86 protein-coding genes, 4 tRNA genes, 3 rRNA genes and 2 pseudogenes (1 of these 95 cut by a window edge) are annotated in these 115,343 nt (G+C 46.0%); 24 read left to right on the forward strand and 71 right to left on the reverse strand.

From position 1 onward, the window contains the following. Positions 1-54 precede the first annotated feature (54 nt). On the reverse strand, positions 55-906 hold the full coding sequence (locus BFO_RS02380) for an N-acetylmuramoyl-L-alanine amidase-like domain-containing protein (RefSeq protein WP_014223988.1): 852 nt from the start codon (positions 904-906) through the stop codon (positions 55-57). Next, positions 903-2,936 (reverse strand): excinuclease ABC subunit UvrB, encoded by a 2,034-nt coding sequence (uvrB, locus tag BFO_RS02385; RefSeq protein WP_014223989.1) that lies wholly within the window; start codon positions 2,934-2,936, stop codon positions 903-905. Before uvrB ends, BFO_RS02380 begins: the two co-directional genes overlap by 4 nt. Before the next feature lie 225 nt (positions 2,937-3,161). Here uvrB and BFO_RS02395 point away from each other — a divergent pair, with 225 nt between their 5' ends. Continuing rightward, positions 3,162-4,814, forward strand: a complete 1,653-nt coding sequence (locus BFO_RS02395; protein WP_014223991.1) for a choice-of-anchor Q domain-containing protein — start codon at positions 3,162-3,164, stop codon at positions 4,812-4,814. A gap of 120 nt (positions 4,815-4,934) precedes the next feature. On the opposite strand, the gene BFO_RS02400 is transcribed toward BFO_RS02395, so the two are convergent. Both BFO_RS02400 and BFO_RS02405 read right to left on the reverse strand, forming a co-directional pair. Continuing rightward, positions 4,935-5,666 carry a copper homeostasis protein CutC gene (locus BFO_RS02400; protein WP_014223992.1) on the reverse strand — a complete coding sequence of 244 codons (732 nt, stop codon included), beginning with the start codon at positions 5,664-5,666 and terminating at the stop codon, positions 4,935-4,937. An 18-nt stretch (positions 5,667-5,684) separates the two neighbouring features. Further along, the gene (locus BFO_RS02405) at positions 5,685-6,998 is read right to left on the reverse strand and encodes a UDP-glucose dehydrogenase family protein (RefSeq protein ID WP_014223993.1); all 1,314 of its coding nucleotides are present in this window, start codon (positions 6,996-6,998) and stop codon (positions 5,685-5,687) included. 127 nt (positions 6,999-7,125) lie between these two features. Between BFO_RS02405 and BFO_RS02410 the strand changes: the two genes are divergently transcribed. The 5 genes from BFO_RS02410 to BFO_RS02430 are packed head-to-tail and all read left to right on the forward strand — an operon-like array spanning position 7,126 to position 13,062. Further along, positions 7,126-8,457: an O-antigen ligase family protein gene (locus BFO_RS02410; protein WP_014223995.1), complete on the forward strand. Its 1,332-nt coding sequence runs from the start codon at positions 7,126-7,128 to the stop codon at positions 8,455-8,457. An 11-nt stretch (positions 8,458-8,468) separates the two neighbouring features. After that, positions 8,469-9,734 (forward strand): hypothetical protein, encoded by a 1,266-nt coding sequence (locus BFO_RS02415; protein ID WP_014223996.1) that lies wholly within the window; start codon positions 8,469-8,471, stop codon positions 9,732-9,734. Continuing rightward, a complete protein-coding gene (locus tag BFO_RS02420; RefSeq protein ID WP_014223997.1) occupies positions 9,709-10,896 on the forward strand; it encodes a glycosyltransferase in 1,188 nt (395 codons plus the stop codon). Before BFO_RS02415 ends, BFO_RS02420 begins: the two co-directional genes overlap by 26 nt. Then, the gene (locus tag BFO_RS02425; RefSeq protein WP_014223998.1) at positions 10,886-11,947 is read left to right on the forward strand and encodes a radical SAM protein; all 1,062 of its coding nucleotides are present in this window, start codon (positions 10,886-10,888) and stop codon (positions 11,945-11,947) included. The genes BFO_RS02420 and BFO_RS02425 overlap by 11 nt, the downstream gene beginning before the upstream one ends. Continuing rightward, the gene (locus BFO_RS02430) at positions 11,944-13,062 is read left to right on the forward strand and encodes a glycosyltransferase family 4 protein (protein ID WP_014223999.1); all 1,119 of its coding nucleotides are present in this window, start codon (positions 11,944-11,946) and stop codon (positions 13,060-13,062) included. The genes BFO_RS02425 and BFO_RS02430 overlap by 4 nt, the downstream gene beginning before the upstream one ends. Here the strand turns inward: BFO_RS02430 and BFO_RS02435 are convergent. The 13 genes from BFO_RS02435 to BFO_RS02495 form a co-directional block, all read right to left on the reverse strand. Continuing rightward, positions 13,051-14,247, reverse strand: a complete 1,197-nt coding sequence (locus BFO_RS02435; protein WP_014224000.1) for a glycosyltransferase family protein — start codon at positions 14,245-14,247, stop codon at positions 13,051-13,053. The two genes, BFO_RS02430 and BFO_RS02435, sit on opposite strands and share 12 nt — an antisense overlap. An 8-nt stretch (positions 14,248-14,255) precedes the next feature. After that, complete coding sequence (locus BFO_RS02440; RefSeq protein ID WP_014224001.1) at positions 14,256-15,035, reverse strand: LicD family protein; 780 nt, start codon at positions 15,033-15,035, stop codon at positions 14,256-14,258. A gap of 10 nt (positions 15,036-15,045) precedes the next feature. Beyond that, a complete protein-coding gene (locus BFO_RS02445; protein WP_014224002.1) occupies positions 15,046-16,452 on the reverse strand; it encodes an oligosaccharide flippase family protein in 1,407 nt (468 codons plus the stop codon). Then, a complete protein-coding gene (locus tag BFO_RS02450) occupies positions 16,449-17,276 on the reverse strand; it encodes a glycerophosphodiester phosphodiesterase (protein WP_080561762.1) in 828 nt (275 codons plus the stop codon). Before BFO_RS02450 ends, BFO_RS02445 begins: the two co-directional genes overlap by 4 nt. 11 nt (positions 17,277-17,287) lie before the next feature. Continuing rightward, positions 17,288-18,889 (reverse strand): GumC family protein, encoded by a 1,602-nt coding sequence (locus BFO_RS02455; RefSeq protein WP_014224004.1) that lies wholly within the window; start codon positions 18,887-18,889, stop codon positions 17,288-17,290. Between the two features lie 8 nt (positions 18,890-18,897). Then, positions 18,898-19,707: a polysaccharide biosynthesis/export family protein gene (locus tag BFO_RS02460; RefSeq protein WP_014224005.1), complete on the reverse strand. Its 810-nt coding sequence runs from the start codon at positions 19,705-19,707 to the stop codon at positions 18,898-18,900. A 313-nt stretch (positions 19,708-20,020) separates the two neighbouring features. After that, on the reverse strand, positions 20,021-20,482 hold the full coding sequence (locus tag BFO_RS02465; RefSeq protein ID WP_041590597.1) for an ATP synthase subunit K: 462 nt from the start codon (positions 20,480-20,482) through the stop codon (positions 20,021-20,023). Positions 20,483-20,534: 52 nt separating this feature from the next. After that, positions 20,535-22,406: a V-type ATP synthase subunit I gene (locus BFO_RS02470; RefSeq protein WP_014224007.1), complete on the reverse strand. Its 1,872-nt coding sequence runs from the start codon at positions 22,404-22,406 to the stop codon at positions 20,535-20,537. Continuing rightward, positions 22,403-23,023, reverse strand: coding sequence for a V-type ATP synthase subunit D (locus BFO_RS02475; RefSeq protein ID WP_014224008.1), 621 nt, complete (start codon positions 23,021-23,023; stop codon positions 22,403-22,405). Before BFO_RS02475 ends, BFO_RS02470 begins: the two co-directional genes overlap by 4 nt. A 31-nt stretch (positions 23,024-23,054) precedes the next feature. Then, a complete protein-coding gene (locus BFO_RS02480; protein WP_014224009.1) occupies positions 23,055-24,380 on the reverse strand; it encodes a V-type ATP synthase subunit B in 1,326 nt (441 codons plus the stop codon). 6 nt (positions 24,381-24,386) lie between these two features. Next, positions 24,387-26,144 carry a V-type ATP synthase subunit A gene (locus BFO_RS02485; RefSeq protein ID WP_014224010.1) on the reverse strand — a complete coding sequence of 586 codons (1,758 nt, stop codon included), beginning with the start codon at positions 26,142-26,144 and terminating at the stop codon, positions 24,387-24,389. Between the two features lie 3 nt (positions 26,145-26,147). Next, the gene (locus tag BFO_RS02490) at positions 26,148-27,017 is read right to left on the reverse strand and encodes a DUF2764 family protein (protein WP_014224011.1); all 870 of its coding nucleotides are present in this window, start codon (positions 27,015-27,017) and stop codon (positions 26,148-26,150) included. Continuing rightward, a complete protein-coding gene (locus BFO_RS02495; RefSeq protein WP_014224012.1) occupies positions 27,017-27,607 on the reverse strand; it encodes a hypothetical protein in 591 nt (196 codons plus the stop codon). The genes BFO_RS02490 and BFO_RS02495 overlap by 1 nt, the downstream gene beginning before the upstream one ends. A 264-nt stretch (positions 27,608-27,871) precedes the next feature. Between BFO_RS02495 and BFO_RS02500 the strand changes: the two genes are divergently transcribed. Both BFO_RS02500 and BFO_RS02505 read left to right on the forward strand, forming a co-directional pair. Then, entirely contained in the window at positions 27,872-31,033 is a 3,162-nt protein-coding gene (locus BFO_RS02500) for a ligand-binding sensor domain-containing protein (RefSeq protein ID WP_014224014.1), read from the forward strand. Positions 31,034-31,241: 208 nt separating this feature from the next. Then, positions 31,242-31,883: a response regulator gene (locus tag BFO_RS02505; RefSeq protein WP_014224015.1), complete on the forward strand. Its 642-nt coding sequence runs from the start codon at positions 31,242-31,244 to the stop codon at positions 31,881-31,883. Between the two features lie 1,365 nt (positions 31,884-33,248). On the opposite strand, the gene BFO_RS02515 is transcribed toward BFO_RS02505, so the two are convergent. The 18 genes from BFO_RS02515 to BFO_RS02585 form a co-directional block, all read right to left on the reverse strand. Continuing rightward, on the reverse strand, positions 33,249-35,234 hold the full coding sequence (locus BFO_RS02515; protein WP_157755275.1) for a fibronectin type III domain-containing protein: 1,986 nt from the start codon (positions 35,232-35,234) through the stop codon (positions 33,249-33,251). A 144-nt stretch (positions 35,235-35,378) separates the two neighbouring features. Then, a complete protein-coding gene (locus tag BFO_RS16365; RefSeq protein WP_014224019.1) occupies positions 35,379-35,510 on the reverse strand; it encodes a hypothetical protein in 132 nt (43 codons plus the stop codon). Beyond that, entirely contained in the window at positions 35,507-36,208 is a 702-nt protein-coding gene (locus BFO_RS16010) for a GIY-YIG nuclease family protein (RefSeq protein ID WP_014224020.1), read from the reverse strand. Before BFO_RS16010 ends, BFO_RS16365 begins: the two co-directional genes overlap by 4 nt. Positions 36,209-36,306: 98 nt before the next feature. Beyond that, on the reverse strand, positions 36,307-36,456 hold the full coding sequence (locus tag BFO_RS15805; protein WP_014224021.1) for a hypothetical protein: 150 nt from the start codon (positions 36,454-36,456) through the stop codon (positions 36,307-36,309). Between the two features lie 576 nt (positions 36,457-37,032). Beyond that, positions 37,033-46,209, reverse strand: coding sequence for a TANFOR domain-containing protein (locus tag BFO_RS02525; RefSeq protein ID WP_014224023.1), 9,177 nt, complete (start codon positions 46,207-46,209; stop codon positions 37,033-37,035). A gap of 97 nt (positions 46,210-46,306) precedes the next feature. Beyond that, on the reverse strand, positions 46,307-47,989 hold the full coding sequence (locus BFO_RS02530) for a TonB-dependent receptor (RefSeq protein WP_141729092.1): 1,683 nt from the start codon (positions 47,987-47,989) through the stop codon (positions 46,307-46,309). Between the two features lie 374 nt (positions 47,990-48,363). Next, on the reverse strand, positions 48,364-48,498 hold the full coding sequence (locus BFO_RS16370) for a hypothetical protein (protein ID WP_014224025.1): 135 nt from the start codon (positions 48,496-48,498) through the stop codon (positions 48,364-48,366). A 752-nt stretch (positions 48,499-49,250) separates the two neighbouring features. Beyond that, positions 49,251-51,731 carry an Ig-like domain-containing protein gene (locus BFO_RS14330; protein ID WP_014224026.1) on the reverse strand — a complete coding sequence of 827 codons (2,481 nt, stop codon included), beginning with the start codon at positions 51,729-51,731 and terminating at the stop codon, positions 49,251-49,253. A gap of 717 nt (positions 51,732-52,448) precedes the next feature. Further along, positions 52,449-54,245: a leucine-rich repeat protein gene (locus BFO_RS14335; RefSeq protein WP_167536496.1), complete on the reverse strand. Its 1,797-nt coding sequence runs from the start codon at positions 54,243-54,245 to the stop codon at positions 52,449-52,451. Positions 54,246-54,920: 675 nt separating this feature from the next. After that, positions 54,921-55,499: a hypothetical protein gene (locus tag BFO_RS02550; protein ID WP_014224028.1), complete on the reverse strand. Its 579-nt coding sequence runs from the start codon at positions 55,497-55,499 to the stop codon at positions 54,921-54,923. Positions 55,500-55,964: 465 nt separating this feature from the next. Further along, positions 55,965-56,222, reverse strand: coding sequence for a hypothetical protein (locus tag BFO_RS02555; RefSeq protein ID WP_014224029.1), 258 nt, complete (start codon positions 56,220-56,222; stop codon positions 55,965-55,967). 20 nt (positions 56,223-56,242) lie between these two features. Beyond that, positions 56,243-57,244 carry an SPFH domain-containing protein gene (locus BFO_RS02560; protein WP_014224030.1) on the reverse strand — a complete coding sequence of 334 codons (1,002 nt, stop codon included), beginning with the start codon at positions 57,242-57,244 and terminating at the stop codon, positions 56,243-56,245. Positions 57,245-57,286: 42 nt separating this feature from the next. Further along, the gene (locus tag BFO_RS02565) at positions 57,287-58,615 is read right to left on the reverse strand and encodes a hypothetical protein (protein ID WP_060827317.1); all 1,329 of its coding nucleotides are present in this window, start codon (positions 58,613-58,615) and stop codon (positions 57,287-57,289) included. Positions 58,616-58,761: 146 nt separating this feature from the next. Then, complete coding sequence (locus tag BFO_RS02570) at positions 58,762-59,400, reverse strand: TatD family hydrolase (protein ID WP_014224032.1); 639 nt, start codon at positions 59,398-59,400, stop codon at positions 58,762-58,764. A 19-nt stretch (positions 59,401-59,419) separates the two neighbouring features. Beyond that, positions 59,420-59,644 carry a membrane protein insertion efficiency factor YidD gene (yidD, locus tag BFO_RS14765; protein WP_014224033.1) on the reverse strand — a complete coding sequence of 75 codons (225 nt, stop codon included), beginning with the start codon at positions 59,642-59,644 and terminating at the stop codon, positions 59,420-59,422. Continuing rightward, positions 59,626-60,039: a ribonuclease P protein component gene (locus tag BFO_RS02575; protein ID WP_014224034.1), complete on the reverse strand. Its 414-nt coding sequence runs from the start codon at positions 60,037-60,039 to the stop codon at positions 59,626-59,628. Before BFO_RS02575 ends, yidD begins: the two co-directional genes overlap by 19 nt. Continuing rightward, positions 60,026-60,796 (reverse strand): uroporphyrinogen-III synthase, encoded by a 771-nt coding sequence (locus BFO_RS02580; RefSeq protein ID WP_172793889.1) that lies wholly within the window; start codon positions 60,794-60,796, stop codon positions 60,026-60,028. Before BFO_RS02580 ends, BFO_RS02575 begins: the two co-directional genes overlap by 14 nt. Next, the gene (locus BFO_RS02585) at positions 60,793-61,524 is read right to left on the reverse strand and encodes a DUF4271 domain-containing protein (RefSeq protein WP_014224036.1); all 732 of its coding nucleotides are present in this window, start codon (positions 61,522-61,524) and stop codon (positions 60,793-60,795) included. The genes BFO_RS02580 and BFO_RS02585 overlap by 4 nt, the downstream gene beginning before the upstream one ends. A 119-nt stretch (positions 61,525-61,643) precedes the next feature. Between BFO_RS02585 and nadB the strand changes: the two genes are divergently transcribed. The 6 genes from nadB to BFO_RS02615 all read left to right on the forward strand — a co-directional run bounded on the left by nadB (position 61,644) and on the right by BFO_RS02615 (position 71,826). Further along, complete coding sequence (nadB, locus tag BFO_RS02590; RefSeq protein WP_014224037.1) at positions 61,644-63,212, forward strand: L-aspartate oxidase; 1,569 nt, start codon at positions 61,644-61,646, stop codon at positions 63,210-63,212. 34 nt (positions 63,213-63,246) lie between these two features. After that, positions 63,247-63,834, forward strand: coding sequence for an RNA polymerase sigma-70 factor (locus tag BFO_RS02595; RefSeq protein ID WP_014224038.1), 588 nt, complete (start codon positions 63,247-63,249; stop codon positions 63,832-63,834). A 71-nt stretch (positions 63,835-63,905) separates the two neighbouring features. Further along, positions 63,906-64,904 (forward strand): FecR family protein, encoded by a 999-nt coding sequence (locus BFO_RS02600; RefSeq protein WP_052299222.1) that lies wholly within the window; start codon positions 63,906-63,908, stop codon positions 64,902-64,904. A 195-nt stretch (positions 64,905-65,099) separates the two neighbouring features. Further along, positions 65,100-68,402, forward strand: a complete 3,303-nt coding sequence (locus BFO_RS02605; RefSeq protein ID WP_041591061.1) for a TonB-dependent receptor — start codon at positions 65,100-65,102, stop codon at positions 68,400-68,402. A 14-nt stretch (positions 68,403-68,416) separates the two neighbouring features. After that, a complete protein-coding gene (locus BFO_RS02610) occupies positions 68,417-69,931 on the forward strand; it encodes a RagB/SusD family nutrient uptake outer membrane protein (RefSeq protein WP_014224041.1) in 1,515 nt (504 codons plus the stop codon). Between the two features lie 86 nt (positions 69,932-70,017). Beyond that, positions 70,018-71,826: a DUF4091 domain-containing protein gene (locus tag BFO_RS02615; protein WP_041591062.1), complete on the forward strand. Its 1,809-nt coding sequence runs from the start codon at positions 70,018-70,020 to the stop codon at positions 71,824-71,826. Positions 71,827-71,832: 6 nt separating this feature from the next. Here BFO_RS02615 and BFO_RS14770 read toward each other — a convergent pair. Next, positions 71,833-72,515 (reverse strand): IS1 family transposase gene (locus BFO_RS14770; RefSeq protein WP_394329994.1). Its coding sequence is split into 2 segments (ribosomal slippage): positions 71,833-72,155 and positions 72,155-72,515, totalling 684 coding nucleotides; the frame shifts between segments, so codons are not numbered across the junction. Between the two features lie 223 nt (positions 72,516-72,738). Between BFO_RS14770 and BFO_RS02630 the strand changes: the two genes are divergently transcribed. The 4 genes and pseudogenes from BFO_RS02630 to BFO_RS14775 all read left to right on the forward strand — a co-directional run. Beyond that, positions 72,739-74,451, forward strand: a complete 1,713-nt coding sequence (locus tag BFO_RS02630; RefSeq protein ID WP_014224045.1) for a SulP family inorganic anion transporter — start codon at positions 72,739-72,741, stop codon at positions 74,449-74,451. A gap of 91 nt (positions 74,452-74,542) precedes the next feature. Further along, positions 74,543-75,662, forward strand: a protein-coding gene (prfB, locus tag BFO_RS02635; RefSeq protein WP_143569632.1) for a peptide chain release factor 2 whose coding sequence is annotated in 2 segments (ribosomal slippage) — positions 74,543-74,605 and positions 74,607-75,662 — 1,119 coding nt in all. Because the reading frame shifts where the segments join, the coding sequence is not laid out codon by codon here. A gap of 22 nt (positions 75,663-75,684) precedes the next feature. Then, a complete protein-coding gene (locus tag BFO_RS02640; protein ID WP_041590603.1) occupies positions 75,685-76,785 on the forward strand; it encodes a glycosyltransferase family protein in 1,101 nt (366 codons plus the stop codon). A 161-nt stretch (positions 76,786-76,946) separates the two neighbouring features. Continuing rightward, a pseudogene (locus BFO_RS14775) lies at positions 76,947-77,213 on the forward strand (transposase); the annotation flags it as partial. 35 nt (positions 77,214-77,248) lie between these two features. Here BFO_RS14775 and BFO_RS02645 read toward each other — a convergent pair. The 8 genes from BFO_RS02645 to BFO_RS02680 form a co-directional block, all read right to left on the reverse strand. Continuing rightward, positions 77,249-78,556 carry a type II toxin-antitoxin system HipA family toxin gene (locus BFO_RS02645; RefSeq protein WP_041590604.1) on the reverse strand — a complete coding sequence of 436 codons (1,308 nt, stop codon included), beginning with the start codon at positions 78,554-78,556 and terminating at the stop codon, positions 77,249-77,251. Continuing rightward, a complete protein-coding gene (locus BFO_RS02650; RefSeq protein ID WP_041590605.1) occupies positions 78,553-78,849 on the reverse strand; it encodes a helix-turn-helix domain-containing protein in 297 nt (98 codons plus the stop codon). The genes BFO_RS02645 and BFO_RS02650 overlap by 4 nt, the downstream gene beginning before the upstream one ends. Before the next feature lie 362 nt (positions 78,850-79,211). Then, on the reverse strand, positions 79,212-79,442 hold the full coding sequence (locus BFO_RS13975) for a methyltransferase (RefSeq protein ID WP_315264651.1): 231 nt from the start codon (positions 79,440-79,442) through the stop codon (positions 79,212-79,214). 54 nt (positions 79,443-79,496) lie between these two features. Further along, on the reverse strand, positions 79,497-79,751 hold the full coding sequence (locus BFO_RS14780) for a helix-turn-helix domain-containing protein (protein ID WP_046472619.1): 255 nt from the start codon (positions 79,749-79,751) through the stop codon (positions 79,497-79,499). A 14-nt stretch (positions 79,752-79,765) separates the two neighbouring features. Next, positions 79,766-79,838 (reverse strand) — tRNA-Gly (locus BFO_RS02665). Positions 79,839-79,899: 61 nt separating this feature from the next. Then, positions 79,900-79,982, reverse strand: a tRNA-Tyr gene (locus tag BFO_RS02670). Positions 79,983-80,009: 27 nt separating this feature from the next. Then, positions 80,010-80,513, reverse strand: a complete 504-nt coding sequence (ribH, locus tag BFO_RS02675) for a 6,7-dimethyl-8-ribityllumazine synthase (RefSeq protein WP_014224051.1) — start codon at positions 80,511-80,513, stop codon at positions 80,010-80,012. A gap of 2 nt (positions 80,514-80,515) precedes the next feature. Then, entirely contained in the window at positions 80,516-81,208 is a 693-nt protein-coding gene (locus tag BFO_RS02680) for a tetratricopeptide repeat protein (RefSeq protein WP_014224052.1), read from the reverse strand. A 149-nt stretch (positions 81,209-81,357) separates the two neighbouring features. On the opposite strand from BFO_RS02680, the gene recF reads away from it, so the two are divergent. Both recF and BFO_RS02690 read left to right on the forward strand, forming a co-directional pair. Next, positions 81,358-82,461, forward strand: a complete 1,104-nt coding sequence (gene recF, locus BFO_RS02685) for a DNA replication/repair protein RecF (protein ID WP_014224053.1) — start codon at positions 81,358-81,360, stop codon at positions 82,459-82,461. Continuing rightward, entirely contained in the window at positions 82,458-82,751 is a 294-nt protein-coding gene (locus tag BFO_RS02690; RefSeq protein WP_014224054.1) for a DUF721 domain-containing protein, read from the forward strand. Before recF ends, BFO_RS02690 begins: the two co-directional genes overlap by 4 nt. 8 nt (positions 82,752-82,759) lie before the next feature. Here BFO_RS02690 and BFO_RS02695 read toward each other — a convergent pair whose 3' ends face one another. From BFO_RS02695 to BFO_RS02745, 11 genes and pseudogenes are all read right to left on the reverse strand, one after another. Then, positions 82,760-83,317: a 5-formyltetrahydrofolate cyclo-ligase gene (locus BFO_RS02695; RefSeq protein WP_014224055.1), complete on the reverse strand. Its 558-nt coding sequence runs from the start codon at positions 83,315-83,317 to the stop codon at positions 82,760-82,762. Next, positions 83,314-84,957, reverse strand: coding sequence for a S41 family peptidase (locus tag BFO_RS02700; RefSeq protein ID WP_041590606.1), 1,644 nt, complete (start codon positions 84,955-84,957; stop codon positions 83,314-83,316). The genes BFO_RS02695 and BFO_RS02700 overlap by 4 nt, the downstream gene beginning before the upstream one ends. Then, entirely contained in the window at positions 84,954-85,397 is a 444-nt protein-coding gene (locus BFO_RS02705) for a dCMP deaminase family protein (RefSeq protein ID WP_014224057.1), read from the reverse strand. Before BFO_RS02705 ends, BFO_RS02700 begins: the two co-directional genes overlap by 4 nt. Positions 85,398-85,477: 80 nt before the next feature. Beyond that, positions 85,478-86,083, reverse strand: a complete 606-nt coding sequence (gene nadD / locus BFO_RS02710) for a nicotinate (nicotinamide) nucleotide adenylyltransferase (protein ID WP_014224058.1) — start codon at positions 86,081-86,083, stop codon at positions 85,478-85,480. Positions 86,084-86,122: 39 nt separating this feature from the next. Then, positions 86,123-86,689: a guanylate kinase gene (gene gmk / locus BFO_RS02715; RefSeq protein ID WP_014224059.1), complete on the reverse strand. Its 567-nt coding sequence runs from the start codon at positions 86,687-86,689 to the stop codon at positions 86,123-86,125. Further along, positions 86,689-87,561, reverse strand: coding sequence for a YicC/YloC family endoribonuclease (locus tag BFO_RS02720; RefSeq protein ID WP_014224060.1), 873 nt, complete (start codon positions 87,559-87,561; stop codon positions 86,689-86,691). The genes gmk and BFO_RS02720 overlap by 1 nt, the downstream gene beginning before the upstream one ends. 522 nt (positions 87,562-88,083) lie before the next feature. Then, complete coding sequence (locus BFO_RS02725; protein WP_014224063.1) at positions 88,084-89,163, reverse strand: relaxase/mobilization nuclease domain-containing protein; 1,080 nt, start codon at positions 89,161-89,163, stop codon at positions 88,084-88,086. Then, positions 89,153-89,583, reverse strand: a pseudogene (locus BFO_RS02730) (plasmid mobilization protein). Before BFO_RS02730 ends, BFO_RS02725 begins: the two are co-directional and overlap by 11 nt. Before the next feature lie 338 nt (positions 89,584-89,921). Next, positions 89,922-90,356, reverse strand: a complete 435-nt coding sequence (locus BFO_RS02735; RefSeq protein ID WP_041590607.1) for a DUF3408 domain-containing protein — start codon at positions 90,354-90,356, stop codon at positions 89,922-89,924. Positions 90,357-90,358: 2 nt separating this feature from the next. Further along, complete coding sequence (locus tag BFO_RS02740) at positions 90,359-91,333, reverse strand: toprim domain-containing protein (RefSeq protein WP_014224066.1); 975 nt, start codon at positions 91,331-91,333, stop codon at positions 90,359-90,361. Positions 91,334-91,514: 181 nt separating this feature from the next. Then, positions 91,515-92,951 (reverse strand): VapE domain-containing protein, encoded by a 1,437-nt coding sequence (locus tag BFO_RS02745; protein WP_041590608.1) that lies wholly within the window; start codon positions 92,949-92,951, stop codon positions 91,515-91,517. Positions 92,952-93,207: 256 nt separating this feature from the next. Between BFO_RS02745 and BFO_RS02750 the strand changes: the two genes are divergently transcribed. The 4 genes from BFO_RS02750 (at position 93,208) to BFO_RS02765 (ending at position 94,580) form a co-directional block, all read left to right on the forward strand. Next, complete coding sequence (locus tag BFO_RS02750; protein ID WP_014224068.1) at positions 93,208-93,402, forward strand: hypothetical protein; 195 nt, start codon at positions 93,208-93,210, stop codon at positions 93,400-93,402. A 27-nt stretch (positions 93,403-93,429) separates the two neighbouring features. After that, on the forward strand, positions 93,430-93,720 hold the full coding sequence (locus BFO_RS02755) for a helix-turn-helix domain-containing protein (protein ID WP_014224069.1): 291 nt from the start codon (positions 93,430-93,432) through the stop codon (positions 93,718-93,720). Next, on the forward strand, positions 93,717-94,010 hold the full coding sequence (locus BFO_RS02760) for a helix-turn-helix domain-containing protein (protein ID WP_041590609.1): 294 nt from the start codon (positions 93,717-93,719) through the stop codon (positions 94,008-94,010). Before BFO_RS02755 ends, BFO_RS02760 begins: the two co-directional genes overlap by 4 nt. A gap of 129 nt (positions 94,011-94,139) precedes the next feature. After that, positions 94,140-94,580: a very short patch repair endonuclease gene (locus BFO_RS02765; protein WP_244262939.1), complete on the forward strand. Its 441-nt coding sequence runs from the start codon at positions 94,140-94,142 to the stop codon at positions 94,578-94,580. 306 nt (positions 94,581-94,886) lie between these two features. On the opposite strand, the gene BFO_RS02770 is transcribed toward BFO_RS02765, so the two are convergent. The 16 genes from BFO_RS02770 to BFO_RS02845 form a co-directional block, all read right to left on the reverse strand. After that, positions 94,887-95,159 carry a hypothetical protein gene (locus tag BFO_RS02770; protein WP_025880900.1) on the reverse strand — a complete coding sequence of 91 codons (273 nt, stop codon included), beginning with the start codon at positions 95,157-95,159 and terminating at the stop codon, positions 94,887-94,889. 170 nt (positions 95,160-95,329) lie between these two features. Continuing rightward, on the reverse strand, positions 95,330-97,693 hold the full coding sequence (locus BFO_RS02775) for an AIPR family protein (RefSeq protein ID WP_014224073.1): 2,364 nt from the start codon (positions 97,691-97,693) through the stop codon (positions 95,330-95,332). Continuing rightward, on the reverse strand, positions 97,690-98,697 hold the full coding sequence (locus BFO_RS02780; protein WP_014224074.1) for a PD-(D/E)XK motif protein: 1,008 nt from the start codon (positions 98,695-98,697) through the stop codon (positions 97,690-97,692). The genes BFO_RS02775 and BFO_RS02780 overlap by 4 nt, the downstream gene beginning before the upstream one ends. Next, a complete protein-coding gene (locus tag BFO_RS02785) occupies positions 98,687-101,488 on the reverse strand; it encodes a Z1 domain-containing protein (protein ID WP_014224075.1) in 2,802 nt (933 codons plus the stop codon). Before BFO_RS02785 ends, BFO_RS02780 begins: the two co-directional genes overlap by 11 nt. Continuing rightward, a complete protein-coding gene (locus tag BFO_RS02790; protein ID WP_014224076.1) occupies positions 101,489-102,955 on the reverse strand; it encodes an ATP-binding protein in 1,467 nt (488 codons plus the stop codon). Between the two features lie 6 nt (positions 102,956-102,961). Beyond that, positions 102,962-103,474, reverse strand: coding sequence for a hypothetical protein (locus BFO_RS02795; protein ID WP_041590612.1), 513 nt, complete (start codon positions 103,472-103,474; stop codon positions 102,962-102,964). After that, positions 103,471-104,736: a DNA cytosine methyltransferase gene (locus BFO_RS02800; RefSeq protein WP_014224079.1), complete on the reverse strand. Its 1,266-nt coding sequence runs from the start codon at positions 104,734-104,736 to the stop codon at positions 103,471-103,473. The genes BFO_RS02795 and BFO_RS02800 overlap by 4 nt, the downstream gene beginning before the upstream one ends. A gap of 963 nt (positions 104,737-105,699) precedes the next feature. After that, positions 105,700-106,104 carry a hypothetical protein gene (locus tag BFO_RS02805; RefSeq protein WP_014224081.1) on the reverse strand — a complete coding sequence of 135 codons (405 nt, stop codon included), beginning with the start codon at positions 106,102-106,104 and terminating at the stop codon, positions 105,700-105,702. Further along, the gene (locus BFO_RS02810; protein WP_014224082.1) at positions 106,101-107,345 is read right to left on the reverse strand and encodes a site-specific integrase; all 1,245 of its coding nucleotides are present in this window, start codon (positions 107,343-107,345) and stop codon (positions 106,101-106,103) included. Before BFO_RS02810 ends, BFO_RS02805 begins: the two co-directional genes overlap by 4 nt. A gap of 12 nt (positions 107,346-107,357) precedes the next feature. Then, a complete protein-coding gene (locus BFO_RS02815; protein ID WP_041590613.1) occupies positions 107,358-108,587 on the reverse strand; it encodes a site-specific integrase in 1,230 nt (409 codons plus the stop codon). Between the two features lie 466 nt (positions 108,588-109,053). Further along, positions 109,054-109,164: ribosomal RNA gene (gene rrf / locus BFO_RS02820) — 5S ribosomal RNA — on the reverse strand. A gap of 158 nt (positions 109,165-109,322) precedes the next feature. Then, positions 109,323-112,215: ribosomal RNA gene (locus BFO_RS02825) — 23S ribosomal RNA — on the reverse strand. Between the two features lie 280 nt (positions 112,216-112,495). Next, positions 112,496-112,569, reverse strand: a tRNA-Ala gene (locus tag BFO_RS02830). 82 nt (positions 112,570-112,651) lie between these two features. Further along, positions 112,652-112,725 (reverse strand) — tRNA-Ile (locus tag BFO_RS02835). Positions 112,726-112,945: 220 nt separating this feature from the next. Next, a 16S ribosomal RNA gene (locus BFO_RS02840) occupies positions 112,946-114,470 on the reverse strand. The 16S, 23S and 5S rRNA genes sit together here with 2 tRNA genes alongside, the layout of an rRNA operon. Positions 114,471-115,340: 870 nt before the next feature. Beyond that, a protein-coding gene (locus tag BFO_RS02845) for an AMP-binding protein (RefSeq protein ID WP_041590614.1) crosses the window boundary here: on the reverse strand, positions 115,341-115,343 show its end. It continues 1,677 nt past the right edge of the window; only the last 3 of its 1,680 coding nucleotides appear in the window; its start codon lies off the right edge, out of view; its stop codon occupies positions 115,341-115,343.

Below are 115,343 nucleotides of genomic sequence, written 5' to 3' on the forward strand. Positions count from 1 at the left end.
AGATACTTCTTTTCGTGAAAGAGCAGAAAAGCGGAAAGAAGAAGTTGCGCCGTTTTACGGTTCCTGCGGACGGACAATCATCACGCCCGTTGTCCGTTTACCGTCCGTCACATACGTCTGTAGCGACTCCGGATTAACGATCACCTTCCCGGCCGAAGACGAGGCGTGGATAAACGTCAGCATCTCGCCTTCGCGGTCAATGAATCCGACGTGCGAGATATCCAGCCCTTCGATATTCGTCACGAAACAAACGATATCTCCGTTTCGCATGCCGGAGCCGCAACGTTCGATTTCTTTTTCGGGGATACAGGCATACGTCTCACGCGATGAAATTTCTTGCTCCTTCTCACGCATCACCTTTACCCATTCCGAATGCGCCTTTAACTGCCTGTATTTATCGGGATGCGCAGACATGAACGACATTTTCAGGCGATACGGCTCACCTCCGATCGCGGACGTTACGTCTCGAACAATCCCTTTCCGCCGATTCTCATGAATCCAGTCGGAGAAATAATGCAAGCGATCCGTGTAATCGTGTATCTCGCCTTGACGATAGCGCAGTTGTTTCAGTTGCCCGGCATACGCTTCGAACGAAGGATTACCGGCTTTCACCGTGCGTGCCAATGCGAGGACAGACTCGACGAGCGTCGTACAGTCGAGCTCACGCAAGTTGATCACGAGCCTTTCCGGCTCTTTCTCAAGTGTCGAAGCCACGTAAGGCCGATCCTTGAAGAACTTCGCCGTCTCGACAAGGAGGTCGCCTAACGGCAAATGCTCTTTCCCTTGCATAGCCTGCACATACGTATCAAAAATCGCCCGGTCTTCCGGAGTATAGTCGGCTTTTTCCTGAGCTGAGCAAGCCATACACACGAGCGTACTCCACACAAATACCATCCATTTTTTCATTTTGTTTCTGTTTTTTGATCCAACATATCTTGTAATTTCAACATTTCGTCACGATATTGCGCTGCCTCGAGGAAATCGAGTTTCTTCGCCGCCTCGGTCATCTGTTTCCGCGCCTGCGCAATGGCTTTCTCCAATTGCGGCCGCGTCATATACTGCACTACGGGATCGGCCACCAGCGACGGTTCCGGCTCAACGTAAGCATACGTTTCGGTAGCTGTTTGCAGACGTCCACCACCCAGCACCGACACGGTGTTTTTCACGATCTGCTTCGGTGTGATGCCGTGCCGTTCGTTATAAGCCAGTTGTTTTTCGCGCCGGCGATTCGTTTCGTCGATCGTTTGCTGCATGCTTTCGGTGATTTTGTCGGCATAAAAGATTACTTTTCCGTTGATGTTACGCGCAGCACGTCCGGCTGTCTGAGTGAGCGAACGGTGAGAACGCAAAAATCCTTCCTTGTCGGCATCGAGCACAGCTACAAGCGAAACCTCGGGCAAGTCCAGCCCTTCGCGCAGCAGATTGACGCCAATCAGCACATCGAAGAGCCCCTTGCGCAAATCGTCCATGATCTTCACCCGTTCGAGCGTATCGACATCGCTGTGAATATAGTTACAGCGCACCTCCATCCGCTTCAGGTAATCCGTCAGCTCTTCGGCCATGCGTTTGGTGAGTGTAGTCACCAGCACGCGCTCGTCGGCTGTGGCACGCTGCGCGATTTCTTCCATCAGGTCGTCGATCTGGTTGAGGCTGGGACGCACTTCGATGATCGGGTCGAGAAGTCCCGTAGGCCGGATAAGCTGCTCAACGACTACTCCCTCACTCTTCATCAGCTCATAATCGGCAGGGGTAGCACTCACATAGATCGCGCTCGGCGTCAACGATTCGAACTCCTCGAAGGTCTGCGGACGGTTATCCAACGCAGCCGGAAGACGGAAACCGTATTCAACGAGCGTTTGTTTGCGCGAACGGTCTCCGCCGTACATGGCGCGTATCTGGGGCACCGTTACATGGCTCTCATCAATGACCAGCAAAAAATCTTTCGGAAAATAGTCTAACAGGCAGAACGGACGCTCTCCGGGCTGACGACCGTCAAGATAGCGGGAATAATTCTCGATGCCGGCACAATGCCCCAGCTCCTGTATCATTTCGAGGTCATACGTCACGCGTTCTTCGAGACGTTTGGCTTCGAGCGGCTTGCCGATATCCTGCAAGAACCGAACCTGCTCACCGAGATCGACGTGTATCTGCCCGATGGCTGTACGGATACGCTCCTGCGTTGTAACGAACAGATTCGTCGGATAGATGTTCAGCGTATCCTGCTCGTCGTATTCATGCCCGTCGACCGGGTTAAACGATGCGATACGCTCAATCTCGTCCCCCCAGAACTCGATACGGTAAGCCAGTCCGTCGTAGCTTTCGATGGCCGGGAAAATATCGACCGTATCGCCGTTCACGCGAAAACTGCCGCTCGTAAACTCCACTTTATTATTCACATAAAGCGCATCGACAAACAGGCGAAGCATCTTGTCGCGGGCAATCCTCATCCCTTTCTCCAGATAGACGACCTGCTCTTCAAAAGCACGCGGATCGGCCATGCCGTAAAGACACGAGACGGACGAGACGACGATCACATCGCGACGTCCGGAGAGCAGCGAGGCCGTAGCACGCAGACGTAATTTATCGATTTCTTCGTTGATCGCCATATCTTTCTCAATGTATGTATCGGTCGTGGGCAAATAAGCCTCCGGCTGATAGTAATCGTAGTACGATACAAAATATTCGACAGCGTTATGCGGAAAAAACGATTTGAATTCGCTGTACAACTGTGCGGCCAGCGTTTTGTTATGGCTCAGGATCAGTGCGGGCTTACGTACTCGTTCGATGACATTGGCCACGGTAAAAGTCTTTCCGGACCCCGTCACACCCAGTAAGGTCTGATACGGCACCCCTTCACGGATGCCTTGGGCAAGCGCCTCGATGGCCTCAGGCTGGTCGCCCGTCGGCTTATATGACGAAACAAGTTCAAAATCCATGATTTTTCGTACAATAAAAAAAACAAAGATACAAAAACCCCGCAAAAAAAACGGCCGACACAGAGTTGAAAAAAAAACGGCCGATCTCCCTCTGTTCCGGCCATGCAAAATTTTGTCGTTCAAGGGCGGGGTTTTGTACAATATCCCATAATATTATTGCATCTTTCTGAAATAATACAGTCCTTTGTTCTTTCACATGCACCTTAATTAAGTTACAAGGAACTTATGAAATATAAAAATACACTGATTATATGTGCTTTGCTGTGTGCCATACCTGTCATGTCGCAGACGGTTTATCATGTCCATGCGACAAAAGGAAACGATGCTCATGACGGCAAATCATGGTCGAAAGCGTTGGCTACGCTCCAGACAGCATTGGATAAGGCACAGCCGGGCGATGCCGTGTACGTTGCGGCCGGCACCTATCATCCTACCCGGCGAATCGGAGAAACACTGGCTCACAATCCCAAACAAAAGACAACCGACCGTCATCGTTCGTTTATGGTTCGCGGCCGTATCCGTTTATACGGAGGTTTTCCGGCCGATGCTACGGACCACACGACGATAAAAGATCGCGACTGGAAGATGCACCGTACCATTCTGAGCGGCGACTTTAACGGCGACGACGGGGGCGACTTCTCAAATATGAGCGAGAACGCTTACCATGTGCTCGTTCTGCTTGATGTCGAGTCATCCGCGGAGATAGACGGCTTTACCATCACCGGCGGTCATGCCAACGAAGAAAACGGCGTGTTGATCGGCGAAACGTCGGTATTTTCCGAATTTGGCGGCGGCATTTATGCCTATACGGCATACAAAAACTTATCGCCTCAACTGTCGAACCTCATCATCGAAGGAAATACGGCAGCCAAGAACGGCGGCGGTATATTCATTTACTCGAGAAATAACGAAGCCAGTGTAACTATCCGGCATTCCACGATCCGAAAGAATCAGGCCGGAGGATCAGGAGGCGGCATTTTCAACAGCGGGAAGAGAGTCGCTTCGCCCCGATTGGTCAACGTGAGTATCGTCGGCAACCAAGCCCAACACGAAGGAGGGGGATTCTACTGCCTTTGCGAGGACCTTGTATCGGCGCCTCATCTGACGAATGTGCTGGTTGCCGGAAATGCTGCTCGTAACGGGGGAGGAATGTTCTGTTATTCGTATGCAGGAAACGTCGCTCCTTCTCTGACGAATGTAACCATCTGCGGCAACAGGGCTACGGCCGAAGGAGGAGGTATCGCGTGCTCAGCCGGGAGAGACTGGACGAAAATCGGGATATCTTTACCCGTGTTCTCGAACACGATTATCTGGGATAACCAGGCGCCACACGGCTATCCCAACTTGTACAACAACGGCGCTACGGGAAGCATGCCCACCATACATGAAAGCTATATCGAAGGAGAGCCGTCTCCCTTTATGAATAAGATTAAAACAAACGATTTCACACACATTGCACATGGCTTCGTAAGTCATGTAGCGCCCGGCTTCGCCCCGACTACAGAAGGGGATTACCGTTTGAATCAAAACAGTCCGTTTATCGATCAGGGAAAAAATATTCATCCCTCATTCGAAACGGATTTGGCCGGTAATCCACGTGTATATGGCAAGAGTATTGATCTTGGCGCGTATGAATATCAGGGATATAACCCCAAAGACGCAGGCATAATAGAGGAGGATTATCGGATATGGGCATCGCACGGTCAGGTAACGATTCAGCTCGACCGTCCGGCCACGATCCGAATTTATACGGTTGAAGGCCAACTGATCCGGCAATATAACGACGAGAAGCAGGGTACAAAAATCGTAAATCTCCCCAACGGCATTTACCTCATTTCGCTTAATGGAGAAAGTAAGGCCAAAGTGATTGTCTACTGACAGCGAAATTTTTTAACTCCCAAAAGAGATTCTCGTCAAAGAGTTGTGTCGCATCTTGCAAAAAGCAACATCAGTTTATAGCGTAGTAGCGGCAGAAATATTCCTGCACGATAAACAAAGTCAGATATACAACGCTACCCTACGGCGATCTGTTTGCACCGTTTCAAATTCGGATGTAACAGCGGTGCTGCTCATGGGCACTCTTTCTTTACGATACTTCATGGCACTGTATACCGTGCTGCGCGCCGAAGTATGAAACTCCATTGCTCCCGTTTCGGCCTCGATCCGGGCAATGTTATGTTCACGCACCCCACAGCCGGGCATGATGATGATGCGTCCGGCGGCACGTTGCACCAGCTTGCGGAGCATCGGGATGCCGCTCACCGCGTCAGGCTGTTGGCCGGACGTCAGGATGCGGTCACATCCCAGTGCAATGAGTTGCTCAAGCGCCACAAACGGCTCACGGCATACGTCGAATGCCCGATGACATGTGACGGAGAGCGGCTTAGCAGCCTCAATCAAACGTTGCATCAAGGCGATATCCATGTCACCGTCTTTGGTCAGACAGCCAAAAACAACCCCGTGTATGTTCAGCTGTTTGGCCATCTCAATGTCATAAAGCATGGCCTGCACCTCGGCCGGAGTATAGAGGAAATCGCCCCCTCGCGGCCGAATAATGACGTTGATATCGATCTGCGAAGTCAGCGCCTGCGCTGCCCGTATCTCTCCATAGCTGGGGGTGGTACCGCCTTCAGGAATAGCAGCGCACAACTCCACACGCCGTGCTCCTCCGGCTTCAGCCTCCACACAGCTCTGCGCCGAATTTGCGCATATTTCAATGATTCGTCCCATGGGCTCTTCGGTCAGCCTTTATCGACCGATGCAGTGGTACGTAAACCCTGCTTCTTCGATCTCATGCATATTGTAAATATTACGTCCGTCCAAGATCAACGGCATCTTCATCTGTTGTTTGATTCTAAGCCACGACGGCAAACGAAATTCTTTCCATTCCGTCACAATCATCAACACATCGGCATCGGTCACCGCCTCATAAATATCTTTCGCATAATGAATCCGGTCACCGATACGGCGTTTAGCCTCCGGGACAGCTACGGGATCGTAAGCCGTCACACGGCATCCGGCCTTCAGCAACAGATCAATCAGCACAAGCGAGGGCGCTTCACGCATATCGTCCGTCTCCGGCTTAAAAGCCAGCCCCCACATAGCCACCTTCTTACCTGACAGATTCCCTTGATAGTATTGCTCTAACTTCCGGTATAATACCGTTTTCTGATATTCGTTCACGGCCTCAACCGCCTGCAGGATACGCATCGGATAGCCCTGCTCGTCGGCCGTGCGAATCAAGGCCTTTACATCTTTCGGAAAGCACGACCCGCCATAACCACAGCCGGCATAAAGGAAGCTGCTGCCGATACGCGTATCGGCGCCGATCCCTTTGCGCACCATATTTACATCGGCGCCGATAATCTCGCAGAGGTTAGCCATATCGTTCATAAAACTGATGCGTGTGGCCAACATGGCATTGGCCGCGTATTTCGTCATTTCGGCCGAAGGGACATCCATATAAATGATGCGGAAGTTGTTCAACATAAAAGGATGATACAGCTTTTCCATCAGATTTTTCGCACAGTCTGACTCTACTCCTACAACGATACGGTCCGGGTGCATAAAATCTTTAACAGCAGCCCCTTCTTTTAGAAATTCCGGATTGGAAGCTATATCAAAGTTAATCGATACGCCACGCTTAACCTGTTCGTCGAGAATCGTTTGCTTGATCTTCTGCGCCGTTCCGACGGGCACGGTACTTTTTGTTACCACCAACAGGTATTTCGTCATGGTCTGCCCGATGGTACGCGCCACATCGAGCACATACTTCAGATCGGCGCTCCCGTCTTCATCAGGCGGCGTACCGACGGCGCTGAACACGATTTCGACCTCGTCGAGCACCTCCCTCAATTCCGTTGTAAAATGCAAACGTCCTACTTCGTGATTACGGACGACCAGTTCCTCCAACCCGGGCTCATAGATCGGGATGATCCCGTTTTTCAGGTTCTCAATCTTACGGCGATCGATGTCCACACAATAGACCTCCATGCCCATCTCTGCAAAACAGGTACCAGTCACCAGACCGACATATCCCGTACCAACGATCGCAATCTTCATGCTTTTTTCATTTTTTTCAAACGGGCGTAAAAGTAGTGTTTTTTTTCGGGACTGCCCCTTTTTTGATGCTGCTTTTTTCAGTATTTAGAAAAAAACATCGTATTTTTGCGACCCAATAAGGATCGGCATGGAGGTTAGACGTATTATACGAAATATCGCGCATCATTATTTTTTCTACCTGTTTGCGTTTACGTTATTTTTCGGAGTGTCGCTGTATCATACGGCAGCATTGGGATTCACGGTCGAGTTGTCCGGTATCTTGTTACTGATCTTTTACGGCCTCTTTCTTTACCTTACGAAACAGCGGAATTTCCATCCCGCCGCCATCATCATATTGACCGTTCTGCTGCTTTATCTGGGTTACTCCTTCTATCTCTCACACAACAAACCGCAAGCCATTTTGCTCGATTTTCTGATACAACTCAAGCCCTACATCACCTTCTTCATCGTTTCGCAATTGGCGCCATCCCTTTCAGACATGCAAAAACAACAAATGGCACGGTTATGCCTGCTGCTTTGGTTGCTCTTCCTCCCTATCGGAGCCTATGGATTATTCCTGCCCGATGTGTACCGGTCTGTTATGAATCGGCCTGAAAACTTCGTGGCAGCCGTCGCCTCCCTCTCGCTCGTTTATCTGTATTGCAGCGACTTCTCGACAACAGCACGGCGGACATTCCTGCTCATGCTCTCGGCCTGCCTGCTGGCCTCCCCGCGATTCATCGCTCTTTTCCTCCTGATATGCGGTATTGTTCTCTACTTCAACCGCCGCAGTATTTTGAAGTCTTGGATAAAGACGGGAATTGCAACAGGCGTTATCATCTTGATTGCGACGTATATCTTCTACATACAGCTCACAAGCTGTCTTTTGCCATCAGACGCACAGGGTAACGGTCTCTCGGCCTTAGCTCCACAAGCCATCATATACCAATCATCGCTGAAGGTATGGCGAGACTTTCCCCTATTCGGTAGCGGATTGGCAAGTTTCGCGACCTATGCTTCCGGATTGTATTACTCTCCCCTCTATGCCGAATACGGACTTCATACCGTATCGGGACTTGCCCCGCAAGACTGGCACTCCGTTTGTGATACGTATTACCCGTCGCTTGTGCAGTTCGGCCTTACAGGCATCGTCCTGTACCTGCTTTTCTGGACATATATCGTCTGCGCTTCTTTATGGAAATATAAACGGCAAGGGAATCTTCAGTACTTTGTAATCGTCCTGATTCTGGCTTGCACCCTATTCATCGGAAACATTTCCGACTCGTTACTCACCAGTCATAAAGGATATTTTATGATGATGTTTTTCGGCCTATTGGCAGGTAATCCGAGGCAGAATGAATGCCTCACGAAAAGAATACAGACGATCCCCGACGAACTTCTCTCCAAAGAGCCTCTGTGGGAAGACTGCATAGAAACGGGAACAACATCCTCAGTAAAATATCCCGATAAAGCGACATAGAAAATTACCGTATGCAACAAGACTTTATAAATAAAAACTTTTTCAGGTTAATGATGTTCACGCTCGTCTTGGGGGTGATCTTCTACGATCTTTTCAATATGGCCGGATTCAGCTATATTGATGAAATCTGTGCATTTCTTTTATTTATTTTATTCGGAATAAATGTCCTTCGATCCAAGAATTGGGCATTTGATAAAATATTCCTGCTTATCTTGGGAATATTTCTGTTCTATCTGGTCTACTCCCTGTATATTGGTTCCAATAGTCCTCGAGCCATCCTGATGGATTTCGTTATACAGATCAAGCCTTATTTGGCTTTCTTCTGTGTGTATTCCATGCGGCCTGTCTTGAATGCGAATCAGAAGAAGATTCTACGGCAGTTGGCGATTTTATTCAGCCTGTACCTGTTATTGATCGGAACAGGAGACTTGTTTATAAAAGACTTGATGTTAAACATTCTGTCTCACACTTCCCGCTTCGCTACTGCAACATCCATTTTAGCCCTCTTGTATCTCTATTTCAGTGATTATACGAAAAGAGACAAACTCATTTTTATCTTACTCTTATCCATCGGTTTATTCTCCGGACGTTCCAAACTCTTCGGTTTTTTGGCGCTCTGTACGCTTATAATGCTGTATATCAACAAATCGTTTGAGATGAAATTCAATATAAAGAACACGCTTTTCTTACTCTTTGCAATCATAGTAACCGCTGTCGTAGCCAAAGATAAAATTGAACTGTATTTTATTACAGGAGGCTTCGGCGGTGGACGAGGTGTAGAAGATTTATATGCCCGCATGGCGCTTTATTATTTTTCTGTACGTATCTTCAGAGACTATATACCTTTCGGTTCAGGCTTTGCCTCTTACGGGACATACGCTTCAGGAGAATATTATTCTCCGATATACGCAAAATACAGCATGGAGCGTATGCATGGGCTAAATGAGGCTGACCCCAGTTTTATTGCCGACACCTATTATCCGGCATTAGCTCAGTTCGGGCTTGTCGGACTGTTTCTTTTCTTTCTGTTCTGGTATTATTTAACGCATAAAGCCATTATTTCCTTTCGTAAAGGATGTCAGAAAGAAGCGGTCATTGCCATCATCATTATCGCATTCTTTTTAATCGAGTCCATCTCAGATGCCACGTTAACCCACAATAGAGGTTTCTTTATGATGATGTTGTTGGGATTAATCTTTTCAGATATCAAGTATAAATTGAATACGACGCCCCTTGAAAAAGTAAAAACATATGGCACGGATACTTTTAGTCAATAAATTCTACTATTTCAGGGGTGGAGACTGCACGGCCGTACTCACTACAGAAGAGTTATTAAAGAAACACGGGCACAAAGTGGCCGTATTCAGTATGCGTTATGCCGAAAATCTCCCGACAGCGTGGGAAGAGTATTTCCCTGAAGAAGTCAGTTTTTCCCAAGCCGGCCTTACACAAAAGGTCAAAGCCCTCAAGCGGGTATTTTCAGACACTCAGGTGGTCAAAAAATTCAACCGGCTTCTTTCCGACTTCCAACCCGATATCGTGCACCTGCATAATATTCACTCATATCTATCTCCGGTCATTGCACAGACAGCCCATCAAAGAGGTATTCGCGTGGTCTGGACGATGCACGATTATAAATTAATTTGTCCTACGTATCTATGCTTACGAGAGAACAAGCCTTGCGAACTTTGCTTCAAGAACAAAGCCCACGTCTTTAGAGTTCGATGTATGAAAAACAGTCGTGCAGCCAGCTTGTTGGCATGGATGGAGGCCGTATATTGGAACCGCACCAAGTTGGAACGCATCACGGATCGATTTATCAGTCCCAGCTCTTTTTTAAAGGAGAAAATGGTTGCCGCAGGTTATCAGGACAAGCAAATAGAAGTGCTGCACAATTTCATGTATAAACAAGTAACTTCTTGTTATGATAAAGAAGACTACTATTGTTATGCGGGCCGTCTCTCAACGGAAAAAGGTGTAAGCATCCTGCTCGAAGCAGCAAAAGAGCTGCCCTATCCGTTAAAAGTGATCGGGGGAGGACCATTATTGGAAGATTTCCGTAAAACATATCCCTCGGATCATATTGAGTTTTTAGGATACCTTCCACAGGAGAAGTTGTTCCCGCTCATTCAACAAGCTCGCTTCTCGGTGATCCCATCGCTTTGCTACGAAAATAATCCGTATGGAGCGATTGAATCGCTTTGCTTGGGAACACCTGTATTAGGCGCTACAATAGGCGGCATACCGGAGTTGATTAAGGTCGGAATAAACGGGGATTTATTTCCCCCCGGAGGTATCAAAGAGCTGCGTGCCAAAATTCTTGACTGCTTCGAGCATTTTACGGAAGATTACCCTTTTGAAAAAATAGCGATTGACGCACAAAATAAATTTTCTTCCGAAACGTTTTATGTAAAACTAATGAAAATTTATGGCTATTAAGATATATCCTCCTACAGATATGTGCATTATTACGACGTATCGTTGTCCGATGCGATGTAAGATGTGCGACATCTGGAATAATCCGACCGAAGTAAAAAAAGAGATTCAACCGGAGGAATTGGAAATTCTGCCCCATGTAAAATTTGTAAATATCACCGGAGGAGAGCCATTTGTCAGGCAAGACCTCGAAGCCATTGTCAAGGTTTTATTCACGAAGTCGCCACGGGTTGTTATCTCTACATCCGGCTGGTTTGAAGACCGAATCATCGATCTGGCAAAAAAACATCCCCGCATCGGAATCAGGGTCAGTATTGAAGGACTGTCTCAGAAGAATGACGAATTACGTGGAAAATCAGGAGGATTTGACCGTGGACTGCGTACGTTACTTTTATTAAAAGAAATGGGAGTGAAAGACATCGGGTTCGGTTGTACGGTCAGCAACAACAATTCGACCGATATGCTTTCTCTCTATCGTTTGTCGAAAAGTCTGGGCATGGAATTTGCTACGGCAGCGTTTCACAACTCTTACTATTTTCATAAATACGATAACCGGATCACGAATAAGGACAAAGTAATTGCCGACTTCGAAGAGCTGATTGCCATGCAATTAAAAGAAAATCATCCGAAATCATGGGCACGCGCCTTTTTCAATAATGGGTTGATAAACTATATTGAAGGGAACCGAAGAATGTTGCCTTGTGAGGCCGGTCTGGTTAATTTCTTTGTAGACCCGTATGGCGAAGTTTATCCATGCAACGGCCTGGAAGAACGGTATTGGATGGAGAGCATGGGAAATATCCGGCAAGCCTCTTCCTTCAAAGAGATCTGGGAGAGTGAGCAAGCAGAAAAAGTAAGAGCTCAAGTACGCAGCTGTCCAAAAAACTGCTGGATGGTTGGCACTGCTTCCCCTGTGATGAAAAAGTACATTCGTCATCCGCTTAAATGGATGCTGAAGAATAAAGTACGGAGTCTTCTTCACCAGCCTCTTTGTCTGGAGCGTAAATGGTATGATGTGGGGCAGGACCCAACACAAGGCGATCTGAGATTATGAAGATTGTTGTCACCGGACTGAGAGGGTTTCCCCGCATACAGGGAGGAGTCGAAACCCATTGCGAAGAGTTATGTCCCCGGTTAGTCAAACTGGGATGTGACATGACGGTTGCCAGACGGAAGCCTTTCGTCAGAGAGGCTTCTCCCCTTACCGTTTATGAAGGCGTAAAATTCAAAGATTTGAATACGCCTAAAAGACAAGGGTTGGAGGCTGCCGTTCATACGTTCAGAAGCGTCTGGTATGCCTTTCGGACGAAAGCCGATATCATCCATTTTCAAGCAATTGGACCTTCTATTGCCATTCCTTTTGCCAAATTACTCGGGCTCAAGGTCGTTGCAACCCACCACGGCCCCGATTACGATCGTCGGAAATGGGGACGATTGGCCAAGTTCGTTTTACGGTTTGGAGAGTTTTGTGTCGCCCGATGGGCCGATGAAGTAATTGTCATTTCAACAGTCATTCAAAACCTCCTCAAAACGAAGTATCACAGAGAGAATACTCATCTCATATACAATGGAGTTAATCCACCGTCCACTCCTATCAATGAAACCGATTACATTCGTCAGTTGGGCTTAAAACCGAGAAAATACCTTTTAGCGGTCGGGCGTTTTGTCGAGGAAAAGAATTTCGACAAACTCATTCTTGCATACGCAAAAACGACGTACGCTTCTGATTATCGGTTGGTAATTGCCGGAGATGCCGATCACGAAAACCATTATTCAAAATCTTTGAAGGCCATTGCAAAGAAACACCATGTTATTCTGACAGGCATGATTAAAGGCAATCCTTTACAACAGCTATATGCGCATGCCGCATTATTTGTACTTCCCTCATCACATGAGGGACTGCCTTTTACGCTGTTAGAAGCCATGAGTTATCAGATCCCGGTATTAGTGAGTGACATACCGGCTAATAAGGCTGTCAATCTCCCTTCCGATTGCTATTTTCATTATAGTAAAAACGGCATCCTCGCGCTAAGTGAAGCTATTGAAAAGAAATTAGAGAATCCTGTCTCTCACACGTATGATTTAACCTCCTATAATTGGGAGCATATTGCCTGGCAAACGTATAATGTATATTTAATGCTATCGGAATACCCGCTCTCACACCGGTAGGAGACCGATATCCTGATATAACGATCTTAATTTCTCTTCATTATATGTCCATATCCGGTTTTGAAAAACATAATCTTTCACGATCTTGGAATTGAAATCATAGTCCCTGCAATAAGTTGTCACCGCCTTATCCAATTGATCGATATCCTTATCCGTCAATGACAAACAAGGCAAGATAATTCCCTGTCCGGCGTCACGTATCATATCCGGTACATCGCCCGCATATCGTGAAGCAATCACCATGGCTCCCGCAGCAAAGTATTCAGCACTCTTCGTGGGTGATGCATTCGTATTCACCGGACTGTCTTTACGCAAAACAAAACCTGCATCAATCAGTGAAAGATACGCCGGAACTTCCGATCTAGACAACTTTTTTATCATATAATTTCCTTTCATCGATCTCAATTTATACTCTACCTCCGTGGTATCATCACAAGTATATAAACAGAAGAAATAACGGGAATTTTTTCTGTACAATTGTAAAATGATCGTGATCGTCTCCTCGATACATTGCCAAACATGCAAACCTCCCGAATAACAAAGAACAATTCTATCCTCCAACATATATTTACGTCTCATACGTTGTCGAATATCGGATGGCAACTCTCTAAATGGCTGTGCATCAAAGTTACAGGGCAATACATAATTGACTGCATTAGAATCACAATATACCGATAGATTCCGATACAGATTTTGAGAAACGGTAATCGTTCGTACCGATCGCTTCAAGGCATACATATTATCTTGTTTGGCACAGTTGATATTATAATTTGAAAAACTTCTCATCTCAAGCTCCGGAACAAAATCTGCGTGAAAATCTGTGACAAGCGGTATTTCAGGCACCAATTTTGTAGAAGAAACGGAGTGCGTTAATTCTGCCTGAATAACATCTATTTTATAATATCTACACACCATCCAAACAGCCAGCGAACGCAACCATGCAGCCAGCTTATTCAAATACAACCGATTGGGCAGAGAGTAAATATAGAAAACTTTTCGAGAAGCAGCATGATAGCTTACTTTTTCTTTGAATATACGCCGCAATCCCCTGGTAAAAAACGCAATGAAATAAACATTAAATCCTATATTATTTAAAGATTTAATCATATTCATCGTTCGTATTTTATCCCCTGTATTTTGTCCTAACGGATAAACATGCTGTATAATTAACAAATTCTTTTTCATTTATTTATTCAAAAGCTGATTGATTGAATATGAGGCTCTATCTTATCCAAATCAGGAAGAATATGATATTCCCCGTATTGAGCCCTTAAGACAGTATCCCATTTAAGAGGCACCGGAAATAGTCGATCCTCAAAATGCTTCGTCGAGGAACAAATATACGATTCTTTTTCAAACTGTGTATTAAAAAATGATCCTAACGGATAACTTAACCTGTCTCTTCTCAGTAAAAGAGAAAACATATTGAATACGGGAAATAAAAACCGATAGAGTAACATATAAAATGACCCGGTCAATATCGGTTTTATTCTTCTTGTCGGATTCAATCCGGCAAAACGAATCAATATATTCTGCAAATGATTGGCAATATAATGGAAAAACGGTACGGCCGGTTCCAAAAAGAATATATCTATATATATTCCCCTGTATCGATAATATATATCATTCTCATTCCATTCCCGAATCTGTGTATTCTTCATCCGAAGTTTGGCATATGGAGCAATATAATACGGGTCTGTTTGATGACACTGGAGCACATAGTCAACAGAAGGCTCATTGCGTAGCACATTCAGTAAGCGTCGAAAATCTTTTTTCATCAAGATGATATCCAGATCATCGTCCCACGGAATAAAGCCCTGATGCCTCACGGCTCCCAATAAGGTCCCCCCCGATAGATAATAGGGAATATCATGCTTCCGACACAGTTCATCTACATATTTCAGCATCTCCAACATTTTAAGCTGATGCTTCCTGAGTTGCGTTCCTTCAGCATTTATCTCTGAAATATCCATGCTCTTTCTTTCATTGGGTATGGCCACATATCTTTCGATACAACGTATACAGAAAATCCCGTTGACAGATCACTCCGAGACAGAAAAAGAAAACGATTCCCAAGATATTGAACATCATCTCTCCCTGATAATAGATATATCCCGAAACGACCAATGCAACGGCAAAGATAGCAAGAAATAGATAATTGAGCCGTATATGCACCATACTTCGTATCCAGAAAAATCGCATAACCACATTGAGCAAATAACTAAGGATCAATGACAGAATTGCCCCGTGAATTCCCCATCGAGAGATAAACAAAGGCATACAAATCATATTTACAATGGCTGCCGTAACAGTTGAATACATAATCACATTCGTTTTTTTCAGCGCAGCATAGATTTGTCCCATAAAGCTACTTACTACCGCAATGCCGGCCGAAAGAATCGCCAACGGGATAATCGAAAAAGCCTCGGCATACTGACTATCGATCATATAGGGAAACACGATATAAGAAAAATGAATCAGACACAACATTCCGATACATAAAAAAGAAATCAGCAGGTTGATCGCTCTGCTGTAGAAAAGGCCCAGAGAGGTACGGTCTTCATTTCCTCTTTCGAAAGAAACTTCCTGCCAAGCCATATTAAAACACATGGCAACCAGGTTAATGACAAGTGCAAATTTGACCGCAATTGAATAAACACCATTCTGCTCCAACCCTAACAACCTTGAAATCATTACATTTCCATATCCGGTAAGAAGCCAGAAAGCCAAAGAATTCAGGCATAACGGCAACGAAAATTTATACAAACTGAAGAACAATTTCCGGTCATAAAGAGAAAATGAAAGTTTCCGGAGTACCGGCACATGACACTCTATCACAATAATCTGAGAAAGCAGCCCCAACATCGCAGCAATATACAAAATCTCTATGTTCGCATGAAAATATTTCAACCCTATAAAATTAATGATTGCCGTAATCAGCGTAGCTACAATACCTGATCCGGCAAATAAGAGATTCTTCTTAAAAGCACGCGCCATATACCCATATAAATTATTAAATACCAAACATATACCATATCCGTAGATATATATAAAATATGGAATGTCATTGAAGAACCATATCCCCCAAGAAATTATGGAATATAGAACCAGCGATACCATAAAAATCAGAAGGCCGTTAAATATGGGTCTATAGGCTGTTTCCGTTTCCTTCTGATCGTAGATAAAGCGCATAATACCCACGTAGATATCGAGAAATAAAAATGAAATAACCAAATTGAGATACGTATTTGCTACATCATAATATCCGTATTCGTTAGTATTAAGGTATTCGGTAAAAATCGGTAACATAAGGAAACCGATCAGCTTTGTCAACACATTGCCTAAAAAATAAAGACTTGATGATTTGAAAAAGTCTCTTAACAAACTCATTCCGATGTTTTGTAATATAACATATTTCTCATTCGGATCCCCATCCATAATTCGGGATCATCCGTAATAATGCCATCCACAATAGAATATAAACCGGCCGGAATAGTTTTCTGTGAGTTCAATGTATAGGTGATCACCTTCTTTCTCTTTTGATGTATCTTACGAACTATTTCTGCATCAAACGAATTATAGTCGATCAAGATGGTCGAAATAAATTTATTTTCCAGCAAATCGTCCAACTGCTCTCTCCTGTTCAACAAGTATTGGCAAGTAATAGTCGAGTCAATTTCATGAATAGCCTTAAGACAATTATAGCCGAATGAGATAACCACCACATGTTTATACAAATCCTTTTCTCGGATCAACTCTGCCAATTTGAATGGCAACTTTGTATTTTCATAATCTTTGACTTCCAATATCAACGGAACCCTTTTATTTACATGGTCGACCACTGCTGCTAAAGTCGGAATTCTCTCCGTTGATAAAGAACGGTCTGAGTTTCGTAATGAATGTTGTTGGAGCTCATCCAATGTCAAGTCTTTGATCTTTCCCGAACCATCGGTCAAACGGTCGATTGATTCATCATGAAAAACGACTAATGCTCCATCTTTCGACATTTGAATATCTATTTCTATCGCATCCACCCCGGCCCTCATCGAACCTTCAATGGCTTTCAGACTGTTCGGCGGCCCATACGGACCTCCCGCATGAGAAATCACGGCAATATGCGCCATCGATTGCTCCATATCGACATACGTCGTATGACAACTATTCAGAAGAAAGGCAGCAAATAAAAGCCCTACGAGCCCACCTCTTTGCTTCATTGCTCACACCATCATTGATCCGTCTTGTCTCCACGCCGATATTCTTCCTTTATGGAAGCATATATGTCGCGGCACTCTATCCATGTTACGGGGATGATCAAGGTCAAGACCAGTATCGCAATCGCAGCGTACAACTTACGGGGTCCTACTGACTTCTGCAGCATATACGCCTTATCCACTACACGGGCACGCTCTGTTTGTTGTCCGATAGCCAATTCTATCTCCTCGCGCTTTTGCAAAAGGATCAGATATACCCCCTGAAGGATTTCCTGTTGACGCTTAAAATCCACATATTCACGCTCCAGAGCCGGTACACTGCGCATTTTATCAAGCAATTGCTTCTCTTTTCCCTTCAAGTCCTGCAAGACGATCTGATAGCCTTTTTTCGAGTTGTCAATCATTTGATACACCCCTTCACGCAGTTTATCTACCTGATCGCTCACGCTCCGAAAGGCGGGGTTCTTTTCATTCGAATTCTTCAAGAGACGATTACGCTCCACGATGGCTTCATTATAAACGGAAATCGCTCCTCCTTTTTCACCATCGGCAGACAGCAGTGAAGGAATCACATTATACTTATTATTCGGATTTTTAATATAATCGTCCATCATCTTTATCACTTGCGACTCAGCCTCGACTTCGATGATCTTTACCTGTAATTCCTTCATCTGCTCGGCATAAAACATCACATCAGACTCCAAAAGCGTCATTCTGTTTTTCGTCTTATACCCTTCGATATTGGCTTCGACCTGTTGCAGTTCGGCCATGATATGGTGAATCCGACCATCGATAAACGTCAGAAGTTTCATGTTTTCCGTTCGCCTGAATGATCCGGCATCCTTATTGTATTCACGAATCAGGGTCGTCAACATGTCTTTTCCACGTTCTTTTTCATGATCCCGACAAGTAACCTCAATAATGTTCGAAGTCTTCGAATAATCTTCCACAAGGAATCCGTCGATCATTTCTTCGGCAAGCCAGCTGGGTGGCATACAACGTATTTTCAAACCGAAGGACTCATTTTTTTCTTTCGCATTCTTATTGTAATCGAGCACAAAATGGCTTCTCCCGATCGTTATCTCGGCCGGTAGCGATGTGAACGTAAACTTCCGGCTATCCGCGCTGTTCGCAACTTTCACCTTAATCTTCCCGGGGTTGACCGACACCGAGAAACGGTATTCATCGTCCAAAGCGGCCAACGTTGCAGAGTCTGGAGTAAGGACGAGCGGTGCATCTTGATACATCTTATAGAAAGAGTACGGCTTCGTATATTCCGCATATAGCCCCATGTCGAGAATCATCTTACAGAAAAGCTGATTAGACGAAAGAATCGACATCTCATCATCAATACTGATACTCCCGGCTGATCCTCCGCCGATGCCGAACGACTTCATCAATCCGGCCGCTTCACCCATCGCCAGACTCGCTCCGCCCAACGATTGTTCTTCCTGTATTTGAATGCGTGTTTTAAATTCATAGGTACGAGGATAAAAAACCAAATACAATATCGCCGGAATAAAAGAAAGAATAAAGACAATCAGGAATAATTTCCAATGACGCAGATAACGTACAATAATTCCTTTCAATCCGATTACTTCATCGTTATTTTCCATAAGTTCATTCATTTTCTTCTAAGAGCAACTACAATGGTGGTAATAACCGATACTGCGGTAAGTATGGTAGAAAACATCGTCAACGTATATTGTTGTGCCGAGCTGAAATTGGCATTCCGCTTCTTTGCTTTATTCGGCTCTACGTAAACAACATCGTTTTGTTGCAGATAAAAATAAGGCGAAGCAAAAATATTCGGGTCGGCAATATTCAAACGTATAATCTCTTTTTTACCGTCATTATCCCGAATCAGGAGAATGTTCTCACGTCGGGCATTAATCGTTAAATCGCCGGCCATGGCAATCAGGTCCAGTATCGAAACCCGGTTATTCTTGATCGTATAAACATTCGTTCGATTGACTTCTCCCATGATCGCTACCTTGAAATTTACAATCTGCACATTGACTAACGCTTCCGGCAGTCCTTCCTTAATCATCTCCTGCAACTTCTCGTTTGCTTCGTGAAGTGTCAAACCGGCCAAATGGACACGCCCCAACTCCGGAAAGATGATATACCCCTCCTTATCGACCAGATAGGTATATACGTTTTGTACGGTGGCAGCATTAACCTGCTGTTCTCCCTGCATGTAATAGCTATATGCGGGCGGATTATAAGGAGCTGCGACCGAAGGATCTTTGGATGACACATTAATCGTCAGCAGATCATCCGCACAGATTTTCGGATTATACGTCTGCGTCATCAGCTCCCGCTGCTTCGCCGTCAATTCATCTATTCCCTGAAAGTATGCGACATTCCGAGGTGTACTGCACGCCCCCAGCATCGCTACCAGGATCAACATCAATAAAACTTTATAATTCATAGCTATTCTTCTTAACAAGGGCACAAAGATACAACATAAAGTTTATTCAACAGATGTTTCAGGTTTTATTCATCCGATTTCTTTTCATATTTAGAGCCCCTATAGAATCATAAAAGATTGGTTTATGCCTACGCTTAAGATTAGAAAAAGAAACCATGTAAAATATCAAAAGAAATAAATCAGAATGAGATGTACCATACATCAAAAATCCTATAGCACATCTCATTCACATTGTTTAAAAGAGGGACTACAAGCAGAACAAAAATAAGAGAACATACTCTTTCATCTTTTTTGCTCTACTTTCTACCCAATGTTAAACGATTGCACTCCCCATCAGATATACACCGGCCAAGGCCACAATCGCATATAATTCGGGGAATACCGCTAAGATCAGCGTATTCGTAAACACGTTATGTCCCTGTCCGATTGCGGCAATCCCATTGGCACATACGCCTCCCTGGCGCAACGCCGAGAATAACGCGACAAATCCCAACGATAAACTGGCCCCGAATATGGCAGCAGCCTGGAAAGCCGTGATCTGAGGCGTCAACACCCCAAAGATGGTCTGAAACATGAAATATCCGGCAAACCCGTACAATCCTTGTGTACCGGGAAGAGCCGTCAACACGATAAAGTTTCCGAAGGCCCCGTCATTTTTTTTCAATGCGCCCACAGCCGCATTCCCGGCAATGGTTACCCCATAGGCACTCCCGATTCCCGACAAGATAAGCATTACTGCGATGCCTACATAAGCTAACAATAAATTTGCTTCCATTACATTTAAAGAATTAGTTATTTTAAAGAATTCGTTTTTGTTTATTCGTTCCTCATTTTTTGAATGGCTTATACTCCAGTCCCCCTCCTTCATAACCCGAATTTTTGAAAAACTCCACAAAGGTAAGACGCATGGGATGGACAAGTGCGCCTAACACGTTCATAAAAATATTGATCGCATGTCCGATAACGAATATCAGCACCATTACTACCGGACCGAATACAACATGATCCGGGCTCATCCCGACAGCCAGGCTATTGAATACACCCGCTAAAATACCTCCCGACAATCCCAATGCAAACAAACGTACATAAGAAAGCACATCTCCGAGCAGGCCGGTAGCCATATTGTATGTATCCCACAATCCAAGGCCCGCGTTGAGCAGAAGATTCTTTCCGGGCGAATTAACAAAAAAGATCAGGAGCCCGGACAAGCCCATAACAATCAAGTGATTCGTCCCGAACATCGGCATCACCTGCGGCCATAAAAAGGCAATTCCCATGCTGACCAGCAGGATAATCCATCCAACGGTAGATAAACTGTAGACAAACCCAAACTGTTTGGCTTTGTTCACCGCCTTAAGACACATCCCGAAAATAATCTGGATAACCCCCAATATCAAGGATAAAGAGAACATCTTATTATTATCAAAATAAATCTTCTCTTTTAAGGTATCAAAAAGAGGAATGCCCCAGTCGTACAAATTGGCTCCGAAGAAAGTTCCTGTCAGCAGTCCGCAGAGGAATGTAGCCATCCCCAACAACTGTACTAATGATAAGATTCCCTTCATGGACGGTTTCAATGTTTTCCTTTTCATCATCTTTACAGCAGTTGCTATAACAAGAAGAAACAATCCGTACCCGGAATCGCCCAGACAAAGCCCGAAAAAGATCATAAAAAAAGGAGCGAAGAAAGGGGTCAAATCCAACTCATTATATTTAGGCAGCATATAGAGTCGGCTTATCAATTCAAACAACCGACTGAACCAATTATTTTCCAGATCTATCGGAATATTGTCCTCAGGAGTGATATCCAATTTCCGGAAATAGTAGTTATTTCGATCCAGTTCGGCCTCAAGGCTCTGCTCCTGCGCTGCCGGTATCCACCCTTCGAGAAGCATCAGTCGATCGTCGGCCTCACGGTTTGTCTGCACCTTGGCATTGCCCCATGCATATTCGTTCGACAGCAAACGGTCGTATGCCTCCAATGTCTTGTAGTCCTTGGTGGCGATTTGGAGCATCTCCTCGTTCAGTTCCGCCTTTTCCTGTCGTTGTGCCAGAAGATCAGCCTGCAAGTCTTTCAACCCTTTTTCCGGCATCTTCACTCGCTCAGCGTCGATCTCCAACACCGTTCCAACAGGTGTAATCGTGACAAAATACGCTACCGACTGTACCACGCTGATCGGAACAGCGTTATAGGCCTCTCTCCAAGCTTCATCGTAGCGAGATGCCGGACATGAAAAGAATGTTACCTCATAGCCTGCATCGCGTAATCGATCGAGATTGGCATAGTCAAACTCGCCCCAAACCGCCATGGCAGCCATATCTTTTTCCACCGCTTGTTCAGCAGCCTGTGCCTTTTCGATACGGTTGCGCAAGTCTTCAATACGGTTTAGCAACATACGTCCTTCCTCCACGGTTACGGGCCGCTCGGGCGCGATCTCCAACTCCGGTTTCAGCTTGCTTTTCGTGCTCTTGGCCTCATCCTTGAGTTCTTTGAGCCAATCCTCCTGCACTCGCTTCAGATAACGCAGTTCATTCTGCAAGCGTTTTCGTTCGGCCAGCAACTGTTGCAAACCTTCATCCTCTTTCTCCGAACGTTTTTCCTGAATATGCACCACGCCCATACCACGCAATCGCTCAAGAAATTCGTCGTATTCCTTATGATACACCATAAAGGCGTATTTGCTCATTTTTACGATCATGCTTCTACCTCCTTTTCTTTCTGCGCATTCCGCTTTTCCTGATTGTTACGCATGATTTTCTGCGATGATTTAGAGAGACTTTCCTCGTCTTCCATAAACCGTTTGACCTTCCGGATGGCATCTTTATAGCCGGGGATCTGTACCTTTTCGAACAAGTTGAGTTTCTGCGTCGTCTTACGTCGGGCACGTTCGAGCATATTCAGTTTGAGGTAAGTAAACTCCACCTCGATACCGGTTGTAGCCAGTGTCTTTAATAATTCGATCCCGTCGGCAAACCACGATGGCATGTTAAACAGGCTGTATTGTGCCGTTTCGAACTCAATCCCGTCCAGCACCGGCACCAATACACCGGCGATTTTCTTGGAAGAGAGTCCGACGTTCTTCACCGAAATCAGTTCCGGTCTGAACTCGTTCCAGAGCGCCATCATGAAATCGTATGTACGGATTTCCTTTTCCAGCCGGTCTTCCTGCATCGCAATTTCATCCTTCGTCCGCTTCACCTCCATACGCAAAGCACTCTCCTTACTTTTTATGGTAGGGAGCGCACGTTCACGCACTTTCAACTGTTTATTGAGCGTGTGAAGCGAAGTCTTGTTATATTGAAATTTAATCGCCATATCGTTTTCCGTTCATCTCCTGCACAAGGCCTCAACGGGCATCGCGCCAATACGCATCTACCAACTCCTGCTTAATGTTGACTTCCGTCTGTTTGAAGTGTTTCGCAAACAGCGTCCATGCCACATCCAACATTTCCGTCGTGTCGAGATTCACGTCTATCGCCAGCAATCTCTCCGAATAATCTTTGGCGAAAGCCAGCGCACGTTCGTCGTAATCGGTCAGATCGAACCCGTTCTCCATTTTCGTCTTGGCATCAGCAGCATCGGCATAGAGACGTACAGCGGCATTCATCACCTGCGGATGATCCTCGCGTGTCTTTTTACCGGTAACGAGCTGTTTCAGACGCGACAGTGAACGGAACGGATCGACGATAACCTTACCCACATCACTGTCACGACGCAAGTAAAGCTGTCCTTCGGTGATGTATCCCGTATTGTCCGGCACAGCGTGAGTGATATCGCCTCCGGAAAGGGTTGTTACGGCAATGATCGTAATAGATCCGCCTTCGGGAAACTGCACCGCCTTTTCGTAAATTTTCGCCAGATCGGAGTAGAGCGATCCCGGCATGGAGTCTTTCGACGGAATCTGGTCCATACGGTTCGATACGATAGAAAGCGCATCGGCATAGTTCGTCATGTCGGTGAGCAGCACCAAGACTTTCTCGTTCTTTTCGACTGCGAAATATTCGGCCGCCGTCAGTGCCATATCGGGCACCAGAATACGTTCTACCGAAGGGTCTTCCGTCGTGTTGATAAAGCTGACGATGCGGTCGAGTGCTCCGGCATTGCTAAACGTATTTTTAAAGAACAAATAGTCGTCGTTGGTCATTCCCATACCTCCCAATACGATTTTATCGGACTGAGCACGCAAGGCAACCATCGCCATCACCTGATTAAAGGGCTGGTCAGGATCGGCAAAGAACGGAATCTTCTGTCCGGTTACGAGCGTATTGTTCAGGTCAATACCGGCAATCCCCGTAGCGATCAGTTCCGACGGCTGTTTACGTCGTACAGGGTTCACCGAAGGGCCACCGATTTCAACCTCACGACCTTCGGGAACGGGACCACCGTCTACCGGATCACCGTAGGCATTAAAAAAGCGTCCGGCCAACTGATCACCTACCTTCAGCGAAGGAGCTTTGCCCATAAATACGACCTCCGCATTGGTACGGATACCCTCGGTACCGGAAAACACTTGCAGGGTCACTTCATCGTCGACAATCTTTACGACTTGCGCCAATTTCCCGTCGACCGTAGCCAGTTCGTCATATCCTACGCCTGTGGCTTTCAGAGAGCAGGTGGCCTTGGTTATCTGTGTGATTTTCGTAAATATTTTTTGAAATGCTTTTGTTGCCATAATGGATTATTTTTTATTTTTTTCATCGACCAATGCCTCTATTTGTCTGTCGTATTCAAAAAACTTATCGCTCTTGTACTCCGCATAATTCATCTGCTTAAAGAGGTTAATCATCCGTTTGAAATATTCGGAGACTTGCAGGAAGTCCTCAAAAACAAAGTCGGTGCGACAGATGTCGATCACTTTTTTCAACATGTACTGCTGCCGTTCGAGCGGACAGACGGAGTCTATCACATCGAAAGCATCCTGTTGCAGGATGACGAAGTCGATCAGTTCCGACTTCCAAAATATCACATGATAATCGACCGGCACACCGTCATCGCCGAGAATATCAATCTGCTCCGAGATTTCTTTCCCGCGCAACATACGCGTTTTTACTTCATGAACCATGCCGATCCAGTCGTCAGAAATATGCTTCGAGATATATTCGCCGAACTCGGGATATTCGAGATATTTCGAGTAACTGTCGATCGGGTTGACGGCCGGATAACGTTTACGGTCGGCACGCGCCTGCTCAAGGGCGTAAAAGCAACGGGCTACTTTCTTCGTATTTTCCGTTACCGGCTCTTTCAGGTTTCCTCCGGCAGGCGATACGGTTCCGATAAAGGTTACGGAGCCGGTTTGGTGATTATTCAGCACCACCATCCCGGCACGAGCGTAGAAGTTGGCTACGATGGCTGACAAGTCCATCGGGAAAGCATCGGGTCCGGGAAGTTCTTCCAACCGGTTCGACATCTCACGTAACGCCTGTGCCCATCGCGACGTAGAGTCTGCCATAAGCAACACTTTCAGTCCCATGCAACGGTAATATTCGGCGATCGTCATAGCCGTGTAAACGGATGCTTCACGTGCGGCGACAGGCATGTTCGACGTATTCGCGATAATAATCGTACGCTCCATTAACTTGCGTCCCGTATGCGGGTCGATCAGCTCCGGAAATTCGACGAAGATTTCCACCACCTCGTTGGCACGTTCGCCACAGGCTGCAATAATCACGATATCGGCTTCGGCCTGCTTCGATATGGCGTGCTGCAACACGGTTTTTCCCGTACCGAACGGGCCGGGAATAAAGCCCGTACCCCCTTCTACGATCGGATTCACCGTATCGATGATACGCACGCCTGTCTCAAGCAGCTTATAGGGGCGCGGCTTTTCCTTATAGCACACGATCGGCTTCTTCACCGGCCATTTCTGTATCATCGTAACGTCATGATCTTGCCCCGCCTCATCGGTCACGACAGCGATCGTATGCGTTACCCGATATTGTCCTTCGGGAACTACCGATTTCACTTTATATTTTCCTTCGAAAGTGAAGGGCACCATGATACGGTGCGGCTGCGAGTTTTCATCCACTTCGCCGAGCCACGAGCCGGCCTCTACCGTATCACCCGTATGTGCCAACGGTTTAAAATCCCAAAGCCGCTCGTCATTCAGCGGATACGTATATTCACCTCGTTTGAGGAACACCCCGGTCATCTTGTCGAGGTCGTTCTGCAATCCGTCATAGTTACGCGAGAGCATACCCGGCCCCAGCGTTACCTCGAGCATATGCCCCATAAACTCGGCCTCATCGCCGACCTTCATACCGCGCGTACTTTCAAACACTTGCACATATGCATTTCTTCCGATGACCTTAATAACCTCGGACATCAACTTCACACCTCCGACGGTGATATAACAGATTTCATTCTGGGAAACAACCCCTTCAACCTCCACAGTCACTAAGTTCGAAACGATTCCCCTTACACTACCTTTCGTCGTCATATCTTATTTTGTATTATTTCTTTTAAATTCGTCCAATACCTCGGCACTCTCTTTTTTCATGGTTTCCACCGTTTGTCGGAAGGTCTTCTCGCCGGACGCCTTATCGAGTGCCGTCCAGCGTTCGATCATCTCGATCCGCAACAGGTAAGCGAAGACGCTCTCGAAATCGAACGTCTTAAAAAATGTATGTTCTTCGAGCCAATTCCATTTCAGAAGGTCAATTTTTCTCTCACGCATAAGCAAATCCGTTTCTTCGGCTATGCGAAGCAACTCCGGAAGATAGTCGAGCGTCTCACTCAACCCGAAGTCGCGGGCATTGGAAGTACGTAGTGTCTCGGCTGCTTCATTGTCGCCGACGAGAAACCATTTCCTGTCCAGGTCGTATTTACGACAGTTGATCGCGGCCAAGATATTGCCGATATTCAGGTTCAACTCGAACCATGCTGCCATAAAATCGTTTTTTACCTCCATGGCATACCGGTAATAACGGGCCGACAATCTGTCTTCCCAGGGGATATCGGACGTTTCGCCTTTCTCCATCGCCACTATATATTCCTTTATAAAATCCCGGATGTATGCAGGAACAGCGGCATGCCGAGGTGGCGTTTCATCTTCTCTCAAGGCCTGATAAAGCTGCTCAATGGCCTCGTACGGGATATTTCCCCGTTCGTCCCACGGTATTTCTTTCTTCTGAAGAAACGACAACACATTCCGGTCATCATATCGGAGAAAAAAGTAAGCAAATCGTTTTTGGTCGCCTGCCGACAACATCGGCATGACTTCGCGCTTGAAATCAGCTACCGTATACGTACGCTTACCATCATCGAGCGCGATATCGGGCAGTCCGGCGATTAAGTAGTAGTATTTGCTCATCAGAACAGGATGTCAATGAGTTGAGGGCGCAAAAACTCCTTGAAATAGGTGATAAATTCTTCTTCTCCAAAGCTGATCTTATACGAACCGTCAGCCGGAGCAATGGAGAAGGACGTCTTCCGTCCGTTCACTTCTTCGATGGTGACACCTTGATTCAGCAGGTCAACGGCATTGGCTTGGAAGTACGATGTCAGTGCTTTCGCATCGGATGTCTGAATCGAGATCGCCCCGTTCTTGGCCCATTCCCGTGCTATTTCGAGCATCATCTTTTTCATAAAGTCCGCATCCGTCGATGCAGCTTTCACATTCTCGGAAGCCACTTTACCGGTGATCAGATTCGTGACTTCGCTCTTCAACGCTTCCACAGCCTGCGATGCAAACATTTTCAGCTCCGATACCGTATTTTTCTTCCATTCGGCCGCCTCTTTGCGGGCTTGGGCCACGATCTCTTCCGCCTCTTCGCGAGCACTCTGCAGTATGTTCTGTTCTTCTGCCTTTGCTTGCGCAATAATACGACCGGCCTCTTCATTCCCTTTTTCCACGCCTTCCCGATAAATTTTGTCGGTCAGTTCCTGAATTTTAGCATCCATAAATCTTGTGATTCATTTATTTATTGTATGTTCCGGGTACAAAAATAACATTTTTCTTTTAAATCCTTAATGGTTTACGGAAACGAAAAACGTAAAAAAGAGCATTTATAAATGTGTATATCTCAATAAATCCCTGCAAAACAAAACAGAAAACAAAAAATAGCTTATCTTTGCCACAAATAGAACAAATACGCCGGAGAAACTGTCAGACTCTCCATTTATCGGGTAAGGCGCTGTTTTTCGGGCAAGCTAAGAATTGAGCACATGCGATATCTTCTGCACATCTGCGCGTTTGTTATCGACGGAATCCGTTTCCGTCTCGTTCTTTGCATGTATACCGTTTTATGGTTCTTGTCATTCTTCGTTTCCCCGGCTTCTGCCCAACCTGTTCCCTTACCCCTGAATCCCAAAACCGAGGAATATTTCTTCGAAGAGGTAAAATTGCCGGGCGGTACTCCTATTCGCGACGTGATTGCCCTGCAGGAAGATCGTCAAGGCTTTATCTGGCTGGCCGGTAAACACGGCCTGTTCAGGTACGACGGACACGATTTCAAAATCTTCCGCCATACGCCCGGCGATGACAAATCGATTGTCGACACCGAGCTCTGGTCGCTTTACATGCTGGGCGACACCTTGCTGTGTGTAGGGACTACCCACGGCGTCTCACTGATCGATACCCGGACAGATCGCATCACCAACCTGCCGGACGACACGGAGGGCAATCCGGTCGGCTATGTCAGTTGTTTTTATCGGGACGATGCGGGAACCCTGTGGATGGGAGGGCTGGAAGGATTATACCATATAAGACCGGATTTGTCGGGCATCGTCCATCACCCTCTTCCCCCTGTGACGAAAGAAAAGTCACTCTTTGGCAACCGGGTTTACGATATCGTTTCTCATACGATGGACAGCAACCGGCTGATGCTGGCGACCGTTGCCGGACTGGTCAGCTTCGACAAAAAGAAGAGCGCCTTTCACCAACTCCACCCCAATACACAAGCCACCTCCCGGCACTCGCAACCGGGAGTATACAAATTTGTAAAAGAAGGAAATTACCTCTGGGTATTGAGCTGGATATCCGGAATGCCCCGTTTCGACATGGCCACTGAGCAATGGGAAAATCTGGCATATCCTAAACCGGGCGACCGCCTCGAAACCACCTCGAACGTATGGGCGGTAAGTGATTTTATGGAGAAAAACGCAAACGAGCTCTGGATATGCGACTGGGATCGCGGGCTTTTTATTTTCGACAAAAACGAACAACAACTGAAACCGCTTGAAGGCAGATCGAATTGTGAGGCTCTCAAGAACCCCCGCATGAGCATATTCATGCAACGCGACAGCACCCTGTGGTTAGCCAACTACGATGGCCTGTGGAGACAGAACCGCAAAAAAAATCGCTTTCGCCGTGTGAACATGCCATACAGCTATTCGTGGATCATGCCTGTATGGCATGACAAAACAACCGAGAATTACTATTTCGGGATGGTCCATCAAAGCTACGGAATAGCTGACTGGAGCGCCCGGACTCACTCGTGGCATTTTCTGCAAACGGAAACCGACCGGCGGGAGGAATTAAGTACTTACGATATTTTTAAGGACCATCGCGGAGTCCTCTGGGTTGGGACGTATCGGCGGGGTTTGTGGTATGTAGATCAGGAAAGCCGGCAACTGAAACGTTTTCTGTTGCCCGACGGCAAGCAACCGGAAGCTATCGGCCGGACGATATACAAGATTTTCGAGGATAGCCGGCACAATCTATGGATAGGGACTGGAAGAAGAGGGATCGCATGTATCAATGCACAGCGCAACAACCTACGTAGCTTCCTTCATGTGCCGGGCGATTCGACTTCGCTGATAGACGGCACGCACTTCAGGGCGATTGCCGAAGACTCATACGGGCGCATCTGGATCGGAAACCATCGGGGATTTTGCACGTTCGACCCCCCAACCGGAACATTTTCGCAAGAGATTCCTTGCAAGCTGTATGCGACCGGTATCAAACCCGGTGAGACCTACTCGATTGTAACAGACACCACCGGCACGATGTGGATGACCATCGTAGGACAAGGCTTGGTCCGAATCAGAGAAAATCAACAAGGTACCTTCCGGTTCAGAACGTACCAGACTGACGACGGGCTAAAAGACCTCTCCGTAAGGTACATGACCAAGGACAGGGAAGGCAACTTGTGGATCGTAAACAACGGATTACTCTATTTCAACCCCTATGACGAATCGTTTATGTTGACCGACACCCAAAACGGATTGATCGAAAACCTCGGAGGCGACGACCGGATTAACATCGATGGTTATGGCAACGTCTTTGCCGGCAATCAGGTTGGCACCGGATGGACGAAGGAGGCGCAGAGTCTGGCTCGGTCGAACGTGGTGAATCTGCTTATCGAACATGTCTTAGTCAACGGTGAATCGTTCGACTGGAAAATGGAGGACGAGGTGCCGCTCCGCCTCTCTTCGATGGACGACCAGCACAATCTCACCTTCCGCTATACCGCCGTCTGCTTCAATGAATACGAGCAAGTACGTTACCGCTATCGCCTCGAGGGGCTGGAGTCGGAGTGGAATCCGCCGACGAAGAATCTCGAAGCGCGCTACACCAACCTGCCTCCCGGGAAGTACCGCTTCATCGTCGACGTGGCATACAAAGGCAACTGGCTCGGATACAACCGAACGGTCCGTTTCGAGATACGTCAGGCCTTTTGGGAAACACCGTGGTTTATCGCCATGCTACTCCTCGCCGTAGCAACGATTATCGCAGCCATCTACCTGAACCGGCGCCGCCATCTGGAAAAACAAAGAAGAATCCGGCTTAAAATCGCCTCCGACCTGCACGACGACATAGGCTCCACCCTCAGCAGCATCTCCATCATGAGTTCTCTGCTGCAGGCACAGCACCCCGAAGATGACAGCTGTTCCTATACCAGAGACATGCTCCACGAAATCGGGACGAACGCACAAAATATGCTTGAGTCCATGGACGATATTATCTGGTCCGTCCTCCCCGCAAACGACGAATTTCGAACCCTCATCCTTCGTCTTCGCGAATATGCCATCCCACTCTTCGAATCGAAAGACATCCGTTTCAGCATTACGGCACCCGAAGCCCTGTATTCACAAACGATCGTCATGGATAAACGACGCAATATTTTCCTGATTGCCAAAGAGGCTGTGAACAACCTCATGAAATATTCCGAATGCACCGAAGCCTTGATCGAATTTGCCTTTTCCCGTTCCGTTCTCCGCTTAGTCATCAGCGACAATGGTAAAGGCTTCGACCCCTCAAAAAAATATGACCGGAGCGGTCTGCCCAATATGAAGTTTCGTGCCGAGAAGATCGGAGGGAAATTGAGCATCCGCTCCGAAGCAGGAAAAGGAACGAGCATCAAACTCACGGTAAAAATAACGTGACGCTCTCCCAATAAATTCCGTCCGACTAATCAAATATCATAAAATACACCAAACATGTTTACAAATCAACAAGATAAAGAATCAACAGAAAGGTTTCACACCCTTCAAGAACAAACCGTTAAAAAAGCAAAAATCATATATTTATATGATTGACAAACGGCCCGAAATGATGTAATATTGCAGAAGTATATCATAATCCCCAAAAACGATGGAAAAGCAGATAAAAGTAGCCGTATACGAAGACAACTACGCATTGCGAGAAGGTCTGACATACCTGATAAAAGGTTCTGAAATGATGCAGTTTGCAGGAGCATGGGGCGATTGTCTTGATATCCTCAAAAACTGTGAGAACGAACGTCCTGATATCATCATCATGGATATTGACATGCCTTACCTCTCAGGCATCGAGGCGACACGATTGGTAAAGGACGCCTATCCCGAAATCAATGTTATGATGCTCACCGTGTTTGAAGACCGGGAAAAGATTTTCGATGCGCTGTGTGCAGGAGCGACCGGCTATCTGCTCAAAAAAATGTCGGCCGTACAAATCATCGAATCGATCATCGAATTAGCTAACGGCGGATCGCCCATGTCGAGCGAGATTGCCCGCAAAGTACTCGAATTTTTCGCCCATCCCGATAAGAAGAATAAAAACACCTACGACCTCTCCCTACGTGAGTTCGACGTACTCAAACGGCTTATCGCAGGAGACAGCTATAAGATGATTGCGCAAAACTGTAACATCTCCGTCGGCACGGTCTGTTCACATATTCACAGCATCTATAACAAACTGGCAGTAAACTCCAAATCGGAAGCCGTCATCAAAGCGATTAAAGAAAGACTGGTATAGCCGCTCCCCCCGCAAGATGCGGCTTTCGATAGCTTGAGCGGTCAGCAGTCACAGTATTCAGCCGCCAGCGTTCGATACTGTCCTAAAAAAGGAACGAAAATTACACCCTTTTTAGGACAATACCCGAACGGATCGACATTAGGCTACCGGACGAAATGCCGCGTAGAGGCGAACCTTGTGTTCGCCCGCCGGAACAACATTTGCGAAATTCGCGTTCAGACAACCCGGCATAACAATTAACAATTGACCATTAACCATTAATTTGTCATTCAGAGCGTCAGCGATGAATCTCTTTTTGTCACTTTTGGCTTGACCCAAAAGTAACCAAAAGGTCAAGGCTTCGTGCGCTTCACACGCCTTCGCGACGCTTGCAGGTCGGAAAATCAGATAACTCGCTTCGCTTCGAACAGCCTGATTTTCTTTCGCCCTGCTCGCTGCTCCGTCGGCTCACCGCCCGAGGCCCAAGGGACGAACGCCGAAATGAATGGTCAATGGTTAATGGTTATTTTCTAAATACATGATTCGGCGTGTACCACGCATAACAATTAACAATTAACCATTAATTTGTCATTCAGAGCGTAAGCGAAGAATCTCTTTTCCTTTACCCCGCGAGATTCCTCACTGCGTTCGGAATGACAAGAGGAAGTGTTCGGAATGACAAGAGGAGGTGTTCGGAATGACAAAGACTGTTATTTGCGTTGATTCGCGCCCATTTGCGAAATTTGCGTTCGGATAACCCTGCACCACACAAAAAAAGGGCGAACACAGAGGTTCGCCCCTACACGGCACACCGAACGCTGTTTGCTGACGGCTTACCGCACTGCATTCCCCCCTTTGAAGGGGTAACATCCCCCCTTCGCTTCGCTCTTCCCCCCTTTGAAGGGGGGGGAGGGGGGGATGTCCCTCTGCGCTCGGATACCGTGTACCACGCATAACAATTAACAATTAACCATTAACAATTAATATGTCATTCAGAGCGTGAGCGATGAATCTCTTTTCTTTTACCCCGCGAGATTCCTCACTGCGTTCGGAATGACAAGAGGAAGTGTTCGGAATGACAAAGACTGTTATTTGCGTCCATTCGCGTCATTTGCGAAATTCGCGTTCAGACAACCCGGCATAACAATTAACCATTGACAATCGACCATTAATTTGTCATTCAGAGCGAAGCGATGAATCTTTTCTTTTTTGGGGCGGGATTCCTCACGGCGTTCGGAATGACAAGAGGAGGTGTTCGGAATGACAAAGACTGTTATTTGCGTTGATTCGCGCCCATTTGCGAAATTTGCGTTCGGACAAACCCGACACCACACAAAAAAAGGGCGAACACAGAGGTTCGCCCCTACATTAACGGTCTTTACTTCATCAATTCGCACCCATCCATTGGACGACTTCGCTTTCGACGCCGTTTGTTCCTGTACAGGTGACAGTGTAGAGATAAATCACCTTGTCTTCCTTGACCGTATCGAAGTACGACGTTTCGTTCTTCTTCATCGTGGCCAGCAGTTGAGGCGGCTGGTTTTCCTGCACCCGATAGACCTTATAACTCTCGATGTTTTCCTGCTCCGTCTCTTCCCATGCCAGACGATAGCCTCCCGTTGTTTTCTGCACTTGCAGCGAAGAGATGGAAAGCGGCTTGACGGCCGGAACAAGACAGCTCGATACGACCGACGGATCACTTTCGATACCGTGAGCTCCCTGCGAGAACAGCCGGTACTCGTACGTTACACCTTCTTTCACATCGGCATCTTCGTAGTAGTTCATCAACGCATTCTCGGTGTGGACCGTCTCGAAGCGTTGTGTCGTATCCGCCTCGTTGGCCGGGGCGATGCGTCGTTCCAGCCGGTAGCCCATGACGTTCTGATCGAACTCCTCGACCGTGTCCCACGATACCAGCACCCGTCTGTCCGAGTACCGGGTCGCAAGATTCGGCGGTATGGTCAGGCGGACGTTACGCATCGGGGTCACATAGACCCGCTCGGAGAGCGGACTAAGGTTGCGGCTTGCGTTTTTGGAGCATACGGCATAGGTGAGCATCGTACTGTTGACGTTGTCCACCGAGTCGATATACGTCACGAGCACACTGTCGGAAAGAATCGCGTTGCCGATCTGTCGCAGGGTCGTGTCGCGCCCGACGGCACGCATGATGTAGTAAGCCTTCGTATCTTTGTCCGGGCGAGTCCATTTGAGTTCCACCACGCCCATGCGCACTTCGGCGCGCAAGTCGTGCGGCGCCGTCGCCGGATCGTCGCCGTAGTACCAGCCTATCGCACTCATGCTGAGCGGACTTTCGCCGTAGGCGTTATTGATCACGACTTTGTACGAATAGATCTCGGCTGAAACGACGTCTTTATCCAGATAACACGTATCCTCGGGCGAGACGCTGAGCAGATAACGATAGTCGATGCTGTCGCGGAAGCCGACTGCCTTATAGATGTCGATACTGCGCAGGAACTCCGGTTTGGGGAAGTTCCACGTCAGGCGGATGCCCTCTTTATCCGGTCGCGCTTTCAAGCCCGCATAGTTCGTTTCGTCGAGGTCGGTCAGGTTGGTGATCCGTAGCGTATCCGACGGGCGTCCCAGATTGCCGTAGATGTCATACGGTTGCAGGCAGTAGAGGATGATGCCGCGGCGCATGGCTGTCGTGTCGGTTACGATGGCTTTGCTCACATCGTTTTCGCTCCGGAAACCTACGCGGATGGACAGCGGGACGAGGTCCGATTGCAGGTAATAGCCGCGCATGAGTTTGGCGGCATACATATCCTGCTTGTTGCCGATCGTGAAGCTCAGGTCGATCCGGTCTCCTTTCACTTCGTGTTTGCCCACCTTGATTCCGTAATCGCTTCGCGGGGTCAACGGATAGGAAACGGCGGCCGTTATCTTCTCTTCCGGCTGACGGCCGGCCTGCAGGGTGACTACTTTATACTCGTACTTCTGGCCTTTCTCGGCCGTGCCGTCGTACCAGGTGACGCCCAGGGCCTCGCGATACATCGGCAGGGTGCCGAAGAGCGGGATGGAGTCCGTAAACACCGCCCGCTGCACGAATCTCCAGATAAACCCCTTGGTACTGTCGCTAGGGAGCCGGTACACCGGGTTATGCACGTTGGCCAGCACCACCTTGTTAAAGAAGGCGTCGAAATGATTTTCGCATGCTATCGTGGCCATCTCATCCCACGTTTTGCTGCCTTTGGCGCGACGAAACACCTGATAGGCGAAGTCGCGCGGGATGCGATTGCCGCAATTCACATAGATTCCCTCCGGACCGGCTACGGCGTTAGGGTATTGTTCCTGTCCTGCCATCGAGGTCGCACCGCACAGTACGACGACGAATAGGAGCATTATTTTCTTCATCTTTTTCATGTCTTTCTGTTTTTAAATTATTTCTTTATCTGTTTGTTATCTTTTCTTTTTCTTTCCTTCTCCGAGTGAGATTCCTCACCATGTTCGGAATGACAGGAAGGGTCATTCAGAGCACTTCCTTTGTCATTCAGAGCGTCAGGGATGAATCTCCTTCTTTTCCTTCTCCGAGTGAGATTCCTCACCATGTTCGGAATGACAGGGAGGGTCATTCAGAGCACTTCCTTTGTCATTCAGAGCGTCAGGGATGAATCTGTACGTTTGCCTCATATCTCATCGTTTAAGAAACTCCATTGCTTATTAAATTCAGTTATCATTTTCTCTTTTTTTTCTCTACTTAATCCTTTTATCTGTTTCTCCCTTGATATAGCATGATAAATATCAGAATATCGCTCATAATAAACCAAGTAAACGCATTTATATCTCGCAGTGAAAGCCTTACTAAATGGTTTCGGATTACAATGAAAATATAATCGGTTCTTTAAATCATTAGTTACACCTGTATATAACACTTTCTTGTTCTTATTAGTAAGAATGTAAACGTAATAGTTATGTGTACCTGATGGTCTCATATTTTTATTGTATTTCTTTTTTTCATTCAGATCGTTTCCTTTGTCATTCAGAGCGAAGCGATGAATCTCTTTCTTGTCCTTCTCCGAGTGAGATTCCTCACCATGTTCGGAATGACAGGAAGGGTCATTCAGAGCACTTTCTTTGTCATTCAGAGCGTTTCTTCTGTCATTCAGAGCGAAGCGATGAATCTCTTTCTTGTCCTTCTCCAAGTGAGATTCCTCACTATGTTCGGAATGACAGGAAGGGTCATTCAGAGCACTTCCTTTGTCATTCAGAGCGTTTCTTCTGTCATTCAGAGCGAAGCGATGAATCTCTTTCTTGTCCTTCTCCGAGTGAGATTCCTCACCATGTTCGGAATGACAAGGTGGATCATTGCAGAGCACTTCCTTTGTCATTCAGAGCGTTTCTTCTGTCATTCAGAGCGAAGCGATGAATCTCTTTCTTGTCCTTCTCCGAGTGAGATTCCTCACCATGTTCGGAATGACAAGGTGGATCATTGCAGAGCACTTCCTTTGTCATTCAGAGCGTTTCTTCTGTCATTCAGAGCGAAGCGATGAATCTCTTTCTTGTCCTTCTCCGAGTGAGATTCCTCACCATGTTCGGAATGACAAGGTGGATCATTGCAGAGCACTTCCTTTGTCATTCAGAGCGTTTCTTCTGTCATTCAGAGCGAAGCGATGAATCTCCTTCTTTTCCTTCTCCAAGTGAGATTCCTCACTATGTTCGGAATGACAAGGTGGGGCATCCGCGTTCGGAAACCCGTGTACCCTGTACATAACCATTATTCATTCAGGCTTTCAGCCCTCCGCTGAGGGGGTTGCCTTGTTTCCCAACGCTTTGCATTGGGCTGAATTAACACGCCCTTTCAGGGCTGTTTTCCAATTGTTAGTTGTTAATGGTTATTTGCCGGGTACATGATTCGACGTGTACCACGCATAACAATTGACCATTAACCATTATCACCGCTCGCACGGGGCACAAGGGCTGCAAGCCCGATATATTTCAGCCCCATCCCGCAAGGGTGGGGTATCGATTCCCATACCCCGTTTGGAGGGCTGAAAGCCTGATATAATCGTTGGCAATCAGTAGTTTGCCCGTTATCACACACCGCCCAGGGGGAGATGTCTGTCCGAGAAATGTGCTTTCCGGCCGCCGCTGCGGCTTCGGAGTGCAAGGTAGAGACGCCCTTAAACGGGCGTCTCTACACCTCATGCTACATTCAATCGCACGACGATCCCCTCTTCTCCGATTTTACAGGCGTGCATGAGCCGGGGCTTTGGCACCTTCCCAGCCCGAAGGAGGCGTTCTTGATGCGCAGGCTGTGCAGCGGATCTTTCAAATCGATGGCAGCCGAAAAACCGGCATGTATGACCTCGTTAAAAGAAACTTTATGCGGAATGGGGGAAGGATCGATGCATCCGACAAGGATGGGGAAAACTCCTGCATAAACGGGCAGTTCTTGTTTCACACAAAAGGAGAAATCCAAGTTGCTGCCGACATTCAATTGCGCCGTATAAGGCGCCCGGAACGCCATTGTGGCTTCGCCCTTCACCGTTGCCGTAAGGCGTGCGTTGACGCTGGTACACGTATAAGAGTTCAGGTATGCTTCCGCATCGAGATAGAGCATGGCCGAAACGCCAATCTTCTCATTGCCCGGGAGGAAGCTGCCCCATACGGCGCCTTCCACGCCTGCATTAAATTTCACTCCGCCACTTGCAATTTTCAGATTGAATTCATAATCGAAAGTGGTGAGCGGAACATTCATAGCCCCCATGGCGTAGAATCCACGGAGCTTATCCCCGGTAAAGTCGCACGGCAATTCTTTCTGCTTCGAGCGTGACAGTACCTGTTCCCAAACCTGCGAGGGAACGGGCCGGTCGTAGCTGCCGAAAATCATTCCGCAGGCCACTTTTCCGAACGGCGAGGCCTGAAATTCGCCACCTCCGGCAAAGTAGAATCCGTAACGGCCGACAGCCATGGTAAGATCGCCGGAGAACTTGGTTCCGCCCACATTCTTCTCCTGAATATGCATTTTACCGGTCAGCTCCTGCCGCGGATGGTCATAAATGAATGTAAAATCCATAAAGCCGTCTTGCTGAACGCCTTCTTGCTGCGGATCACGATCGGTACCCGCCATTTTGATCTGCTGCTTTTTGAAGTCGATATCCGTAGTCGTTCGCCATGCATCGCCTTCTTTATCCGGATCATCGGTCTTGATTCGGATAAGACGTTCTTCGCGGTCGATATCCGTCTCTGTTCGCAGCGCACCGCTCAATACGAAGTAGAGAGGATCGGTACCGAATCCGCTCTTATCGCCGTAGCCTTCTGCCGGAACGAGCTTGAGGCTCAAGAAATCCCATTTGTTTTTTTGGGAGTCAACGATCATACCGGCTTTTTCGATGCGGAACTCGGCATCGCCCGACCCGGGGCTGCCTCCGCCGAGACAGATCGACTGTTTCGGCTTGTCCCGGTCTTCCAGATCCATCCAGATCCGGTAGTTGCCGGATGGGGTCCGCTTTTTCCAGACTACGACACGGATCGGGGCGAGCGCGCCCTCTTCTTCGATGGTACCGTGCAGCTTAACCAGTCCCTTTTTGATGATCTGTTCGTCTTTACGTTCCATCAGCGATTTGAATGTACCGACGTTTACGAATTGCAAGTTGCTTGGCAATATATTGAGTTCGAGCTCCTTGCCCCTGGACTGCTTCGTGAACATCAATTTATAATTGACGCTGGTGGGGAATTCCGGGATGCCGAAGTCGATCGTACCGTCGAGGTTGAAACCGTCGTCGTACGAGTTGATGGTCAGCGGATGGAAGTCCACCACATCGTAGAGGCGCAGTGCCTTGCAATCGTGAGCGAAGCTGATAATGCTCTCGCCGTTGCTCAGGAGGCTGATCGTTTGGAATCCGAGCGGACGGTCGAAACACGGCAGGTTTTTGATGCTGCCGGCCGGGTTGCCAATCAGACTCAGTTTCAAGTGAGCACTCATGTCGCTGCCGCATTTCTTATCGGCGACGAGCTGGAATTCCACGCCGGGCGTAATGTCGATCTGCGACACATTCTTGTTCTTGCCGAGCGGAATATGTTTCGGATCGAATCCTTCGAGTTTGAAGACATCCTTGTTGAGTACGAACGTCGTTGCCCAAAGGTCGAGCGTACCGGTCCGGATGACGGCTTTGTTCGAGGAGATTCCTCCTTTCGAGGCATCCACCACACAATTTTGCGCTTCGATGGTCCAGTTTTCGAACTTCACGTCGATCTTATCGAGAATCACATCGTCTTCTATCTTGCCGGGGGTGATGGCCACTTCGGGCAGATCGATCCGGATCGTATCGTTCCGATTGAACGGTTTGAACAGCGGATTGATCAACCACACATCGGGTTTGAGACGGATCACGCCGTCGGTTCCGAGGAGGCTCCGGTTGATGGGCGAGGTGGCGTTGAACGTAACGAATTCGAACCTCAGCGGCTTCCGGTCGGCATTGTGCAGCCTGTATTCCTGTTCGCTTTCCGCTTCCGCTTTCCACGCGTTCATCTTCTCTTCGCTCACGTAGCTCTTGAACGAGGTCACCAGTCCGTTCGGCTGTCCGTCCCCCGCTTCGCTGAGGTAGAACTGATCATTCTTGAAAGTGAAGTTCGTGCCGGAGAAGCTGAACGACTCCGGTTCGATCCGCGCTTTGGAGCGGATCAAGCCGCCCGTCAGGCCGTCTTTGGCGATATTCAGGAAGGCATCGCCGGCATTGACCAGTTGCACGTGGTAGGTATGTTTGTCCCTTTTCAGCTCAACGTTCATCAGTTTCATACCGATGCTGAAGGCTTCGCCCGGCACTTCAAAGTACGGGCGTCCCTTGGCGTCTTTTTCGGAGTTGTTGACCCTTACCTTCAAATCTTTAAACTCCGGATTCTGACTTATCCCGTCTTTCTTTCCGAACTGTCCAGGCGTCTTGTCTAACTGGATGGTGCCGGTGATCCGGTAGTTATCGCCGCCGTCTTCCTGCACGTCGGTCACGGTCACTTTAAAGCCGTGCAGCGTGCTGATATTGGCTTTGTAGAAGATGTCGAGGTCGAAGTCGACGGTGGCCCGGCCGTCGAAGGCGTCGAAGGCGGTCTCCGTGTCTTTGCCGAGCAGGTTGGCATACTCCTCGTTATCGTCCGGCGCTCCGCAATGGATCGTGGCGTAATACTTCCCTCCGGACGGCAGTCTGCTTTCGTTCTGCGTCTTTCGGACGTTCTTCGAGCTGCTTAGCTTCTGTGCCGAACTGTTGTTGTCCGAATCGCCGATCGCCTTGATGCCGCGCAGCGTATAGCGTCCGTCGTCGTCGGCCGTCACTTGCCGCTTATTGTCGCCGTTCATCACCCAGACTTTCGCGCCGGGCACCGGCTCACCGTTTGAAGTGACGCGACCGCTTACCGTAGCGCCTTTGCGCATCCGGAAATAGTACGTAGTCATCTCCTTGCTCTCGTGATTGGTCAGCTCGCCCGAGGAAGCGATGTATTCCGAGTTTTCGGGCGGGATCAGTTCGTAGCTGAAGTTCTTACCCGCGTTTGTAAATTTGAATTCGGCAATGCCCTGGTCGTTCGTTACAACCGGCTCCACATCCGGAGCTTTGATTTTGACGGTAATGCCCGGTATACCGCTCATCCGTTCGACCATATCGCCCATGATGCGGCCGGCAAAACCTGATATCCCTGTTTTTTTACGCAATGCTTCGAGGTCTTTCTCGCTTAACTTGCCTACCTTGATCCGAATCCGGTGTCTCCGCTCTTTGACGACTCTCTTACCCAGATCGTGCGTATTGCTTTGATCCGTTAAACCGGGCAGCGGAACGGTATCGGGAAAATAATTCAGATCTCTCGGGAGAATGAAAAGCGTATCCGCATTTTTAGCCTGGAGGGTCGGCACGCGTACCGTAAATTCTTCTTTGGAGTCTTTCTGTTTCGTCTCGATCAACCGGCTGCGGGTGGAGCGCACGTCCGCCTTTTGGGGCTGCTCCGGGGTCCCATCAAGCCCTTCTTCGGCTACCACATACCCCGTGATCTTGCCGTTGGGCTCCATCAGGATCTGCGGGAAGTGCATCTGCTGCCCCATCTTCAGCGTAAAACCGGTAGCAGGGAACCAACTACTGCGATGATTGAGTTCGACATCCGCCGTATCCTTCAGCCCTTTCTGTTCTCTGGCTCTACGCAACGAGTAACCGGGTGCATCAATATCAAGAAGGTAGTTCACATCTCTATCATCTTCGTATCTTTTAAGCCTATCCTCAAGGATTAAAGTCATAAGTTCTTCAGCTAATGCCCTGTACTCTGGATCGTCTTTTTTCATTTCTTTCATTCTTTCTTCGATTTGTTTCTTTCTTTCCTGACGAGCTTTGAATTCAGGGCTATTTTTATCAGGTGGAACAAGACGTATTACTTTTTCTTGAACCGCTAGATTATCAAATATAAAGTAGCCGTGATTTTTAGCGGATGTACTTTGCTTGCCTATAGGAGCATGTAAGTTTTCAAGCAAGGTTCCATCACTATTCCACTGCATCTTTTCTAAAAACACCGTTCCATCTACTCCTCTGCCGAGATTTTCGGAGTCGAGCAGGCGTCCGGAAACGATGGGGTTTTTGGGAGCCATAGCGATGGGTACTTCACAGACCGTCCTTTTGAAACTGCTGGTAAAATGAAACTCACCTGAATAGCGGTGATAGGTATCTGAGCAACGTACTGCTGCTCTCTGCTCCTTAACTCTTCTTAACTCATATTCTCTTTTGTAATACTCGCCCGGATAGAAGATTTTATCCGTTTTAAATGCATGCTCACCGGTGCTGTCGCTGGTGAAAGTCATAATATGCAAATCATTGGGAAGATCGAAGTATATTAGATCATTTCTATTCGTCGTATGGCGAGGCACACTGAAGTCTACCCCTTCCTTCAGCTCCACACGCTTCCTTTCAACGACATCTCGGCCCGCGGCTTCGGAGTCGTATATCTTATAGCGCGCAATCTCCACCCAGGCGCCCCTTAACGTCAGACCTTGCATGCCGATATCATTTCTAGTGGGATCGCCGATAGGTTTTACCCTCAGGATATACGAATCGACATAGGCCTTCAGCTCGCCCACGTCCATCGTGCTGTTGGGCTGGATCTCGATATCTTTCGACGGGTTAAGCCACCGGTGCTTCATGGCGTTGTTTACTACCACACGCACCGTAGCCCGAAGCGTACCTTCGACATTCATCCCAGTTGTTACATCACTTCCATATGCCTGATCTTTGTAGCCCTCCTGAGTGAATGCGGAATCGATACGGGCAAAGTCCTTGAATTCGAAATTGCCGTCGGCATCGGTACGGGTAACCGCCAATATCTTGTTCCGGTCTTTCAATTTATCCAGCACCTCACCCATCTTCCCTTCATCGGGTCTCCCGTGGTGTGACCATACCGGAGAGTTTTCTCCACTTTTATTGTTTGTACAGCTTTCAGCAATCTCTTCACAATTCATTACGACCTCATTTCCCTTTTTGTCTTTCACCAGATAGGTTACCACCAGGGCGATATCGGTATTGGCCATGGGCTTTCTCTGGCTTTCGTCCACACACGGGTCGGCAAAGACGAGTCGTCCTTTGACGGTGGAGCGTGGCGGCCGGTCGTCGAGCAGCACGGCTTGCCGCTTGACGAAGAAGTTGGAGTGATCGTCTTTCTCCGCTTGCATCTGCTCTGTTCCCGTAGGAACATATTTGAAGTCCAGATATTTTTCGGTACGTGAAAACTCGTTCGTATAGTATATTTTCTTTTTTCCGTTTTCTTCCAGCTTCTGCTCGATAAAAACATGATAATGATCGTTATACTGGAAGTTGCAGATCAACCGGTCGAACGTGACGTAGGTATGCTCCTTGCCGTCGCTACCTTCGCGGATTTCTACTTTTCCTTCCGTAATCAGGTTTTTGCCGTATGGTCCCTTGGGCTGAGAGGGGAGTATATCGCCTTCGTAATAGGGCATATCCTCGTATCCTTCGAGTCCGAACATCACACGTTTGACCTGACCGTTGACGTTAGGCGGATTCAGTTCGCGATACGTCCCTTTCACCTTATTGTCGGATCCTTTATACCCTTTCGATACTTCCACTTCGAGGGTATAACTCCATACATTATAGGTGATTTCGCCCAGATCGACGGTTTTGTCGGAGAGATTGACCTCGGTTTTTGAAAGACGTTCCTCCTTTTTTCCAAGCGTATAGTAGGGCGAGTTAAGTTCGAGGTTGAAAAACTCGTACAGATCACCGCGCGCACCGGGCCCTGCTATTCCTGCTATCTCTTGATCTTTTTCTATAAGTCCTCCATCGGGACGGGCGTAGATCGTCGCTTCGAACGTACCGTCGTCGTTGATTTTGACGGGTACGCTGTGGCGGTCGTCGTTCGGCGTGGGCATCTTGGGGCATATCGGCGAAGGCTTTCCCGTTTTCGCATCGATCAGGCGCGTGTATCGCGTCAGCGTAGCGGTCGTCGTAGTCAGCGGATATTTTTCGGGATGATGCTCGAACTTGTACAGGAGCTTCCCTTTCACCGTATATTCCACCAGATCCGACACATCGTCGAGTTCCATATAGGTAAACTCGCACTGGCACGACGAGGCAAGCACATCGGGCTTCCCCTTCGCGTCGATGACGGCAGAGAACCCGTTGGGGGTCACTACGCCCCGCATGGCGGCGATATACAGCACGTACTTTTGTCCGTCGACAAACGGCAGGCCTTTTTTGGTCTGCTCATACGAATTGCGTTCCCACACGTCTTTCTCCCATACGAGGTGTTCAGAGGCGGCCTCGCGGATTTGCAGCCGGTAGATAATGCCTTCGCCGGGCTTGGGCTGCCGTTTGGCCAGCAGGCTGCTCTTATCTTCCCAGCGCAGGTAGAAGTTGCGGGCATTGTTCACCGCAATGGCATCGGCCGGTATCTCGATCTTCGTTCCCGAGCCGGAGGCAAGGGATGTACCGCCGAGGTCAGTCTTCGCGTCGCTATTTGCCGGTTTCCGGCCTTTCGGGTCGGCGCCGGCATTCGGGCCGCTCAGCAGGTTCGGATTCAGGGTATGACCCTGCAGATAGTACGTCGATCCGCCTTCGGGAACATTGTTTGTCAGTCCTTCGAAGTTCTCGTTGCAGTTACGGCATTCGGGTACGAAGATTTTCAGACCCTCTTCGCTCACGATCGGCGGCGTTTCTTTTTTCGGCGGTTCCACTTTCACCTCTTTACTTTTCTTGAAGGTGAACACAGCCGGTTCACTGTAGCCGTCGTTCTTGAACGTGACGCTCGGGACAATCGCTGCCGGCGTGTTGACGTTGTTTCCGATGGCTCGGACTACCCACGCGTACGTTTTGCCTTCCTTAAACGCGGGATTGGCCGGGGTATAGAGATACGTCGGCACGCTGCGAACCGTCGTCTCGAAGAACGCCGGATAGGAGCTGTTGCGCAACATGTCGCGGTAGTTGGCGTAACGGTCGTTCAATTCGATGATCTTGATCATGTATTGCGTTGTAGCGGGCGCGCCCGGAGGCATCGTCCACGTAAACTGCACGGTTTGCTTCTGCTCGGGCGGCAGTTCGCTGCCGTCGTAGGGTTGGATGAGCTGCGGCGGCTCAAGCGCGCTCTGCATGGGCGGAGCCACCATAAACGGCGGACTGCATGCCTGACTGAGCAGCTGATTCCGCTGCGCGTTGTAGAGTTTGAAGCAGAGACGGTAGCTGCCGTCGGGCAGACCGTCGCGCAGCACCTGCTCGCGCGTGATACCCTGATAATTCATCGGTTCTTTGAAGATGTCGCGCAGCTCGTTGTATGTTAACGTATAGGGGGTAAAGATCGTCTGGTTGCCGGAGGGCGTTCCTTTGATCTGTACCGAAGCCGCGTGTTGTGCGCTGCCGATGACGATTTTTCCGTCTATGCTTTCGAGCGTACCCTGTACGCGCAACAAGGCGTCGTTGTCGGGGTATTGCGCGATGGTGATCACGTTCCGGATCTTGCCCGGCGACTCGAAGTAGTCGGACAGCTTATTCGTGTATGGCGGTATGACCATCACCGCCTGATTGACAATCGCGTTCTTCTTACGGATTTGGAACGGTGCACTGCAATAGGTCCCGATCACGATGGTGGAATGAGATTTGCGCAGCCGGAAGCAGAGGCGATATGTCCCTTCGGGCAGGCCGTCGCGCAACACTTGCTCGCGGGTGATGCCCTGATAAACCATCGGCTCTCTGAACACGTTGCGATAGTCGTTGTGGGTGACCGTGTAGGGCGGGAAGATGACGTTGTTTCCCGACGGCGTACCTGTGATGCGTACGGAAGCCATGTTTTGCCCGCTGCCGATGCGTATGTTGCCGTCCACCTGCTCAAGCGTACCCGTCATATCCAAATCCGCCTGATTGTCGGGGTACTGCGTGACGGTAATCACGCTCTGTATTTTGCCCGGCGACTCAAGGTAGTCGGACAGCTTGTTCGTGTAAGGCGGAAGTACCTGCACTGTCTGATTGACGATGGCTTCTTTCTTCTGAATACGGAAGGGGGCACTACAAAACAACCCGATCTCTTCGTCCGTTCGGGCATTGCTCAGCACGAAGCAAATGCGGTAATTGCCTTCGGGCAGGCCGTCGCGCTGCACCTGATCGCGGGTGATGCCCTGATACACCATCGGTTCCCTGAACATCTCACGGTAATTCGTATGGGTCAGGGTGTAAGGCGGGAAGGAGACATTGTTGCCCGAGGGTGTGCCGTCAATCCGCACGGATGTCTTAAACTGCCCGCTGCCGATACGCACGTTGCCATCCACCTGCTCAAGCATACCCCTCACGTTGAAGAGCGCCTGATTGTCGGGATACTGTGTAACAAAGATCACGCTCTGTATCTTGCCCGGCGACTCGAAGTAGTCGGACAACTTGTTCGTGTAGGGCGGAAGCACCTGCACCGTCTGATCGACGATGGCTGCTTTCTTTTCGATCCGGAAGGGGGCACTGCACGATCGACTGGCCTCTTCAAACTGGTTCATCCATCCGGTTTTGATAAACAGCCTGAAGCAAATACGATACGATCCTGCGGGCAGGCCGTTTTGTTGAACTTGTTCACGTGTAATACCTTGATACTTCAAAGTCTGTTCGCTAAAAATCTGTTGAAGCTCGCTATACGTCAACGTGTAGGGAGCAAAGCCGACTCCGGGCGTTTTTTGCATGTACACAGGATGAGGGGTAATTCCCGGATCCGTGCCGATCCATATGCCGGCATTGTCCGTGTTCTCGATATACCCATGCAAATAATATAGATAGTCATCCGTCATGGATATGCCGGTTGTGGTGATGATGCTGACGATCTTACCGGGCGAAGCGAAATAGTCGGACAGTTTGTCGGTATAGGGCGGCAGTACCTGCACAGTTTGTTTAATCTGATAATTCTGCGCATTTAGATTACTCAGCGCGGCAATTGCAGTGAAGACGGCGAATAGGAGTCTTCGTAAAATCGATTGTTTTTTAGAATGTGAACACATAACTTATATCTCCTCTGATTTCGTGATACGATGGAACGGCCGCCTCGTTGGCAAACCGGTTATTGATAAAATTAAAATTCATGGATACCGCATGCTTGGGATGAAACCGGTAAGCGGCGTTAAGCGCCGAGTTAAGGGTCAGTCCGCTGTCGTCGTTGATCTTGTTACTCATGACGTTGTTGCTCCAGTTCAGCGACAGTTTGTCGTCGAGGAGCGTTTTCGATACATTCAGGTTCCCCCCCAGCATGGCGTTTTCAAAGTTCTTATTCGTCATCCGGGTATAATTGGCGCCGGCCGAGAGGTTGAGTCGAAGTGCCGGAAGCCCGAAGTTATACATCAGCATGGCCATATACGTATCGGTATCGGTCATGTCGGATGTTTTTTTGTTCCGGTCGTCGAGCGTCGTATAGTTCAGGTTGAGCATCACCATGTGCGAGGCCGTGGCCGTGGATTTCGTAAAACGAGGCATCAGCATGAAGGTGCGATTCACCTGGTAGATCTGCAGCGAATCGCTCCCGGCTGTCTTATAAGCGCGCTGGTTCGTGGAATAGTTATTGAATGAAGCGTCGACCGCCCAGTTTTCATTGATCGTATAGTTACCCGAGAGCGAGCCGATGACGCGATGGGCAGTGTTGGCCTTCGACCCGTCGAGGTTGTCGTTCTGAATCCCGAGCGAGCCGCGCAGGCTCAGCTTGTTGTCCATCAACCCCACCGTCTGGTTAAAGGTGATGTGCTGCACATCGTTGTTGAAGAAATAGCTTCCCATCGAGTGGAACCCGGGGTCGACGCGCCGGTATTCGATGCCGGTGACGATCGACGGGGTGAATTGATAATTGAGGCTCGTTTTGAAAGCCTTGAAGTACGATGTCGTTCCGTTGACCGTGATCAGGCCGTTAGCCAGTCGGAGCCAGCCGTCGCTGATGGAGTCGAGCGCGGGGGCTATCCGGTCTTTGGTGTAGAAACTGTAAGACCCGTCGAAGGTGAACATCAGCTGCGGGGTAATGGCAAAGCGCGAAGTCAGCCCGAAAGCGATATTCTGCTCGGGCGTCGGCATGCCGGGCTTGACAATGGTGAGCGAGTCAAAGTCTTTCGTGCTGTCGCCGATACGTACAACCGAAAAGTCGACAAAGCGGTTCTCCGTTCCGTAGCCCACCTTGGCGGCCCAGCCGGTGCGGGTCATCTTGGGCATCGAGTCGGCCATGGCCAGGTCGTACGTCGAGTTCTGATTGAACTTACCGTACACCGCGCCTAACCTGAACTTGCCCGGACGCGCTTCGACAGCGGCTCCGAGGAAGGTGTATCCGTTGAGCGTAAACTCCGAGAAGGAGAGGTTACGGTAGCCCAGATGCAACGTCAGCCATTTGTAGGTCGGGCTGATGCCGAACTGATTGAACGGCTGACTGAAGTTTCCCTTCTTGTCGTTGTCGTACCACGTGAACGAGAATGGCATCGAGATGCCGTAGACCGTCAGCGTGGCATTGGCATTGATCCCGTAAGCAAACGGGGCCTGCCGCTCCGGGATGCCGGAGACGGAGTAGAAAGAGGAGTTTAATCCGATGCTCCCGCTGATGTCGAAAGGCTTGACATGCTTCAGGTCGGACAACTCCTGCGCCTGCAACGCACCGACCATAGGCAGGCACAGGAGCGTAGCAAACATCATTTTCATATAAGTATTTATTTTCATCGTATATTATTTAGTTAAAACATATTTCGTCATTCTAATCAGCGTTCAGCGTCATTTAATGGTTAATGGTCATTCGGCATTCGGATGCCGTGTAGGGGCGAACACACAGGTTCACCCCTACCCCCAACTTAACCAATCAATAATTAAACAAACAAACATCTCACACCCCGAAGGGCTTCACTTTTCACTATTCGTTTCTCACTCTTCACTTTTCGTTTTTCACTTTTCACTTCCCTTGTCATTCAGAGCGTCAACGAAGAGTCTTTTTTTGTCACTTTTGGCTTGACCCAAAAGTAACCCAAAGGTCAAGGCTTCGTGCGCTTCACACGCCCTCGCGACGCTTGCAGGTCGGAAAATCAGGTAACTCGCTTCGCTTCAGACAGCCTGATTTTCTTTCGCCCTGCTCGCTGCTCCGTCGGCTCACCGCCCGAGGCCCATTGACGAACGCCTCTGCGTTCGCCTGTTTCCCAACGCTTCGCTTCGCTGCGCATTGGGCTGAATTAACACGCCCTTTCAGGGCTCTTACAGCCGCCAGCATTCAACCGTCAGCTCCGCATTCCCCCTTTGAAGGGGGGGCTGGGGGGATGTTCATATCAACGTCATGACGGGCGAACACAGAGGTTCGCCCCTACGCGGCGTACCGAAATGGGAATGCGCCCAACCGCCCCCCACAACAACTCAAGACCTCAACAATTCTCTTCACTTTTCACTATTCGTTTCTCACTTTTCACTTCCCTTGTCATTCAGAGCGAAGCGATGAATCTTTTCCTTTTCGGGGCGGGATTCCTCACTGCGTTCGGAATGACAAAGGGACATCCAAATCAATCATTCATTCAGGCTTCCAGCCCTCCGCTGAGGGATTGCCCTATTTCCCCAACGCTGCGCATTGGGCTGAATTAACACGCCCTTTCAGGGCTCTTACAGCAGTCAGCATTCAGCCGTCAGCTCTACATCCTCCTTCACTGCGCTCTTCCCCCCTTTGAAGGGGGGAGGGGGGGATGTTCCTCTGCGTTCGGTCTTTTGTCATTCAGAGCGTAAGCGAAGAATCTTTTTCCTTTTCCTCACGAGATTCCTCACTGCGTTCGGAATGACAAAGAGGAGACGTTCGGAATGACAAAGAGGAAGCATTCGGAATGACAAAGAGGAGGCGTTCGTAATTCGTAATTTGTCATTCTGCTAAACGCTGACTACTTTTCACTTTTCACTCTTCACTTTTCGTTTTTCACTTTTCACTTTTCACTTTTCACTTCACCATCACCTTGGTTACCCGTTCTCCCACGCGCACTACGTACACGCCTGAGGGCAGCGGCTGTACATGGTCGCCGGCGGGGAGGATGAGCGTTTTCACGAGGGAACCTTCTACATTATATATATGTACCGTCTCGGGTGCGGGCAGGGCGAGGCGCAGCGCGCCGTCGGCAGCATAGATACGCAGGCCGTCGATCGTTTCGTTGGCTACGGTGCGGATCACGTCGAAGAGGCACGAGGCCGAGACGCCGCTACCGTCGTTGGCCTTGGCGGTGACCGTCGCTTTGCCTTTCTTGCGAATCGTCACTAATCCGGCTCCGTCGACCGAAGCTACCGACGCGTCGCTGCTCGTCCACGTGAGCGATTGGTCCGTAGCCGTGGCGGGAGCGACCGTAGCGATAAGCTGCACCCGTTCCAGATCGCCGTTGACGGTGATCGAGCTATAGTTAAGCGTGATACCCGTTACTTTGACGGGCGGTGCTGCGGCCTCTTTGACCGTTACGGCGCAGGTGGCCGTTTTGCCGCCGTCGGCTGTTTTGACGGTGATGGTGGCGGTGCCGGGGGCTATGCCCTTGACCGTCCCCGAGGCATCGACCGTAGCGATGGCGGGGGCGCTGCTTGTCCACGTCACCGCTTTGTTCGTAGCCGTGGTGGGGGTGACCGTAGCCGTCAGCGCGCCGGTCTGTCCCACTTCCAGCGTCAGCGCGCCGGGCGCAAGCGTCACGCCGGTTACAGGTATCACAGCCGCCTTGACCGTTACGGCGCAGGTGGCCGTTTTGCCGCCGTCGGCCGTTTTGACGGTGATGGTGGCGGTGCCGGGGGCTATGCCCTTGACCGTTCCCGAGGCATCGACCGTAGCGATGGCGGGGGCGCTGCTTGTCCACGTTACCGCTTTGTTCGTAGCCGTGGCGGGAGCGACCGTAGCCGTCAGCGCGCCGGTCTGTCCCACTTCCAGCGTCAGCGTGGCCGGAGCGACCGTAACACCCGTGACAGCAACCGTGGCCGGAGCAAGTTTTACGTTTTCCGATTTATACCAGGCGCTGCTGCCGTCTTCGTCTTCCACTTCAACGTTGACATCATACCCATCGTTCGTCGGAGAGATAAAGCCTCCGCCGAGGCCTGTTATCGTATACGAGGCTTTGTCCGTAAGCGTAGCCTTCAAATCTGCCGACATAAACTGGGGGACGAGGAACTTTCTCTTTTTGCAATACACCTTGTATATCAGATTTTTCTGTGGTGTTTCAACATCGGTAGCCTTCTCCCAGTTGACGGTAAAGCCATTGCTGGTGATATTGCTGATGGTCAGCTTTCCGCCGTTGCCCGGCACGGGGGGTGGGGAGGAGAGGGTTTTGAACGTCTCCTTGTTATAGTCGGCATAGTTGCCGGCTTCGTCCTTCACACGCACATACACCTCATATTCGGTGTTGGCGTCGGCTTCTACGGTATGGAAGACGGAATTCCACGCCACATTCCTTTGATTCCAGACGTCTTCCGATGTTTTTTTCCAGAAGAGCGTGTACTCGAGTTTTTCTTTAGGTGTTACATTATCGGTAGCCGCCTTCCATGTCGGGTCGAACTCTTTATGGGTAATGTAGACAGACAGTTTTCCGCCGTCGCCCGGCACGGGAGGGGTTACGTCGGGAGCGGGATCAGTGATCTTAAAGTCTTTCCAGACGGCGGCCGCCCGATACGCATCTTCTTTGCCGGCGGGTACCTTTAGCGTCACGTTGGCGGTATTGATTCCATCGAAGGCATTGTCCGGCACAGCAAGCGGCGTATCCCAATGGACAGTGACCGTTTTCAGGGATATGCACTCCCAAAGAATCTTCTTTCCAATTGTTGTTACGCTGCTGGGAATATCGATTTCCGACAGGTCGTAGCAACAATAAAAAACCCCATTTCCGATCTCTTGTATGCTGTTAGGTAGGGTAATGCTTTTCAGGGCGGAGCACCCCTCAAAAGTCCTCTGTTCAATTGTTGTTACACTGCTGGGAATAGAGACACTCGTTATGCCTTTGCAGTAGGCAAAAGCCACTTCTCCAATTGCTGTTACACTGTTTGGGATCGTAACACTCGTTATGCCCTTGCATTTGTAGAAAGCCCACTCTCCGATTGTTGTTACGTTGCCGGGGATCGAAACACTCGTTATACCGTCACATCCGGTGAAAGCGTAGTCTCCGATCTCCGTAACGATGTAAGTGTGAGTAGAAACTCCCATTGTCCGGGTAAAACTTATCGGGATGGTAATGTTTCCCGTAGGTATATTGCCGGGGGAGTATCTGGGGGAGTAGTTTATTGACGTAGATAATTCAGACATGACCTTGACTTCATAAGTAACGTCATTGATTTTCTTGATTCTTTTATAGTACAGCCCGTTGTGCTTGAAATCGTAATCTTCCGCCTGTACGGCACTGGTGGCAATCATCAGCCCCATGAGGGCAATGAGCCAAATGGAAATTTGTTTTGTCCGTATCATAATCGTTTATTAATTGTTATTCTTTTATTAATTGTCATTCTTTACTATTTTATTTCCTTCTTTTGTCATTCAGAGCGAAGTGATGAATCTTTTTCCTTCTCCAAGTGAGATTCCTCACGGTGTTCGGAATGACAAACGCGGTTATTGGTGTTCTTTGCGTTTACCCTTGCGTTCTTTGCGGTAAAGAATAAACCGCAAGGTTCGCAAAGGGGTTCGCAAGGTTTCATTCAGGCTTCCAGCCCTCCGCTGAGGGGTTGCCTTGTTTTCCCAATGCTGCGCATTGGGCTGAATTAACACGCCCTTTCAGGGCTCTTACAGCATTCAGCATTCAGCCGTCAGCTCTACATCCTCCTTCACTGCGCTCTTCCCCCCTTTGAAGGGGGGGCTGGGGGGATGTTCATATCAACGTCATGACGGGCGAACACAGAGGTTCGCCCCTACGCGGCGTACCGAAATGGGAATGCGCCCAACCGCCCCCCACAACAACTCAATACCTCAACAATTCTCTTCACTTTTCACTATTCGTTTCTCACTTTTCACTTCCCTTGTCATTCAGAGCGTAAGCGAAGAATCTTTTTCCTTTTCCTCACGAGATTCCTCACTGCGTTCGGAATGACAAAGAGGAAGCATTCGGAATGACAAAGAGGAGGCGTTCGTAATTCGTAATTTGTCATTCTGCTGAACGCTGACTACTTTTCACTTTTCGTTTTTCACTTTTCACTTCACCATCACCTTGGTTACCCGTTCTCCTACGCGCACCACATACACGCCGGAGGGCAGCGGCTGTACATGGTCGCCGGCGGGGAGGATGAGCGTTTTCACGAGGGAACCTTCTACATTATATATATGTACCGTCTCGGGTGCGGGCAGGGCGAGGCGCAGCGCGCCGTCGGCAGCATAGATGCGCAGGCCGTCGATCGTTTCGTTGGCTACGGTGCGGATCACGTCGAAGAGGCACGAGGCCGAGACGCCGCTGCCGTCGTTGGCCTTGGCGGTGACCGTCGCTTTGCCTTTCTTGCGAATCGTCACTAATCCGGCTCCGTCGACCGAAGCTACCGACGCGTCGCTGCTCGTCCACGTGAGCGATTGGTCCGTAGCCGTGGCGGGAGCGACCGTAGCGATAAGCTGCACCCGTTCCAGATCGCCGTTGACGGTGATCGAGCTATAGTTAAGCGTGATACCCGTTACTTTGACGGCCGGTGCTGCAGCCGCCTTGACCGTTACGGCGCAGGTGGCCGTCTTGCCGCCGTCGGCCGTTTTGACGGTGATGGTGGCGGTGCCGGGGGCTATGCCCTTGACCGTTCCCGAGGCATCGACCGTAGCGATGGCGGGGGCGCTGCTTGTCCATGTTACCGCTTTGTTCGTAGCCGTGGCCGGAGCGACCGTAGCCGTCAGCGCGCCGGTCTGTCCCACTTCCAGCGTCAGCGCGGCCGGAGCGACCGTAACACCCGTGACAGCAACCGTGGCCGAAGCAAGTTTTACGTTTTCCTCATTATACCAGGCGCTGCTGCCGGCTTCGTCTTCCACTTCAACGTTGACATCGTATCCTTTATCCAAAGCTGGATTGATAATGGTTATGCCACCGCCGAGGCCCGTTATCGTATACGAGGCTTTGTCCGTAAGCGTAGCTTTCAAATCTGTCGGTTTAAATAAGAGTAAACCGCCTCCCCCTTTGCAATACACCTTGTATATAAGTTTTTCCTGCGGCGTTTCGGAGTCGGTAGCCTTCTCCCAGCTGACGGTAAAGCCATTGCTGGTGACGTCTGTAACGGTCAGCTTTCCGCCGTTGCCCGGCACGGGGGGGCTGTTGATCTTAAAGCTTTTCCAGACAGGGGCCGCCTGATACTCTGCCTCTTTGCCTTTGGGAACCTTTAGTGGCACGTTGGCGGTATTGACACCCCAGAAGGTCTTGTCCGGCACGGCAAGCGGTGTATCCCATGCTACGGTTACTTGCTGAAGTGCTTTGCAAAAGGCAAAGGCATACTCTCCGATTGTGGTAACGCTGGCCGGAAGGGTGATGCTTTGCAGCACCACGCAATTGGAAAAGGCTCCCTCTCCGATTGTGGTAAGTCCGTCGGAAAAGGAGACGTTTTGCAGCACCCTGCAATTGAGAAAGGCACGCTTTCCAATTGTGGTAACGCTGGCCGGAAAGGAGATGCTTTGCAGCGCCTGGCAAGTACCAAAGGCAGAGACTTCGATTGTCTGCACACGGCTTCCGAGCGTTACGTTTTGCAGTGCATTGCAAGCGGCAAAGGCACGCTCTCCGATTGTGGTAACGTTATCCCCGATAATTACGGTTTTGATTCCGCTTTGGAAAGCTTTCCAAGGCTGATCGTTTGTAGATGCATAGTTCGGCATGGCGCCTGTTCCGGTGATGGAAAGGGTATTGGTACCGGCATTGTATTCCCATCGGAGCGGTCCGGTGTTGCCGCTGTTTTGCGCCGCAGCGCCGAGGGCCGTAATCAGCCCTATGAGAGCAATGAGCCAAATGGAAATCTGTTTAATTCGTGTCATAATCATTTATTAATTGTTATTCTTTTATTAATTGTCATTCTTTACTATTTTATTTCCTTCTTTTGTCATTCAGAGCAAAGCGATGAATCTTTTTCCTTCTCCAAGTGAGATTCCTCACGGTGTTCGGAATGACAAACGCGGTTATTGGTGTTCTTTGCGTTTACCCTTGCGTTCTTTGCGGTAAAGAATAAACCGCAAGGTTCGCAAAGGGGTTCGCAAGGTTTCATTCAGGCTTCCAGCCCTCCGCTGAGGGATTGCCCTGTTTCCCCAACGCTGCGCATTGGGCTGAATTAACACGCCCTTTCAGGGCTCTTACAGCAGTCAGTCTTCAGATCTGCATTCCCCCCTTGAAGGGGGGGCTGGGGGGATGTTCATATCAACGTCATGACGGGCGAACACAGAGGTTCGCCCCTACGCGGCGTACCGAAATGGGAATGCGCCCAACCGCCCCCCACAACAACTCAATACCTCAACAATTCTCTTCACTTTTCACTATTCGTTTCTCACTTTTCACTTCCCCTGTCATTCAGAGCGAAGCGAAGAATCTTTTTCCTTCTCCTCACGAGATTCCTCACTGCGTTCGGAATGACAAAGAGGAGGCATTCATAATTCGTCATTCTAATATGCATTCAGCGAATAATCAAACAACTCAACATGCAAACGCCCTTGGGACTTTTATTTAATCAAACTCACCTTGGCTTTGTAGTCCATGACGAGCTTGAGACGTACAACGACGTTGGGCCGGATACCGGTGAGGATCACGTGCAACTTGTCATCTTTGAGCTTGTCGAGGAGTTCACCGTTGATAATGGTAAATCGTACCTTTCGCGCGGCAGTGTCTACCACGTCGGCCTTAGCGACCAGGGCCGTTCGATTATCGAAATAGAGTTTGGCCGTCCGGAACGTATTCAGATCAAACCCTTGCGGGGTAACGAGTTCGAGAGTTCCCTGCGTGATAATAAACGACTTGAGGTTCTCGAACGAAAGTCCGTTTTTTTCCAGTTCGGCGGCTACGTTCACATTCAGTATGCCGTCGTAGAGCACCTCTTCCGTCGCACCTGAGAGTAACTCCGGAACGTCTTGTCCATCGACATCGGTCTGAGAGAGCGCCGAAGGTTGTACATCGAACACTATTTCGCGGTTCTTGACGGAAATGTCTTTACCGAGCGCATTTTGAAGCGTCTCTTTGCATGATCCGGTCGCCAATATGATCCCTAACAGACAACCGAACGAAATCCATTTTGCTTTCTTCATAATCTGGTTTTTTACCTTGTTAATACATACCATCGCTGGCAAAATTAAAAAAGTAAACAACACGTGTCAATCATATAAATATATGATTTCTATGCTGTAAAAAAAACAAAACATATCACAAAAAAATAACCCGTTTCAAATCTATATAATGCTTTAAATTAATATATTGCAAAATATTTCTAAAAAAACAGGAGAAAAACAAGTGCTTTTGATCTAAACATGAAATATTTTTTTACATATAAAATCATATAAATATATGATTTTTCATTTCAGGTCGATTCCGAGAAAAACAAAGAAAAGGATATTTTCACGGCTTTGCCGGATTGGAGAGTGACGTGTTTTTACGGATGAGGGAAGGCATACAAAAAGAGGGGGTAAAGGGGGATTACCTGCCCTGATTCTGTTTCAGAGCAGAACTCATAACCGATATCATTGGCAATGAGACACGCAGATGAGTACGAAGCACTATTGTTTTCCCTGCCCTATTTTAGGTTTGGCTACATTCCCCTTCGTTCGATCATACCCTCTCCCGTTGTTTTTGAAAAAGAAAGGGATGACGATAAGCAATAAGATCGATGTTATCCCGATAATTATTACCGTTTTCAACCCTTTTTGGAGTTGAGCAAGAGTAACGGGATTTTCAATACCCCAAAGATCTAAGGTAAAAAAGGCTGCGGTACAAAGGATTAATGCTACAGCAATCGTTCCGATAATATATTTCATTCTTTGATAATTTATTTATTTCACCATTGGTTTAACAGTTCCCGCTTTTTTGCATCATAATCTTCCTGTGTGATAATTTTTTCGTCTAACAGGATTTTGAGTTTACGTAGTTTTTCGGTTACGGCGGTGTTGCCGGCCGACAGAAAGCTGTCGGTTTGTTCGTTGATTTTTTTTCCTATTTCCATACCGACACCAAGCTGCAGCCCGGCACCGGCTAATCCCCCTTCGTTGCGGGCGGCATCCCGCAAAGCACGCAATTTTTCAAGTTCGACATAGCTCAATCCTGCCTGTTCGGCAGCTTTCACATCGGCCGAGATGTCTGCCATACGGGCGATTCTCGCCTGCGTCTGTTCGTCAAATTGGGTGCCTTCAATCCGAAAATCGGTAAGTTGCAGTCCGAGAAGACTGTATTCATCGTTGATTTTCCCGGCTACTTCGTTTGCCATATCATCGATATGCCCATCGATTTCGATATATGAATATTTTTTCTCGTGAATGACGTTCGCAATGAGTTGCAGAATGCGTTCCGTAATGATCCTGCTCATTTCCCCGGTTTGAAGTTCGTCGCGACTGCCTGTTATCTCCGTGAAAAAGAATTTCGGATTCGTTATCCGGTACGAAAAATTACCGTTTAAACCCAATTCCACCGGGATTTTATACTCGTTGTCGATAAATTTAATCGGAGAGGACGTTCCCCATGGCTGGTTGAGTATTTGAGCTTTGCGATAAAAATAAATCGCCAGCTTATGTTCGCTTTCGAAATTTTGCCGGAGTTTCGAGAGGGTTGTAATGAAAGGATGGTTGTCCGTTTCGAGATTGAATATCCCTTCGTTCTCGATGATATCGGCCAATTGCCCTTCATACACCAGTAAACAGCCCTGCCCGGGGGCTACGATAAGTTTGCTCGCATTGATGATCTCATCCCGTTTATGCGGATATTTATACCAAAGAATTCCGGGATTCGAATTTTCCCACCGGATGACTTTTGAAAGTTGATTGTTGAAAATCTTTAAAAAGCTCATATCTATTTTTTTTTTACAATCTGCATCATTGATATTATCGGATTAATTATCGAATTCCCACTTGATATATACGCCCTCTTTGTTTTGCGTATTGAATAACCAGGATTCTTTATTCGCTGTAAACAGATACCCTCCTTTCACCTTAACGACATCTTCACTGAGCAGATAGTCCATATCTGCCGGCTTTGTCCATTTAATGGCTGCCGTTTCAGCATCAAGCAGCTGTATAATACTGTTCCCAGAGAGGCTCGGTTTGAACGAAATCAGCACTTGGCTGTCATCATAAGCCCAAACCGTTCCCGAGATATAATCGCGGTCGGGAGTAAAGTCACGGTATGAGATCAATCGTGACATTTCTGCGATATAAGGTAATACGAGTACCTTCCGATAGGGAGAACTTTCGGTAAAAATCCCCGATCCTCCGAAGTCTTTCGTCCATGCAAAATGAGGTATATCGGTAGGATATCCGATTTGTTGCCAATAATCATACCGGATCAATTGTATTTTCTCGTCGGGAAAGAAGTCGGAGTTGCATGTGAACTGAAATGCGACTTTTTTCCGGGCTTCGGGCGTTTTTCTGGGAAGCATCTTATAAAGCATGTCTTCCCCGAAAACTTTATTGATTATGGGGTAATAATACAATTCTTTGCCCAACTCATTCACCACCTTGAAACCATCGCCGTCGTATGCAAATTTAATTTCGTAAACCCCTTTGGCAAGGTCGGGAAAATTCAGTGCTTCAAAAATGATCTCTTCAAGTTCATACGTCGCGCGATTCAATTTAAAAAGTTTCTTTTTGTTGATAATGGCATAAATATCTCCGTTTTCAAACAATTTTACATCCGTATTGGATATTTCGGTTTCTTCCAGGCTTCTTATCGGCTGAACTAAGATTTCTTTCCCGTCGACAGCCTGATAAATACCGTAATACGATTGTTTTTTATCGGATACGGAATATCCCTTTTTGGTTTCTCTGGTGCCGATAACAAGTATTGTACCTTCGTCCGTTGCATTGGCAAATCCCTTGAATTTGTGAATCCTGTCCCAGAAAACAACTTCTTTTTCTTCTATTTTGACCGGAAGACTCGGAGGAGCATAATCAAAGGATGATTTCTGTAAAAAGAGATTGGAGAAGACTCCAAAGAAAATAAAAATAGAGACCACAATAGCTATGCCTGCGAGTATGCGTTTGGTATTTACTTTATTTAAATCACCTAAAGGACTGTCATACTTATGCAGAATATTGATATCATCACTGTCAATAAAGAACTCCGTATAACAGCTCTTACATTGATAATGATCGGTGCGTAACTCTTTTGCCTTCGTACTGCCGCATTGCGGGCATTTTATCACCTTGATTCGCTTGGCCATCTTCGATATAAATATTTCGTGCAAACTTACAAAAAAAATTTTATATGCTTTGGAGGCCAATAAGTACACACTGGCATAACATGGCTGTCTCATCTCTCAAGAAAACCGTTCAAATGCGCAGGAGATGCTGATGAGCCCAGCAAACTCTATGGTACCGGAGAAGTAATCAAGGGAATGAAAATACTTCCTACCGTTTGAGAAAGAAGTGCTTCCGTAATTTGAAGTTCTTCGGCCACTTCTCGGTAGAGGCAGCCGATATGGATGGGATTGTCGTCGGTTTCGAGCAGAAGACGGCCTGCCGTCCATGCGGCTTGGAGTGCCTCGGGATGGTAGCGTGCTCCGAAAGAAAGATAAAAACCTCTTCCCAAGAGTTGTTCGGCTAATTGTTTTTTACCGCGAAACCCATGAATAATCCATGGCATAACAGGATGTGTGATGCGACGGATGCGGAGCAGCTCATCCCATGCCTTGACACAATGAATGATGAGAGGCTTGCCTGCTTCTTCCGAGAGCTCTATCTGCCGGATGAAAAGTTCTTCCTGAATATTGGGAGGCGTGAGTGCCAACCGATCCAATCCGGCTTCGCCAACGAGAACGATCCGGGGATGCGATATCCATTTCTTCAAGACTTCCCACTGCTTGTCATCGGCATACCAGGGGTGGATACCGGCCGCGTAGAGCCGGTCAGGATGGAGTTTGAACGGCGCCCGTAAATCGAGGCTGAAGACAGCGTTCTCGTTCTGCTCTTGAGAAATTTGATGCGTATGGATATCATAATACTTCATCACGAGAAGATCAGGAGGGTTAAGGGACCGGATCGTATCCGCCCCCCCCCCAAGGGTGACAACGGAAGATCCGCTTCAGGGTAAGCCATAAGCCCTTGAAGGGACCGTGTTTCTTAAGCGCCTGCACGGCATACTCGGAACAGGTAGGTGTGTAGCGGCAACTGCCCGGCGTCAGAGGCGAAACGCAATACCGGTAAAAGTAGACCGGAATAAGCAGCAGATTCGTCAGCAAACGTCGGAGCATATCTCTTTTTTCCGGATCCTATCCAAGGCTTTTCTGACTGCCTTTTCCATCTCCGTATACGTACGAATGTCGTTACTTACGTACATAAAAGCAATGTGTATGTATTTCCCGGATTGCCTGCAAGCCTCAAAGAGCGCTCCTTTATTCAGGCGATACGCTTCACGTATAAGGCGCTTGACTCGGTTACGCGACGCAGCCTGCCTGATTCGTTTTTTAGGTGCGCCCACTAAAACAGACAAGCCCGGCACGACCTTATTCTGCGCTGCGCCAGACACGTAGACGACCCTCAGGGGGTATGCCATAAAAGCCTGTCCTTTTTCAAAAAGCTGCTCGATATCGTTTTGCAACGTCAGACGCTCACGCTTGAGGAATCGCTTTTTTTCAGCGATTTGCATTCTTTTTGCCGTTACCCAGCTCTTTCTTCAGATATTGTTCGAGGGCCGCTGTCATGGAAGGCGCTTCGGGGGTGGGCGCTTCAACATCGAGCCGAAGCCCGGCCTCGACAGCGGCCTTGGCCGTCGTCGGCCCAAAACACCCGATACGAATATCCTTCTGTTTGAACTTCGGGAAGTTCTTCATCAGTGACGTAATACCCGAAGGACTGAAAAACAAGAGCATATCGTAATCAAATTTTTCATCTTTATTGAAGTCGTTACTCACGGTCCGATACATCACCGCCGTTTTATAGACGATCTTTTTCGTGTCAAGCACGGTCGTCAAATCCTCTTTATGAATATCGGACACCGGCAACAAATATTTTTCTTTGGAGTGCTTGCCGATGAGGGTAATCAAATCTCCCATCTTGCCGCTTTGTCCGTAAAAAACCTTGCGTTTGCGATAGATAATATATTTTTGCAGATAGACCGCAATCGTTTCGGTCATACAGAAATATTTCATCGTTTCCGGAACCGTGATTCTCATTTCTTTGCACAAGCGAAAAAAATGATCAATGGCCGTACGTGCCGTAAAAATCACTGCGCTGTAATCGAGTATGGCGACTCGTTGCTGTCTGAATTCTTTTGCTGTCAATGGCTCTACTTTGATAAACGGACGAAAATCAATGTCGACTCCATATTTTTCAGCAATGTCGAAGTAAGGCGATTTCTCCGACGTGGGTTTAGGTTGCGAGACCAGAAGCTTCTTAATACTCAATGCCATAAAGTACTTGTATCAATATTGTTATGCAAATAATTCAAACCTTCGTATATGAATAACAAGGGTATAATTTCTTGGGCGCAAAGGTACGAACTTAAAAACAAAAACCCTGTATTTTTATTATAAAAGATACGAATAGTTGTGTAAGCAAAAGCAATACGATAGAGGATGTAAAGCACAAGATAAAGTATCAGAATACAGAGAATATGTTGTCGGTCAAAGAGCAGCCAGAATGTTGGAAAATAGAGTAAAGCACCCCATATGTAGGACAGGGAGTGATAGCCATTCCGCCAGAGGCTATACTTATCGTCTTGGCTAAATGCCTGTCCATAGAGCGCATAGAGACCCTGTTTAATCAGGTAGTAGACATAGATCGCCACGAGCAGAGCTCCCATCAGCAGGAGGGCCGCCCCGAGATGATCGACTCGCACATATCCACCCTCCAAGACGAGCAAATAGAAGAAGCCCGTACACAGAAACAACATCTGGAACTTCATGAAAGCCTTGAAAAAGAGATTTTTCCTCATGGATGTTTCGAACAGGTTCTGGCGCTCTCTGATAGACAACAGACTTCGGATCATCTTCCGGATAAGCGGATAGAATATGCGAAAAATGGCCGAGAAGATCACAATAAGCCCCAGCATCATCATAAACAGGATGTCGTGAATATGTCGGCTATAATCGAATCCGACTCCGACATATCCTTCAAAAAGTTCGTTCTCCATCTGCTCTCACTTCTTTCCTCCGGTTTTTGTGCGGACAAAGGTAGTAATAATGATGGAAAAACAACCGGTAAAAAATAGAAACAGTTTCTTATCTTTGTCGGTCGAAAACCGTATATAAGATGGTAAAGAAATATGATTTTTTAGTGATTGGTGCAGGGATAGCCGGCATGAGCTTTGCGCTGAAAGTAGCTCCGAGAGGCAAGGTGGCCATCGTATGTAAGTCCGGATTAGAAGAGACGAACACGTTTTTTGCGCAAGGCGGGGTGGCATCGGTGACGAACCTGTTGGTCGATAACTTTGAAAAACACATCGAAGATACGATGATTGCAGGCGATTTCATGAGCGACCGTTCGGCCGTCGAAAAGGTGGTGCGTGAAGCACCCGCTCAAATTGAAGAGCTGATCAGCTGGGGCGTAGATTTCGACAAAGACGAAAAAGGGAATTTCGACCTGCACAAGGAGGGCGGCCATTCGGAATCGCGGATCCTGCACCATAAAGACAGTACCGGAGCGGAGATTCAAGCCAGCTTGATCCGTGCGGTAAAACGTCATCCGAACATTACGGTCTACGAACACCATTTTGCGATTGAGCTCCTGACACAGCACCATTTGGGCGTGACGGTGACACGCCAGACACCGGACATCGCCTGCTACGGCGCCTATATCATGGATATGGTTACGGGACGGATCGGCACTTTCCTGTCGAAAGTGACGCTGATGGCTACGGGAGGCATCGGTGCGGTGTATCAAACCACGACCAATCCGCTCGTGGCCACGGGCGACGGCATTGCGATGGTCTACCGTGCGAAAGGCACCGTCAAGGACATGGAGTTCGTTCAGTTCCATCCGACGGCCTTCTATCATCCGGGGGATCGCCCGTCATTTCTGATCACGGAAGCCATGCGCGGCTACGGGGCCGTCCTGCGTACCCTCGACGGGAAAGAATTCATGGAACGCTACGACCCTCGTCAGTCGCTCGCCCCACGCGACATCGTCGCGCGGGCGATTGACAACGAGATGAAAAACCGTGGCGACGAGCATGTCTACCTTGATGTTACCCACAAGGATGCGGAGGCCACGAAAAAGCACTTCCCGAACATCTACGAGCATTGTAAAGGATTGGGTATCGACATCACCAAAGAATATATTCCGGTGGCTCCGGCAGCCCATTACCTCTGCGGCGGTATTGAGGTAGATCAACATGCCTGCTCTTCCATCGCGCGCCTGTATGCGGTAGGAGAATGCGCCTGCACCGGCCTTCACGGAGGCAATCGGTTAGCATCCAACTCATTGATCGAAGCTGTAGTCTATGCCGATGCGGCGGCCAAGCATTCCGTCGGTCTGATTGCATCGCTCGATCATCAGAAAAATATCCCGGCCTGGAATGACGAAGGCGTCCGCTCGCCTGAAGAGATGGTCTTGATTACCCAGAGTCTGAAGGAAGTAGGGCAGATTATGTCGACCTACGTAGGGATTGTCCGTTCCAACCTGCGCTTGAAGAGAGCATGGACACGGTTGGATATTCTTTACGAAGAGACGGAGAGTCTTTTCAAACGCTCCGTTGCTTCACGCGACATCTGCGAACTGCGAAACATGATTAATGTGGGATATCTTATTATGCGTCAGGCGATGGAACGCAAAGAGAGCCGAGGGTTGCATTATAATATCGACTACCCTCCCAAGCCATAGGTCGGAAGACAGCCTTTGATGATATACCATGAAAATGCAAAAACCGAAAATCGATCTCGAGAAAGTGAAGCAGGGAGATCCCGATGCCTTCCGCGACTTTTTTGCCTTTCTCTACCCGAAACTCAAAGCGCTGGCATGCCGCTTTGTCGACGAGGAGACGGCCGAAGACGTGACACAGGATGTATTCACTTCGTACTGGGAGCGAAAGCATTTGATACAAGCGGACAACATTTATTCGTTTCTTTTCAAATGGTTGCAAAACGACTGCCTGAACCGGCTGCGTCATCAGACCGTCGTCGAAGCATACGAAGAACGGATGCGCCTGGCCGAAGCGCGTAAGACCTACTGGGATCGTCAATTGGAGATGAGTGACCAGTTGCGTCAGTTGATAGACAAAGATTTACTCGAAACGATTGAGCAATCGGTGAACCAACTACCTCCAAAATGCGCCGAAGCTTTTCGACTATGTTATTACCGGAATATGAGCCATAAGGAGGTGGCCGCAAGGATGCAAATCTCGCCACGCACAGTCGAAGGCCATATCCATGCAGCACTGACTTTTCTCCGCAACAAACTGCGGCACGTGCCGACCATGCTGTTTATGTTTTACAACATGTTTTGATTTTTTTCTCGTTTTCGGGCACGTAGTCCGGAGCCGTTCGGTTGTCTTCTTTTTACAAGCGTAGAAAACAAATGATGAACGAACAACTGCTGATACGGTTTTTGATGAAGCAATGCTCGGCCGAAGAGCTAAAGAGCATTGACCGGTGGGCGGCGGCTGATCCTGCTCATGCCGATTGGCTGTATGAAATGGAACACTTGTGGAGTCTGAAAGATGAATTGCGTTTTTCGGATGAACAGGAGATTAAACGATCGTATCGCCGGTTCCTGTCGAGGATTAGCCGTCGCTCGTTACCCGATACCCAAGATAAACAACGGAAGATTCCCGTTTTTTTGAGGTACGCAGCTGCGATCCTGTTTGCGGGATGGTTGGCCGTAAACGGATATTATTTGTTACGGAGCAAGACGCCTCCCCTCGCCATGAATACCATCGAAGTACCCGTCGGGCAGCGCGCTTCACTACTTCTTTCGGATGGGACGAAAGTCTGGTTGAATGCGGGAAGCACATTGTCCTACCCGTCGGCCTTTGGAGAAAAAAACCGACTGGTTTCTCTCATCGGAGAAGCGTTCTTCGAGGTAGCCCATGATACCGACAAGCCCTTTGTGGTACAGTCCGACCGGATGTACGTTGAAGTGAAAGGTACGAAATTCTGCATGAAAACTTATCCCGAAGAGAAGGTCGTAGTCACTCTGGCGGAAGGAAGCGTACAAGTCTCGTCGATAGACGCGGGCTATCGGGCGATGTTGAAGCCAAACGAGCAAATCTCGTATTCCGAACAAGAAGGATGGGTGCTGACTGAAAATGTAGATACCGAACAGACCCGGTCGTGGATACGCGGCGAACTGTACTTCGTGGAACAACCGCTTTCGGAGATCACGAAGAGTCTGGAACGTCGTTTCGGTGTACGGATACAAATACGTAATCCGCTGTCGACCAATGATACATACACCTGTCATTTCCGTGAGACGGATTCGCTGGAGCAAGTACTGTTTCTGCTAAAAGAAACACGGCAACTGGATTACAGGAAACTGAACGACGGAATCATCGAAATAATAACCATAAAAAAATGATGTGCCTATGAGAAAAACGGAAGCATAAAAAAACCGGAAATGCGGCAACATCTCCGGTTCCGATTCATTAAATAACATTGTTGACAAGCAAAATATTATTCATTAATCAATTACAAATGTATGAACTTTTACACGAAAAACAATACGGGTAATGAACAAAAAACAACTTCATGGCCCCGAAAGAGTCTGATGATCATGAGATGTATCGTACTTTTTTGGCTACTCGGCACGTTACAGGTCATGGCGAATCTTTCGTATTCGCAGTCAGTACGGTTGTCGTTCGAAATGAAAGATGCGACCGTGCGAGAAATCCTGTCGGTCATCGAGCAGAAAAGTGATTTTTACTTCACATATAACTCGACGCAGATCGAGGCGGCAAGAAAAATTTCTGTCAAAGTCAAGAATCGTCTGATAACCGATGTGCTTGATGAGATGTTTGCCGGACAAAACGTGAATTATACAATTAACGACAAACACATCGTATTGTACAAGGCCAACACACCTTCTTCCGATGCGGTTACAACGCCACAACTGACAAAACACATCACGGGAAAAGTATCGGACCTACAGGGCGAACCGATTATCGGAGCTAATGTGGTCGAGAAAGCAAACCCAGCGAACGGTACGATCACGGATGTAGAAGGCAATTTCACCATAGATATTCAATCTCAATCCATTATAGAGATTTCCTACATAGGTTATCTTACGCAGGAAGTAACGATAGGCAATCAAAAGAACATCCAAATTCTGCTAAAGGAAGATACGAAAAATCTTGATGAAGTAGTCGTGATAGGATATGGTGTACAAAAGAAAGCTGACTTGACAGGCGCTGTAGCCAACATCAACAGCGAAAAACTGACGACCCAAAGTAACACAAATATCGGACAGGCACTGCAAGGCAAAATAGCCGGAGTGGATATTGTGTCGCAAGGTGGTGCTCCGGGAGCAGGTATGCGTATTATGATTCGCGGCATCGGTACTTTGAATAACGCCACCCCTCTTTATATCGTTGACGGAATGTATATGAACAGCATAGATCATTTGAATCCGAATGACATTGCAAACATTGACATTCTGAAAGATGCTTCCTCCGCTGCGATTTACGGTTCACGCGCAGCCAATGGCGTGATTATTGTGACTACCCAATCCGGCTCAAACACGGAGGGTAAGCCCATTATCGATGTTTCCGCAAATATCGGAATACAAACTCCATCCAAGTATCTGGACCTGTTGAATGCCAATGAGTGGTCGCGTCTGACAACTATTTCTCGCCAAACAATCGGCGCTTCCCCACTGGAGATGAGCCAGAATATCAAAGAAGACAATGATTGGCAAGATGTCATGATGAGAACCGCATTAATGCAGAATTATAATGTCACCATTCGTGGAGGAACGAAGCACTTCACTTATTATGCCGGATTAGGATCTATGAATCAGGATGGTACCATAAAAGGAACAAACTATGAACGATACAATATACAATTCAAGTCCGAGTATAAACGAGGACTTTTCATATTCGGCAACAACGTTGTATTCAGTGCCCATCAAAACAACCCTTTATACGGTTTTGCACGTGGAGGTTTCCTTGGAATCATTCTTCAATCCATTCCTTCCTTACGGAAATTTGACCCAGAAAATGATAAGGGAGGCTATGGCAAGGTATTTGGCGACGCTACCGACATCCCTAACCCATTGGGTATTTTAGATGAAAATTTAACCTGTCGTACTTCAAATACCTATAGTGCTTATATTAATCTATATGCCGAAATGAAATTACCGTTCGGACTGAAATACCGCCTGAACGCTACACCGGACCTCTCTTTTGAAAGGAGTACGGCCTACGAGAATGTTTTTGACTTCGGTCTGCGTAACAATATGGTTTCCAATATGCAGGAGTATCGCTATAATCACAACAACTTCCTTATTGAGCATCTTTTGTCATTCGACCGGAATTTTGAAAAACATAAACTCAGCGCCTTATTAGGTTACTCCTACCAGCGATATTGTACTCGTTATATCATGGCCTCCGGCAAAGGTTTACCTGATGGTATCCACGAAGTAGGAGCAGCCACTCAAGACCGCATGAACAATACTTCAAAGAATGAGAGTGCGCTGACTTCTGTTATCTCACGCATATTCTACTCATATGATAACCGTTATTTGATTACTGCGACCTACCGCCGAGACGGTTCTTCAAAATTTGCCAAGAACAATCGCTACGGGCATTTTCCTTCCGTATCGGTTGGCTGGAATGTAGCCGAAGAGCGTTTCATGAAAAATACACGAAACTGGCTAGACCAATTTAAAATCAGAGGTGGATTGGGTATCTTGGGTAATCAAGAAATAGAAAACTACATGTATACAAGTGTCATCACTTCCAATATCAATTATCCGGACGGAAACGGAGGACTATACAGCGGCGCCTTTCCAAAGGATTTCGCCAATCCAGCCATTCAATGGGAATCAACCGCTATGAGAAATATTGGAGTGGACCTCGCTTTCTTTAACTCCCGCTTAATGCTGACCGGAGATTGGTATCGGAAAGACACAAAAGACATTCTTCTGACTGTGCCCATTCCTGTTTCGACCGGTGGAGCAAATGATCCGGTGCGTAATGCCGGAAAAATAAAGAATACAGGAGTCGAATGGACTATCAGCTGGAATGACCTTCTCAACAAAGACTTCTCTTATGGAGCGACATTAACCGGTAATGCCATGACAAACGAAGTTGTGGCAATGGGTGATGCCAATCAAGTAATCGAAGGTGGAAAGAATCGCACCAATGTACCTACAACCCGTACATTGGCCGGCTATCCTATTGGCGGTTTCTGGCTGATTCCTACCGATGGATTATTCCAAAACGAAGCGGAAGTATCAGCCTATACCAAAGACGGAAAGTTGATTCAGCCTAATGCCAAACCGGGTGATATACATTTTAAGGACACCAATAATGACGGGAAAATCACAGACAGCGACCGTGTATATTGCGGCAGTCCATTCCCGACAGTAACCATGGGGCTAAATCTTAATGCAGCATGGAAAGGTTTCGACGTATTGTTAGGATTCCAGGGAGTATTTGGTAACAAGATTTATAACGGCACACGTTTGGAGTTGGAAGGTGTGAATAAAGGAACTAATTTTTTGAGTACTACTTTGGACTACTGGACCCCGGATAATCCCGGAGCCTCTCATCCACGGTTGGTTTGGGATGATCCCAACCAAAATACGCGTCCGTCCAGCGACCGTTTCCTTGAAAACGGCTCCTTCTTCCGCATGCGCAACATACAAGTCGGGTATACTTTCCCAAGCCACTGGTTCCGAAATAAAATCCAAAAACTCCGTACCTACGTCAATGCGGAAAATTTATTTACGATAACAGGCTACAGTGGATATACACCGGACATCAATAACTCTCAAAGTGCTACATCCCGTGGTTTCGATAACTTTATCTATCCCATAAACCGAGTACTTATGATAGGAGCAAATCTAACATTCTAAAAAAACAAATCACAATGAATACATATAAATATATTACATGCGCTTTTGCCGCTTTCATGCTGAGTGGTTGTGAGGGACAATTGGATATAACCAATCCCAACCAGCCTACAGATAACACTTTCTGGAAAACGGAAACTGATTTCAAAAAAGCAATCACTTCTTGTTATACTCCTCTCAAAAACTGGAATGGAGGTTACTATGGAACCCGTGGCCTAATGGTTCGCATCAGCCGTGCAGACGATATAGAATTTCGTAATGACATTCAACCCATTTATTCAATGCACCGCTTTACAAACGACCCGAACAACTCGGTAGCCCAAAACATCTTCTACCAATTTTATAATGCCATATATCGTGCTAACTCTATTTTGAAAGAAATAGAAGGTAAGGAATTTTCCGAAGATTTTGTAAAAACAATACGCGGCGAAGCTACATTCATTCGTGGTATGTATTATTTTCAATTGGCTAAAGAGTTCGGAGATGTGCCCTTGCGCATGGAAGCATCACAGGACCCGGCTACCTTTCAACTGAAAAAATCCAGCCAACAGGAAATATATGCTCAAGCCGAAAAAGATTTTATAGCATCGGCCGAACTACTGCCATTGAAAAATGCCAAGGGAAAGCCTACCCGGGGAACTTCATTTGCTTATTTGGGCAAATTATATGTATACCAAGAAAAGTGGGAAGAGGCCAAAAGTGTATTGGAACCATTGACAAAATCCCCCTATATATATAAATTGGTTGAAGACTTCACATGGAATTTCGATGAAGCTCATGAGAATAATTCGGAAAGTATTTTTGAAATTCTTTATGAACCCGTAGGCGGTTCAGACCAATGGGACAATGGTGAAACCGCCAATTCCGCACAATCTACTACCATTGCGGTAGAATACGCAGCAAATGAAGTCGGTGGTTGGTTTGAGGCAAAACCGACCAAGAAAATGATGGATATTTTCATGCAAGAAAAGGCTGCGGATGGAAATTATGATTATCGCGCCCGAACATCTGTTGCATGGAACTATCCGGGATGTATGTATTATATGAAGCCTTTTCAGGAAATCTTTAAGAACAATAAAGAAGCATTAGACTCTTACTGGATATTGAAGTATCAGAATTCTGCTACTCGCGAACAAGAGGTAGAAACCATTCCTTCTTATATAAATGAGCGTGCAATGCGTTTTGCAGATGTCATCTTGTTATTGGCCGAATGTGAATTGAATTTGAGGAACATACCTGCCGCAATTAACTACATCGACCAGATTCGTACTCGCGGCAATAATTTATTGCCATATTCAGGGAGTATAGAAGCCTCTGTAGTAAAAGAAGAGCTAATCCGTCAACGTGCGATCGAGTTTTTCAAAGAAGGCGAGCGTTTTTACGACTTGCGACGTTGGGGGTTATTGGAGAAAGAGTTGCAAGCTCAAGATCCGGTACGCTTCGCAAACTTCCAGAAACGGTATTACTATCTGCCTATTCCAGCAAAAGAAATACAAACGAACCTACTCTGTACTCAAAACGGAGATTGGTAAATAACAGTAAAATGGTCGCAAATTCTATTTTATGTATGATTGTGACCATTTTATTATCCATTCTATAATACCCAATTATGCTCAGTATGAAAAAAATTTTTTTTATCTTTCTATATGGAGTCGTATTCTCTATCAGCGGGTTCACTCAAAACATATCAGGTATTACGCATTCCGGACAGCTTACCGGACAACCTCCTTATCCTTTATTCTCTTACAAAGAATTACCCAATCCCACACCAATCAATCCAATAGCATGGAGTGAAGTAAAAGGAATAAACCTTAGTTGGGGAGAGACTCATATCCGTTATAAGAAAGAAGAACCTGCCCCCATCACCAAACTTCGGAAAAAACTGGAACTTACCGCATGGAGGGGAGAGCACATTTCCGCTCAATGGGTTGTCTGGGCAGACCGCCCGTTATCCGGTCTTTCCCTTTCAATAGGAAATTTAATCCATACCCACAAGAAAGATTATATAAAAAATGAGTGCATCCTGCCCGGATTTGTCCGATATGTCATGACAGACGAACTGAACAAAGACGGTAACGGCGGCTGCGGTGCCCGTCCAGACGCCGCAGCTTTTGACTCTATATTGGTAGCTGATCCGATAGATCACTTATCCCAAAAACTTGATATAAAAAAATATACCACCCAATGCGGTTGGTTGTCCATCCAGATTCCTCAAGATGCCATTCCCGGCATTTACCACGGGACCGTAACCGTCAAAGACGCCAGCGGGAAAGTTGGCATACTGAATTTAAGAGTCAACGTAAAGGCGCGCGTATTACCACAGCCTTCCGACTGGAAATTCCATCTGAATCTTTGGCAAAACCCATTTGCCATTGCCCGCTATCACCAAGTACCCTTCTGGAGCCACGAGCATCTGGAGTGCATGCGCCCTTACATGGAACGTTACAGAGATGCCGGTGGAAAAGTGATTACCACATCAATCATGCACAAGCCGTGGAACGGACAGACTTACGATTACTTTGAAACAATGGTGACATGGATAAAGAAAGCCGACGGTTCATGGAGCTTCGACTATACCGTATTCGACCGTTGGGTGGAATTCATGATGGGGTTGGGCATTACAAAAGAAATAAACTGCTACTCCATGGTACCCTGGCGACTGTCTTTTCAGTACTTCGATCAGGCCAGCAACAGTTTGCGGGAGATACAGACCAGGCCGGGTGAGCCTGCATACGAAGAGATATGGCTGGCCATGCTAAAATCATTCTCTGCCCACCTAAAGGAAAAAGGGTGGTTTTCCATCACTCACTTATCCATGGACGAACGCCCCATGGAGGTAATGAAAGAAACGCTGAAAGTCATCCGCAAGGCAGACCCCGACTTTAAAGTCTCTCTGGCCGGTGCATTACACCATGAATTATCGGACGACTTGCATAATTATTGCGTGGCTCTGCGCATGAAATATCCGGAAGAGATGAAAGCCCGACGAAAAGCTGAAGGCAAAGTCACTACCTTCTACACCAGTTGCGAAGAGCCTTACCCCAACACATTCACATTCAGCTCACCGGCAGAGAGTGAATGGCTCGGCTGGTACGCAGCCAAAGAAGGACTGGACGGATATCTGCGCTGGGCTTATAACAGTTGGGTCAGAGAACCATTATTAGATAGCCGCTTTTATACTTGGGCTGCAGGAGACACCTATTTTATCTATCCGGGAGCACGAAGCTCACTTCGCTTTGAGCATCTGATAGCAGGCATTCAGGCTTTTGAAAAAATCAGGATTCTGAAAGAGGAATATACGCGCACGAACAATCGTACTGGATTGAGAAGAATAGAAAAAGCATTGAAGCTTTTCGATGAAAGGACACTCAGCACAACACCTGCCTCCGTCGTGATCAAGCAGGCAAAGGCAATAATCAACGAATAGGTATTGTTAAACACATATAGCCAGTTCGTTGTTTAGTTTTAGAAAAAGTAATTTTAGGGATTTTTCTATCATATGTTTTGCCTTACTATAACACTTCCCTTTTCGTTTGAACCTTGCTAAATAATGCCTTATTCTGCTATTATAACCTTCGACTGTATAAGTTTCTGCCTTCGTTTGAATGTGTTTTACATTAGGAAGAAATTCCTTATAGCTCTTCCAATAGTCAGAATAATACACAGATGCAGGAATGTTTTTTATCTTCTTCCCAAGCTTCATCCCTGTATCTGTGCTTCTGTCCCCACAGACAAAAGAGATAAATCGTTTTCCAAATCGATCAACAGCAATCCATACCCAACAGTAGTTTTTTTTGAACCTATATATGTGTGCATCTCATCTAATTCAACAACTGAAACAGGTTCCTCTTTTTGTGGTAAAGCCACCCTTTCACCCCATTCTTTTACCCAATAGTAAACAATTGTATGACTTATTTTCAATATGCGTCCGATTGCTCTAAAACCTAAGCCCTCCAAGTACATCTCCAAAGCTAATCTACGAGTAACAGCTGATTTTGTATTAGATTTCTGTTGAACAGTATAACGATAATGACAATCTTTACAATAATGGCGCTGACGACCACCGACAATGCCATCTTTACGATGATTTATGCTTCCACATCTTGGACAATCCATAATTTTTTTTTCAGCAAAGATAATAGTACTATATAAATTTAACAATACCGTTTAAATATTTAGCAGACGCCCATAAATCTACAGGGCCCTATAGCTCTCTTTCCGACTCTTTTGAGAAAGAGAATAAGCAAAAATAGCATATTTTCCCTAACTTTGCGCTTCCGATGTGACATGGTATCGGAAGCAATTTTTTACACGTATAGCACTGATAAACGTTGACATAATGAAAGGAAAGATACGTCTTGCGCCCGAATTCAAGCCCAAATTGTGGGACTCGATAAAAACCTATACAAAAGAGAAATTCTTCGGCGACCTGATGTCCGGCATCATCGTCGGCATTGTGGCATTGCCGCTGGCCATTGCCTTTGGTATCGCTTCGGGCGTGAGTCCCGAAAAAGGAATCATTACGGCGATTATCGGCGGGTTTGTCGTGTCGTTTCTCGGTGGCAGTTCGGTGCAGATCGGCGGTCCTACCGGTGCGTTTATCGTAATCGTCTACGGGATTATTCAGAACTTCGGCATCGAAGGGTTGACAGTCGCCACGCTGCTGGCCGGTATTTTTTTAGTGCTGATGGGCGTACTGCGCCTCGGCACGGTTATCAAGTTTATCCCCTACCCGATCATCGTCGGGTTTACGAGTGGCATCGCGCTAACCATCTTTACGACACAAGTGAAAGACCTTTTCGGTATGACGATCGACAAGATGCCGGGCGACTTCCTGAGCAAATGGGTCGTGTACGCCCAACATCTCGGTAGCGTATCGTGGATTTCGCTTCTCGTCGGGCTGCTGAGCATCGCACTCATCGTGCTGACGCCACGCGTTTCAAAAAAAATACCGGGGTCGCTTGTTGCCATCGTTGTGATGACCGTCGCGGCCTATCTTCTCCGTGAATACGCCGGCATCACAAATCTCGAAACGATTGGCGACCGCTTCGAAATCAATGCGGCACTGCCGGCTCCGGCTCGCATATCGCTCAATTTGGAGACTGTTCATTTGCTGCTGCCTTCAGCTTTTACCATCGCGATGCTCGGTGCCATCGAGTCACTTCTCTCGGCCACGGTGGCCGACGGAGTAACGGGCGACAGGCATCGCTCCAACACCGAACTGATCGCACAGGGCACTGCCAACATCATCGTCCCCGTCTTCGGAGGGATACCCGTCACCGGCGCTATCGCCCGCACGATGACGAATATCAACAACGGCGGAAGCACGCCTGTGGCCGGGCTTATCCATGCCGCCGTACTCTTGCTTATTCTGCTCTTTCTCGGCCCCCTGACGAAACATATCCCGATGGCCTGTCTGGCCGGCGTACTCGTCGTCGTGTCCTACAACATGAGTGAATGGCGCACCTTCCGCTCCTTGCTCAAAAATCCCGCACACGATGTCATGGTTCTGCTCGTCACCTTCTTCCTGACCGTGATTTTCGACCTCACCATCGCCATCGAGATCGGTCTGCTGCTGGCCATGGTACTCTTTATGCGACGGATGATGGAAACAACCCAAGTCTCCGTCTCGACCGACCGTCTCGATCTTTCGGCCGACAGTGAAATACGTCACGACGACGAAGTACTCAAAATCCCCTCCGGCGTCGAGGTCTACGAAATCGACGGACCATTTTTCTTCGGGGTAGCCAACAAGTTCGACGAGTGCATGAAACAGCTCTCCACGAAGCCTCGCATACGTATCATTCGCATGCGCAAAGTGCCCTTTATCGACTCTACAGGGCTGCATAACCTCGAAAGCCTCTGCCGTCTCTCGCAACGAGAGCACATCCATATCATTCTTTCCGGTGTCAACGATCAGGTACGTGCCATGATCATGAAAAGCCGGATGGACGAACGCATCGGACGCGAGAATATTTGCGGCGACATCCACGAGGCATTGGCCCGTGCCGCCGACACACTTCAAAACAGCCAAGACGCGGAGAAACGATAAATTTGCGTACCTTTGTCCCCCGAAAAGGCTGCGGAGAGTCTTAGTTACCGCAGCTTCGAATAATAAATCATTAACGAACCGTAAACAAAAAATGATAACGACAGACCAACTGAAAGATATGTTGGAACGCGAGCAAGCGTTGAGGAGGTATCTTTGACGTCGATGCAAAGATCGTTCAGTTAGAAGAAGAAGAGCTGCGCACACAAGACCCTGCATTCTGGGAAGATGCTCAACGCGCCGAAGCGCAGATGAAGATCGTCAAAGACCTTAAGAAATGGATCGAGCTGTATCGTGAAGTACACGATGCGGCCGAAGAACTGTCTCTCGCTTTCGAGTATGTAAAAGAAGGCATCACGTCCGAAGAAGAGGTCGATGCGGCTTACACCCGGACGAAGGAGCTGATCGAAAGCCTTGAGTTCCGCAACATGCTTCGCGAAGAAGCCGACCAGATGTGCTGCGTGCTCAAGATCAACTCGGGTGCGGGCGGTACCGAAAGTCAGGACTGGGCGTCGATGCTGATGCGTATGTATATGCGCTGGGGCGAGTCGAACGACTACAAGGTTACCATCAGCAACTTGCAGGATGGCGATGAGGCCGGCATCAAGACCGTGACGATGACCATCGAGGGCGATTACGCCTACGGCTATCTGAAAGGCGAAAACGGAGTGCACCGACTCGTGCGCGTATCGCCCTACAACGCACAGGGCAAGCGGATGACTTCGTTTGCTTCCGTCTTTGTGACTCCTCTCGTCGACGATACGATCGAAGTGCAGATTGATCCTTCCTGCATCTCGTGGGATACGTTCCGTTCGGGCGGCGCCGGCGGGCAGAATGTGAATAAGGTAGAATCGGGTGTACGCCTGCGCTACCGGTACAAAGACCCGCACACCGGCGAAGAGGAGGAGATTCTGATCGAAAACACCGAGACACGCGACCAGCCGAAGAACCGCGAAAACGCGATGAGACAACTCCGCTCCATCCTTTACGACAAGGAGATGCAACGACGTATGGCCGAAAGAGTGAAAGTGGAAGCCGGTAAGAAAAAAATCGAATGGGGATCGCAAATCCGCAGCTACGTATTTGATGACCGCCGGGTGAAAGATCACCGTACGAACTACCAGACTTCCGACGTGAACGGGGTCATGGATGGCAAGATCGATGAATTCATCAAGGCTTACCTGATGGAATTTGCCGAAACAGACTCGGAGTGAAAGAAACGTACAATCGAGCCACATGCAAAAGAAGTTACGGTTCATGTTTATCGTACAGGGTGAAGGGCGAGGACATCTGACACAGGCCATCTCGTTGGCTGCCATGTTACAGCGGCACGGGCATGAGGTGGCCGAAACGCTCGTCGGAAAAAGCCAGGCCCGCGAGGTACCCGATTTCTTCCGAACCAAGATCGGTACCCCGGTACGGTCTTACGACGCCCCGTCATTCATCTTCAAGAAAGACCGCAAGCGTCTCAACAAATTCAAAACCGTACTTTACAACGGCAGTCCGCGCAAACTGAAACACTATGGCGAAAGCATCGAGACGATTTACCGGCGTATCAAAAAAGTACGTCCCGACGTTGTCGTCAATTTCTACGAACTACTGCCTGCGCTTGCGCAGTTACGCTTCCGCATCGATATACCATTCGTGAATATCGGCCATCAGTATCTGCTGCGCCATCCCGATTACGGGCATGGCAAAGGAGACGCACAAAGCCTGATGGTGCTGCGCCTGCACACGCTGCTCACCGGGATCGGAGCCTCGAAGACGCTGGCGCTCTCATTTTACCCAATGAAAGATTTTCCACGCGAGAAGATCGTCGTCGTGCCGCCGCTCCTGCGCCGAGAGGTGCTTGAGCTACAACCTTCCGAAGGCGATTATATCCTTGGTTACATGCTCAATCAAGGCTTCGAGAATGAAGTGCGTGAATGGCATAACGCACATCCCGAAACGAAGTTGCACTTCTTTTGGGATAAACGCGACGCGCCGGCCGACCTCGTCGTAGACGAACACTTCACCCTCCATCGCATCGACGACGAAAAGTTCCTGCATTATATGGCAGGCTGTCGCGGATACATCACTACGGCCGGATTCGAGTCGGTCTGTGAGGCGTTTTATCTGAATAAACCCGTGATGCTTATCCCTGCACATATCGAACAAGAGATCAATGCGGCCGATGCGGCATCGCTCCGCGGTGCCGTCGTGGGCGAGAGCTTCGACCTGAACCAGCTGATCGACTTTATGAACACATCGAGAACATTCGACCACGATGCATTCAGAAAATGGCTACTGTCTGCCGAGGAGATTTTTATTCGAGAGTTGACCTCCGTCGTCGGATAACTCCAATTCGGTTCACATGAACCGCCTTACTCATCCTCCTTCGTATATAGTCGCCCCTTAAATATCCTTTTAATATCTAATATTCATAAAATTAGCATGTAAAACCCTTTGATAAATCTACGAGTTTTCTTATCTTTACAGCAAGAAACTTGCAGATTTTTATGATAAAGAAGTCTCATCATACCCCTTCATTATTCAGCTGTCTATCAGACATGCTAAACTAATCGCACCCACTCTACAAATTGGCCGACAAAATAGATTGGGAGCAATTCGATACGGCTTTCCAGCCTTTGTATTGTCAAAACAACGGTCGCCCGAGTAAGCCGATTCGTTTGATGTGTGGCTTGCTGATTCTAAAGCACCTTCGTAATCTCTCAGACGAATCCGTTGTGGAACAATGGATTGAAAATGCTTATTATCTTATCTTCTTATTTTATATCCACTATTAGAGATATTGGCTCCTTTAGATTTTTTTTTGCGAAGGTAAAATGAGGTTGTTCTCTATCTGCTTCATGTGATCATATTTTACACCACTTTCTTTCGCATACGTTCTCCATTGAGAAACCACATCAACCACACTCTCAATAATTAATTGCGGGTGGTTAATTCCCATTGCCTGGCCAGTCTTTTCCAGATCATTAAAAGTAAATTCATCTCGTTTGCCATTGATCGACATTTGATGTACTTGTGTCCATCTTCCACCTGGAGAATAAGCATAACAAAGGTCATAGGCAGGAGCTAATGACCACTTCCCCTCTTTATCCATAAGGAAACTATGGTTCTTAGTATGATCATCATGATTACGAGCAACGACATTAAACACCATTCTCCGAAAGAATTCTTCCTGTTGCCCATACGGAAGATTCATTTTTCGCATGATGCTGAAAGCCTCTTCATACGAATGCGGTATGTCTCTGTCTAAATGGGCAATTCCAGCTAATGATTGTACATGTATTTTTTCACCTGAATCTGTTCTGTCAAATCGTTTTGTCATGAAATGACAAAAGTCTCCTTCTGTTAATAAGCGGGATTCCATCATTTGAATACCTGAATCTAATGCCATGCGGTAATACGCGTATTCTATATTCCCTATACCACGAGGATTATTAGAAATATTCCCATGTTCTGAATAGGTTGTTCCGTCAAATTTAAGCAACCAATAGGTAAATCCATCCGGAGCTTTAACCTGTCCGGATCGCACTTCTTTTGTAATGTCATTATATGCGATAATTGCTTTCGGTTTTGCACCTCCGGCCGAGGTACCTATTTTCAAAATGTCAAGGATAGTCCGATCTTCTTGTATTAATAAATCCATAAAATTAGCTCTATCCCTAAAAACAGCATCAGATAAACTCGTCAACATATCAATACGGATTTTTGATGAAGAATCTAACCCCTTAATTGTTCGATTCGGTTCAAATTCCAATGCCCCCATCCCCCTTTTCCCGATATAACATAGTCGATCAAGAGGAGAGATATAATCGACCGGCATACCTTTCGACGAGAACCAGGCATTGATAATCTCTGTACCGAATTTATCCGGAAGTGAATCTGCAATCAATCCCGGCAACCCACAGAAACAGCCATTCCTATTCCCAAGAAACTGATATACACGATTTTCACCACTTTTATTCAGTGGCATCATCACCGGTGCGATATCAATATTTGATCGAAGGAATTCTTTGTTATATTGAAAAAGAGCAACTCCTTTTTCAGTATCCCACATCAACAACCCGACATTCTTATCAAAAAAATTCACATTAACAATCATCTTTTTCTAACTCTATATCGTTGTTTTCCCATTAGTTTCTTATATAAAATAGGGCTGACAGGCGGCTTCGGGATAAATTCATCCAGATTCTCAAGCATGTCAAGACTTCTTAATATTGCAATTAATTTTAGAGTTGAAATATTATCTCCCCTTTCTACTCGAAGGACTGTATCAATGCCAACCCCAGCATGCTCCGCGACATCTTTTTGTGTCATATCATTACGAATTCGATATTCCTTTAATCGTTTTCCTATCTCAACAAGAATAGCAGGATTACTCATTTCTCTCCACATGATTTCATTTTTTTTGATGAATTTATATTTTCTATATTGTCCGGCTCCTCACCGCTCTCCATTATACTCCCGTTTCCCATACATGATATTATTTATTTCACCGCAAATATAAATATAATATCCGATATATCAAATATTATCCATATAAAATCTATATAAAATTGCATTTATGCCATATTAAATTCAATCTTTTCTCAGATTAGAATATCAGAGACAATAAGCATATCCGGAATGGATGCTTACCAGTCGTTATTATGAAGATCGGAGATATGTTTGTATCGAATTAGGACGAATGGGTTTTACTGTTCAATCTTGATTGAATTGAAAAACTTGTTCACACTTTCGCTCTCCCCTGAAAGGGGCTAATACGTTAGGGATAGTATTGATTGTTTAAACTCTTTTTTAAAGAAAAAGAGTTTGGCCAACCAACTATTTTCACCAGCTTTCAGAAGATGCGGAGGATCAAATACGACTAATTTAAAGGACTCGTCAGAAAAAGGAATATTCGTGAAATCCACCACTATATCAGGATGAATATTTAAACTTCTCCCATCACATAGCTTATGCTTCTCATCTCGAATATCAACAAACATTGTCAATGAATTCTCTTTGTCAAACCAAAACATTCGACTTCCACAGCAAACGTCTCATATAATTTTTGTTCGTTGTGCTTTCTCTGTTTGATGAAGTATTGCCAGTTGAATTCCAAGAGCTCTCTCTATTTTACAGAGTGTCTCTAATGAGAGATTTTCTTTTCCTCTCAATATTTTTGACACATACCGCTGCGTACAACCCATTTTTGTACGTTTTTCTGCAAACATATCATGGTTTTCGTTTGTTTTTGCTACCCTCTGAAAACGAACAAAGGTTCTACGATTACTCGTAAAACCTTTGATTTCCATTTGTTTAAGTTTAGAGCGGAAGACGGGACTCAAACCCGCGACCCTCAGCTTGGAAGGCTAATGCTCTATCAACTGAGCTACTTCCGCAATTCACATCTCTGATTCGATCTTATTGTACTGATACTTTAGATCCTCAAACTCGGGGAAGTGGGCAGTGATGGATTCGAACCACCGAAGGCGTAAGCCAGCAGATTTACAGTCTGCCCCATTTGGCCACTCTGGTAACTGCCCCGTTAAAATGCGCTGCAAAGATACGTTTTATTTTTTTTTCGTGCAAACTCTACGAGAAAAATCGATCATCTTTATGGCAGTCACGGCTGCTTCATCTCCCTTATTCCCGTACCGTCCGCCGGAACGGTCTTCAGCTTGCTGAATATTTTCCGTTGTCAACATGCCGAAGATGAACGGGATTCCGTATTGAAGATTCAGCTCGGTGACCCCTTGGGTAACGGCGGAACATACATAATCAAAATGGGGAGTATCACCACGCACAACGCACCCAATGACAATAATAGCATCGACCTCTTTGTTCTCTGCCATTTTTCTTGCTCCGTACGTCAATTCAAAACTGCCGGGTACTCGCTCTACACAGATATTTTTTTCCGATGCGCCATGACGCTCCAAGGTATTACAAGCTCCCTCAAGTAATTTTTCCGTGATGCTCTGATTCCACTCCGATGCAACAATTCCAAAACGCATGGACGAAGCGTCCGGCACTTTGTTGAAATCATATTCGGAAAGATTCTGGTAGACCGTTGCCATCTTTATTTCTTTTGAGCCAAAATCTCGGCACGAGTAATGTATTTGTCGATCGTCATTGCTTCCATCGACTGATGATATTTCTCTTTGATGGTCTTATAGACCTTAAGAGCCTTTTCGTACTGCTGCAAAGATTCGTAAGCAAGACCCGCCTTTTTCAGATAAATCGGGCTAATCAAATCGTTATCGGCTTTCGAAGCTGCTTTTTCAAAATAGTCAATCCCTTCTTTGGTCTGACCGGTTGAAATATAGCAGTCGCCAATTAAACCGATCATGGTAGGGGCGATCTGTGAATCGTTACCGCTATACGATTTGAGATGTTTGATCGCTTCCTGAGGATTCCCTAAGCGATAGTGACAAATACCGGCATACGCTTTGGCCAAATTGCCCGACGGAGTACGTCCGTATTGATCGATAATCGCTTCAAAACCGTCATAATCGATACCGTTCCCGTTTAATGCCAAAGCGAAAGAGTCTTGTGCCAGGTACTGTTCCCCCCTGAAAATGGCAAGTTGGGCTTTTTCGGCTTGCGGTTTGGCATACATATAATGATAAACCAGAATAAGACCTACTACCGCAGCAATCCCTGCAATGACTGCAATGATGCTCTTTTTATTTTTTTCAATAAACTCTTCCGACCGGGAAACGATAGCCCCGACTTCTATCTCTTTTTCCTCGTTTGCTGTCTTTTTCGCCATAACGATAACAATTGTTTTTGTTTTATTCTTTTTGAAATTCAGGGTGCAAAATTAGCTTTTTTATGGGAATAAACCTCATGCACAGACTATATTTTTTATTTTTGTCCTGAAATCTTTGATGACATTTATCGCATATAAGGATTAACATTATGATACTTAACAAACTGTCTGTTTTAAACTATAAAAATATCCGGCAGGCAGAGATTGCCTGTTCGTCGAAAATGAATTGTTTTTTCGGCAGGAACGGCATGGGAAAAACAAACCTGCTCGATGCGGTCTATTATCTGTCGTTTTGTAAAAGTCATGTGCACACAGCGGAAAGTCAACTGATTCATCGCGACGAAGCACTATGCGTATTACAAGGCGAATATGCGTATGAAGATCGAACGGAAGCCATTCTCTGCTCGATCGGCCGCGGGCAGCGAAAGTTGTTTAAACGCAACCAGAAAGCCTATCAGAAACTGTCGGAACATATCGGCCTGTTACCTCTGGTGATGGTCTCACCATTCGATTCGGAGTTGATTCGCGGGGGCAGCGACGAACGGCGACGGTGGTTGGATGTGATCATCTCACAATATGATAAAACGTATATGCATGCTCTGATACATTATAACAAAGCGCTGATGCAGCGCAATCGGCTGCTTCGCGACCAAAGCCGTGACCAGTCGCTGTACGAAGTGTTAGAGATGCAGTTGGTGCAACATGGAGAGGTGATTTTTCAAAAACGGGCACGACTTGTCGATGTCTTTCTCCCGTTCTTCAACGAATATTATCAGATCATTTGCCAATCGTCCGAGCATGTCGGGCTTCAATACATTTCGCAACTCCGCTCCGTCCATCTGGAAGAAAAACTGGCCGAGGATCGCGAACGTGAACGCACGGTAGGATACACACTCACAGGGATTCACAAAGATGATCTTGAAATGACCTTAAACGATTCACTGATCCGGCATATCGGTTCGCAAGGGCAAAACAAGACATACTTAATCGCGATGAAACTGGCGCAGTTCTCATTTCTTGCCACCCAAAGCAGCACAATGCCGATTTTGCTGCTCGATGACATTTTCGACAAACTCGATGCGGAGCGGGTAGAGCAGATTATTCAATTAGTGGGCGGCGATCCGTTCGGGCAGATCTTTATCACGGATACGAACCGGAAATACTTAGATCAAATGCTGAAAGCCATCCAACAGCCCCATACGGTATTTAAAGTAGAAGCAGGGCAAGTATTGCCCATGGAGGGAGAAGTATGAAACGGACACATGCGCAACCTCTTGGCGAGCTGCTACAGGAATTTTACAACGAGCATCCCGAGCTTCGGCAGAAAATACTCGAAGTGCGTGTCGTTCGTGCATGGGGGGAAGTATTAGGACTCTCCGTATCGAAAGCTACGCGCAGTTTGTATGTTCGACAAGGCATTTTGTATGTCTCGGTAGATTCATCGGTGCTGCGAAACGAATTAATGTTAAACCGTGCTCATTTAGTTGAAAAACTGAATGAATGTGCCGGCGCGGCAGTGATTCGGGAGATCGTTGTCCGGTAAGACGTAGCTTACCCGACAATTTCACTGTCGGTAATGATGCGTGTCATTTTCCGATCGTGTGGTTCAGTCGGTATCCGATCGCGCAATTGAAAGCTGAAAGCAACTCCGATTGCAGGAGTGTCAGGCTGAGAAAGTAATCTGTCATAATATCCTTTTCCCCTTCCTAAGCGGTTTAACTGGCGGTCAAAAGCAATTCCGGGAACGATAAGTAATTCCGGATAAGACGTTTCAGGTAAGATGGGAGTCGTTTCAGGCTCCAAAATATCGAACGCCCCCTTCCGAAGATGATCTTTACCGATATAACGTTGCAATGAAAGATCGTCACCTACGACTACAGGCAGAAGGATCTGTTTTACCTTGTACCATTTCTCAATAAAATCGGCTGTTTGCACCTCGCCGGGAAGCGCATAGTACAATGCGACACATCCGGCTTTGCGAAACAGTTCATCTTCCTCGAGATGTCGCAACGCTTTCTGTGAATATGTTTGAAGCGCCTGTACCGAATATCCGCGCTTCAACGCGGCAATTTCTTTGCGCAAGGCTTGCTTCTCTTCCCTAAGAGTCATGGCTTGCCTTTTTCTTCTGCAGGAATTTCCGGACGCCACCGCCCTTCTTCAAGAACCTGAACCGCCCGACGTAGCGTAACATCGTCTTTTTGAAAAACAGGATAAAAACCGGCATAATCGAAGAAATGACGAACAATATACGATTGTATAGACTTTTCAATCAGATTTCTGGAGATGTTAATCAACATTGGGCGCTTTTTAACTCCCTTATGTTCGGCGTAATCCGTAAACTCATTTAAAACAGGAAGTTGTTGCAAATACGCATATAAATCCTGATATGTCTTGAATGCCGAGAGACTTTTATAGTTCCGAGCGGCATATTCGATCGTAAACTGGTAAAGCAGCCCTTTATTCATCACGCTGTTATAATAAGACGTGATGTGAGACGTGTCACGCGGAATAAAGATATCGGGCATAATTCCTCCACCTCCGTACACCGTTCGTCCTCCCAACGTTTTATAAACGGACGATTGATCCATTTTGATGCTGTCAGCCGAGTCGAACTCTCCGTGAATAAACCGTTGATACAAGTCTTGCTCGTATTCGTCTGATTTGCCCAATTGATACATTTTCTGGATGCATCGGCCGGAAGGAGTGTAATAGCGGGCAATCGTCAAGCGCAGCTCCGATCCGTCGCTCAAAGGAATCGGTGCCTGCACAAGCCCTTTTCCGAACGAACGACGTCCGATGATCAATCCGCGGTCATTATCCTGAATGGCGCCGGCAAAGATTTCACTGGCCGAACCGGACAGCTCGTCTGTCAACACGATGATCGGCACCTCCTGACATGAACCGGACCCGTCAGCATGGAAGTCTTGGCGGCGATAGGCCTTGCCTTCCATATAGACGATCGGTCTTCCGCGAGGAATGAACTCGTTCAGCATACGCACGGCGGCATCTAACATTCCTCCGGCATTATCGCGCAGATCAATGATAAAGTCGGTACAGCCCTCCTCTTTAAGTTTGGCGATCGCCGTGATAAATTCGTTGTATGTGGTGCGTGCAAAGCTCCGGATCTTGATATAACCGATCTTACGTCCGATCTTATACGATACTTCGATGGAATGGTTGGGCACCTCTCCACGTGTCACCTCGAAGAAAGCAAGCTCCGACGAGCGGTCACGCTGAATCCCTAATTTTACCTTGCTGTCCCTGGGACCGCGCAAATTACGCATGATTTCCGCCTGACTGTATTTCTGTCCCGCATACGTCGAGTCGTTGATGGAGATGATGCGGTCGAACGGTTGGAGACCAGCTTTTTCGGCCGGTCCTCCGGGCATCACCGTGATGATGAGGATCGTGTCGTTGATCACATTAAACGATACGCCTATCCCGCTAAACGAACCTTCCAGATCATCATTAACGGCTTGTACGTTTTCGGCGGGGATCAACACGGAGTGAGGATCTAACTCGCTGATAAGACTGGCTGCCGTTTTATTCACCAGGTCATTCATGTTGACCGTATCAACGTATTGCGTATCGATAATATTCAAAATCGTATTGATTTTGTTTTTCCCTGCATTCACTTCACGCATGCGGGGCGAACGGGAATATAAATAAGCTCCGAGCCAGAGACCGATGCCCAAACTTATGATAATCGCTACAAACATCCACAGGATGTATCGACGGGAATGATTCATTTTTCTTCTTGGTTCAGGTGGATAAAATCGACGATAATACCCGCACGTTTAAGCAGCTTACAACCTTCATCCGTATGGTATTCGTCGGAATATACCACACGTACGATACCGGCCTGTATGATGAGTTTGGCACATTCGATACAGGGTGACGATGTAATATAGATGGTCGCTCCACGACTGTTATTCGACGAGGCGGCGACTTTCGTAATCGCATTGGCTTCGGCATGGAGCACATACGGTTTTGTTACATTATTTTCGTCTTCACAGATATTTTCGAAGCCCGAAGGTGTACCATTATATCCGTCGGAGATGATCATCTGGTCTTTGACAAGTAAAGCGCCTACTTTTCGACGTTGGCAATAGGAATTTTCCGCCCAAATCGCGGCCATCTGCAAATAACGTTTATCCGTCTCGTATTGTTTTGTTTCCTTCTTTGTCATTGAATCAACATCTTATTCTGTAACTGTAGGGGTTTCTTCCGTACAGGCCTACAAAAGTAATGATATTTTGTGTTTCGCCTCTATCCGAAAGAGTATTTTTTCTCATTACGCTCCAGACTTTTTCGTATTTCCGGAATATATTCCCAAACGGCTTCAGACAGGAAAAAACGAACATCCTTTTCTTCTCTAATAGCCTGACGAATAAAGGTAGAAGATATTTCAATAATGGGTGCATTAAGACAACGCACCGCAGGAAGATCGGGAGGAATGGCGACCTCATAGCCCTGACGCGGATAAATCCATATCGGGAACTCACGGATCAGCGCTTCGGATTCTTTCCATCTACTCAGATTACTCCAGCTGTCCGAACCTACGATAAGTACAAATAAGACCTCCGGATAAGCCTTACGTAGAGCACGTAATGTGTGAATCGTATAAGACGGACGAGGCAACGAAAACTCAAAGTCGCTGGCTCTGAACTTTCCATAATCTTTAATAGAGACTTCGACCAACGACAGTCGAAAATGATCGTTCATCAACGTATTCTCCGCTTTCAGGGGATTATGTGGCGTCACAAGAAACCATAGCTCGTCTAACGGCTCATACTCGCAAATCCAGTTAGCCAAAGCCAAATGTCCGATATGTATGGGATTGAATGAACCCGAAAAAATGCCGACCGTCTTCATTGAAAAAGAAAGCTAAAACGATATCCTACCGCCCCCTCCTCAGGAGTGAATAAAATCGGTCACCGTTTTCAACGCTTCCCGCTGTGCCTGCTCCAAATCATCATTCACAATGATTCGGTCGAATCGGGAAGCAAACGAGAGCTCATACGTTGCTTTTTCCAGCCGACGTTCAATGACTTCGGGAGCATCCGTGCCTCTCTTTTCGAGCCGGGTACGCAATGCGTCGATCGACGGAGGGCGGATAAAAACAGACAGGGCTTCAGCTCCATATTGCTCTTTGATACGGCAGCCTCCCACCACATCGACATCGAGTACGACAGTATTACCGCTCGCTTGAATACGCTCTATTTCCGACCGGAGTGTACCATAGAATTGATCTCGGTAGACTTCTTCGTATTCGAGAAATTCCCCTGCCGCGATTTTCTGCCTGAATGTGTCCGGTGTCAAAAAATAATATTCTCTGCCATCCTGCTCTTCGCCTCGCGGAGCACGGCTCGTAGCGGAGATCGAGAAGCGAAGAGGCAAGCCTTTATCCAATAAATAACGAATAATCGTAGATTTACCTGACCCCGACGGAGCCGAAAAAATAATCAGTTTACCCTTCATTACAATACATTCAAAATCTGTTCTTTGATCTGCTCCAAAACATCTTTCATCTGCACCACGATTTGCTGCATCTCGGCATGGTTGCTTTTCGAACCGAGCGTATTAATCTCACGACCTATCTCCTGCACAATAAATCCGAGCTTCTTCCCTTGCCCGCTCCCGTTGTTCATCGTATCGATAAAATAGTGCAGATGATTCCTCAAGCGGTCTTTTTCTTCGTTGATATCCAACTTCTCAAGATAATAAATTAACTCCTGCTCAAAGCGATTCTTATCATATTCCACCTCGGGCACCTTTTGCAAGTTCTCGAGCAGACGCCCTTTAATCTTATCAATCCGATCCTGCTCATACGGTTCTACTTCTTTGAGCAGCTCTCCGATCGTCGCAATTTTCTGTTCAAAGAGTTTCTGAAGCATCCTCCCTTCTTGCTGTCTGAATTCAATCAGATGAGCAAGCGCGTCGGCAATTGCCTGATGAACCTTTTGCCATTCCGCTTCATCGACTTCTACCGTCTCGTTTTTGATCACATCCGGAAGACGCAGCAAGGTGGGAAACCAATCGTCCGGCAAACTCACCGACAGCCTCCCGGCCAAGTCTCGAATCTGCTCGTAATACCCTTCTACCACCGCCGCATTAATCTTCGTCGAAGTATCTTTTCCAATGTATTCAACATGTAAAATAAAGTCAATCTTCCCTCGCTCCAACTTTTGCGATAGCTCGTTGCGGATCTGCATTTCCTTTTCCCGATAAGCAGACGGAATACGTGTAAATAAATCGAGTTGCTTACTGTTTAAGGACTTGATTTCGATAGTCACCTTTTTATCGGTCATTTCGGCGGTAACCTTGCCGAATCCGGTCATAGATTGAATCATTTCTTTTCGTTTCTTTTATCCGGCAAATGTACATGATAATTTTCAATCTCCCTAACAGAAAAGCAAATGCCTTTCTTCAAAGGAACATCCTCCCAAAGATGCACTTTTTCTCTTCTTTGCAATTCGCTCTGTTTCCCGTCTATCCGAGTAAAAATTTGGGAGGTGTGGATATCGCCGGCTGTTCCGCTCGGATTTTACGTACGTTGCGATGCGCGTAAATTTTCTCCCGTATATAAATTTCGCTACATACGGACGCGCGAAAACTTACATACGAAGATAATTCTTAAAATGTATCTAATTGAGAATAAGGAAGTTACCTCGCTATACAAACTAAACGGGTAACGATTTGGAAACGAGCGAAGTGCTTTCTGTCGCATGTTTCTACATCAACAAAGAACGCTTGTTATTCTATATTGCAAAGATAATCATTTGCTTTGAATAACAAGCGTTTTTGATAAGAATTTCATTCATTTGCGTCATTATTGAGTTTTTTGGTGATTAAAAATAGAGAAGAGATAGCTATTATATACCTCTTCCTCTTTTCTTCTTTTTCTTGGCTTGGTTTCTGAGTTTTCGTTGCCATGCCATCTCTGCATAATCATCACCGTGTGTCTGTGGGTTGATAAGTCCACCTGCCCCTGAAATCATTTCTTCGGCTGCATTCAAGGCGGTGCTTGCTACATTTCCTACGGCTTGTGCAATAGATAAACTTTCGTTTGCTTTTGTAGGCGGTATGTATGAATGACTGGGAGGGACAAGTTGATAGCCTGTGTCTGATTGAACTTTATTCTTTGTAGCCTTGTCTGCTATTGTGTGAGCTTTTATTATTGTCTCCTTTGTTTCGGCTTTATTGGCTACTTCAAAGTTTTTCTGCAAGGAATGGTAGCCGAACTCCCTGCCGATTTCAGAAGCTTTGAATGTCTGGTCACAGTAGGAGAACTTCAAACCATAGACTTTTCCCTGTTTGTTCTTCATGCGCTCTATGATAATGTTGTTCTTATTCAATTCGTAGAGAAACATGGAATGCCCTGATATGCCACCGCCTTTATATTTATCCAACAAGGCATAACAGATTTGCTGTACTTCTTTCTTTGTTTGCTCTCTCGTAGGATTGGCTTTTGCTTTCTGATGCTTCCTTTCCACCTTGACCTCTTTTGCGATGGTCAAGCCTTTCTCTCTGCTTATTTCCTCTGCCACTTTTGCTGCCCTATTGCTCACAAAAGTAGTGTCATAGACTTCTCCATACAGACTGATGCGGTTGGCAATGATGTGAATGTGTCTGTTGTCGGTGTCCTTATGTGTTACCGCCACCCATTGGTGGTTGTCAAGTCCCATTCGCTTGGCAAACAAACGGGTTATTCCCATAAGCTCGGATACAGGCAATCTTTTCTCGTCTTGTGGTGCGATACCGATTTCAATGCGGAGGAACTTATTCTTGCACCGTGTGTTGTAATCGCTGACCATCTTCATTTCTTCGTAGATAGCCTTTGGATCTCTGCTGCAAAGATTATGGAAAGCAAGTCGACTACCGAGCTTGCCTTCCCTGAATATATAGTCCAAAGCCGTGCTACCATGCGCTATTGCCTTGCATTTACCTATCATCTCTCTTCATATTTAAGACCTTATATATCTCATCGTTCACACGAAAATGAGGGTTGTAGAATCGCTTAAATGCCTCTTTGGCACATAGTGATAGGTTCTTTGTGATATGTACCCACCTTTCGTCCTTGACCTTAATGAGGTTGGAAACCTGCTCATAGAACCGTCCTGTATGCTGAAGTATGGCAATGGCTTCCCTTTCATTGTCGGTCATCTTGGGAACGGCTGCCACCTCTCCATTTAAGAGTATCTCACGGCAGTAATCGGAGAACTTACGCCCCGCACTTTCCGCCTTTGACTTGATACGTTGCTTTTCCTCTGAGGTACATCTAACTTTGATGAACTCTGTCTTATTCATTTCATCTTCTGCTCTTCCTTATTCTGTTGCTGCCATTTGACAGTCTTTTTATTATATCTGTTCATATAAGCTTCTTTGAAAGTTAATCATTATAGATGATTCATTGTCTCTTAATTCTTGAATACTGACCGATGAGAACGGAGTGATTACGGTCTTATCTCCCCGACAATCTAACGAGGGGAGCTGGGCGCAGTTTGTGGGTACAAACTGACGTCTTGCAATGCTACCGAACAAATTATATACGCTTAAAACGTTTTATAGCCTAAAAACGAATGCCGTGCATTCTATGACTAACTGCGTTCGTGGCATTCTCACAGAGAACTAAGCTGAAGAAAAAAAGGTAGACCTATTTTGAAGAAAGGGTAGACCTTTTTCCAGAAAACCGTCTACCTTTTCTTGCGGCTTACAGTCTTCTCCATTTCTCTATGTCTTCACCATATTCCTCCAGATGCTGACGCACGATGTTCTCAACAAAGCTTGAAAGATTGCTACCCCTGTCGCCTAATCTACGCACAATGAAGTCGACACGTTCCTGTGTCTCCCTACTCAGATAGACAGCCTTACGATTGTTTAACTTGGTCGGCACAAGATAGGCTTGCTTGTAGGCTTCAAGTGTTTTCTTTCTCATCTTGGCACTGATGCGTTTCTGAACGATTACGTTCTCAGCATTCCGTGCAGGCTCGGAGTGCATAGTATTCTCTGTGTCCTGCTTGCTTGTTGGTCTGTCTCTTTCAGGAACCGCAGTCGTTTCTTGTGAAGTAGATTCGTTCTCTGTTTCATCTTCCACACCCAAGAACCATGAAAGGTCTTTGTCGCTCATCATAGTTTCCTTTTCCATTTCTATTTCATTTTAAGTTTGACCTGTTTTGATTTCTTGTTTTGTCCTGTAATTGATATGTGTGTCTGTTCCTGCGCTTTCCGTTTCTGCTGCTCACGGACACGGCTGACATGATATTCGTTGAGAACCTTGAAGTCTTTGTAATATATGTCCATGTCCTCAACATGGAAGCCTGCCTTTATGAAATCTTGAACAGCCCTCCATCCTGCTTCATCATTGTCAAGGAAGGTGCGGATATGGGTCAAGTGTCGGTCATTCAAATAGCGGATAGTCCTTGCTACGTTGCTCACGGAGTTCATCACAAGGCAGTGGTTGGTAATCTCTTCTTTCATTGAAAGGAAGGAGAGGAAGTCCATGAAGCCTTCAAACAAACAGACAAGTTGTTCCATGTCCTCAAATATCGGAGTAATGTCCTTCGGGGCTATCGTTCCCTTGAACGTCTTGTCGTCCCGAAGCTCATAGCCGCCAGTGAGATTGGCAAAGCCGATGGCTTGATAGCGCCTGCCTCTTACCTCATAACTGATACATTTGAGGAAAGGCATAGCCTTTTCCAAGTTGATGCAACGCACCTTTGTAAGGTATTCTTGAAAATATGGCGGCAGGGTGTCTGATATTTCTATCAGTCTCCTTGCTCCATTTGCAGCCATCACAGGTTGGGGATTATTTGGTACGAAGTCATTAAGAGAACTATATGTGCCATTATCGGGAGCGTTCTGCCCAAAACGGCGGATGGCTTCCGATAGCGTGCAGCCCTCCATACACATACAGAGGTCAATGATACATCCGCCCCTACCTTCGCCATAATCTATCCAAAAATTCTTCTCTGTGTCCACCTTAAAACTCGGCTGCGTTTCCTCCCTGAGTGGTGAACGGTATATGGCATAGGTCGGTGTTTTGCGTACAAGCTTGATGCCTTTCCTTTCAAGATACTCCATGATGGGGTATCGCTTGATACGTGATAAATCTTCTTCTTTCATTGTTTTGATACTTTAATGGGTTGAATGATAATTATTTATGTTTGTCTGTTTTTATGGTTTTACCTTTTCCAAAGTTTTCCCCTCCAAACTTTTTCATCTTTCTTCTTACTACATACTATTTTGTGATAAGTGATTGATAATCAGTATTACTTTGTAGTATAAGACAATACTACACATTCTACTACATTTGGCTACTACAAGTTTGAAGGAGCGGGCATGGCAAGATTTTCCTAATCTTGTAGACATAGATGGGACTACCACCGTTTCTTCGTTTGCTCACCTTTATGTATCCTGCTTTCTTCAAGGCTTCGCCCATACGCTTGGCAACAAGTGGTTGGTGAGTATAAATACCCAAATAAGTGAGTATCTCCGTAGTGGTCATTAACGAATAACTTTCATCCTCCGTTGGCTTTTCAAAACAACGCAACAAAAGTTCCATCTCTGCAGTCTGTACTTGAAAGTCCTCACTCTCTCTGTATAGTTCGGCAATCTCATCATCATCAAACCAATAGCGGAAGCCCATGTTCAACAAGGCTTTAGCTTCCGCATAGACATTGTCCATCGAGATAGCCTTTGCTCTCTGAATATCTATGGAAAGCACTTCAAAGGGCAGGAAGCGTCTGCTTCCTGTCGGGTCTGTCAGAAAGTCGTTGCCGTTCACTGATGCCACGAAACTTGCCAAGTGGGGATGTTCCTCGACATATTTGTCATAGGGCATGCGGTACTTGACCATCGGGCAAGTGATGAGGTTCTTCAGTTCATTCTCGTCACGCTTGTTGAGTGCTTTGAGCTGGTCGTCGATGTTCACGATGAGATTTTGTCCGATATAGGTAAGCGTGTCCTTCTCCTGCGGATACATCTTGCCCGTATAGCTGTAACCGCGCAGTGCCGGCGGACAGAGCAAATCCAAGAACGTGGTTTTGAACTTTCCCTGCTCGCCTGTCAGTACGAGGCAGGTATGGTTAAGGCACTCACGGTCGTCCATTGCATTGGCAACCACCGCCACAAGCCATTTGGTAAGATACGGCAACCACTTTTCGGAGTTGCGGACAACCACGCAGCTTGCCAAATCGGGAATCGCTTTCAATGAAAAGAAAGTAGGAACACTACTACCACTGTAACTACCACCATTGCTACTACCATCGCCTATATCTATCAAGGGCAACTCTTTGAAATACTCCTGCACGGGATTGATACGGGGAGAGAAGCTGCTCTCGATGATGGAGTAGAGATTATCAGAGGAAGTCATTATATCTTCATCACAATCGAGTTCCCTGCGGAGCGTATTGATTTCATAGCGACCGACTTTTACAAAATCGCTATTACCTTTACTACGATATTCAGTTCTGCCCAGCACGGTATTGTATCTGAATTCGTAGTGTGTGGAGAGATAGTTTTCTATCTCTGCGTTCTTGGATGAACTACCCCTGCGATGAGGATTTCTCCTGCTGCCTGTATTGCCTGCATCTGCGTTCTTTTTCATTATTCCCTTGGATTGGTTTCCAAGAGTGAAGTTAGGGTGAGCATGCGTAACTTCCAAGCATTCAGAGCCTTCTTGCATAATGTTGCATCTGTCTGCTGTAAAATTCTTAGGGAAACAGGCTGACAAAAAGAGCATTTATCGTCTCATTAAGCAAAAAACGGATGACAGGAAAGAAAGGTTAGATGAAATACGATTGTCGTTGTTTGCTTCCAGATGCAGTCTTTTGCTCCAACCATCTACAAACTATTGATTGGAGCATATTTTATCTCGGATTACTGTGCCAACCTATTCCACTACGACGCCACAAGCTGCCACTTGAATGGAAAGTGATGGAATAAGAAATGCCCGATATTAATTTTGCATAAGACAAGCTGCGCTCGGCAAAGAATAAGTGAACTTTCCTCTGCACTCGCTTGCATTGTCTTTGCAACAAAAGAAAAAAGACGGGGCAGGAAAACGCAAATGCGAACCGATGATGCGGATTGCCCCTTTCCTTATTCTTCCCGATACTTCCCTGCTGTTCCCCACGGCTTTGAGAGGCGCACGCACTCCATTACCTTTGCCGATGGAAACAGGACAGAACTGAAATAACAAACAATAACAAAATTTGATTATGAACTATTACGTCATTACGGAAACCAATTGGGCAAAGCTTCGGGATGAAATCTTGAGCCTTGCAGAATGCTGCCACAAGGCATTCGGAGAGAAGAGTAAACACACGGACTGGCTGCACAACGGTGATGTGTGCCGGCTGCTGAACATCAGCAAGCGCACCTTGCAGCATTATCGGGATACGGGTGTGCTGCCGTTTACACAAATCGGACACAAGTGCTATTACAAGCGCGAGGATGTGGAAGCATTGCTTCTTACGAAGTCGAACAAACCTAAAAATAGACAGATATGATGGAAACAGCAAGAGATTTGAACATGGAGACGTACGAGATGCAGTTGGTCGTCTCGGCATTGAGAGGTGTAGGGAAACGGATTGTGGAAGTGGCACAGACACACAAGCCACTCTTTGCAGGCGAACTTTTCCTCACGGGCAAGGAAGTGTGCGAGCGACTGTATATCAGTCCCCGCACCTTGCAGGACTACCGCGATAGGAAGGTTATTCCCTATACGCAGTTTGCAGGGAGAATACTCTATAAGGCTTCTGACTTGGAGAAGCTTTTGAAAGAAAACTATAAGCTCTAAAATACATTATAAAAACTATGTGTTGGATAATTTTATAGGTTTCTTTCCGGGAAATAAATTATAAACATATCTTTGCAGGAAAGATACTCCCTAATGGATATTTGGAATAAGGAAAAGAGGTCAGAATGCATGTCAAGAATTCGGTCAAAGAATACAAAACCGGAATTGGCATTGCGCAAGGCTCTCTTTGCAAGAGGATTTCGGTATCGTGTAAACGATAAAAAACTACTAGGGAAGCCTGATATTGTTTTACCAAAATATAAAACGGTAATCTTTATACATGGCTGTTTTTGGCATGGACACGAGGATTGTAAATATGCCTACATTCCGAAAACAAATACAAAATTCTGGATTGATAAAATCACCTCAAATGCTGAAAGGGACAAGGTTAATGCCGAAAAACTTACGGCTTTGGGTTGGAATGTATTAGCGGTTTGGGAGTGTGAAATAAGACATACTCACAAACAGAACCTTACGCCATTAATTGATAGAGTTGAGGCGGAAATACTCGTAAACATGACGAAGAAAATTTCTATGAAGTTTTATCAAGAACGCGCAAACGAAATCTAATTATTGCTGAAAAACTCGTTGAATATAAGTCTTTAAAAGACTAATTCAAATAATCTTATCGCCAAATCTATTAGTTCCCAAGTACTTTTCAAAAACATAATCTATAGTTACATCTTTTTCAAAATAATGACGTAGCATTTTTACTCTTTCTTCATAGGGTATTCCTCCGATATCAGTCCATTTTCTAGGGAAACCTAATTCTTCTTCAATATCATCGAATGATTTCCCGCCTGCTGTGATGATATATACAAAATATTCTACAGGATCAATGATGTGGCCAAAGGTTTTAAAGCAATCACTAATAAGCTATAGTAATAAAACAAAATATTTTTTACAAGCAGTAATAACATCATCTTTGGGAATTAGACCATCAATTTTTTCGTCTAAAAAATAGTCAAAAAAATATTGTACTTGCATTTGATTCTCTTCATCACGAAATATTCTTCCACTACTTAGTGGATAACACCCAACTTTTTGAGATAGATTTCGGACTTCTACAAAATACTTGGCTAAATCATTTTGTTTTAATATGTTTTGGTGTTGTTCATACCAATTTTTGAAATCAGGAATACCCTTCATTGCAGCTTGCAATGAAAAAGTTATACTTCGCGAGGCACTTGTAAAAGCACTTAAATAAAATCTTGCGCCAAAAAAACATCTTGATTGCGTGTTGATTCCTCTAATTTAGATAAGAAAAAGTCTGTTTCTTTTATTTTGTCTTCTACTATCCCAAAACTTCTCATTACACTTCAATTTTCTGTAAACCCGTGTTTTTTCAATTTTTCTAAATTCAGGTAGAACGTATATCTTTTACGGTCATCCAATGTTTTTCGTCCTTGTAAAACATCATTCATCACTTTCCACTTCCAATCTTCCAAAATACGTTTACGTCTGTCCCAATCAACCATTTTTCGAATTAATTCCAAAGTAATTTCGGTTGAAGCTGTATTATCGTTTTTACTATGGATAGTCTCTGTAATTGATTCTTCTTGTACTACTAATCTGTCAGCTTCTTCTAATAACTCTATATTGTGCTGGCAAACTTTCTCAAAAACTGCCATTGCTCTACTGCGGTCAGAATCATTAAAATTTCTGTTATTCTTGACTTTGTATGCCGCGTCGCTTGCTGTCGTCTGTTGATTAATCGACAAAAAGCCAGAATCACGTCCCCACTTTTCAATCTTTTTCCACAAAGCAAATGGAATTGAGCGAATAATACCCTCTTCGTGTTGAGCTGTCTTCTCTTTATTTTCATTATCAGCTACTGTATTTCGTTTTGGTGGATTGGTTTCGTCTATCAGTTCGGTTTTTATATCATTGGCATTGAAAGTCCAAGAATATTTTTTGACTTGCTCCCAACACTCCTCTTTTTTAGCCCATTCAATGTAGTGTGTTACGGGAGAATTATCCAAAATGAACTGATTTACTTGTTTCATCAAATCATAAATACAATCGGACAATGCTTGCGATATTTTCTGATTTTTCCATATTTTAAACAAGTCTAATTTATCGTTTGTTAAAATATTTAATAACGACAGCGTATAAGGTACGACTACTTGTCGCAATTCACCAATGTTGTAATCGTTTAGCTTTGTTCCATAACGTTTTTCTGCAGTTTTAAACAAAATGCATTTTGCAATTGCATCTTCAAAATACACATTATTGATTTTCTTAATATTATCTGGAATATTATTATTGATAAACCTTGCATAGTTTTTTTCGTTTCCTCGCACTACAATATTTGGACTAATTACTAATTTCCTGCCATCGTATATTTCTTGGTATGCATTTATATATTTTGCAAGTTCTACCTTGGAGAACATCTGATTTTTTGGGTATTTCAGGTCGAATGCTTTTTGGCGTGATTTGGTAAACCCTTCTCTGCTTCGCAAAGTTTTGTACTGTCCACGTGCACGTTCGAAAAACCAGCATGTCTGCATATTGCTATCACTTGTTATTGGCGACAATATGTGACGAGATAGTTTTTCAAAAGCAACCAAAGCGGGATTATTCGCCGAAAAGTCAGCATCATTAACTTTGTTTTGAGTGTTGGCATAACGAGAAATGCGAGACACAATTTCACTGTATTGGTCAGGTTTTTCAATAATTGAAAATTTTACTTGTACAAAAATGTTTGAAATATCCGCTTTATCTTTCTTTGCGGTGTTGTATATTGAGGCAGTTGTCTGTCCTCCGTTTACAATTTGTAGATTACTGATTTTTCGTATATAACGATTGGTTTTGTCAAGCACCAGATGGTCGGCAGTAGCGGCAATACCATTGTTGAATGCGAAGAACATATGTGGTTCTGTTTTAATAGTATCACGTATGCCCTTGTTTATTTTACCTGTGAATTGCAGAAATGAGCGTACATTTTGTTCTAACAACCGTGCCCCATATTTTTCATAAAGTTTTGCCAAACAAGTACCAGGGATGATTGCTATGTACGATTTATAATCGGGGTTATCAGTTGGAGCAGACAAACAGGGAATTTCAAATTTTTCACCTTCAAAATCCTCAAAATCAAGTTCAATTGGCACACGAGACTGTTCTGAAATTTTATACAGATAATTTGTATCAGTTACCCTGTAAAACATATGGTATCCGCAAATAGTTGCACTCTGCGGAAAATCGCCTTTGTATTCGCCGTTAGTAAGGATTATAACATTTACCCGAACAAGATTGTCTTTTAGCTCTTGAAAATTAGCTAATGTATTGGCAAATTCAAAAATTGGCGACGATTCAGCAACTTCATTTGCGTAGTCGTTGTAGATGGCTTTACGGAAAAAATTTGTGATTCGCTTTGTGGCTGTCTCTATATCGGCTTTTGAAATGTTTTTTATCGTCTCGGAATTGTCAAAAATAGAGATAAATAAATCGACTGTTTCGTAATTGTCCGATATTGCGTAGGCATTTATTTTATGCTGATTGCGTGTGCCTAGTGCTTTTTCATCATAGGCAATGGCGGCATTTTCGGTTTCGCCTGCCTCTGCAAGCATTTCAATGGCAAGGCGTGTAAATATCTGTTCTTGTATATCGCCTTCTTCGCTACCTGCCTGCAACGAAACGATATCCGACAATAATGACTGATAGAATTTATTTATTTCATTCATGATTGTCTAAGTGTGTTGAATAGTTGAATTTCAGAAACTAAATACTCGTCGCACATTGCAAGAATGATAGCGTATCTTACATCGCTTACACCACTGCGAAGTTCATTTTCTCTAATGCGAGGAAAATTATTTTCAACTTTGTAAAAATTCTCGCTGCGGATTTGGTAAAACCTGTCCTGATAAAATGGTTCATGTATATCCAGATATCCAGCTTCAAACAGTTTGGCATTAAAAAGTGACAAAGCAGGTATGTCGTTTTCGAGAAATTTACGAATTTCGGAAATTTTTTGGTAAAGTGTTTGCCCCTTACCGTTTGAAATCTCGACTGAAAGATGAAATAAAAATAGATTGTCGAGCAAGGTTTCGTCTAACTGCCTTTCTCCGTTAATGGTTACTGTCTGCGGATTATTGGTTGAGGTAGTTTTGACTTCCACTGCCCAGCTATTGTCCTGAAAATCGCGTAATGCCTTATCAACACCAACCCAAGTGTTAAGCACACTATTGGGTCTATTATTGAATTGTGCTAAAAATTTTCTCAAAAAATGTAATTCACCGAAAAGTCCTTGTTGCTCATCAGGTGTTAAACCTGTCGAACTGTTTTTATCAAAAAGCATTTTCCATTTTTCCAGCTGATTGACAATAGTCCGACTTATTTTCTCTTCGGTATTCAGAGTAATAACCGACTGTATCAGGTTTTTACACAAAATAGCGAAAACATCTCGGTTGTTAGGGTGTAACAATTGGATTATCAATAGACGAGAATTTGGGAAAGTGGTATCGGCTAATAACATAACTTTCAATTCTCTCAAATTGACGAATGAAGAAATATCCATGTGTATATTGTTACTGAAAGTAAATGCTATGCCATAATACATTTCAGGGTACTGAAATGTAGCATAAATGTAAAAAGGTATATTGCTTGAATATAGGCGTTTAACCAATCCGGTATTCTTCTCTTCCTCCAACGTTTTCCACAATTTGGATATGTGATTACTATTCGTCATAAACATTATCGTTTTCGTTGTCAAATAAAGTTTCTGTTTTTGCAAATTCTGCAGCCTGATTTACTGCGTATGAAATTGCAATGTTGGTACTGCTGCTTGGAAACGATATTACAAAACCAATAAATGGATCATCTGTTTTGCTGTACGAAATCGTGCCACTTTGTATATTTCCATGTTTATCCTTAACATTTGCACATTCAGGATTAAGCGGATAAATCAGCAAAAGCGGATTTGTACGCGGGCGGAATTCCTGTCGAACAATTTCAGGTGCAGGATATTCTTTGTCCCAACCTCTGTTTAGCTCTGCCTTTCGCTGCCGTGTCCGTTCCAATGCTGCGTTTATCAAATCTTCGTCCAAATCAATAAATTCATCGGTTTGATTTCCAACAATGTGATTTTTACGAATATAGTAAGTGTTCCAATTTGTATCTTCGGCGCGGTTACGGTCAAAACAGCCTGCTTGTATGCTGTTTGAAAATGTATACTGTACTGCAGGTTGATTTTTATTCATTACAACTACACTCCATGAAGTTAATTCGCCCTTTTTTACGAGTTCCTGAATGTAATTACTAATCATATCCAAATCAACTTTTTTTAGACTGTTGGCAACTTTGAATTTTGAGAGATAATCACAAACATCATCGGGCGAAACATTACGCCACAAATAATTGTTGCCTTTCTTTTCCGGCATTCCTTGTGCTGAAATAAAATTGTCAGTTGCAATCAAATTTCTTTTCTTAATGCCTTTATCCATTGGCAGTTGATAGCTTTCTATCAATCTGCCCGCCCATGAAACGGAAATCTGTTTTGCATAGCGCATTTTTGAAACAGAGGTAATTTGCAGGCTGCCAGGGTGGGTGCGGACTTTTAAAGCATAATTTTCCGGTGTTCCTCCCGATTCAGCCAAATAGTTAAATTCGCCTCGCAACTCCTCGCTTGCAATAGTTATGTGTCTGAACCATTCATTCAGCTCTTCGCTTGTGAATAAGCGACACAAATCAACATATCCGGGGCGGTATCCAAACCAACGCCCCATTTGCATAAGTGTATCGTACATTTTTGAGGCACGCAAGAAGTAACTTACCGAGAGTCCTTCCAAGGTCAAACCTCGTGAAAGTTTATCCCCACCGATAGCGATTACTGAAATTCCGTTCTTTTCGTTTTCGTAGTAAGTCAAACAGTCGCCCGAAGTTCCGTTAATTGATTTTACTTCTATCTTCTGTACTGCCTTAAAAAGCTGTGGTTTGATTTCTTCCCACGAGTGTACAGATAAATTTTTGTCAATATCGCTAAATTTTGACTCTTTTATTTCGTTAGTTATAGTTTTGTATGATTTGTAATTTGCTGTGTCATCTTCCAAAATCTTACGAAATTCTTCATAAATAGCAGTGTCGCTCGCTTCAATCTCGTGTTTGTAATAATTGAAAAGATTTTCGACTAACTCTTTTATGTGGTTTTGCCACATTTGAAAACGAGAAACATGAATGAGCATTGAATTGTGTCTTGTACCCTGCCCCCTGGCTATTCGGATAGCGCAAGTAACGATAAAACATTTTACTGCTATTCTCAGAGATTCAGGAATATCTTCGAATTTTGGTTTGTCATCATCTTTTTTGTGTCCTTGTGGCACAAAGAAATCATAATCTTTTATAGGATAGATTATTGGCAGCAAATCGCTGTTTGTGTCATCTGGAATTATAGAAGTACCGAAAACCTTTTCGGGACCAATATAATTTGTTGGGGCAGGAATATTAATGATAAAGTCACGTGGAAACAAATCGTCCTCGTTCTGTGGAATAAAAATGTTGGCAAATGGCGTTGCTGTATAGCCAACATAAGCAGAACGATTGAATAGAGAAATTATGCTGCAAATATTTCTATTTATGGTTGTAGGGTCTAATTCTTTACGATTTGTATTGATAGAGGCGTTGTCTGCTTCATCGTCAATAATAAGCAGAGATTTGTTTGTGATTTTTTCATTTATGGTCTGGGTTTGCAACCACTTGTACAAACGGTTTAAAACAGAAGCATTTTTCTTTACAACCAATAGAATTGGCTGTGGTACATTGAAATTGAAGCCTGCCGTATTGGCTGCTCTACTTGTGAAATCACCTTTTTCCAGACTTGTCGTATATGAATTGGCTATAGCATTATCAAAACCAGGAATAAGTCCAACTCCGATTTTTGTTGTATTATTCATTGTGTAAGCTCTTTCGTATTGCGTATCAAAGCCTAAAAAACCTTCGTCTATGCGGTTCTGGGTTTGGCTTCTCAGATTATTGTGAATACCTGCCAAAACGATGATAAGATTAAACCCAGCATCAGCAGCTTTACAAATAAGCCCTGTATAATTAGCCGTTTTACCTGATTGAACTTGTCCTACAACAAGTCCTTTTTTCGAGATTTGAATTTCATTGCGTTGAGGGTTAAAAAGTTTGTCCAAGACCCTGTCGGTCAGCTCATCCAATTGCAAAATTACACTTGGCGCAAACTTTTTATGCTTTTCCAAATATTCTGCATAGCGCATCCAAAACTCCCACTTTGACATCTTGTTTGCCCGAAAATCTTTCAACCAAGGATCACGGCGTTCTCTGCCTTCCAAAATTTGGAATGCATCAATCTTAACGCTATACATTGAAAGTAAATCGTTTTTCAACTTTGCAGCATCAACGTCTGGATAAATCATTTTTGCCTTAATGGCCGCTTCATTTATCTCGCTGTCAGTAACACTTGCTTTTCTGCCAATTATACTCTGGCATATCTCTATCGCTACTTGGTAATTATCATTCATTTATAGTTGCTCGATTAAATCTTCGTAATTGTTAAACGGCTCCTGTATTTTCAACAGAGCCTTTGCTTGTGCAGGCGTTTTACCCTGGCCAATTTGATTATTGTACATTAAAGAAAGTACCTCTTTTATCAGATTTGTATTAACATCGGAAAATGGTGTTTTCTGTTTTTCTTCACCTTGTGCTTCGTTAATATATATTGTTTTTGTAGGGATTGCTTCCTCTAAAAACTTCAGCAGTTTTTCAATCGCCTGTTCTGGTTTTTCCTTTGCCAAATCTTTCAAATCCTGAATCATTAAATGTTCACGATTAACCACAAATGACCATTTATTATCTTTTTTCTTCTCCAGCCAAAGCGGTTGAAAATTTTGTCCAGCTCGCTGCTTCACAATTTTACCTCTGTGTCGATAAACCTCTGAACCAATGGCACGTATGGTTTTTGCGTAAGAGAGCAATTGTTCACGACAAACTGCAGGCGGATATGCTTTTGATTTTTTAATGTCAATTTGCCATTCGGTATCAAGTTTATTTGGCAAATCAATTTGTATGCGGACTAACTTGTAATGTTCTTCTTTGCGGAATAGCCCCAGCCAATCGCCTGCCAAAAGTAAGCGTTTGCCGCGATAAACATAAAAACCTTGTTGTGCTGGATATCCGTTTATTCCCTCAGCTCTTTTGTATTCTTGCTCTGACGAGAAATTATTTTTGTGTGGCAAAACATATCCTTTCATTTTGGCCCCACCGTTAATATTCTCGCTAGGTTGTTCTTGTGTTTTATTTTCGTTCGGGCAAAACGGATTCCAAGCTTCGATTTCATGTTCGCCCCAATATATTTTGATTGTTTTATCCTCGATAAAGCGATGGAAGGTCATCGCAATATGCTTTTTTACTTTATCCAAAGCATCAGAAAATCGGCGTTTCGCATTTTCGTCGGTTTCAAGAGTATTTGTTGGCAAAACCCTATCTAAATCTGACCATACTACAAGTGTTCCAGACAATAAGCTATCTAGTTCTCCTTTAAGCTCTTCTGGCATCCATTGCAACAGTTCCCATTTATCACTTTGAGCAACATAATCCAAATCCCACGACCAAAAGGCGGAAGCATAATCTTTTCGTTTGCTTAGTACAGAAAGTTTGCAGCATTGAGAAAATGAAGCAGTCTTCAATCCTAATCCAAAACGACCCAAATCATTTTCAGAGCGGTCAGATAATGGGTTTTTCGCACCTGGTCGCATCGCTTGGATTATCTCATTACTATTCATACCATCTCCATCGTCTTTTATTGTAATAATAGACTGACCGCCTCTCCATATACGATTTATATAGATATTGCGAGCATTGGCAGAAATGGAATTATCGATAATATCCGCTATAGCAGTTTCAAGGTTGTAGCCGATTGCCCGAAATGTTTCTATCATTGAGGCGGCTTCAGGAATAGCTTGTGCTTTTCGTATTATATTGTAATTCATGATATTTCAGTATCCAATTATTAATATGCCTTTTAATGGCAAAATCAGTCTTCCCGAGGCATAAAGAGTATTGAAAAAAGATATTACTTTCTCGAAATCTTGATTTTTTCGATAAATATTCCTTACGGCTATAACCAAATAATCGACATCACTCATCACACAAGCTTGGAATAGGTCTTTGAGAAATTGGTAGTTGGTTACAGCACGCCCTGCTTCAACCTCAATGACGATTTTTTTTTCTTTATGATATCCGTCTGCATCAAAAGATTGCTCCATTTTCCCATTTTTCCCAAATAAAACAGGAACTTGGATTTTGTCTTCTCGCTTTTTGCTTCTTTCGATTTCAAAGCCTAAACTAATCAATCCATTCGATACTATTCTAAGAACGGTATTACTATCTAACTCGTTGTGAAGCGAGCAAATAGAAGAACTGTTTGTATTAAATACATTCACAATATTTTGTAAATATTCTGGTATTTGATTGTTTTTTGGAAAATATTGAAATTGAATTGTATTCATAGAAGTAGCTGTTTTTTTATTTCTTCCGCAATTTTATGAGCCAAAACCACAGGAACAGCGTTACCTATTTGCTTAAATGCTGCACTTCTGCTACCTTCAAAAAAATAATCATCTGGAAAAGATTGTAGTCTGGCGGCTTCGCGAACGGTTATTGAACGAACATTTTCTATTGTTGGGGAAAGTGTCGGATAAATGTAATAATGTCCATCCATAGCAATATGGGCAACAACTGTATGGCAACATCCATAAGGGTCAACAACCTGAAAACGATTGAGAAATGTTTCCTTATTCTTGTGGTGTTGAAGGTGAGCTGGAATTTTCGAATAATCAATACGTTTCTTTTCGTTCAGCCACATGTCAACTGCCATTTTGTATATTTCGCGGTCGTTTGCATTGTTTGGTCTGGCAATATGCTGTGTTGTAAAATCAAAATCACTACTGCGGATACTTGATTTTTTCAGATATTTCATTTTTGAAAGGGGCTTTGTGTATAGAATTGGTTTGCATAACTGACCCTCTCCATGCTTGCGTTCAGGTAAATCGGAAAATAAATCTTTTAGTACTTCGTAATTATTGTGTTCTATTTTCAGTTCAGGGTAATGAAATTTCGTGCCCTTTCTCCAGCCCACAATAATTACCCTTTGCCTATTTTGTAAAACACCATGTTGTGAAGCTATTTGTATATGGTCTTCCATCATATACCCGGCTTTATCTACAAGCCGTTTCAAATCTTCAAAAAGTTGCCCTTTCTTGGCAGTTCGGATACCTAAAACATTTTCAAATACAAACATCTTAGGTTGATAGTTTTCAAGAAACTTTACATAATACTTATAGAGTTCATTGCGAGGGTCTTCTTCCACGGCTTTGCCCATTCTTGCCCTACCTGCCACAGAATAAGCCTGACAAGGCGGGCCACCAATGATAATATCAACCTGCTTATCGCCTTTGAGTTTATCTACCTTTGCAAAAATACTTTCTATGGTACCTTCGTCAATAGTTTCGTGAATAACGCTGTCAGTTATTTCCTGCAGAACTTGCGCCCAAAGTTTACTTCCATCGGTTTTTTCCTGTTTATTATAAAGATAATCTTTGTATTTTTGTAATTGATTGTTGGCTTTTAGCCAATGAAAAGCAGCACGGGTTTTCAGTGTGTCACAAGCATATTTGTCCATTTCGATATGTGCTAAAGGGGTATAACCTGCCCGAATAAAACCTTCGGACAATCCTCCTGCACCTGCAAATAGATCTATAAATGTAAGCATTTCAATGACTTTTAAAAAAGAACCAACTCTTTATAACTCCTTGATTATAAGCACTTATACAATTAAAAGGGTTATGATTTAATCAGTATTCAAATGAATTCCACTGATTTACTAACGTTTCAAACAACTTTTGTTTTCAATGCAAAGATAGGTAAAATATGCTGTCCTGCCAAAGAAAACAATTGTTTTTTTCTTTGGCAGGACAAACTTTTCAATATAATTTCTGAGAGTTAATTTCCTTCTGGAATTCTCCTTTTCTTTGACAAAAACAAGTTACACCCTCTGCTTTCATAAACTTTTGCTATCAGGCACAAATCATTCTTACTTTTAGCATGATCGACAGCGAAAAGATATTGGGGTCAGTCTATAAAAAATCAGCAAACCTGCTTTCTACCACATTGCTATGGTGTCTATTCATAGTTCTTGGGGATGGAATTCTACAAGACATTTTTTTTAGTATATTTCTTTTTCTATATTTTCTTTTCTTGAAAGCAGTTTAAAAGTCACATCGCTTGTCGCGGGCGGCTTTTACACGCCCGCTTTATTACGACTTTCCACATCTATCTGTCTGATACAATCAGATTTTTACTTCTTATCCGAATCAGACTCTTTACCGCATCACATCCATTAACCGTTCCCATTCAGGCGCAAAGGTAATTCAGAAAATTGATTCTGCTACAATGCCATAACCTCTGGTTTTGGAGAAAATTGGCACCTTTGCGCTCCGCTGTGTTCATTCCAATTGCGTTTTTCCTCAAAGACCTTGCATTAGTTCTTCCCTACCTTTGTGAGGCATCTGAAACGAAAACGACCGAAGCGACAAGAAGACACATTAAAAAGAATGTAGTCAGTCCGTAGTAATAGATACTTCAGCTTCTGACTACGCGCAACCCTTTTTCTTTCACCATATTATCCTCCCTGTAGTTATGTAGTAAGATAATATCGGTGAAAGAGAAAAGCATATCAATTGATACTGTCACTGCAGTGTAGGTATATCTGCTCCATCACAGGTTCAGGGCGTTGCAGTTCTCGACAGATGTATTTCCTGAACAAGTGTACTTCCGTGCTGTCCAATTGATAAGACAAAGCGATGATGATTGAAAGCGGATAAAGTGGGGCATAACCTTTTAACAGCCCATTTACGAATACTTCCAATTCCCCTGTATCCCTTTCATCGGGACGTAGGGAAGATACTTTTAGTAGTTGCTGCAGACGATAGTTGAGTTTCTTCCATGTTACACCGAAGAAGTCAACGAGCTCACTCTCGGTCATGGCTATATCACCTTTGCCTTTATGAATGATTTGCATCTTGTCGCCCCACTCGAAATAGCTGCGCTCTCTTTTTGTTTGATGGTGATTGACATTCATACGGCTTCCTCCCTTATTTCTTCTTTTTGATGTTTCCTTATCAATCTGTCCATATCCTCCGAAATCTTATTGTCGGTAACCTGTGCGTAGATTTGAGTACTGGATATAGAGGCGTGCCCCATCATCTTGGCAATGCTTTCGATAGGTATCCCTGCACTTAAACTCATTGTACCGAAAGTGTGCCTTGCCATATGATAGGACAACTGTTCCCTGATACCGCAAGCCTTGCCCACGATGCTTAGCTTTGCACTCATCACGCTACGGCTACAAGCACAGTGAAAGATAAAGTCGTCACCTTTTTCTTTCACCGTCTGCATTTCTTTCATGCTCGGTTGTTCTTTCTTGTATTGATTGATGATGGTCTCCGCTATCGGGTGCAGGGGCACAATAAACTCCACCTTTGTCTTCTGCCTTTCTTTACGGATATATTTCTGTCCGTCGGCTGCCGTTTGAATGTGTCCAAATTGCAAATGTTCCATATCAGCAATAGCCAAGCCCGTAAAGCATGAGAAGATAAACATCCGTCTTGCTTGTTCTGCTTCCTTATCAATTACTCTCAATGCCATGAGTTTGGCAACATCGCTCTTTTGCAGAAAGCGTATCTTCTGTTCCGCTTTCTCATACTTGGCTTTCTCAAAAGGATTACAGCGAATGAGCCTTTGACTGACCGCACGATACATCAGCCTACTCAGCCAACAAAGATAGCGATTCATGGTTGCTGTTGCCAAGCCTCGTTTTTTCAGATAGAAACGGTATTCTTCAAACAAGTCCTCCGTTATAGTGGCTATGGCTATATCCATCATTCCCTTATCCTTTACAAACTCTGTAAGTAACTTGTCTGAATAGAGAAGATTCTGATAAGTGCTTTCTGCTCTTGACTTGCCCACGCACTCTTTAACGGATTGCAGTTCTGCCTTGCTTATGGCAAGAAGCGTTGTCGGCGTAGCGGCTATTCCCTGCAAACGGTTTTTAAGCAGTTCCACACTTACCACCCCGTCATTTATCAGAATATCCTGATAGGTCTTCTCTACAAGTTCCTTAAACTCGCCGATTCTTTGATTGGTCTTCTTGTCGGTTGTCAGTCCTTGTTTGCTGTTCCACTCGGAGGATTTGCACTGCTCGCCTGTGGTAATGGCGGTGCTTTTTCCGTCTATGGTGATACGGCAGAGAATGGCGGTCTTGCCGTCTGCCTTTATTTTCTGTCTGTTGATGTAAAACAATATTTTGAATGTACTTCTCATAAAAAATCTTGGTTAAATGGTTAAACGCAAATCTTCAGTGAAAGAAAGGAAACGGTTAAACTCCTCAAAGAGTTTCTGCGGCGTAACCTTTGCATAACGTTCGGTCATACTTACGTTCATATGTCCGAGCATCTTGCTGACCGTTTCAATAGGAACACCCTGCTCCAATGTGATAAGTGTGGCAAAGGTATGTCTTGCAGTATGCGTGGTAAAGGGAAAAGAAACACCGGCCCGTAATCGCAAGGCTTTGAGACAGGACTGATAAGTGGGATATTTGATGAAAGGGAGCAGAGTTTCCCTTTCATCGCTGTGCATTTTCTCAATTAACCGAACAGCTTCCGGCAATAACTTGATACGACAAAGCACGCCAGTCTTCTGTCGGTTGAACTTCAACCACAAACTGCCTGCATCATCACGGACAAGATGCTTCTTGCTTAGTTCCATCAAATCACAATAGGCAACTCCGGTATAACAAGCAAAAAGAAACACATCACGAGCTGTTTCCATTTCCTCTTCCAACTCATCAAAGCTGATTGCCTTCAATTTGTCCAATGCTTCTTGGTCAAGTGCCTTGGGTGCTTTCTTGTTTCCCCGTTCTATATGTACTTTATCAAACAGAAGCGTATCAGCCAGCCCCTCACGATAAGCCAGCCTACAGACGGTCTTCAAATCTGCTGCAACTCTGAAAAATGTGCTTTGCTGATGACCGAGTTCACCAAGACAGAACGTCTGCAATTCGTAGATGAAGTTTTCTGTCAACAGTGAGAAAGCCAAGTCCGAAACATGGTATTTCTTCTGAATGAACTCCTGTAATCGTTTCCGAGTGGAATGATAGGCGGACATAGACTCTTCCTTGATGTCTATACCGATATGGCTTTCTTTCTCCTTGATGAGCATATCCAACCTTTCGATGAGCCTGCATCTTGCCTGTACGCTGCCTTGAAACAGTTCCTTTACATCAGTTGCATCAAATGGCTGTCCTTTGGCAATTAGCGACTGATAGGTAGATTGAATGGAAAGCAACAAGTTCTCCAACCTTCCGTTAATCTCCACCGCCTCACGGCTTTTGCCGTCCATCCTGCTCTCACGTGAATTCCATAAGCCGGGATTGCAGGAGAGTTTACAACTAAACTGGGCAATGGAGCGTCCAATGGTAATACGCCCCATAATCGGAGCTTTCCCCGACTTGTCCAAACCGCTCTTTTTAAGGTAGAGCAGCACCTTCATTTTCTCTGTTTTCATACGCTTTAATATTTGTGGGCAAAATTACCCGAATTAAAGCGTTCCTCACTTACGCAGAAAACTGCCGACCGAAGCAACAGCCACACGAGCGAAAATAATTCAGTTACCTATTTCTTCTCCATCGTTACCAACATCAAAAAAGGTAACACTCTGGTAACTGAACTTCTGCCTAAATCTGCATATTCCTGCCCTTTACAAACAGAGCAGTATTATGCTGATTTATGTATTTCCTTCTCATTATCAGTTAGTTTGCGCCAACTCCTATACTTCTTCATTCTCAGTGATTAGTTACATACGGATATAAATTTATTTTCTCCCGTATATAAATTTTGCCGCATACGGATGCAAGTGTTTTTGCAGCTTTTTCGCCCGGCTTTTAGGCTACGACATGGGGCGGTATATATACAAAAAAAAAGAGCATTTTCTTCTCAGAAAATGCTCCTTCTCAAAAAAAATAATACCTAAAAAACGGCGGCTACCTACTCTCCCACAATATAGCAGTACCATCGGCGTGACGAGGCTTAACTTCTCTGTTCGGAATGGGAAGAGGTGGATCCCTCGTGCTATAACCACCTTAATCTCTTTCAAAAAAAAATTACCTTGACGGTCAGGACAAAACAAAGAGGAGCTTGAAACTCTTTTCTTTCGCTCGCTTAAAGAAGCGATAAAACGTAGCAAACAGCATCTCGCCTGTTCGCAAGCCAAACATAAATCAAACCAATGCGGTTATACCCCGATAAAAAAGTTTCGGGCAATTAGTACTGCTCGGCTTGGATGTTACCACCTTTACACCTGCAGCCTATCAACGTCGTAGTCTACAACGACCCTTATAATAGATATCTCATCTTGAGGAAGGCTTCGTACTTAGATGCTTTCAGCACTTATCCTTTCCAGACTTAACTACCCGGCTGTGCTCCTGGCGAAACAACCGGTAAACCAGCGGTCTGTCCAACACGGTCCTCTCGTACTAGTGTCAGGATCCCCGCAAATATCTTACGCCCACGATAGATAGAGACCGAACTGTCTCACGACGTTCTGAACCCAGCTCGCGTGCCACTTTAATGGGCGAACAGCCCAACCCTTGGGACCTTCTCCAGCCCCAGGATGTGACGAGCCGACATCGAGGTGCCAAACCGCCGCGTCGATATGAGCTCTTGGCGGCGATCAGCCTGTTATCCCCGGAGTACCTTTTATCCTTTGAGCGATGGCCCTTCCATGCGGAACCACCGGATCACTATGCTCTAGTTTCCTACCTGGTCGACTTGTAGGTCTCTCAGTCAAGCACCCTTATGCCATTACACTCTGCGACCGGTTACCAATCGGTCTGAGGGTACCTTTAGAAGCCTCCGTTACACTTTTGGAGGCGACCACCCCAGTCAAACTACCCACCATACAGTGTCCTCCCATTGAACAGGAGTTAGAAGTCAAACACCAAAAGGGCCGTATTTCAACAACGACTCCACCATGACTGGCGTCACAGCTTCACAGTCTCCGGCCTATCCTACACATCCGATGCCCAACGTCAATGTAAAGCTATAGTAAAGGTTCACGGGGTCTTTTCGTCCCATCGCGGGTAATCGGCATCTTCACCGATACTACAATTTCACCGAGCTCACAGTTGAGACAGTGCCCAGATCGTTACACCATTCGTGCAGGTCGGAACTTACCCGACAAGGAATTTCGCTACCTTAGGACCGTTATAGTTACGGCCGCCGTTTACTGGGGCTTCAATTCAAACCTTCTCCTTTCGAATGAGTTCTCCTCTTAACCTTCCAGCACCGGGCAGGTGTCAGACCATATACATCATCTTTCGATTTAGCATAGTCATGTGTTTTTGTTAAACAGTCGCCTGGGCCGATTCTCTGCGGCCACTGTCACCAGTGGCGTCCTTTATCCCGAAGTTACAGGACCATTTTGCCTAGTTCCTTAACCGTGAATCTCTCGAGCGCCTTAGTATTTTCTACCCGACCACGTGTGTCCGTTTACAGTACGAGTGCTATATCAATATGCTTAGCGGATTTTCTTGGGAGCCTGTTTACGCACATATTACATTGTACAAGTACGCTGCATACTGTCAGGTTCGACTCTTGCGGCGGATTTGCCTGCCGCAATCAACGTCTACACCCTTCAACCAACTATTCCATCCGTTGGCAGTGCTGTCACTTCTCCGTCCCCACATCGCTCAATATAGCAGTGCCGGAATATTAACCGGCTCTTCCATCGGAATCGCCCTTCGGCTTATCCTTAGGCCCCGACTAACCCTGATCCGATTAGCGTTGATCAGGAATCCTTGGTCTTTCGGCGAGGAGGTTTTTCACCTCCTTTATCGTTACTCATACCTACATTTGCTTTTCCATACGCTCCAACAAAGGTCACCCCTTATCTTCAACGCAGAGTATGGAATGCTCCCCTACCATATCTTGCGATATCCATAGCTTCGGTAAACCGCTTATGCCCGATTATTATCCATGCCAGACCCCTCGACTAGTGAGCTGTTACGCACTCTTTAAATGAATGGCTGCTTCCAAGCCAACATCCTAGCTGTCTATGCGGTCTGACTTCGTTAAATGCAACTGAGCGGCTATTTCGGGACCTTAGCTGATGGTCTGGATTCTTCTCCTTTCGGACATGGACCTTAGCACCCATGCCCTCACTCCCGGGATCCATATGATGAGCATTCGGAGTTTGTCTGGACTTGATAGGCGGTGAAGCCCTCGCATCCAATCAGTCGCTCTACCTCTCATCAAAAACACCCGAGGCTGCACCTAAATGCATTTCGGGGAGTACGAGCTATCTCCAAGTTTGATTAGCCTTTCACCCCTACCCACAATTCATTGGAACACTTTTCAACGTATATCCATTCGGTCCTCCAGTTAGTGTTACCTAACCTTCAACCTGATCATGGGTAGATCACTTGGTTTCGCGTCTACTCCTTTTGACTATCCGCCCTGTTCAGACTCGCTTTCGCTTCGGCTACATGCCTACTTGACACTTAACCTTGCCAAAAAAAGTAACTCGTAGGTTCATTATGCAAAAGGCACGCCGTCACACTTATACAGTGCTCCGACCGCTTGTAGGCAGACGGGTTCAGGGTCTATTTCACTCCTCTGTTCGAGGTTCTTTTCACCTTTCCCTCACGGTACTGGTTCGCTATCGGTCTCTCGGAAGTATTTAGCCTTACGGGATGGGCCCCGCAGTTTCAGACAGGATTTCACGTGTCCCGACCTACTCAGGATACCGCTAAGCTTCAAAATGATTTCGTGTACGGGACTTTCACCCTCTATGGCCCTCTTTCCAGCGGGTTCCACTTTCATCTTTTCTTGCTACGTCGCGGTCCTACAACCCCATGGGATGCCGAAACAACCATGGTTTGGGCTCTTGCGCGTTCGCTCGCCACTACTTACGCAATCATTCTTATTTTCTCTTCCTGTGGGTACTTAGATGTTTCAGTTCCCCACGTTCGCTCACCTTGCGGTGTGACTGGCCTTCAACCAGCCGGGTTACCCCATTCGGATATCTCGGGATCAAAGGTTATTTGCACCTCCCCCGAGCTTTTCGCAGCTTATCACGTCCTTCTTCGCCTCCGAGAGCCTAGGCATCCACCGTCTGCCCTTCTTTTACTTTTTTATCCTTACCTCACAGTTTTCATATACAATTATACAATCTTTACATGATACTGTGGGCTTCTTTATCTTTAGCTCTTTCTACGCTTTTCTTAAAATTCGCTTCAAGTTTCATTCATATGTGCAATTGATCTATTTGCATACATCATTCGACATACGAAATCTTTTCTCTGTTTTGTCCATCATGTCAAAGAACTCTTCTTTTCGCTTTTTTTTGTTTCCGCCTTCTTCGTCGTTCAAGAGAACTCCTCTTTCATAAACGCTTCGGGCAGACTGCGAAACTCGTGGAGAATAACGGATTCGAACCGTTGACCCCCTGCTTGCAAAGCAGGTGCTCTAGCCAGCTGAGCTAATCCCCCGTCTTTTGAGTGGATAATGAATAGTTAACAATTAAAAATGATGCCATTCTTCATTATTCACTTTTCATTGTTCACTTTCCTGTAGTCCCAGGCAGAGTTGAACTGCCGACCTCTACATTATCAGTGTAGCGCTCTAACCAACTGAGCTATAGGACTGTCTCGTCAACTGCCGCCGGGATAAGACGAATCGTCTCTTGCTCTCCAAGTCGAATAAGCAGCCCGTTTCAGGCTTTTTTTTTTCGACAAAGAAACCGAGACATCCCAGCTTCCTTTTTCTCTTTTCCCTTTTTTATAGTAAACATGAAAACAAGAATGCAGTACCCATAAAAGTACCTAAGGAAAAGAATCTTTCAAACAGATTCCAAGACTGCTCCAGAAAGGAGGTGTTCCAGCCGCACCTTCCGGTACGGCTACCTTGTTACGACTTAGCCCCAGTCACCAGTTTTACCCTAGGCCGATCCTCGCGGTTACGGACTTCAGGTACCCCCGGCTCCCATGGCTTGACGGGCGGTGTGTACAAGGCCCGGGAACGTATTCACCGCGCCATGGCTGATGCGCGATTACTAGCGAATCCAGCTTCACGGAGTCGAGTTGCAGACTCCGATCCGAACTGAGACAGGGTTTGGAGATTGGCATCCGGTCGCCCGGTAGCTGCCCTTTGTCCCTGCCATTGTAACACGTGTGTCGCCCCGGATGTAAGGGCCGTGCTGATTTGACGTCATCCCAACCTTCCTCACAGCTTACGCCGGCAGTCCCGCCAGAGTCCTCAGCTTTACCTGTTAGCAACTGACAGTCAGGGTTGCGCTCGTTATGGCACTTAAGCCGACACCTCACGGCACGAGCTGACGACAACCATGCAGCACCTACATAGACGCCCCGAAGGGAAGAAAGCTCTCACTCTCCGTCGTCTACATTTCAATCCCGGGTAAGGTTCCTCGCGTATCATCGAATTAAACCACATGTTCCTCCGCTTGTGCGGGCCCCCGTCAATTCCTTTGAGTTTCACCGTTGCCGGCGTACTCCCCAGGTGGATTACTTAACGCTTTCGCTGTAGAGCTTACACTATATCGCAAACTCCTAGTAATCATCGTTTACTGCGTGGACTACCAGGGTATCTAATCCTGTTTGATACCCACGCTTTCGTGCTTCAGTGTCAGTTATACCTTAGTAAGCTGCCTTCGCAATCGGAGTTCTGCGTGATCTCTATGCATTTCACCGCTACACCACGCATTCCGCCTACTTCATCTATACTCAAGACTACCAGTTTCAACGGCAATTTTATCGTTAAGCGACAAACTTTCACCGCGGACTTAACAGCCCACCTACGCACCCTTTAAACCCAATAAATCCGGATAACGCTCGCATCCTCCGTATTACCGCGGCTGCTGGCACGGAGTTAGCCGATGCTTATTCACAAGGTACATGCAATAAAATACACGTATCTCATTTTATTCCCCTGTAAAAGAAGTTTACAACCCATAGGGCAGTCATCCTTCACGCGACTTGGCTGGTTCAGGCTCTCGCCCATTGACCAATATTCCTCACTGCTGCCTCCCGTAGGAGTCTGGTCCGTGTCTCAGTACCAGTGTGGGGGACCTTCCTCTCAGAACCCCTAACCATCGATGGCTTGGTGAGCCGTTACCTCACCAACTACCTAATGGTACGCATGCCCATCCGCAACCAATAAATCTTTAACAAATAGCCCCATGCGGAACCCCTGTTTTATGAGGTATTAGTCCGACTTTCGCCGGGTTATCCCTCTGTTGCGGGCAGGTTACATACGCGTTACTCACCCGTGCGCCGGTCGCCGACAGGTATTGCTACCCTCGATGCCCCTCGACTTGCATGTGTTAAGCCTATCGCTAGCGTTCATCCTGAGCCAGGATCAAACTCTCCGTTGTTCAAATTGTTTTTTTATCCTATCGCGCTCAGAATCCAAAATATATCCTTTTCCTTTATTTTCGTAAATTGACGGTACTTTTTTTTCTTGTACTACATCTTGTTTTACATGTAAATCTTACAAAGATCGCTTTTTATTTTTGTGTACCCCTCGAACACTTTCAAAGAATAACACTCTTTCTTTTTTTATCCGATTACCGAACCGGTAACGGGCTGCAAAGATAAAAACAAATTTTTATTCGAACCAAATCTTTTCGAATCTTTTTTGAATCTTTTTTCTCAAACCCTCATATCAAACAATATGGAAAATCCGAAAAAAGAAAAACCCAAAAACAAATCCTTTCTTATCACGCTTTGCAGCGGGCTCCCCTCTCGAAAGCGGGTGCAAAAGTACGGAATATCTTCTTTCCCTACAAATATTTTATGACCTTTTTTTGAAGAAAAAGCGCAAATTGTTAAGAAACAACTATTTATAAGTAAACAAAAACTTTACAGCGCTACATTCCTCTGGATATAAAATAATGTATCGCGCACATTAGATAACAAAGCAGATATTCTCTCTTACCCGACTTATAAGAGCGAACTTTATCGTAATATTCGATCTGCCTTTCAACCCAGATTCCGCAATAGAACCAATAAGAATGAATTTAATTCAGGCCTTCAGCCCTTATAAACCTCGCAGAGGCGGTGAGTTGTTGATTTGTTGACATGTTGATTTGTTGGCTGATTACTGAATACTGACCGCTAACGATTATATCGGGCTTGCAGCCCTTTCGGGTAATGGTTATGCGTGTTACACGCCGAATCATGTACCCGGCATGACAATTAACCATTGACAATTCACCATTAATAAATAGGAATACATACCGTTATTA

This window comes from Tannerella forsythia 92A2, from assembly GCF_000238215.1.
Classification (GTDB): domain Bacteria; phylum Bacteroidota; class Bacteroidia; order Bacteroidales; family Tannerellaceae; genus Tannerella; species Tannerella forsythia.

Bases quoted from the DNA above. Each gene is read 5' to 3' on its own strand.
- BFO_RS02645 (WP_041590604.1), bottom strand. From the start codon at position 78,556: ATGATTGTTAATGTGAATTTTTTTGATAAGAATGTCGGGTTGTTGATG.
- BFO_RS02555 (WP_014224029.1), bottom strand. From the start codon at position 56,222: ATGAAATATATTATCGGAACGATTGCTGTAGCATTAATCCTTTGTACC.
- BFO_RS02700 (WP_041590606.1), bottom strand. From the start codon at position 84,957: ATGAATCATTCCCGTCGATACATCCTGTGGATGTTTGTAGCGATTATC.
- BFO_RS02450 (WP_080561762.1), bottom strand. From the start codon at position 17,276: ATGAAGCAAAGAGGTGGGCTCGTAGGGCTTTTATTTGCTGCCTTTCTT.
- BFO_RS02565 (WP_060827317.1), bottom strand. From the start codon at position 58,615: ATGGCCAAGCGAATCAAGGTGATAAAATGCCCGCAATGCGGCAGTACG.
- BFO_RS02695 (WP_014224055.1), bottom strand. From the start codon at position 83,317: ATGACTCTTAGGGAAGAGAAGCAAGCCTTGCGCAAAGAAATTGCCGCG.
- BFO_RS02490 (WP_014224011.1), bottom strand. From the start codon at position 27,017: ATGAGCAAATACTACTACTTAATCGCCGGACTGCCCGATATCGCGCTC.
- BFO_RS02755 (WP_014224069.1), top strand. From the start codon at position 93,430: ATGAACTATTACGTCATTACGGAAACCAATTGGGCAAAGCTTCGGGAT.
- BFO_RS02815 (WP_041590613.1), bottom strand. From the start codon at position 108,587: ATGAAAACAGAGAAAATGAAGGTGCTGCTCTACCTTAAAAAGAGCGGT.
- BFO_RS02680 (WP_014224052.1), bottom strand. From the start codon at position 81,208: ATGGCGAAAAAGACAGCAAACGAGGAAAAAGAGATAGAAGTCGGGGCT.
- BFO_RS02575 (WP_014224034.1), bottom strand. From the start codon at position 60,039: ATGCAAATCGCTGAAAAAAAGCGATTCCTCAAGCGTGAGCGTCTGACG.
- BFO_RS02775 (WP_014224073.1), bottom strand. From the start codon at position 97,693: ATGAATGAAATAAATAAATTCTATCAGTCATTATTGTCGGATATCGTT.
- BFO_RS02725 (WP_014224063.1), bottom strand. From the start codon at position 89,163: ATGATAGGTAAATGCAAGGCAATAGCGCATGGTAGCACGGCTTTGGAC.
- BFO_RS02460 (WP_014224005.1), bottom strand. From the start codon at position 19,707: ATGAATTATAAAGTTTTATTGATGTTGATCCTGGTAGCGATGCTGGGG.
- BFO_RS02705 (WP_014224057.1), bottom strand. From the start codon at position 85,397: ATGACAAAGAAGGAAACAAAACAATACGAGACGGATAAACGTTATTTG.
- BFO_RS02560 (WP_014224030.1), bottom strand. From the start codon at position 57,244: ATGAGCTTTTTAAAGATTTTCAACAATCAACTTTCAAAAGTCATCCGG.
- BFO_RS02735 (WP_041590607.1), bottom strand. From the start codon at position 90,356: ATGGAAAAGGAAACTATGATGAGCGACAAAGACCTTTCATGGTTCTTG.
- BFO_RS02630 (WP_014224045.1), top strand. From the start codon at position 72,739: ATGAAAGGAAAGATACGTCTTGCGCCCGAATTCAAGCCCAAATTGTGG.
- BFO_RS02470 (WP_014224007.1), bottom strand. From the start codon at position 22,406: ATGATCGTAAAAATGAGCAAATACGCCTTTATGGTGTATCATAAGGAA.
- BFO_RS02495 (WP_014224012.1), bottom strand. From the start codon at position 27,607: ATGGATGCTAAAATTCAGGAACTGACCGACAAAATTTATCGGGAAGGC.
- BFO_RS02720 (WP_014224060.1), bottom strand. From the start codon at position 87,561: ATGATTCAATCTATGACCGGATTCGGCAAGGTTACCGCCGAAATGACC.
- gmk (WP_014224059.1), bottom strand. From the start codon at position 86,689: ATGAAGGGTAAACTGATTATTTTTTCGGCTCCGTCGGGGTCAGGTAAA.
- BFO_RS02585 (WP_014224036.1), bottom strand. From the start codon at position 61,524: ATGGAGAACGAACTTTTTGAAGGATATGTCGGAGTCGGATTCGATTAT.
- BFO_RS02475 (WP_014224008.1), bottom strand. From the start codon at position 23,023: ATGGCGATTAAATTTCAATATAACAAGACTTCGCTTCACACGCTCAAT.
- yidD (WP_014224033.1), bottom strand. From the start codon at position 59,644: ATGCTCCGACGTTTGCTGACGAATCTGCTGCTTATTCCGGTCTACTTT.
- BFO_RS02790 (WP_014224076.1), bottom strand. From the start codon at position 102,955: ATGAATTACAATATAATACGAAAAGCACAAGCTATTCCTGAAGCCGCC.
- BFO_RS02765 (WP_244262939.1), top strand. From the start codon at position 94,140: ATGTCAAGAATTCGGTCAAAGAATACAAAACCGGAATTGGCATTGCGC.
- BFO_RS02740 (WP_014224066.1), bottom strand. From the start codon at position 91,333: ATGAAAGAAGAAGATTTATCACGTATCAAGCGATACCCCATCATGGAG.
- recF (WP_014224053.1), top strand. From the start codon at position 81,358: ATGATACTTAACAAACTGTCTGTTTTAAACTATAAAAATATCCGGCAG.
- BFO_RS02770 (WP_025880900.1), bottom strand. From the start codon at position 95,159: ATGAAGGGTATTCCTGATTTCAAAAATTGGTATGAACAACACCAAAAC.
- BFO_RS02405 (WP_014223993.1), bottom strand. From the start codon at position 6,998: ATGAAGATTGCGATCGTTGGTACGGGATATGTCGGTCTGGTGACTGGT.
- BFO_RS02570 (WP_014224032.1), bottom strand. From the start codon at position 59,400: ATGAAGTATTATGATATCCATACGCATCAAATTTCTCAAGAGCAGAAC.
- ribH (WP_014224051.1), bottom strand. From the start codon at position 80,513: ATGGCAACGGTCTACCAGAATCTTTCCGAATATGATTTCAACAAAGTG.
- BFO_RS14780 (WP_046472619.1), bottom strand. From the start codon at position 79,751: ATGGAAATCAAAGGTTTTACGAGTAATCGTAGAACCTTTGTTCGTTTT.
- BFO_RS02485 (WP_014224010.1), bottom strand. From the start codon at position 26,144: ATGACGACGAAAGGTAGTGTAAGGGGAATCGTTTCGAACTTAGTGACT.
- BFO_RS02420 (WP_014223997.1), top strand. From the start codon at position 9,709: ATGGCACGGATACTTTTAGTCAATAAATTCTACTATTTCAGGGGTGGA.
- uvrB (WP_014223989.1), bottom strand. From the start codon at position 2,936: ATGGATTTTGAACTTGTTTCGTCATATAAGCCGACGGGCGACCAGCCT.
- BFO_RS02530 (WP_141729092.1), bottom strand. From the start codon at position 47,989: ATGAAAATGATGTTTGCTACGCTCCTGTGCCTGCCTATGGTCGGTGCG.
- BFO_RS16010 (WP_014224020.1), bottom strand. From the start codon at position 36,208: ATGACAAAGGAAGTGCTCTGCAATGATCCACCTTGTCATTCCGAACAT.
- BFO_RS02500 (WP_014224014.1), top strand. From the start codon at position 27,872: ATGCGATATCTTCTGCACATCTGCGCGTTTGTTATCGACGGAATCCGT.
- BFO_RS16370 (WP_014224025.1), bottom strand. From the start codon at position 48,498: ATGCGCAGCGAAGCGAAGCGTTGGGAAACAGGCGAACGCAGAGGCGTT.
- BFO_RS13975 (WP_315264651.1), bottom strand. From the start codon at position 79,442: ATGTTTGTTGATATTCGAGATGAGAAGCATAAGCTATGTGATGGGAGA.
- BFO_RS02395 (WP_014223991.1), top strand. From the start codon at position 3,162: ATGAAATATAAAAATACACTGATTATATGTGCTTTGCTGTGTGCCATA.
- BFO_RS02780 (WP_014224074.1), bottom strand. From the start codon at position 98,697: ATGACGAATAGTAATCACATATCCAAATTGTGGAAAACGTTGGAGGAA.
- BFO_RS02785 (WP_014224075.1), bottom strand. From the start codon at position 101,488: ATGAATGATAATTACCAAGTAGCGATAGAGATATGCCAGAGTATAATT.
- BFO_RS02445 (WP_014224002.1), bottom strand. From the start codon at position 16,452: ATGAGTTTGTTAAGAGACTTTTTCAAATCATCAAGTCTTTATTTTTTA.
- BFO_RS14335 (WP_167536496.1), bottom strand. From the start codon at position 54,245: ATGACACGAATTAAACAGATTTCCATTTGGCTCATTGCTCTCATAGGG.
- BFO_RS02650 (WP_041590605.1), bottom strand. From the start codon at position 78,849: ATGTGGAGAGAAATGAGTAATCCTGCTATTCTTGTTGAGATAGGAAAA.
- BFO_RS02515 (WP_157755275.1), bottom strand. From the start codon at position 35,234: ATGAAGAAAATAATGCTCCTATTCGTCGTCGTACTGTGCGGTGCGACC.
- BFO_RS02380 (WP_014223988.1), bottom strand. From the start codon at position 906: ATGAAAAAATGGATGGTATTTGTGTGGAGTACGCTCGTGTGTATGGCT.
- BFO_RS02410 (WP_014223995.1), top strand. From the start codon at position 7,126: ATGGAGGTTAGACGTATTATACGAAATATCGCGCATCATTATTTTTTC.
- BFO_RS02615 (WP_041591062.1), top strand. From the start codon at position 70,018: ATGAAAAAAATTTTTTTTATCTTTCTATATGGAGTCGTATTCTCTATC.
- BFO_RS02595 (WP_014224038.1), top strand. From the start codon at position 63,247: ATGCAAAAACCGAAAATCGATCTCGAGAAAGTGAAGCAGGGAGATCCC.
- BFO_RS02810 (WP_014224082.1), bottom strand. From the start codon at position 107,345: ATGAGAAGTACATTCAAAATATTGTTTTACATCAACAGACAGAAAATA.
- BFO_RS02480 (WP_014224009.1), bottom strand. From the start codon at position 24,380: ATGGCAACAAAAGCATTTCAAAAAATATTTACGAAAATCACACAGATA.
- BFO_RS02425 (WP_014223998.1), top strand. From the start codon at position 10,886: ATGGCTATTAAGATATATCCTCCTACAGATATGTGCATTATTACGACG.
- BFO_RS02505 (WP_014224015.1), top strand. From the start codon at position 31,242: ATGGAAAAGCAGATAAAAGTAGCCGTATACGAAGACAACTACGCATTG.
- BFO_RS02690 (WP_014224054.1), top strand. From the start codon at position 82,458: ATGAAACGGACACATGCGCAACCTCTTGGCGAGCTGCTACAGGAATTT.
- BFO_RS14330 (WP_014224026.1), bottom strand. From the start codon at position 51,731: ATGATACGGACAAAACAAATTTCCATTTGGCTCATTGCCCTCATGGGG.
- BFO_RS02745 (WP_041590608.1), bottom strand. From the start codon at position 92,951: ATGCTCTTTTTGTCAGCCTGTTTCCCTAAGAATTTTACAGCAGACAGA.
- BFO_RS02640 (WP_041590603.1), top strand. From the start codon at position 75,685: ATGCAAAAGAAGTTACGGTTCATGTTTATCGTACAGGGTGAAGGGCGA.
- BFO_RS02605 (WP_041591061.1), top strand. From the start codon at position 65,100: ATGAGATGTATCGTACTTTTTTGGCTACTCGGCACGTTACAGGTCATG.
- BFO_RS02440 (WP_014224001.1), bottom strand. From the start codon at position 15,035: ATGGATATTTCAGAGATAAATGCTGAAGGAACGCAACTCAGGAAGCAT.
- nadD (WP_014224058.1), bottom strand. From the start codon at position 86,083: ATGAAGACGGTCGGCATTTTTTCGGGTTCATTCAATCCCATACATATC.
- BFO_RS02455 (WP_014224004.1), bottom strand. From the start codon at position 18,889: ATGGAAAATAACGATGAAGTAATCGGATTGAAAGGAATTATTGTACGT.
- BFO_RS15805 (WP_014224021.1), bottom strand. From the start codon at position 36,456: ATGACAAAGGAAGTGCTCTGCAATGATCCACCTTGTCATTCCGAACAT.
- BFO_RS02430 (WP_014223999.1), top strand. From the start codon at position 11,944: ATGAAGATTGTTGTCACCGGACTGAGAGGGTTTCCCCGCATACAGGGA.
- BFO_RS02800 (WP_014224079.1), bottom strand. From the start codon at position 104,736: ATGCTTACATTTATAGATCTATTTGCAGGTGCAGGAGGATTGTCCGAA.
- BFO_RS02415 (WP_014223996.1), top strand. From the start codon at position 8,469: ATGCAACAAGACTTTATAAATAAAAACTTTTTCAGGTTAATGATGTTC.
- nadB (WP_014224037.1), top strand. From the start codon at position 61,644: ATGGTAAAGAAATATGATTTTTTAGTGATTGGTGCAGGGATAGCCGGC.
- BFO_RS02610 (WP_014224041.1), top strand. From the start codon at position 68,417: ATGAATACATATAAATATATTACATGCGCTTTTGCCGCTTTCATGCTG.
- BFO_RS16365 (WP_014224019.1), bottom strand. From the start codon at position 35,510: ATGAGGCAAACGTACAGATTCATCCCTGACGCTCTGAATGACAAAGGA.
- BFO_RS02760 (WP_041590609.1), top strand. From the start codon at position 93,717: ATGATGGAAACAGCAAGAGATTTGAACATGGAGACGTACGAGATGCAG.
- BFO_RS02465 (WP_041590597.1), bottom strand. From the start codon at position 20,482: ATGGAAGCAAATTTATTGTTAGCTTATGTAGGCATCGCAGTAATGCTT.
- BFO_RS02435 (WP_014224000.1), bottom strand. From the start codon at position 14,247: ATGAAAAAGAATTTGTTAATTATACAGCATGTTTATCCGTTAGGACAA.
- BFO_RS02805 (WP_014224081.1), bottom strand. From the start codon at position 106,104: ATGAATGTCAATCACCATCAAACAAAAAGAGAGCGCAGCTATTTCGAG.
- BFO_RS02795 (WP_041590612.1), bottom strand. From the start codon at position 103,474: ATGAATACAATTCAATTTCAATATTTTCCAAAAAACAATCAAATACCA.
- BFO_RS02550 (WP_014224028.1), bottom strand. From the start codon at position 55,499: ATGAAGAAAGCAAAATGGATTTCGTTCGGTTGTCTGTTAGGGATCATA.
- BFO_RS02400 (WP_014223992.1), bottom strand. From the start codon at position 5,666: ATGGGACGAATCATTGAAATATGCGCAAATTCGGCGCAGAGCTGTGTG.
- BFO_RS02600 (WP_052299222.1), top strand. From the start codon at position 63,906: ATGATGAACGAACAACTGCTGATACGGTTTTTGATGAAGCAATGCTCG.